Annotated in this window: 124 protein-coding genes, 5 pseudogenes and 1 riboswitch (2 of these 130 cut by a window edge); of the genes and pseudogenes, 44 read left to right on the top strand and 85 right to left on the bottom strand. The window is 34.5% G+C overall.

Features of this window, described 5'->3' with window-relative positions; genetic code table 11:
* From DM800_RS13040 to DM800_RS13050, 3 genes are all read right to left on the bottom strand, one after another.
* Positions 1-733: the 5' portion of a hypothetical protein gene (locus DM800_RS13040; RefSeq protein ID WP_147786949.1), read on the bottom strand. Its footprint begins 116 nt before the window's first position; 733 of the gene's 849 nt are visible here — the first part of the coding sequence; its start codon is at positions 731-733; the stop codon falls past the left edge of the window.
* 765 nt (positions 734-1,498) lie between these two features.
* Complete coding sequence (locus DM800_RS13045) at positions 1,499-8,023, bottom strand: SpaA isopeptide-forming pilin-related protein (protein ID WP_147786950.1); 6,525 nt, start codon at positions 8,021-8,023, stop codon at positions 1,499-1,501.
* A 60-nt stretch (positions 8,024-8,083) separates the two neighbouring features.
* Positions 8,084-8,176: riboswitch (cyclic di-GMP riboswitch) on the bottom strand.
* A 172-nt stretch (positions 8,177-8,348) separates the two neighbouring features.
* Positions 8,349-8,885, bottom strand: a complete 537-nt coding sequence (locus DM800_RS13050) for a TetR/AcrR family transcriptional regulator (protein ID WP_060489215.1) — start codon at positions 8,883-8,885, stop codon at positions 8,349-8,351.
* A 323-nt stretch (positions 8,886-9,208) separates the two neighbouring features.
* On the opposite strand from DM800_RS13050, the gene DM800_RS13055 reads away from it, so the two are divergent.
* Positions 9,209-9,601, top strand: coding sequence for a hypothetical protein (locus DM800_RS13055; protein ID WP_147786951.1), 393 nt, complete (start codon positions 9,209-9,211; stop codon positions 9,599-9,601).
* A 65-nt stretch (positions 9,602-9,666) separates the two neighbouring features.
* Here the strand turns inward: DM800_RS13055 and DM800_RS13060 are convergent, their stop codons facing one another.
* The 9 genes and pseudogenes from DM800_RS13060 to DM800_RS13095 form a co-directional block, all read right to left on the bottom strand.
* Positions 9,667-9,930 (bottom strand): CPCC family cysteine-rich protein, encoded by a 264-nt coding sequence (locus tag DM800_RS13060; protein WP_147786952.1) that lies wholly within the window; start codon positions 9,928-9,930, stop codon positions 9,667-9,669.
* Positions 9,927-10,368: pseudogene (locus tag DM800_RS13065) on the bottom strand (hypothetical protein). Before DM800_RS13065 ends, DM800_RS13060 begins: the two are co-directional and overlap by 4 nt.
* Positions 10,369-10,550: 182 nt before the next feature.
* On the bottom strand, positions 10,551-11,204 hold the full coding sequence (locus DM800_RS13070) for a DUF975 family protein (protein WP_131933761.1): 654 nt from the start codon (positions 11,202-11,204) through the stop codon (positions 10,551-10,553).
* A gap of 201 nt (positions 11,205-11,405) precedes the next feature.
* Entirely contained in the window at positions 11,406-12,857 is a 1,452-nt protein-coding gene (locus DM800_RS13075; protein WP_147786953.1) for a PH domain-containing protein, read from the bottom strand.
* A complete protein-coding gene (locus DM800_RS13080) occupies positions 12,850-13,326 on the bottom strand; it encodes a PH domain-containing protein (protein ID WP_097845278.1) in 477 nt (158 codons plus the stop codon). Before DM800_RS13080 ends, DM800_RS13075 begins: the two co-directional genes overlap by 8 nt.
* A gap of 79 nt (positions 13,327-13,405) precedes the next feature.
* Positions 13,406-13,573 carry a hypothetical protein gene (locus tag DM800_RS29180; RefSeq protein ID WP_000783808.1) on the bottom strand — a complete coding sequence of 56 codons (168 nt, stop codon included), beginning with the start codon at positions 13,571-13,573 and terminating at the stop codon, positions 13,406-13,408.
* A 2-nt stretch (positions 13,574-13,575) separates the two neighbouring features.
* On the bottom strand, positions 13,576-14,157 hold the full coding sequence (locus DM800_RS13085) for a TetR/AcrR family transcriptional regulator (RefSeq protein WP_147786954.1): 582 nt from the start codon (positions 14,155-14,157) through the stop codon (positions 13,576-13,578).
* A gap of 174 nt (positions 14,158-14,331) precedes the next feature.
* Positions 14,332-14,628, bottom strand: coding sequence for a hypothetical protein (locus DM800_RS13090; protein WP_001137435.1), 297 nt, complete (start codon positions 14,626-14,628; stop codon positions 14,332-14,334).
* Positions 14,629-14,642: 14 nt separating this feature from the next.
* Positions 14,643-15,848 (bottom strand): lipase family protein, encoded by a 1,206-nt coding sequence (locus DM800_RS13095; RefSeq protein ID WP_370512866.1) that lies wholly within the window; start codon positions 15,846-15,848, stop codon positions 14,643-14,645.
* Between the two features lie 113 nt (positions 15,849-15,961).
* Between DM800_RS13095 and DM800_RS13100 the strand changes: the two genes are divergently transcribed.
* Positions 15,962-16,285, top strand: a complete 324-nt coding sequence (locus DM800_RS13100) for a DUF1433 domain-containing protein (RefSeq protein WP_179955673.1) — start codon at positions 15,962-15,964, stop codon at positions 16,283-16,285.
* Positions 16,286-16,823: 538 nt separating this feature from the next.
* On the top strand, positions 16,824-17,141 hold the full coding sequence (locus DM800_RS13105) for a DUF1433 domain-containing protein (RefSeq protein ID WP_147786956.1): 318 nt from the start codon (positions 16,824-16,826) through the stop codon (positions 17,139-17,141).
* A 91-nt stretch (positions 17,142-17,232) separates the two neighbouring features.
* Here DM800_RS13105 and ecsC read toward each other — a convergent pair whose 3' ends face one another.
* From ecsC to ecsA, 3 genes are read right to left on the bottom strand one after another with little or no spacing between them, the layout of a single operon-like run.
* The gene (gene ecsC / locus DM800_RS13110; protein WP_000634133.1) at positions 17,233-17,940 is read right to left on the bottom strand and encodes an ecs operon protein EcsC; all 708 of its coding nucleotides are present in this window, start codon (positions 17,938-17,940) and stop codon (positions 17,233-17,235) included.
* A 13-nt stretch (positions 17,941-17,953) separates the two neighbouring features.
* A complete protein-coding gene (gene ecsB / locus DM800_RS13115; RefSeq protein ID WP_147786957.1) occupies positions 17,954-19,165 on the bottom strand; it encodes an ABC transporter permease EcsB in 1,212 nt (403 codons plus the stop codon).
* Positions 19,158-19,901, bottom strand: coding sequence for an ABC transporter ATP-binding protein EcsA (gene ecsA, locus DM800_RS13120; protein WP_001292607.1), 744 nt, complete (start codon positions 19,899-19,901; stop codon positions 19,158-19,160). Before ecsA ends, ecsB begins: the two co-directional genes overlap by 8 nt.
* A 557-nt stretch (positions 19,902-20,458) precedes the next feature.
* Here ecsA and DM800_RS13125 point away from each other — a divergent pair.
* The 3 genes from DM800_RS13125 to DM800_RS13135 all read left to right on the top strand — a co-directional run bounded on the left by DM800_RS13125 (position 20,459) and on the right by DM800_RS13135 (position 22,297).
* Positions 20,459-20,893, top strand: coding sequence for an HIT family protein (locus tag DM800_RS13125; RefSeq protein ID WP_001016840.1), 435 nt, complete (start codon positions 20,459-20,461; stop codon positions 20,891-20,893).
* Between the two features lie 185 nt (positions 20,894-21,078).
* The gene (locus DM800_RS13130; RefSeq protein ID WP_087985644.1) at positions 21,079-21,441 is read left to right on the top strand and encodes a YtxH domain-containing protein; all 363 of its coding nucleotides are present in this window, start codon (positions 21,079-21,081) and stop codon (positions 21,439-21,441) included.
* 298 nt (positions 21,442-21,739) lie between these two features.
* A complete protein-coding gene (locus tag DM800_RS13135) occupies positions 21,740-22,297 on the top strand; it encodes an HTH-type transcriptional regulator Hpr (RefSeq protein WP_000834920.1) in 558 nt (185 codons plus the stop codon).
* 5 nt (positions 22,298-22,302) lie between these two features.
* On the opposite strand, the gene DM800_RS13140 is transcribed toward DM800_RS13135, so the two are convergent.
* Positions 22,303-22,638 (bottom strand): DUF1878 family protein, encoded by a 336-nt coding sequence (locus DM800_RS13140; protein ID WP_147786958.1) that lies wholly within the window; start codon positions 22,636-22,638, stop codon positions 22,303-22,305.
* 117 nt (positions 22,639-22,755) lie between these two features.
* On the opposite strand from DM800_RS13140, the gene DM800_RS13145 reads away from it, so the two are divergent.
* A complete protein-coding gene (locus DM800_RS13145; RefSeq protein WP_000172690.1) occupies positions 22,756-22,950 on the top strand; it encodes a hypothetical protein in 195 nt (64 codons plus the stop codon).
* Between the two features lie 30 nt (positions 22,951-22,980).
* On the opposite strand, the gene DM800_RS29905 is transcribed toward DM800_RS13145, so the two are convergent.
* A complete protein-coding gene (locus DM800_RS29905) occupies positions 22,981-23,094 on the bottom strand; it encodes a hypothetical protein (RefSeq protein ID WP_002007073.1) in 114 nt (37 codons plus the stop codon).
* Positions 23,095-23,373: 279 nt separating this feature from the next.
* Between DM800_RS29905 and prsA the strand changes: the two genes are divergently transcribed.
* The 3 genes from prsA to DM800_RS13160 all read left to right on the top strand — a co-directional run bounded on the left by prsA (position 23,374) and on the right by DM800_RS13160 (position 27,640).
* Positions 23,374-24,240, top strand: a complete 867-nt coding sequence (gene prsA / locus DM800_RS13150) for a peptidylprolyl isomerase PrsA (RefSeq protein WP_147786959.1) — start codon at positions 23,374-23,376, stop codon at positions 24,238-24,240.
* Between the two features lie 419 nt (positions 24,241-24,659).
* The gene (gene helD / locus DM800_RS13155) at positions 24,660-26,990 is read left to right on the top strand and encodes an RNA polymerase recycling motor HelD (RefSeq protein WP_147786960.1); all 2,331 of its coding nucleotides are present in this window, start codon (positions 24,660-24,662) and stop codon (positions 26,988-26,990) included.
* 86 nt (positions 26,991-27,076) lie between these two features.
* Positions 27,077-27,640 carry a hypothetical protein gene (locus DM800_RS13160; protein WP_147786961.1) on the top strand — a complete coding sequence of 188 codons (564 nt, stop codon included), beginning with the start codon at positions 27,077-27,079 and terminating at the stop codon, positions 27,638-27,640.
* A 101-nt stretch (positions 27,641-27,741) separates the two neighbouring features.
* Here DM800_RS13160 and DM800_RS13165 read toward each other — a convergent pair whose 3' ends face one another.
* The 4 genes from DM800_RS13165 to DM800_RS13180 all read right to left on the bottom strand — a co-directional run bounded on the left by DM800_RS13165 (position 27,742) and on the right by DM800_RS13180 (position 30,654).
* A complete protein-coding gene (locus tag DM800_RS13165) occupies positions 27,742-29,007 on the bottom strand; it encodes an FtsW/RodA/SpoVE family cell cycle protein (RefSeq protein ID WP_147786962.1) in 1,266 nt (421 codons plus the stop codon).
* 7 nt (positions 29,008-29,014) lie between these two features.
* Complete coding sequence (locus DM800_RS13170; RefSeq protein WP_088062319.1) at positions 29,015-29,422, bottom strand: PadR family transcriptional regulator; 408 nt, start codon at positions 29,420-29,422, stop codon at positions 29,015-29,017.
* A gap of 4 nt (positions 29,423-29,426) precedes the next feature.
* Positions 29,427-29,960: a sigma-70 family RNA polymerase sigma factor gene (locus DM800_RS13175; protein WP_060489197.1), complete on the bottom strand. Its 534-nt coding sequence runs from the start codon at positions 29,958-29,960 to the stop codon at positions 29,427-29,429.
* 283 nt (positions 29,961-30,243) lie between these two features.
* Positions 30,244-30,654 (bottom strand): DUF2283 domain-containing protein, encoded by a 411-nt coding sequence (locus tag DM800_RS13180; protein ID WP_147786963.1) that lies wholly within the window; start codon positions 30,652-30,654, stop codon positions 30,244-30,246.
* Positions 30,655-30,792: 138 nt separating this feature from the next.
* Between DM800_RS13180 and DM800_RS29185 the strand changes: the two genes are divergently transcribed.
* On the top strand, positions 30,793-30,957 hold the full coding sequence (locus DM800_RS29185; protein WP_000561154.1) for a hypothetical protein: 165 nt from the start codon (positions 30,793-30,795) through the stop codon (positions 30,955-30,957).
* Between the two features lie 388 nt (positions 30,958-31,345).
* Here DM800_RS29185 and glpD read toward each other — a convergent pair whose 3' ends face one another.
* The 12 genes and pseudogenes from glpD to DM800_RS13240 all read right to left on the bottom strand — a co-directional run bounded on the left by glpD (position 31,346) and on the right by DM800_RS13240 (position 42,654).
* Positions 31,346-33,028 (bottom strand): aerobic glycerol-3-phosphate dehydrogenase, encoded by a 1,683-nt coding sequence (gene glpD / locus DM800_RS13185; protein WP_000672824.1) that lies wholly within the window; start codon positions 33,026-33,028, stop codon positions 31,346-31,348.
* A gap of 133 nt (positions 33,029-33,161) precedes the next feature.
* The gene (gene glpK / locus DM800_RS13190) at positions 33,162-34,652 is read right to left on the bottom strand and encodes a glycerol kinase GlpK (RefSeq protein ID WP_147786964.1); all 1,491 of its coding nucleotides are present in this window, start codon (positions 34,650-34,652) and stop codon (positions 33,162-33,164) included.
* Positions 34,653-34,664: 12 nt separating this feature from the next.
* Positions 34,665-35,486, bottom strand: coding sequence for a glycerol uptake facilitator protein GlpF (glpF, locus tag DM800_RS13195; protein WP_088610017.1), 822 nt, complete (start codon positions 35,484-35,486; stop codon positions 34,665-34,667).
* Positions 35,487-35,712: 226 nt separating this feature from the next.
* A complete protein-coding gene (gene glpP / locus DM800_RS13200; protein ID WP_000394296.1) occupies positions 35,713-36,273 on the bottom strand; it encodes a glycerol uptake operon antiterminator GlpP in 561 nt (186 codons plus the stop codon).
* 88 nt (positions 36,274-36,361) lie between these two features.
* Positions 36,362-36,535, bottom strand: a pseudogene (locus DM800_RS13205) (helix-turn-helix domain-containing protein); the annotation flags it as partial.
* Between the two features lie 86 nt (positions 36,536-36,621).
* Entirely contained in the window at positions 36,622-37,473 is an 852-nt protein-coding gene (locus DM800_RS13210; RefSeq protein ID WP_087985653.1) for a DUF2935 domain-containing protein, read from the bottom strand.
* Between the two features lie 214 nt (positions 37,474-37,687).
* The gene (locus DM800_RS13215) at positions 37,688-37,888 is read right to left on the bottom strand and encodes a sporulation YhaL family protein (RefSeq protein WP_000449224.1); all 201 of its coding nucleotides are present in this window, start codon (positions 37,886-37,888) and stop codon (positions 37,688-37,690) included.
* A gap of 76 nt (positions 37,889-37,964) precedes the next feature.
* Positions 37,965-38,837: an alpha/beta fold hydrolase gene (locus DM800_RS13220; protein ID WP_147786966.1), complete on the bottom strand. Its 873-nt coding sequence runs from the start codon at positions 38,835-38,837 to the stop codon at positions 37,965-37,967.
* A gap of 270 nt (positions 38,838-39,107) precedes the next feature.
* Positions 39,108-39,338 carry a Phr family secreted Rap phosphatase inhibitor gene (locus DM800_RS13225; RefSeq protein WP_147786967.1) on the bottom strand — a complete coding sequence of 77 codons (231 nt, stop codon included), beginning with the start codon at positions 39,336-39,338 and terminating at the stop codon, positions 39,108-39,110.
* Positions 39,338-40,432 carry a response regulator aspartate phosphatase gene (locus DM800_RS13230; protein WP_147786968.1) on the bottom strand — a complete coding sequence of 365 codons (1,095 nt, stop codon included), beginning with the start codon at positions 40,430-40,432 and terminating at the stop codon, positions 39,338-39,340. The genes DM800_RS13225 and DM800_RS13230 overlap by 1 nt, the downstream gene beginning before the upstream one ends.
* Before the next feature lie 255 nt (positions 40,433-40,687).
* Positions 40,688-41,665: a ring-cleaving dioxygenase gene (locus DM800_RS13235; RefSeq protein ID WP_147786969.1), complete on the bottom strand. Its 978-nt coding sequence runs from the start codon at positions 41,663-41,665 to the stop codon at positions 40,688-40,690.
* Positions 41,666-41,709: 44 nt separating this feature from the next.
* Entirely contained in the window at positions 41,710-42,654 is a 945-nt protein-coding gene (locus DM800_RS13240) for a ring-cleaving dioxygenase (RefSeq protein WP_147786970.1), read from the bottom strand.
* 625 nt (positions 42,655-43,279) lie between these two features.
* On the opposite strand from DM800_RS13240, the gene DM800_RS13245 reads away from it, so the two are divergent.
* Positions 43,280-43,459, top strand: a complete 180-nt coding sequence (locus DM800_RS13245; RefSeq protein WP_000272495.1) for a DUF4177 domain-containing protein — start codon at positions 43,280-43,282, stop codon at positions 43,457-43,459.
* Between the two features lie 350 nt (positions 43,460-43,809).
* Here the strand turns inward: DM800_RS13245 and yhaM are convergent, their stop codons facing one another.
* From yhaM to DM800_RS13260, 3 genes are read right to left on the bottom strand one after another with little or no spacing between them, the layout of a single operon-like run.
* Positions 43,810-44,754 (bottom strand): 3'-5' exoribonuclease YhaM, encoded by a 945-nt coding sequence (gene yhaM / locus DM800_RS13250; protein WP_000726645.1) that lies wholly within the window; start codon positions 44,752-44,754, stop codon positions 43,810-43,812.
* 41 nt (positions 44,755-44,795) lie between these two features.
* Entirely contained in the window at positions 44,796-47,720 is a 2,925-nt protein-coding gene (locus DM800_RS13255; protein ID WP_147786971.1) for an ATP-binding protein, read from the bottom strand.
* Positions 47,717-48,958, bottom strand: a complete 1,242-nt coding sequence (locus DM800_RS13260; RefSeq protein ID WP_147786972.1) for a metallophosphoesterase family protein — start codon at positions 48,956-48,958, stop codon at positions 47,717-47,719. Before DM800_RS13260 ends, DM800_RS13255 begins: the two co-directional genes overlap by 4 nt.
* A gap of 352 nt (positions 48,959-49,310) precedes the next feature.
* On the opposite strand from DM800_RS13260, the gene DM800_RS13265 reads away from it, so the two are divergent.
* Entirely contained in the window at positions 49,311-49,496 is a 186-nt protein-coding gene (locus DM800_RS13265) for a YhzD family protein (RefSeq protein WP_000539551.1), read from the top strand.
* Between the two features lie 26 nt (positions 49,497-49,522).
* Here DM800_RS13265 and DM800_RS13270 read toward each other — a convergent pair whose 3' ends face one another.
* The gene (locus DM800_RS13270) at positions 49,523-49,885 is read right to left on the bottom strand and encodes a hypothetical protein (RefSeq protein WP_000582797.1); all 363 of its coding nucleotides are present in this window, start codon (positions 49,883-49,885) and stop codon (positions 49,523-49,525) included.
* Positions 49,886-50,039: 154 nt separating this feature from the next.
* Between DM800_RS13270 and DM800_RS13275 the strand changes: the two genes are divergently transcribed.
* The gene (locus DM800_RS13275) at positions 50,040-50,180 is read left to right on the top strand and encodes a YflJ family protein (protein ID WP_000273536.1); all 141 of its coding nucleotides are present in this window, start codon (positions 50,040-50,042) and stop codon (positions 50,178-50,180) included.
* Between the two features lie 66 nt (positions 50,181-50,246).
* Here DM800_RS13275 and DM800_RS13280 read toward each other — a convergent pair whose 3' ends face one another.
* From DM800_RS13280 to DM800_RS13295, 4 genes are all read right to left on the bottom strand, one after another.
* On the bottom strand, positions 50,247-50,645 hold the full coding sequence (locus DM800_RS13280; protein WP_147786973.1) for a hypothetical protein: 399 nt from the start codon (positions 50,643-50,645) through the stop codon (positions 50,247-50,249).
* Positions 50,646-50,767: 122 nt separating this feature from the next.
* Positions 50,768-51,202, bottom strand: coding sequence for a hypothetical protein (locus tag DM800_RS13285; RefSeq protein WP_147786974.1), 435 nt, complete (start codon positions 51,200-51,202; stop codon positions 50,768-50,770).
* Between the two features lie 163 nt (positions 51,203-51,365).
* Positions 51,366-52,010: a response regulator gene (locus DM800_RS13290; protein ID WP_016133827.1), complete on the bottom strand. Its 645-nt coding sequence runs from the start codon at positions 52,008-52,010 to the stop codon at positions 51,366-51,368.
* Complete coding sequence (locus DM800_RS13295; RefSeq protein ID WP_147786975.1) at positions 52,000-53,217, bottom strand: sensor histidine kinase; 1,218 nt, start codon at positions 53,215-53,217, stop codon at positions 52,000-52,002. The genes DM800_RS13290 and DM800_RS13295 overlap by 11 nt, the downstream gene beginning before the upstream one ends.
* Positions 53,218-53,575: 358 nt before the next feature.
* Between DM800_RS13295 and DM800_RS13300 the strand changes: the two genes are divergently transcribed.
* Positions 53,576-54,571 (top strand): zinc-dependent alcohol dehydrogenase family protein, encoded by a 996-nt coding sequence (locus DM800_RS13300; protein ID WP_147786976.1) that lies wholly within the window; start codon positions 53,576-53,578, stop codon positions 54,569-54,571.
* A gap of 117 nt (positions 54,572-54,688) precedes the next feature.
* On the top strand, positions 54,689-54,994 hold the full coding sequence (locus DM800_RS13305) for a hypothetical protein (protein ID WP_147786977.1): 306 nt from the start codon (positions 54,689-54,691) through the stop codon (positions 54,992-54,994).
* A 656-nt stretch (positions 54,995-55,650) separates the two neighbouring features.
* On the opposite strand, the gene DM800_RS13310 is transcribed toward DM800_RS13305, so the two are convergent.
* The 4 genes from DM800_RS13310 to DM800_RS29190 form a co-directional block, all read right to left on the bottom strand.
* Complete coding sequence (locus tag DM800_RS13310; RefSeq protein ID WP_000637510.1) at positions 55,651-55,962, bottom strand: YbjQ family protein; 312 nt, start codon at positions 55,960-55,962, stop codon at positions 55,651-55,653.
* A 136-nt stretch (positions 55,963-56,098) separates the two neighbouring features.
* Complete coding sequence (locus DM800_RS13315; protein WP_088121490.1) at positions 56,099-56,302, bottom strand: DUF4028 family protein; 204 nt, start codon at positions 56,300-56,302, stop codon at positions 56,099-56,101.
* 138 nt (positions 56,303-56,440) lie between these two features.
* Positions 56,441-56,971: a general stress protein gene (locus DM800_RS13320; protein WP_147786978.1), complete on the bottom strand. Its 531-nt coding sequence runs from the start codon at positions 56,969-56,971 to the stop codon at positions 56,441-56,443.
* A gap of 30 nt (positions 56,972-57,001) precedes the next feature.
* Entirely contained in the window at positions 57,002-57,142 is a 141-nt protein-coding gene (locus tag DM800_RS29190) for a hypothetical protein (RefSeq protein ID WP_001004564.1), read from the bottom strand.
* A 223-nt stretch (positions 57,143-57,365) separates the two neighbouring features.
* On the opposite strand from DM800_RS29190, the gene DM800_RS13325 reads away from it, so the two are divergent.
* The 3 genes from DM800_RS13325 (at position 57,366) to DM800_RS13335 (ending at position 61,387) form a co-directional block, all read left to right on the top strand.
* Positions 57,366-57,617, top strand: coding sequence for a hypothetical protein (locus DM800_RS13325; protein WP_116443159.1), 252 nt, complete (start codon positions 57,366-57,368; stop codon positions 57,615-57,617).
* 205 nt (positions 57,618-57,822) lie between these two features.
* Entirely contained in the window at positions 57,823-60,513 is a 2,691-nt protein-coding gene (locus tag DM800_RS13330; protein WP_147786979.1) for a response regulator, read from the top strand.
* A 16-nt stretch (positions 60,514-60,529) separates the two neighbouring features.
* On the top strand, positions 60,530-61,387 hold the full coding sequence (locus tag DM800_RS13335; RefSeq protein ID WP_088121486.1) for a CheR family methyltransferase: 858 nt from the start codon (positions 60,530-60,532) through the stop codon (positions 61,385-61,387).
* Between the two features lie 38 nt (positions 61,388-61,425).
* Here DM800_RS13335 and DM800_RS13340 read toward each other — a convergent pair whose 3' ends face one another.
* From DM800_RS13340 to DM800_RS13360, 5 genes are all read right to left on the bottom strand, one after another.
* The gene (locus DM800_RS13340) at positions 61,426-62,568 is read right to left on the bottom strand and encodes a fused response regulator/phosphatase (RefSeq protein ID WP_147786980.1); all 1,143 of its coding nucleotides are present in this window, start codon (positions 62,566-62,568) and stop codon (positions 61,426-61,428) included.
* 167 nt (positions 62,569-62,735) lie between these two features.
* On the bottom strand, positions 62,736-63,176 hold the full coding sequence (locus DM800_RS13345) for a ferritin-like domain-containing protein (RefSeq protein ID WP_147786981.1): 441 nt from the start codon (positions 63,174-63,176) through the stop codon (positions 62,736-62,738).
* 69 nt (positions 63,177-63,245) lie between these two features.
* On the bottom strand, positions 63,246-64,022 hold the full coding sequence (sigB, locus tag DM800_RS13350; protein WP_147786982.1) for an RNA polymerase sigma factor SigB: 777 nt from the start codon (positions 64,020-64,022) through the stop codon (positions 63,246-63,248).
* A complete protein-coding gene (gene rsbW, locus DM800_RS13355) occupies positions 63,985-64,467 on the bottom strand; it encodes an anti-sigma B factor RsbW (RefSeq protein WP_075310429.1) in 483 nt (160 codons plus the stop codon). Before rsbW ends, sigB begins: the two co-directional genes overlap by 38 nt.
* Before the next feature lie 6 nt (positions 64,468-64,473).
* Positions 64,474-64,812: an STAS domain-containing protein gene (locus DM800_RS13360; protein WP_141555644.1), complete on the bottom strand. Its 339-nt coding sequence runs from the start codon at positions 64,810-64,812 to the stop codon at positions 64,474-64,476.
* 196 nt (positions 64,813-65,008) lie between these two features.
* Here DM800_RS13360 and DM800_RS13365 point away from each other — a divergent pair, with 196 nt between their 5' ends.
* Positions 65,009-65,209, top strand: a complete 201-nt coding sequence (locus DM800_RS13365; protein ID WP_147786983.1) for a methyltransferase — start codon at positions 65,009-65,011, stop codon at positions 65,207-65,209.
* Between the two features lie 182 nt (positions 65,210-65,391).
* On the opposite strand, the gene DM800_RS13370 is transcribed toward DM800_RS13365, so the two are convergent.
* The 3 genes from DM800_RS13370 to DM800_RS13380 form a co-directional block, all read right to left on the bottom strand.
* Positions 65,392-65,643 (bottom strand): GlsB/YeaQ/YmgE family stress response membrane protein, encoded by a 252-nt coding sequence (locus DM800_RS13370; protein ID WP_000522902.1) that lies wholly within the window; start codon positions 65,641-65,643, stop codon positions 65,392-65,394.
* 75 nt (positions 65,644-65,718) lie between these two features.
* Positions 65,719-65,919: a CsbD family protein gene (locus tag DM800_RS13375; protein ID WP_097890582.1), complete on the bottom strand. Its 201-nt coding sequence runs from the start codon at positions 65,917-65,919 to the stop codon at positions 65,719-65,721.
* A 50-nt stretch (positions 65,920-65,969) separates the two neighbouring features.
* Positions 65,970-66,359 (bottom strand): YflT domain-containing protein, encoded by a 390-nt coding sequence (locus DM800_RS13380; protein WP_000448812.1) that lies wholly within the window; start codon positions 66,357-66,359, stop codon positions 65,970-65,972.
* Between the two features lie 192 nt (positions 66,360-66,551).
* Between DM800_RS13380 and DM800_RS13385 the strand changes: the two genes are divergently transcribed.
* Positions 66,552-67,007 carry a hypothetical protein gene (locus tag DM800_RS13385; RefSeq protein WP_147786984.1) on the top strand — a complete coding sequence of 152 codons (456 nt, stop codon included), beginning with the start codon at positions 66,552-66,554 and terminating at the stop codon, positions 67,005-67,007.
* Positions 67,008-67,093: 86 nt separating this feature from the next.
* On the opposite strand, the gene DM800_RS13390 is transcribed toward DM800_RS13385, so the two are convergent.
* The gene (locus DM800_RS13390; RefSeq protein ID WP_088610001.1) at positions 67,094-67,507 is read right to left on the bottom strand and encodes a hypothetical protein; all 414 of its coding nucleotides are present in this window, start codon (positions 67,505-67,507) and stop codon (positions 67,094-67,096) included.
* A gap of 462 nt (positions 67,508-67,969) precedes the next feature.
* Between DM800_RS13390 and DM800_RS13395 the strand changes: the two genes are divergently transcribed.
* On the top strand, positions 67,970-68,077 hold the full coding sequence (locus DM800_RS13395) for a YjcZ family sporulation protein (RefSeq protein ID WP_000505670.1): 108 nt from the start codon (positions 67,970-67,972) through the stop codon (positions 68,075-68,077).
* 199 nt (positions 68,078-68,276) lie between these two features.
* Here the strand turns inward: DM800_RS13395 and DM800_RS13400 are convergent, their stop codons facing one another.
* A complete protein-coding gene (locus tag DM800_RS13400; RefSeq protein WP_147786985.1) occupies positions 68,277-69,185 on the bottom strand; it encodes an alpha/beta fold hydrolase in 909 nt (302 codons plus the stop codon).
* A 474-nt stretch (positions 69,186-69,659) separates the two neighbouring features.
* Here DM800_RS13400 and DM800_RS13405 point away from each other — a divergent pair, with 474 nt between their 5' ends.
* Together DM800_RS13405 and DM800_RS13410 are read left to right on the top strand one after the other, a co-directional pair.
* Positions 69,660-70,190 carry an RNA polymerase sigma factor SigX gene (locus tag DM800_RS13405; RefSeq protein ID WP_147786986.1) on the top strand — a complete coding sequence of 177 codons (531 nt, stop codon included), beginning with the start codon at positions 69,660-69,662 and terminating at the stop codon, positions 70,188-70,190.
* 3 nt (positions 70,191-70,193) lie between these two features.
* Positions 70,194-71,171: a DUF4179 domain-containing protein gene (locus DM800_RS13410; RefSeq protein WP_147786987.1), complete on the top strand. Its 978-nt coding sequence runs from the start codon at positions 70,194-70,196 to the stop codon at positions 71,169-71,171.
* A 597-nt stretch (positions 71,172-71,768) separates the two neighbouring features.
* Here DM800_RS13410 and DM800_RS13415 read toward each other — a convergent pair.
* From DM800_RS13415 to DM800_RS13430, 4 genes are all read right to left on the bottom strand, one after another.
* Positions 71,769-72,368, bottom strand: coding sequence for a DUF6241 domain-containing protein (locus tag DM800_RS13415; RefSeq protein ID WP_087985683.1), 600 nt, complete (start codon positions 72,366-72,368; stop codon positions 71,769-71,771).
* A gap of 154 nt (positions 72,369-72,522) precedes the next feature.
* Positions 72,523-73,134, bottom strand: a complete 612-nt coding sequence (locus DM800_RS13420) for a DUF2812 domain-containing protein (RefSeq protein ID WP_147786988.1) — start codon at positions 73,132-73,134, stop codon at positions 72,523-72,525.
* 13 nt (positions 73,135-73,147) lie between these two features.
* Positions 73,148-73,462 (bottom strand): PadR family transcriptional regulator, encoded by a 315-nt coding sequence (locus DM800_RS13425; RefSeq protein WP_001078066.1) that lies wholly within the window; start codon positions 73,460-73,462, stop codon positions 73,148-73,150.
* 142 nt (positions 73,463-73,604) lie between these two features.
* Complete coding sequence (locus DM800_RS13430; protein WP_147786989.1) at positions 73,605-75,341, bottom strand: S-layer homology domain-containing protein; 1,737 nt, start codon at positions 75,339-75,341, stop codon at positions 73,605-73,607.
* A gap of 1,150 nt (positions 75,342-76,491) precedes the next feature.
* Here DM800_RS13430 and DM800_RS13435 point away from each other — a divergent pair.
* On the top strand, positions 76,492-76,707 hold the full coding sequence (locus tag DM800_RS13435; protein ID WP_243707996.1) for a hypothetical protein: 216 nt from the start codon (positions 76,492-76,494) through the stop codon (positions 76,705-76,707).
* A 393-nt stretch (positions 76,708-77,100) separates the two neighbouring features.
* Here DM800_RS13435 and DM800_RS13440 read toward each other — a convergent pair whose 3' ends face one another.
* On the bottom strand, positions 77,101-77,382 hold the full coding sequence (locus tag DM800_RS13440) for an LCI fold-containing protein (protein ID WP_000473814.1): 282 nt from the start codon (positions 77,380-77,382) through the stop codon (positions 77,101-77,103).
* A 402-nt stretch (positions 77,383-77,784) separates the two neighbouring features.
* Here DM800_RS13440 and DM800_RS13445 point away from each other — a divergent pair, with 402 nt between their 5' ends.
* Positions 77,785-77,895 carry a YjcZ family sporulation protein gene (locus tag DM800_RS13445; RefSeq protein ID WP_000540371.1) on the top strand — a complete coding sequence of 37 codons (111 nt, stop codon included), beginning with the start codon at positions 77,785-77,787 and terminating at the stop codon, positions 77,893-77,895.
* A 153-nt stretch (positions 77,896-78,048) separates the two neighbouring features.
* Here the strand turns inward: DM800_RS13445 and DM800_RS13450 are convergent, their stop codons facing one another.
* The 4 genes from DM800_RS13450 to DM800_RS13465 form a co-directional block, all read right to left on the bottom strand.
* The gene (locus tag DM800_RS13450) at positions 78,049-79,173 is read right to left on the bottom strand and encodes an HD-GYP domain-containing protein (protein ID WP_147786990.1); all 1,125 of its coding nucleotides are present in this window, start codon (positions 79,171-79,173) and stop codon (positions 78,049-78,051) included.
* A 335-nt stretch (positions 79,174-79,508) separates the two neighbouring features.
* Positions 79,509-79,838 (bottom strand): hypothetical protein, encoded by a 330-nt coding sequence (locus tag DM800_RS13455; RefSeq protein WP_000566288.1) that lies wholly within the window; start codon positions 79,836-79,838, stop codon positions 79,509-79,511.
* Between the two features lie 475 nt (positions 79,839-80,313).
* Positions 80,314-80,460, bottom strand: coding sequence for a hypothetical protein (locus tag DM800_RS29195; RefSeq protein WP_000724334.1), 147 nt, complete (start codon positions 80,458-80,460; stop codon positions 80,314-80,316).
* Positions 80,457-81,551: a Rap family tetratricopeptide repeat protein gene (locus DM800_RS13465; RefSeq protein WP_147786991.1), complete on the bottom strand. Its 1,095-nt coding sequence runs from the start codon at positions 81,549-81,551 to the stop codon at positions 80,457-80,459. Before DM800_RS13465 ends, DM800_RS29195 begins: the two co-directional genes overlap by 4 nt.
* 577 nt (positions 81,552-82,128) lie before the next feature.
* Between DM800_RS13465 and DM800_RS13470 the strand changes: the two are divergent.
* A pseudogene (locus DM800_RS13470) lies at positions 82,129-82,380 on the top strand (CPBP family intramembrane glutamate endopeptidase); the annotation flags it as partial.
* Positions 82,381-82,810: 430 nt separating this feature from the next.
* Here the strand turns inward: DM800_RS13470 and DM800_RS13475 are convergent.
* Together DM800_RS13475 and DM800_RS13480 are read right to left on the bottom strand one after the other, a co-directional pair.
* On the bottom strand, positions 82,811-83,200 hold the full coding sequence (locus DM800_RS13475; protein WP_147786992.1) for a hypothetical protein: 390 nt from the start codon (positions 83,198-83,200) through the stop codon (positions 82,811-82,813).
* Positions 83,201-83,382: 182 nt separating this feature from the next.
* Entirely contained in the window at positions 83,383-83,889 is a 507-nt protein-coding gene (locus tag DM800_RS13480; RefSeq protein ID WP_063222022.1) for an RrF2 family transcriptional regulator, read from the bottom strand.
* A 210-nt stretch (positions 83,890-84,099) separates the two neighbouring features.
* Here DM800_RS13480 and DM800_RS13485 point away from each other — a divergent pair, with 210 nt between their 5' ends.
* Positions 84,100-84,741, top strand: coding sequence for an FMN-dependent NADH-azoreductase (locus DM800_RS13485; protein ID WP_147786993.1), 642 nt, complete (start codon positions 84,100-84,102; stop codon positions 84,739-84,741).
* Positions 84,742-84,815: 74 nt separating this feature from the next.
* On the opposite strand, the gene dhaK is transcribed toward DM800_RS13485, so the two are convergent.
* The gene (gene dhaK, locus DM800_RS13490) at positions 84,816-86,567 is read right to left on the bottom strand and encodes a dihydroxyacetone kinase subunit DhaK (protein ID WP_147786994.1); all 1,752 of its coding nucleotides are present in this window, start codon (positions 86,565-86,567) and stop codon (positions 84,816-84,818) included.
* Between the two features lie 178 nt (positions 86,568-86,745).
* Here dhaK and dhaS point away from each other — a divergent pair, with 178 nt between their 5' ends.
* Both dhaS and dhaQ read left to right on the top strand, forming a co-directional pair.
* Positions 86,746-87,312: a dihydroxyacetone kinase transcriptional activator DhaS gene (gene dhaS, locus DM800_RS13500; protein ID WP_147786995.1), complete on the top strand. Its 567-nt coding sequence runs from the start codon at positions 86,746-86,748 to the stop codon at positions 87,310-87,312.
* A gap of 19 nt (positions 87,313-87,331) precedes the next feature.
* The gene (gene dhaQ / locus DM800_RS13505) at positions 87,332-88,330 is read left to right on the top strand and encodes a DhaKLM operon coactivator DhaQ (protein ID WP_147786996.1); all 999 of its coding nucleotides are present in this window, start codon (positions 87,332-87,334) and stop codon (positions 88,328-88,330) included.
* Between the two features lie 92 nt (positions 88,331-88,422).
* Here dhaQ and DM800_RS13510 read toward each other — a convergent pair whose 3' ends face one another.
* The 3 genes and pseudogenes from DM800_RS13510 to DM800_RS13520 form a co-directional block, all read right to left on the bottom strand.
* Positions 88,423-89,076 (bottom strand): DUF2306 domain-containing protein, encoded by a 654-nt coding sequence (locus DM800_RS13510; RefSeq protein ID WP_147786997.1) that lies wholly within the window; start codon positions 89,074-89,076, stop codon positions 88,423-88,425.
* 148 nt (positions 89,077-89,224) lie between these two features.
* A pseudogene (locus DM800_RS13515) lies at positions 89,225-89,479 on the bottom strand (hypothetical protein); the annotation flags it as partial.
* A 47-nt stretch (positions 89,480-89,526) separates the two neighbouring features.
* Positions 89,527-90,171, bottom strand: coding sequence for a VanZ family protein (locus DM800_RS13520; protein WP_147786998.1), 645 nt, complete (start codon positions 90,169-90,171; stop codon positions 89,527-89,529).
* 244 nt (positions 90,172-90,415) lie between these two features.
* Between DM800_RS13520 and DM800_RS29610 the strand changes: the two are divergent.
* From DM800_RS29610 to DM800_RS13540, 4 genes and pseudogenes are all read left to right on the top strand, one after another.
* Positions 90,416-90,517, top strand: a pseudogene (locus DM800_RS29610) (TetR family transcriptional regulator); the annotation flags it as partial.
* A gap of 194 nt (positions 90,518-90,711) precedes the next feature.
* Complete coding sequence (locus tag DM800_RS13530; RefSeq protein WP_000433539.1) at positions 90,712-91,023, top strand: ArsR/SmtB family transcription factor; 312 nt, start codon at positions 90,712-90,714, stop codon at positions 91,021-91,023.
* 288 nt (positions 91,024-91,311) lie between these two features.
* The gene (locus DM800_RS13535) at positions 91,312-92,487 is read left to right on the top strand and encodes an MFS transporter (RefSeq protein ID WP_048561593.1); all 1,176 of its coding nucleotides are present in this window, start codon (positions 91,312-91,314) and stop codon (positions 92,485-92,487) included.
* Positions 92,488-93,235: 748 nt separating this feature from the next.
* Positions 93,236-93,340 (top strand): YjcZ family sporulation protein, encoded by a 105-nt coding sequence (locus DM800_RS13540; protein WP_000505689.1) that lies wholly within the window; start codon positions 93,236-93,238, stop codon positions 93,338-93,340.
* A 144-nt stretch (positions 93,341-93,484) separates the two neighbouring features.
* Here the strand turns inward: DM800_RS13540 and tnpB are convergent, their stop codons facing one another.
* The 7 genes from tnpB to licT form a co-directional block, all read right to left on the bottom strand.
* Positions 93,485-94,603: an IS200/IS605 family element RNA-guided endonuclease TnpB gene (gene tnpB / locus DM800_RS13545; protein ID WP_087979646.1), complete on the bottom strand. Its 1,119-nt coding sequence runs from the start codon at positions 94,601-94,603 to the stop codon at positions 93,485-93,487.
* 266 nt (positions 94,604-94,869) lie between these two features.
* Positions 94,870-95,241, bottom strand: a complete 372-nt coding sequence (locus DM800_RS13555; RefSeq protein ID WP_088080493.1) for an ATP synthase subunit I — start codon at positions 95,239-95,241, stop codon at positions 94,870-94,872.
* A gap of 22 nt (positions 95,242-95,263) precedes the next feature.
* The gene (gene pssA / locus DM800_RS13560; RefSeq protein WP_147786999.1) at positions 95,264-95,848 is read right to left on the bottom strand and encodes a CDP-diacylglycerol--serine O-phosphatidyltransferase; all 585 of its coding nucleotides are present in this window, start codon (positions 95,846-95,848) and stop codon (positions 95,264-95,266) included.
* Positions 95,841-96,299 (bottom strand): MarR family winged helix-turn-helix transcriptional regulator, encoded by a 459-nt coding sequence (locus DM800_RS13565; RefSeq protein ID WP_147787000.1) that lies wholly within the window; start codon positions 96,297-96,299, stop codon positions 95,841-95,843. Before DM800_RS13565 ends, pssA begins: the two co-directional genes overlap by 8 nt.
* 160 nt (positions 96,300-96,459) lie before the next feature.
* A complete protein-coding gene (locus tag DM800_RS13570) occupies positions 96,460-97,899 on the bottom strand; it encodes a 6-phospho-beta-glucosidase (protein WP_147787001.1) in 1,440 nt (479 codons plus the stop codon).
* 95 nt (positions 97,900-97,994) lie between these two features.
* Positions 97,995-99,887, bottom strand: coding sequence for a beta-glucoside-specific PTS transporter subunit IIABC (locus DM800_RS13575; RefSeq protein ID WP_147787002.1), 1,893 nt, complete (start codon positions 99,885-99,887; stop codon positions 97,995-97,997).
* 146 nt (positions 99,888-100,033) lie between these two features.
* Positions 100,034-100,882 (bottom strand): BglG family transcription antiterminator LicT, encoded by an 849-nt coding sequence (gene licT / locus DM800_RS13580; protein WP_147787003.1) that lies wholly within the window; start codon positions 100,880-100,882, stop codon positions 100,034-100,036.
* A 558-nt stretch (positions 100,883-101,440) separates the two neighbouring features.
* On the opposite strand from licT, the gene DM800_RS13585 reads away from it, so the two are divergent.
* Positions 101,441-101,707, top strand: coding sequence for a YmzC family protein (locus tag DM800_RS13585; RefSeq protein ID WP_076535848.1), 267 nt, complete (start codon positions 101,441-101,443; stop codon positions 101,705-101,707).
* Positions 101,708-101,850: 143 nt separating this feature from the next.
* Positions 101,851-101,961 carry a YjcZ family sporulation protein gene (locus DM800_RS13590; RefSeq protein ID WP_000505686.1) on the top strand — a complete coding sequence of 37 codons (111 nt, stop codon included), beginning with the start codon at positions 101,851-101,853 and terminating at the stop codon, positions 101,959-101,961.
* Positions 101,962-102,079: 118 nt separating this feature from the next.
* Here DM800_RS13590 and DM800_RS13595 read toward each other — a convergent pair whose 3' ends face one another.
* The 4 genes from DM800_RS13595 to DM800_RS13610 all read right to left on the bottom strand — a co-directional run bounded on the left by DM800_RS13595 (position 102,080) and on the right by DM800_RS13610 (position 105,637).
* The gene (locus DM800_RS13595; RefSeq protein WP_147787004.1) at positions 102,080-102,634 is read right to left on the bottom strand and encodes an HPP family protein; all 555 of its coding nucleotides are present in this window, start codon (positions 102,632-102,634) and stop codon (positions 102,080-102,082) included.
* A gap of 118 nt (positions 102,635-102,752) precedes the next feature.
* Complete coding sequence (locus tag DM800_RS13600; RefSeq protein WP_147787005.1) at positions 102,753-103,337, bottom strand: CGNR zinc finger domain-containing protein; 585 nt, start codon at positions 103,335-103,337, stop codon at positions 102,753-102,755.
* A 600-nt stretch (positions 103,338-103,937) separates the two neighbouring features.
* Positions 103,938-104,765, bottom strand: coding sequence for a class I SAM-dependent methyltransferase (locus tag DM800_RS13605; RefSeq protein ID WP_147787006.1), 828 nt, complete (start codon positions 104,763-104,765; stop codon positions 103,938-103,940).
* A 626-nt stretch (positions 104,766-105,391) separates the two neighbouring features.
* Entirely contained in the window at positions 105,392-105,637 is a 246-nt protein-coding gene (locus DM800_RS13610; protein ID WP_088062215.1) for a hypothetical protein, read from the bottom strand.
* A 199-nt stretch (positions 105,638-105,836) separates the two neighbouring features.
* Here DM800_RS13610 and DM800_RS13615 point away from each other — a divergent pair, with 199 nt between their 5' ends.
* From DM800_RS13615 to DM800_RS13635, 5 genes are all read left to right on the top strand, one after another.
* Complete coding sequence (locus tag DM800_RS13615) at positions 105,837-105,962, top strand: YjcZ family sporulation protein (RefSeq protein ID WP_000540377.1); 126 nt, start codon at positions 105,837-105,839, stop codon at positions 105,960-105,962.
* A gap of 165 nt (positions 105,963-106,127) precedes the next feature.
* The gene (locus DM800_RS13620; RefSeq protein ID WP_000683186.1) at positions 106,128-106,469 is read left to right on the top strand and encodes a PadR family transcriptional regulator; all 342 of its coding nucleotides are present in this window, start codon (positions 106,128-106,130) and stop codon (positions 106,467-106,469) included.
* Complete coding sequence (locus tag DM800_RS13625; RefSeq protein WP_147787007.1) at positions 106,462-106,944, top strand: hypothetical protein; 483 nt, start codon at positions 106,462-106,464, stop codon at positions 106,942-106,944. Before DM800_RS13620 ends, DM800_RS13625 begins: the two co-directional genes overlap by 8 nt.
* Positions 106,941-107,468 carry a permease gene (locus tag DM800_RS13630; protein ID WP_141542840.1) on the top strand — a complete coding sequence of 176 codons (528 nt, stop codon included), beginning with the start codon at positions 106,941-106,943 and terminating at the stop codon, positions 107,466-107,468. The genes DM800_RS13625 and DM800_RS13630 overlap by 4 nt, the downstream gene beginning before the upstream one ends.
* A 226-nt stretch (positions 107,469-107,694) precedes the next feature.
* Positions 107,695-107,895 (top strand): hypothetical protein, encoded by a 201-nt coding sequence (locus tag DM800_RS13635; RefSeq protein WP_060489065.1) that lies wholly within the window; start codon positions 107,695-107,697, stop codon positions 107,893-107,895.
* Between the two features lie 186 nt (positions 107,896-108,081).
* Here DM800_RS13635 and DM800_RS13640 read toward each other — a convergent pair whose 3' ends face one another.
* The gene (locus DM800_RS13640) at positions 108,082-109,557 is read right to left on the bottom strand and encodes an MDR family MFS transporter (RefSeq protein ID WP_147787008.1); all 1,476 of its coding nucleotides are present in this window, start codon (positions 109,555-109,557) and stop codon (positions 108,082-108,084) included.
* A 142-nt stretch (positions 109,558-109,699) separates the two neighbouring features.
* Here DM800_RS13640 and DM800_RS13645 point away from each other — a divergent pair, with 142 nt between their 5' ends.
* Positions 109,700-110,281: a TetR/AcrR family transcriptional regulator gene (locus tag DM800_RS13645; RefSeq protein ID WP_147787009.1), complete on the top strand. Its 582-nt coding sequence runs from the start codon at positions 109,700-109,702 to the stop codon at positions 110,279-110,281.
* Between the two features lie 156 nt (positions 110,282-110,437).
* On the top strand, positions 110,438-111,325 hold the full coding sequence (locus DM800_RS13650; protein WP_147787010.1) for a DMT family transporter: 888 nt from the start codon (positions 110,438-110,440) through the stop codon (positions 111,323-111,325).
* 169 nt (positions 111,326-111,494) lie between these two features.
* Here DM800_RS13650 and DM800_RS13655 read toward each other — a convergent pair whose 3' ends face one another.
* Positions 111,495-112,262 (bottom strand): TSUP family transporter, encoded by a 768-nt coding sequence (locus tag DM800_RS13655; protein ID WP_147787011.1) that lies wholly within the window; start codon positions 112,260-112,262, stop codon positions 111,495-111,497.
* Positions 112,263-112,526: 264 nt separating this feature from the next.
* Here DM800_RS13655 and DM800_RS13660 point away from each other — a divergent pair, with 264 nt between their 5' ends.
* Positions 112,527-113,312: a TrmB family transcriptional regulator gene (locus DM800_RS13660; protein WP_147787012.1), complete on the top strand. Its 786-nt coding sequence runs from the start codon at positions 112,527-112,529 to the stop codon at positions 113,310-113,312.
* Between the two features lie 95 nt (positions 113,313-113,407).
* On the opposite strand, the gene dnaB is transcribed toward DM800_RS13660, so the two are convergent.
* Entirely contained in the window at positions 113,408-114,694 is a 1,287-nt protein-coding gene (dnaB, locus tag DM800_RS13665; RefSeq protein WP_147787013.1) for a replicative DNA helicase, read from the bottom strand.
* Positions 114,691-115,343 carry the 3' portion of a DnaD domain-containing protein gene (locus tag DM800_RS13670; RefSeq protein ID WP_147787014.1) on the bottom strand. It continues 211 nt past the right edge of the window, so the window shows 653 of its 864 coding nt (coding positions 212-864); its start codon lies off the right edge, out of view; the stop codon is at positions 114,691-114,693. Before DM800_RS13670 ends, dnaB begins: the two co-directional genes overlap by 4 nt.

Raw genomic sequence — 115,343 nt, forward strand, 5'->3', positions numbered from 1 at the left:
TTCCATTTTCTACTTGTGTATCTTCTAGCGTGTAATCATATTCTTCTTTATATTCATTTTTGATATATTCTTTAGCTTTCTCAAAAGTAAATGCATTTTGATTCTTTCCTGTCTCAGTTTTTCCGTTCTTTTCTGTTACTACCTTTTGATTCGTTACTACATTTGTTTTTTGTGCCTTCACTGCTGCTTCACTCTTTGCATTTTTTTCTTCTTCATTAATTTTAGTAACTAATCCTACTGCTTTTTTATTATATTCTTCAAGGTTCTTATTATCTTTTGTTTCTGCAACTAACTTATTTAATATCTCTTTCGCTTGTGCATAATTTTTCTTACTTATTAACTCTTCACTTTTCGCCAATTGCTCACTATACTTCTTTTTTTGTTCTAACACAGCTAGTAATGCTGTTCGTTCTTCCTTTGCCTGCTTTATAAGTGTATTATTCCCATCCTTCATGTTCTCTACTTTTTCAAATGACTTGATTGATTCTTCTACCTTTATTTCTTCTTTTAACTTCACTGCTTCAATCATTATTTTCGTTTGTTCTACAAGCACCATTACATCTGAATCGTCTTGTTTCTCATCTAGCGCTTTTTCAAATGATGATAAGGCATTTTTATATTCTTTATTCGTTAACGCGGTCTTCCCTGCATCCATTTCTTTTTCAAAATTCCCATTACTACATCCAGCTAACATTAAACATGTAATTCCAATTACCGTTAATAACTTCCTCATTCTTTCTCCCCCTATGTGTTCCTAAAACAATAACAGCATATGTATAAAAGTCTGTGTAGTAATTAGACTGAAAGTAAATATGTACTGTACATTTCATTTACTATCATTACTTAAAACACCTAAATAGTTGGTATTTGTTTTTCTTCTTTTAAGACAGAAAGGAATTTTAATAATGTGCGTAAAGCTCTCACCAGACTCTTTACTACACACACTCTTATACACATAGAAAAACTATTTTTAGGTTGCTATTTTTTTAACTTTACATATTCTCGGTTGATTGAATATGAACTTCAAATCGTAACATATCGAAAAGCAACAGAAAACAATCCGTAACATAAGTTACGTTTTGTAATTGTTTTGTAACACAAATGTAACATATGATTTTTAAACATACAATAGTTTATTTACATTATTTTCCCCCTATCTACATTTTAAGGTGTTAATACAGTGCTAAAACGAGTTTCATCTCCCACCTGCTATTGGACTATCATCCTTTGAATACTTTAGGAAAAAGCCCTCTTTCTTAAAGTACTCAAATTAATTACATAGATAACTCTTTTTTCACCCAAACATTACGAAGGCCTTTAACCTTTTATTTTCACATTAAATATATATATCTATTTTTTGATATAATCATATTAAGAAAATAGGACGAACTTTTTCTTCCTTTTTGTTTCTATTTGCATCGAGTTCTTTTGCTAAATGTTTTTTATGCCAAATAAAAAAGGTATCCTCCAATACTTTGAGGATACCTTTTCATTTTTATTATCTCTGCTGTTTTCTACCTAATACGAGCAATCCAAAACTCATCATAATAAGAAGTGCTCCCATATATGGTTCCACAGGCATTTTCTGTCCTGTCTTCGGTAATTCTTTTTCAGGCTTCTCTGGATCCGTCGTTTCTGGTTTTTCTGGATCCGTTGTTTCTGGTTTTTCTGGATCCGTTGTTTCTGGTTTCTCTGGATCCGTTGTTTCTGGTTTTTCTGGATCCGTTGTTTCTGGTTTTTCTGGATCCGTTGTTTCTGGTTTCTCTGGATCCGTTGTTTCTGGTTTTTCTGGATCCGTTGTTTCTGGTTTTTCTGGATCCGTCGTTTCTGGTTTCTCTGGGCCTGGTGGTGCTAAAGAAGTCAATTTGTTTAATACTTCTAATTGAACTGGACTTATCATTCCTTTTGTAATTTCAAATGGAATTGGATTAGTTAATTTTTCATAACCCTTTGGTGCTTCTACTTCTACAAGTGTGTAGTGACCTACAGATAAGTCTGAGACTTTCGCTTTTCCTTCTTTATCTGTTGTTACTTTCGTTACTACTTTTCCTTTTTCGTCATGAACTTCAAACACTGCCCCTGATAATACATTCTTACTTTCAGCAGCCATTTTTGTAATTTCTACTGAACCTTTGTCTAACTGTTCATTCTCTACTTTTAGTAATAAAACTTCTGTCAGACCTTTTTTGATTTCGAATGATACTGGTTCTGTTAGTTTTTTGTAACCTGGTAAACTCTCCGTTTCTACTAATTTGTATTTTCCTACTGATAGATCTGAAACTTTCGCTTTTCCTTCTTTATCTGTTGTCACTTTCGTTACTACTTTTCCTTGCTCATCTTGTACTTCAAAGACTACGCCTTCTAATACTTTTTGGCTATCTTTATCTACTTTTGTTACTTCTACATTTCCCTTGTCTAACATTTCATTTTCTACTGTTAAAGCAAGAGATTTCGTCATACCTTTTTCAATTTGGAAAGTAATCGGATCTACCAATTGCTTATATCCTTTTGGTGCTTTTACTTCTACTAGCTTGTATGTGCCAACTGATAAATTAGTAACTTGTGCGTGTCCTTTTTTATCTGTCGTTATTTTAGCGACTACTTGTCCTGCTGCATCTTGAATCTCAAATACTGCATCAGCTAAAGCATCTTTCGTTTCTTTGTCTACTTTTGTAATTTCTACATTTCCTACATCCACTAATTCATTTTCTACAGTCAATTGTAATGCTGTAACTCTACCTTTTTCAATTTCGAATGAAATTGGCTTTTCTAGTGGTTTGTATCCTGCTGGTGTTTCTACTTCTACTAACTCATACTTTCCAATAGATAAATCTGAAACGTTTGCTTTTCCTTCTTTATCCGTTGTTACTTTCGCAACTACTTTTCCTTTTGAGTCACGTACTTCAAATACAACATTTTCTAATGGTGCTTTACTGTCTTTATCTATTTTTGTGATTTCTATATTCCCCGTATCTACCATTTCATTTTCTACAGTGAACGCTAAAGATTTTGTCATACCTTTTGTAATTTCAAATGGTACAGGCTTTTCTAATTTTTTGTAGCCTGGTAAACTCTCTACTTCTACTAGCTTGTACTTTCCTACTGATAAGTCTGCAACTGTTGCTTTTCCAGCTTTATCTGTCGTTACTTTCGTTACTACCTTGCCTTTGTCGTCTTGAACTTCAAAGACTACACCTGCTAATACTTTTTGACTATCTTTATCTACTTTTGTAATTTCTACTGAACCTTTATCTACCATTTCATTTTCTATTTTTAATAATAGAACTTCTGTCATTCCTTTTTTAATTTCAAACGATACTGGTTCTGTTAATTGTTTGTAACCTGGTAAGCTTTCTTTCTCTACTAATTTGTACTTTCCTACAGATAAGTCTGAGATTTTTGCTTTACCATTTTTATCTGTTTTTACTTCCGTTACTACTTTGCCTTTTTCATCTTGTACTTCGAAGACTACACCTGCTAATACTTTTTGACTATCTTTATCTACTTTTGTAATTTCTACTGAACCTTTATCTACTAGTTCATTCTCTACTTTTAATGATAAGACTTCTGTCATACCTTTTTTGATTTCGAATGATACTGGCTCTGTTAGCTTTTTGTAGCCTGGTAAGCTTTCTGCTTCTACTAGTTTGTAATTCCCTACAGATAGATCTGAAATTTTCGCTTTTCCTTCTTTATCTGTTGTTACTTTTGTTACTACTTTGCCTGCTTCATCTTGGATTTCAAAGACTACGCCTTCTAATACTTTTTGACTATCTTTATCTACTTTTGTAATTTCTACTGAACCTTTATCTACTAGTTCATTCTCTACTTTTAGTGATAAAACTTCTGTCAGACCTTTTTTGATTTCGAATGATACTGGCTTCGCTAGTTTTTTATATCCTGGTAAGCTTTCTACCTCTACTAGCTTATATTTTCCTACTGATAAATCAGCAATTTTTGCTTTTCCTTCTTTATCTGTCGTTACTTTTGTTACTACTTTGCCTTTTTCATCTTGCACTTCGAATGTTACGCCCGCTAATAACGCGCCACTTTCTTTGTCCACTTTTGTAATTTCTACTGAACCTTTATCTAACAGTTCGTTCTCTACTTTCAATGATAAAACTTTCGTCATACCTTTTTTGATTTCGAATGATACTGGCTCTGTTAATTTTTTGTAACCCGGTAAGCTTTCTTTTTCTACTAATTTGTACTTTCCTACAGATAAGTCTGAGATTTTTGCTTTTCCTTCTTTATCTGTCGTTACTTCTGTTACTACTTTGCCTTGTTCGTCTTGTACTTCGAAGACTACACCTGCTAATGCTTTTTGACTATCTTTATCTACTTTTGTGATTTCTACATTTCCCTTGTCTAACATTTCGTTTTCTACTGTTAAAGCAAGAGATTTTGTCATGCCTTTTTCAATTTGGAAAGTAATCGGATCTACTAATTGCTTATATCCTTTTGGTGCTTTCACTTCTACTAACTTATATGTTCCAACTGATAAATTAGTAACTTTTGCTTGTCCTTTTTTATCTGTCGTTATTTTAGCGACTACTTGTCCTGCTTCATCTTGAATATCAAATACTGCATCAGCTAAAGCATCTTTATTTTCTTTGTCTACTTTTGTAATTTCTACATTTCCTGTATCCACTAATTCATTTTCGACTGTTAGCTTTAACGCTGTTACTCTACCCTTTTCAATTTCGAATAAAATTGGTTTTTCAAGTGGTTTGTATCCTGCTGGTGTTCCTACCTCCACCAACTCATACTTCCCAATAGATAAATCTGAAACGTTTGCTTTTCCTTCTTTATCCGTTGTTACTTTTGCAACTACTTTACCTTTTAAATCACGTACTTCAAATACAACATTTTCTAATGGTGCTTTACTATCTTTATCTATTTTTGTTATCTCTACATTCCCTGTATCCACCATTTCATTTTCTACTTTTAATGATAGAACTTCGGTCATGCCTTTTTTGATTTCAAATGATACTGGTTTTTCTAGCTTTTTATAACCTGGTAAACTTTCTACCTCTACTAATTCATACTTTCCTACTGATAAATCTGAAACATTTGCTTTTCCATCTTTATCTGTCGTTACTTTTTTAACTTCGTTACCTTTCTCATCTTGGACAACGAACGTTACTCCCGCTAACGGTGCCTTATTATCTTTATCTATCTTTGTTATCTCTACATTTCCCGTATCTACCATTTCATTTTCTATTTTTAATGATAAGACCTCGGTCATGCCTTTTGTAATTTCAAACGATACCGGCTCTATTAATTTCTTATAACCTGGTAAACTTTCTTTTTCTACTAATTTATACTTTCCTACTGATAAATCATCAATTGTTGCTTTTCCATCTTTATCTGTTGTTACTTCTTTTACTACTTTATCTTTTTCATCTCGTACTTCGAAGACTACGCCTTTTAATGCTTTCTGGCTGTCTTTATCTACTTTTGTGATTTCTACTGAACCTTTATCTAACTGTTCATTCTCTACTTTTAATAATAGGACTTTCGTCATACCTTTTGTAATTTCAAATGACACTGGCTCTGTTAGTTTCTTATAACCTGGTAAGCTTTTCGTCTCTACTAATTTGTACTTTCCTACTGAAAGATCTGAAACGTTTGCTTTTCCTTCTTTATCTGTTGTTACCTCTTTGACTACTTTATCTTTTTCATCTCGTACTTCGAAAACTACGCCTTTTAATGCTTTCTGGCTATCTTTATCCACTTTTGTAATTTCTACTGAACCGTTTTCTAACTGTTCATTCTCTACTTTTAATGATAGGACTTTCGTCATACCTTTTGTAATTTCAAACGATACTGGCTCTGTTAGTTTCTTGTAACCTGGTAAGCTTTTCGTCTCTACTAATTTGTACTTTCCTACTGAAAGATCTGAAACGTTTGCCTTTCCTTCTTTATCCGTCGTTACTTTTCTTACTACTTCACCTTTCTCGTCTTGGACTTCAAATTCGACACCCGCTAATACTGAACCGTTTTCTTTGTCCACCTTTGTAATTTCTACATTACCTTTGTCTGTCATTGCATTTTCTACTGTTATCGGGAATATACCGTCCCCTGTTACATTTACTTCGAATTCTGTTTCTTTTAATTGGTATCCTTCAGGCGCTTTCGTTTCTTTTAAAATATATTTTCCTGGCGCTAACGGTTTAGAAATTGCCTTACCATCTTTATCTGTAATAATATGCTCAACTACTACACCGTCTTTTACTATATCAAACTCTGCATTTGCTAATGGTTTTTCACCATTTTCTGAATCAATTTTCTTTAATTCAATTTGACCCTTTTGCAAAGTATTTTTAATTTCAATTGCTTTTGTTTCTCCAGCTTGAAGTGTAACCTCTACCGGACTTGTTAATTTTTGATATCCCCCAGGTGCTACTTTTTCATAAACTTTATACATCCCAGGAGCTAAAGTTTGAGGTGCTGAAAAACCTTTTTCGCCTGTTTTCAGTACTGCAACAACCTTATCCTCACTATCTCGAACTTCAAATTCGGCACCTGTTAACCCTTTAGTCGGATCCTCAGCATCTATTTTATGAATTGCTACTGTACCATCTTTTGGAGGTTCAGGCGGCGTAACAGTTACTTCATTCGATGTTAAATTATTATCATCAAAATGTAATTCTGCCTTATTAGGAATCTTCTTATCTACGTAAGAAGATAAGTCTGCATTAGCTTTAATTTTCGCCTTAATACTAAGGTTAATTATCTGGTCTTCATATGACTTATAGTCAAAACTCTCACCGAACGTAAATGTTACTTCACTTTTTTGTTTATCTATCTTTAGTGTTCCTTTAGAAGTAATATCTTGGCCATTTTGATCATACACTTTTGCCTCTAATACTTCTAATACATCTTCTAAATCATCACTAATTACCATAGATGTGTATTTAGGAGGATCGTTTGGTATATGTGTACCAACTTGATATTGAATAGGTTGATCCATTTGCGCTAACTGCTGATTCTCTACAAGCTTACCACTCTCATCAACTATATTCTTTTCAATACTAGGTGGATGATCGTCGCCTGAACCAGTTCCTCCCCCACCACTTACGAATACTTCTCCTACTTTTTCTTCAGTTTTAATATTTTTGCCTTCTAATTTTACTGTATTTTTATGAGGCTTTGCAGCGGGATTGGTAATCTTTGTTTTATATCTTAAAATATAACCTTTTGAACTGTCTGGAAATTCAATTGTAAATCCAGTTTTCGTTGCTTTGATTTTAATTTTAGATAAATCTGCTGGCTTAATATTTGTTGGTGCATAGCCATCTTCAAATACAGCCTCTTCTAATACTAAGCTATCTGTAATTAATTCATGCCCAGGTCCTAATGTGTCTGTTAATTTAAGATCTTGCATTTCTGTTCCAGTTGCATTTACATATACAAGCCAATCAGCAATGGATGGATCTTCTTGATTATAAGAACCCCATTTCAATAGATTATCTGTATTGGGATGTGGCTTCGGTCTCTCTGTCGTATTATTTACACTTACTTCTTTATTAACGATTTGACCATCAACGTTAAATTCTAATGGAATTTCTTTGACACCATCATATGCTTCTAGCCCAAAGTAGAATTCTACGAATAAAGAACCTTTAACGTTATTCTTTCCTTCTACGTAATCACCCATAGTACATGTCAATAGACCTTTTTTCATCTCACATGTACCAACTGTTTTTCCTTCAGCATCTTTTAAAGGAAAACTCATATTCATAAGATCTTTTCTAAATTCTTTTGGCATATCAATTGTGAATTGATCTCCACTTTTTATTTTTTCTTTAGCTGACCACTTCACTTCTACTTTCATGCCATCTGAGGCTTGATATGGTTCAGACGTTGTACCATCAGTACGGGAGATATTAATCTCGTCCACTGGATTTTTTATCACAGCGGCTTGAATAACTGGAGCCCACACATTTAGCACTGAAAATAATACTAGAAAAACTAATGAAACCATCGAAATATGCCTCTTAGTACTTTTCATTTGCATAATTCCCTCCTATTTTTTATATTTATATAACAAAAAAAAGACCGTCCGGTTGCATCAAAAATGTGCAACCAGACGATCTTAGTAACCAATATGTATTACCGTAGACTCTAAGCTTTGCGGCCTATCCTTTCGAATAGTGTGCTAAAAATATTTTTTATTCTTTTTTTGTTTCATTTTCCTCTTAAACCAAATATTACTATACCGTCTGGACGGTTATAATTCAATACTCTATGAAATTGTTCTATTTTTCTAATAAAAAAAAACAATTCACCAGTGCATTAAATAAGCAATGGTGAATTGTTTTACATTATATAGTTCGTATATTCTATTTATATGAATTAAAAATAAGAGCTTGAATCACTTTTTCTCTTAATTCGGGGCTTAGTCTTCCAACCCCTAAATATTCCGAATACCATAATCCATCTGCCGCTAATCTAATAATTGTGGCACAAACTGAATCTATCTCATCATTTTCTATTTTATTTTGCAGTTGCTGAAATGATTGTTTTAACGGTTCAAGTAATTCAGGCTTTAGCATTAATGCTGCCATCATACTACTACCCAGCTCTTCTACTCTTCCCTCATTACTTAATCTTTCCTCTACAAAAGAACGTACCCACCTTCCTTTCTTCTCTAAGTCCTCCGCTACTTTATTGTGAATAGCGTCTTGATACTCCTCCGTCCCTTTGAGTATCATGCCCTCTATTAAAGCTTCTTTAGTTGAAAAGTGATACAACAATCCACCTTTACTTATCCCCGCCTCTTTTGCTACCGCTTCTAAGGTTAACTTAGCAACCCCTTTACATTGCACAATTTGAGAAGCGGCCGCTAAAATTTTTTGCCTTGTTATACTTATACTCATTCCTTTTTAAAACCCCCATTTCTACTAAATTTATATAAATACGTATCTTATTTTTAATATCACTGAGTAATAATAAATATTTTCTTTATACAACAAAGGCTTCATTACCTTTGAATTGTTCGTTGCTTCTTCTATTAAAAATTTCCATATCATTCAATATGATAACATCAAACACTCACGATTGACTATACATCTATACAATTATATTCGTTGAAAATATATCCATAAACATGAAATGCATACAAATTGATTATCCTTATATATTTAATCTATAATTCAAAGAGGTTTATATGTTCATAAAAATAAAGTGAACTTTTATAAGGATGATTCCATTAGAAAAATTTTCTCTTAGTTATTTAATATGCTTATTAGTTTTCTCTATAACAGTGAATGTTTTACCATATGCACGCATTCCAAATTATACGGATTCATGGGGACCAATTTGGGTATCTATTATAATGTTTTCAATTCTTGGAAGCATTCCTGTTCTTATCGGTTGTTTATTAGGTGAATTTTGTTATAGAAAAATAAAAGGAAGTCACGAATTAAAGATCGGTATTCCTTTATTTATACTGTTAGGTATTTCCTACAATCATTTATTCTTTATGTGGTTTAATGACAGAGATTTTCTATCCTTTTATTTAGAAGCTTTTCTGGATACTGGCCTTCCTATTACTGTATCATCTTTACTATTTTATCTTATAAGACGGCGTTAATTCTTTCATCATTGCATAAAAAAATGTTATTACTCCTGATAAATTGAGTAATAACATTTTACTTACTAAATTTGCTTCCAACTAGCATCCTTCACATCTTCACTAGTCGGCTTTCTAACTGATCCAACAAAACATTCCTCGCAAGCACCAAATGCAATGAAGTTTTTCTGTGCTTGTCTTAACGAGACTTCATTCGCTCCACCTTCATAGTCAGGATCGTTAAACTGGACCTCATCATCTTCCCAATAACATATATTACAAATTTCATATGTACCTGGTGGTTCTTCTTCTATTGTTTTATACCCGCAGCATGGACAAGTGTATTTCATTCTGTCACTCCATTATTAACTTGTTTTTTCCGATATATTCCGGCCCACAAAGAATGTAACAGCGCAAATCATAGTTATTCCCATGAAAAAAATATTAGAATCTTCATATGTAGTTGGAATCCCAACTGTTACTGAAACAATACTACAAGCTAAAAGTAAATATAATAATAAAGATATAATATAGCTTAGTTTAAATCGTAAAATGATACCTCTAAACAATAATTCCCCAAGTAGACAGCCACCTAAAATGATAGGTACTCCGAAATACAATGTAAGGACTCCCATTTGCGCAGTAGATTGAATTATCTTTCCAATTATGTTTGGCGAAGTCATCTCATCATTTTTTCCTATCCTATCATATAAATCAAGTGCCGTTACTGAAATAAAGAAACTTAATATAGAAAATGAATACGGAATTAAAAACTTGCTCACTCTCATTCACCTCGCTTTTTTGTTTCACATATATTATTCATTATTTTCACATGAAAAAATAGCCCTCTATGCTAAAACATAGAGGGCAGAATTTTTATATAAAAACCTATACCTTATCCTGAAGTGCTCCCCATAAACAGAACATCTAAACTATCTGTGCCCTATATTCTTTAGGGGATAGGTGGTTATTAGAAAGTAGTGTCTTCTTTTTTATAATATTCTTTTGAAATCTCTTCATAAAATGCAGCTGATGTCGTGTAGAAATAAGGTACTAACCATAAGAAACCGATTCCTAAAGTAAGAATACTTAAAATGAACCAACCTAAGAAACTTAAGCATAGTAAAAAGTAATCCATTTTATGTCCATTCATCATACGACGGCTTTCAGTAATCGCTTGATTCGCTGTATATTCTGGATGATCATTCAAAATAAAATATGTCATAGAATAAGAAAATGATTTAATAATACCTGGAATAATAAGAAGTAATGTCCATAGAACCAAGTACACATTCATTAGTAAATATGTTAAAAACGATTTCATAAACTTACTTCCATCGTTAAACCATCTAAATATATGACCAATACGAGCATTAGTCCCGCGAATTACATTTAAAACAAAATAAGAAGCACCTACTGTTAACGGCCCGATAATAAACATTGCAATAATAGTTACTGTAAGTGACTCATTTGCTTCTTCCCAACCCCAAAATATCGAGAAAATACCTGTAGTTAAAATTTCAACAGCTCCAATAAGGATTCCAACCAATAAGGTTGCCCCTACCGCTAATCCCCATTTTCCTTTTAATGCATCAAGTGCTTCTCTTTTTAACTGACTTATCATATATAGCCTCCTAATACTTTTTCTATATTAGTATACCATTTATATCAAAAATTCCACAGATTTCCCTGAAATAGAAGCATACTACCTTTTTTGATATGTATTGATATATGTGCGCTGTAGCTTTACTAATATATGAATTAAGCCACTCATTTTCCTATAATAAAAAAAGCCTGCCTTTCATAATAGGCAAGCTTTTTCAAGTTAATTCTCACTCATTCTCTTCTTATACCAATCCTGCATTCTCTCCGCATCTTCTACTCTCGTATGCTCTAATTTATAATCCGATGATGCGTTAGAGAATTTGTACGTACATAAATCCGCACGGCGCTGGAAATAGGATTGTGTCTTTTCCATTGATTGGACGTGCCTTCTTCTAACAAGTCCTGTATATTTTCCGACGCTGCGATATACAAGCGTAATTTGCTCTCCGTTTACACTGTAACCATTTGTTTTAAATGTTGCGTATCCAAGTGTAAAGATGAGGAACGCGAGCGGAATGAATGCCCACATGATGTAATACTTTTCAAAGTATATACTTATTCCAGTAAGCGGGATTGCTAGCATTGCGAAGAATATAAAACTATCAATTAAGTAACGACGTAATGCTGCTTTTGGTAATGAAATAATGTTTGTATTCAGTTCATATGGTAGTTGTAAATGTGCGAGTAACTGTTGTACGCGATCTTTTCGAATGATAGGATGCAGTGTAACTTTTTCTTTCTCGTCACCCAGTCCTTTACCTTGAATCACTTCTACTTGTACAGCACAATAACCGAATGGCTGACGTAAAATACTTTCTTTTATCGTAATACCTTGAATGCGGTGCAATTTTAGGACGAGTTCTTTTTTCTCAAGTAATCCTTGCGAAATGCGGACTTCATCATTTCTTCGATTCACTGTGAAATCTCCATGTTTTAGCGCATAACCGATTGTCGATATAATCCATGAAAGGACAATCAAAATAGCTATCATGAAAATCCAGCCATATATATCATGTTCCATTACATACGACTTGACGCCATTCTCTATCCATTTCGGAATGTACTCATCTACTTGGTGATACACGAAAAAGATTAATGAGAATAATAGTCCAAACTGACCAGATGTAACAGACGCTAGCAAAATTTCTTTCCAAGTTAATTTATATTCAGCCGCTTGCTTTTCCTCTGTTACGATTTCTTTTTCTACTGCATTTTCCGTTGCTTCGTCTAATGTTTCTTCTGCTTTCACTTCTAAAGTTGGATCATTTAGCATTGCAATAAGCTCTGTTGCTTCTTCTACTGTAATGCCAGCTAAGCTTACTTCTGCATCGTCGCCTCCGCCTGCTGTTTCGATTTGAATCTTTTTTAAGCGAAGCATTTGATATAGCACGTTAGAACTTGTATTAATCGTTTGAACACGTTCTTTATTTAAGTAGCTCTCCTTCTTCACAAAGAGCCCTTGTTTTACATGTAATACGTTATTTTCAACCCAATACGTTGTGTAATACCATTTTTCAAACGCTGAAAAAACAGTGAGTAAACCGAATGCAGCGGGAATTAAATACCAAAACGGGAATTTTCCATTTAAACTAAACATGAAAATAACGAGTGGTATAAAGTCTGTTATTTTTAATTCTAATAACATCGTGATTGGATGCTGCCTCTTATACATCCTCATCACTCACTTTCGCTAATTCTGCGATTTTCGTTTTCAACATTTCTGCTTCATACATCGTTAAGCCTGGGATGCTGTGAGAAGTTGCCGCTGTTGAAATGTGTAATTCTGCTAATCCATATTTTCTCATAATTGGACCTTGTTCAATCGTCACGTGCTGTACACGAATCATCGGTACTAATACGCGCTTTACGACGAAAAGACCGTGCTGAATTTCAAGTTCTTCTTCATTTAATTGATAACTGTAATAACGTTGACGTAGTTTCGGGAATAAAAAGTACGAAAATGGTGCGAACACAACTGTTAGCCCAATCATTACATACAAAATCCACGCCCACCAATCAAACTTTATCATGAGGAAAAGGTAAGCTAACATGACGAGAATACCGATTCCTTCTTCAATTACAGCACGAACTTTCCACACCTTGACCATGTCAGGGTTAATTTCATTTTTCAATGGATCCATGTAACCACTCCAAATCTAGTAATCTAATATACGAATACTCTCAATCTATATTTTACATAACTTTACATAAAATTGAAATTTAATCTTCTTTCTTCTCAGGAATAAAATATCCGAACCAAAGTAGCCAAATGAAGCCAATTAACTTCATCCAACTTCCATCTGCTTGAAAAGCTTCAATCATACCTGGAATTTTATAAATCCCAATAAATCCGAGAAAACCGAGCCACCAGTTTTTTTGCATTTTCACTTTTATTCCTCCTTCAAGACGTTTTTCACATTTCGAATCCAAATTTCTTTATACTTTAACTGGAACCCCATTAACATGTAATTACTCATATTATCGATTACGAGCGCTAACGTATGAGCATTTTCTTCCGTTGCCTGTTGTGACACAACGTCAAGTTCTACACCTTTCTTCAATAAATCGTGGAAACCATTTAAGAAATCTTCTTGTATTTCAAATAAGCGTTTCTGATACTTTTCATTTCGCGATGCAGTTACGATAAATTCATTTATAACGCGTAATATTCCTTCTTGCCCTTCATACTCAGAGAGCATATGTAAACCATCAGCAATTAACTTTTCTGCAAAGTTTTCTTTCGTATATTGTTCTTTATCGAAATAACTCACGAAATGATACCCAGAGAAAATTTCTTCAAATAAAATATCGACTAACGCTTCTTTAGAAGAAAAATGATAATAAATAGCCGGTTTTGAAATACCTACCTCTTTCGCAATCATGGAAAGGCTCATCTTCTCAATGCCGTGCTCTGCCATAAGTTTAAATGATGCCTCTACAATGTTTTGCGATGTTTGTAAATTCTTTGTCATACTGTACCTCACTTATTTTTACTTACCGGTCGGTAAATAAATTATAAAATGAAAAATCATCGTTTGCAAGTTTGATTCAAAACTGTATATTACTTTTCAATCTACATTATGGATCTAGGATCATATCCCTTAATAATGACTACAAAAAGCACCTTTGTGAGTGCTTCTTGTAATTTAATATTTAGGCCCCATGTAATCATAACTTTGATCTAGCGCTTTTAATAAATCAATCGCACCCTTTAACTCTCTTTTATCAGACTCTAATTCTTCCATCCTTCTTTCGATATCTTTTTTAAAAGATTCTAAATCGCTAATAGCCTTCTTCCCCACTCCAAGTTGCGACCAGCTTGATAAGAGTAAATTATGTACATTACTTACAACTCTTTTATTATGATTTAAGTCTTGAATCATATGGTCAAATTGTTGTAAAGCTTGGTTCAATGCTTCTTCATTTAAGTAAATTCTCGGCATCCTAATCTTCTCCCTTAATATTGTTGATCCGTCTTCTTATAATCATCGGCTTTCTTCTCAATAAAATCTGAAATTTCCGTTGCTGTTCGTATGTACCAAAAACTTAAATGCTCTACATGTGCACGTATATTATTTACTTTAGCTTCTACTCGTCTACTTTCAGCCGTTTCTAATAGTGTCATCATATTAGAAATTAACCTCGGTACTCTATCTTGAAATTCTTGTGCGTTTCGCTTCATATCTCTTACGGCTTGTTCTAAATTCTCTACCACTACACGAATTTCTCCCCCGCCTAATAACGCGCCTGGTGAATCATAAACTCTTTCATTCGTGTCTACATTTAACAAGTATTTATTGGATAAAGACCCATTCTCTCCAAACCGGAAGTTCTGATCTGTTTGATAATGATAACCAGGGCCACTTATCGAATTCAAAAATCGAGTAACATCCATCCCAAGCTTTTGCTGTAATGATAGCTTTGACATTTCTTCTTTCGAAATTGGTGGGGTTACCGCATAAGTCGATCCTATATGACTTTCATATGCACCAAATGGTCCATAGCCAATTGAATCATTTCCGTGAACAACACTTACAATTCTATTATTAAACTCACCATTATTTGCTCTTTCTTGTAAATCAGGCGGTAACAAATGTTTTGCACTCGGCGCATTCCATGACATACATCTTACATTGTCATTAGATGCCGCTGCATATTCCGCTAACGCTCCCCCTAACGAATGACCCGTCGTATATATCTCCACATCATCCCTGTCCTTGTATGTATCCGTTACTTGTTTCATGACCCTTTCAGCTTGTTCGAATTGATTATGTGTTTCCCAGCGCTGATTCTCTTCATTCCAATATTTCTTTGAACATTCATTCTCAGTCCCTGCGACAGGAGGTGCTGCTGGTTCATGAACACCTTCTCGTAATACAAAATGATTGGTATCCGTTTTTAAATCCTTCATACCTTCCCCTGGCTTCATCGGAATGCCTAAAGAGTTTTTCTCTATAATTTTATCCCCTTCTGTACCTCGGAAAGCTACCATAACTTGCTTTTTCCCATCGACATCTCGTTCAAAGACTACTGCGTCCATTCCGGTTTGTTTGTCGTGGAATGTTTCACGGACCTTCCATGTTTGTAAAGTATCATCATTCGCATTATTCACTGTAATTTCATTTCTTAACTCTTTATCTGATTTATACGCATCTTTAGCCATTCGATAAAAGCTTAAATCTAACACTTCTTGTGTATTTTTGCTATCCAAAGTATTCCCTCCTCGGGATATTTAGTATATTCTAAATTATAGAACAACATTAACGGAGGGTAAACATGAGAATTAAAATCCTAAAATTTACCTTTTTTGTCTTTTTTATCTTTGTAAGTACAATAATTGGGGGATGTAATATGCAGGAAAATAATAAAGAAAAACAAATAGTAGATAAAGCAACAGAAAAAACAATTAATTACTTTAAAGAGAAACAAAATTTAGATGTAACTATTACTGATTACAGGTTCCCTTCTAATGATCTAGAATCAGTCTTCATAACTGGTCATATCAAAGATGATGAAAGCAAGGAATTCACTGCTACAATAGATTACAATAATAATTATAATGTTGGTTCTGTTTCAACGAATTTTTCTCTAAAAAAATAATACAATATGGATAAAAAAATGAGGAAATAGCATTAAAAGAAAAAGCAAAAAAGATCGCAATCCAACATTTTAAAGAAGATAAAAAGCTAGGTGTCACAGTGACAAGAGTGGAATTCGCCCCCTCAGATTTTTGGGTGATTTTTGTATCAGGTCATGTAACAAATAATCCAAACCATAAAATAACTGCAGATATAAATTATAAAAATAAGGTTGAAAGTATTAGTTATGATGACTGAAATTAATATGAAAATAAAGTATATTTTTGTTGGCCCTTTATATTAATTCCAATTATTTCATATGTATATAAAGGATGAGATCAATATTCAATAAGCTCAACTTCTAACGTTAAAAATTTAGAAGCAATGTATCAAACTTTTGGGCACCTAACAATAAGGTGTCTATTTTTATTTTCAAAAGGAGCCCCTCAAATAATTCTTAAAAACCTAGATTGATTTGAACCTATTAAAACATTTTAAAGTTTCTCTTCTGCAACATTTGATATATCCCTAATTTAGGAACCAATGATTGGAGGAGAATTATGTTGCATAAAAGATTGTTTTTTTATTTAGTTTTCATTTTCATTATTACTACCTTAGGAGGCTGTAATAATGAAAATAATACCGAGGAAGAAATCATTAATAAAGCAACAGAAGAAACCATTCAGTATTTCAAAGAAAAAGAGAATTTAGAAGTGACTATTACAAATCATAGATTTCCTTCTAATGATATCGAAACTATTTTTATAACGGGTCATATCAAAGATGATACAAATAAGAAATTTACTACTTCAATTGATTATAAAGATGATTATAATATCGGTTCTATCTCTACTACTAATTTCAGCCTAAAACACTGAAAAGACAATCCGAATTATACCTTCTTCTTTTGAAGCATTAATCATTAAAACAAAAAAGCATCCTAAATCACACATTTAGGATGCTTTCTTTTTAATTCCTATTCAGCAATCGCATACGATAACAATTCATCGTCACTTCGCCGAGTCTTTGCAGTAATTGATAGTTCGCATATGCGCCGACCGGGGCACCGATTATTGGTACGAGCTGAAGCATTTTGGCTAAATCAATATAGTCTCGGTACTCTGTTTGGAACTTTTCCCAGTCCATATGATTTTCTTCTTCTGTATCCCACGTTTCGATTGCTTTCCATATTTCTTTTCGGTGGTCGTCACTTGAAAAGGCAAGTTGGAAAACGTGAAGGATAAAAAGGCGCTCTTCTTTGTTGCTCGTATCAAATCCGTACAACGTTGCTGCATCGAATAAAAATTTAATTTTAATGCCGAGTAAAAGCGGAAAGTCAGCAAGGCCAAGGAGAATACCGCCTGCTCCCGTCCCCGCTCCTTCTGCCGCTGCTATTTTTTTGTACTCATCCATTTTTTTGCGTACTTCGTCGTCTCTTCTTTGCAATGACCAGTTCGTCTCTTTTAATTTCGGCTTTATAAAGTTTGATCCGGCACTAATCGTTTGCACCATCATCCGAATCGTTTCTGTTAATACTTTTTGCACTTTCGCCGGAATAAGCTGTTGTACTTTCGTCTGCACTTTCTTAGAGAACCGTGTCATCATAGAAGAATCTTTCATGAATGTAGCTTTCCACTGCTCCAATTCTTTTATAACCTTCTCTTCGTATGTAATCATAGGTTCATTCCCTTCAATTTAAACGCTCAATACGTTTCGCCCCGTATTGATAAACGAAACCGATACTAAATACTATGCTTACGACTAATAAAATGCCCGTCATCATGAAATCTTTCGTCGCAAGGGCGAATATAACTGTAAATATCACGCTACCGATAATAAGGATTGCATTTAATAAAGTAAGAAAATCTTTCTTCTTCTCTTCTCCCCCGACCGGATACAAATCAAGCCAAATCTTCATGCGGTGATGCTTCCATAACGTTAAGAGCTGATAACCGATTAAGTATAGGAAAATAAAGCTTACGATAAATCGTCCATATAAAAACGGAATGAAGTACAAAATAACTCCGCCAAGAGCGAGCAGGCGCACATACAAGCCGAAATAATTACCAGATCGTAAAAACGTTCTCGTATATAAGTATAAATAGGTACGTTTTTCACCAATCATCGAAAGGATAAAATCGAGCCATTTTCTGCGTGCTACTCTTTCTTTTAATGCTGGTACATCAACGAACATGTTCGCGATGCGGTACAGCAGCATCATCTTCTTACCTTCTTCAGAAATTAAATACTCCCAGTTTAGCGGCTTTCCCTTCACCATTTGATGCAGTACTACGAGGTATAACACCATGAGAAGGACGATTCCACCAATAAACATAACGGAAGTACGCTCTACAAGGAAATAAACAAATAAGCCGTTTAAAATAAAACGAATGAACCAATCAGCTCTTTGTATATTTTGATCTGTTAAAAATGACTTTTCCCACGCTACAAATAAGTTCCACGCTTTTACAATGACAAACGCGAGTACAATCCATATGTAAGCCGCTCCTGTTTGTTTCATTTGCTGGAAGTATAACGGGGCAAGCGCTGCCGCTACGATTGCGATTATGTATAACTGAATCATAAACGTAAAGAGAAATGCCTTTGTGAAGTAAGGTTTTAACTTTTCTTCAACTGGCAGCAAGTAAACGAGATCTGCTTCTTTTAATAACGTTTGAATAGATCCGGCCGTTAATACGAGACCAAGCAACACTGCCATAACGAGCGCTGTCGGAAATAAAGGTGTTAACGTTTGTAACCATTGCTGATAATAATACGCTCCTGCGCCGATGATGAATACGAAAATAAATTTCAAATGATCATTAAATACGTATTTACTATATGTACGAACTTCTTTTAGAAAGTGACGAAATCGTTCTTTCCATAATGCTGTGCTATTCATAATCTTCTTCCTTCGTTAATGCAATATAAATATCATCTAACGTTGCACCTGGCATATTAAACTGTGATTGAAGTTCAGATAATGTTCCCTTTGCTCTCACTTCACCTTGATGCAGAATAATGAATGAATCACAATAACGCTCTGCTGTCGCTAAAATATGTGTACTCATTAAAATGCCCGCGCCGCTCTTTTTCATTTGATCCATCATTTGAAGGAGTGATTGAATCGCTAACGGATCAAGCCCAACGAAAGGTTCGTCCACAATGTAAAGAGATGGCTCCACTAAAAACGCACTCATAATCATTACCTTTTGTTTCATCCCTTTTGAGAAATGAGACGGAAACCATTTCAAACGATTTTTCATACGAAATTCTTGTAATAGTTGTCCTACACGTTCTTCATATTGTTGTTCATCGACACCGTACGCCATCGCTGTTAACTTCAAATGTTCTTCTAACGTTAACTCGTCATATAATACTGGTGTTTCTGGGATGAACGAAAAGCTAGAACGGTACGCTGTCATATCATCACGAATTGTTTTCCCATTAATTGTGACAGTTCCTTTTTTCGGTTCCATTAAACCGATAATATGTTTAATCGTCGTACTTTTACCAGCTCCATTTAAACCAATTAAGCCGACAAGTTCGCCTTTATTAACAGAGAACGAAACATCTTTTAGTACAGGGCGCTTCGTATATCCTCCTGTAACATTTTCTACACGCAATAACTCGCTCATACGACACCACTTTCTTCATTAGTATTTTCTATATTCATCTTACCAAAAATGGCGCTGTACTACATAGTATCGATGTCTTAAAAAAATTTTAAATTTGTTAGCATATATTTTTACGAAAGCGGACATCATAATTAGTGAAGAAGGAACACATTGAAAAAGCGACCACCAATTGATGAGTACAACAACATAGTTAAGTCATCATGAAATGGGGTGTCCATGTTGGACAAAGAAATTTACACATAACCAGATCATTTGTTTCATTTTCGAAACGGGGTGTCTCCGAAAGAGCATATACTGTTTTAAAAAATAAACAATTTCATTTTATAAAAGATTGCAATTCATTTCACTTGAAAATGGGGTGTCTGCGGCAGAAACTTTAGCCGATTTACCGTGCATTTCTTAAATAAATGAGGTGTCTGCGAAACGTAAATTACGATAATGCTTTTTCAATCCCTCTTCAGAAAACAGGAAGCTGAGTCAGCTTCCTGTTTTTCGTGTTTGTTCTCTTATGTAATTATGGTAAAATACGGCTAAGGATATTTGAAAGGATGAGATCGATGAATCATACAGCAGATAATTGTATTTTTTGCAAAATCATTGACGGGCAAATCCCTTGCTCAAAAGTATACGAAGATGAACATGTGCTTGCATTTTTAGATATTAGTCAAGTAACAAAAGGACATACTCTTGTTATTCCAAAAGTTCACAAACAAGACATTTTTGCATTAACGCCAGAAATCGCATCACACATTTTTTCTGTCGTTCCGAAAATCGCAAATGCGATTAAAGCAGAGTTTAACCCAGTTGGCTTTAACCTACTTAACAATAACGGTGAAAAAGCTGGACAAACTGTGTTCCACTTCCACCTTCATTTAATTCCACGCTACGGTGAAAACGATGGTTTCGGTGCTGTTTGGAAATCACATCAAAATGAATACACAATGGAAAATTTACAGAACATCGCAAGTACAATTGCAAATAGTGTGAAATAGTGACACTATAATAAGAAGTAATACATAACAAGCCACTTTCCTAACGTGATTAAATATTGCAAGGCTTGTTTCTTCACTCAAGATGCCAGGGAACGTGCACCGCACAATTTTCTTTCCCTTATCTTAAAGATATGCATATTTTTTCACATCATGAATACGAACAAAAAATAAGGAGGTTTCCTTTTATGTCAAAAGCTAAATCCTTTATTACAGGTGTCATTTGCGGCGGAGCAGTTGCTGGATTAGCCGTTCTTTTCTCTACTCCTTCTTCTGGTAAAGCTATGCGCGGTAAGTTAAAAGAAAAAGGAAATGATATTAAAAAGACTTTAGCTGATATTACAGCTGATACAAAATTATTAAAACGTCAAATCGTTGAAACTGCTTCAGAAGGTAAAGAAGTGTTTCAAGAATTAAAAGACGATATGCACGATACGATTTCTAACTGGAAGCAAGACATTTCTCAAAACAAACGCCATATTGAGAAAGAGATTTTGGACATTCAAAAATCAATTGAGAAACTACAAGAAGCTGTTCCGGAAAAAGCGTAAACAAATTCCTGCTTAGTTTTTTGCATATAACAAATATTTTTTATATAAATCGACCTTAACACGGCATATCACACAGATATGCCGTGTTTTTATGCATTTACAATATATGTTATCACTTAACATGTAAGGACAACACATGTATTCACGACTCATAAAACGCTTCCATAGTTATGCATGATTTGTATAGAATGTCATTTTTCCGAAAAATTTTCACAATTCTCACAAAAAGACTTTATTAATTTTTACTTTACTGGCATAATAGATAGTAATGAAAAAGAATGTTAAAGTGGGTGAGTAAATGAAAAGTGGAGAAAAAGATTACTCGGTAAAAGAAGCGATGATTTTCAGCCAACGCATTGCTCAATTATCGAAAGCGTTATGGAAATGTGTAGAGAAAGATTGGCAACAGTGGATTAAGCCTTACGATTTAAACATTAATGAGCATCATATTTTGTCAATCGCTTATCATTTAAAAGGGGCTTCTATTTCTGAGATTGCTAAGTTTGGAGTTATGCACGTATCAACGGCGTTTAACTTCTCGAAAAAGCTGGAAGAACGCGGCTATCTTGTATTCTCAAAAAAAGAAGATGATAAACGAAATACGTACATTGAGATTACAGACAAAGGGGAAGAATTACTACTTCGCTTAATGGAGGAGTATGATCCTGAAAATAACTCTGTATTTAATGGGGCTCTTGCACTTCGTAATTTCTATGGTAAGTTCCCAGAAAATATCGAACTTATCGCTATCTTGCGTAACATTTACGGACAAGACTTCATCGATATTTTTGAGAAATCATTAGAGAATATTGAGGAGAACTTTACGGAATCCGATCAGAAGTTAGTTAAGAAGTAATCTATTTATTTTTTCGCAATCATGCTTAAGAATTCATTCATAAGCGGCTTAAATAAACCTTGTTTTGCTAGCGCTTCCGCAGTTTCGTATACTTCGAGCTGATGTGGAAGCGCTTTTTCAAATTGATCTAACAGCGCATCGAACAAAAGAAGCCCTTCTGCCTTCTCCACTACATATTGCTCGTTCAGTATTTCACAAAGATTTAGTATACGTTCAATATCTTTTTTACGAGCTTTTTTCTTTATGATCAAAGAATAAAATGGACACTTTTCTTCATCAATCATTTTAAATAGTAGGTCTACGTAGTATTCAGCTTGTTCTAATCTTCTAACAACGTCCATTTTCTCCCTCTCTTTCTAACACAAAGTCTTCTATTTCTGAATTTTATAACACGAACAAAATATCGTATGATACAATATATAAAGTATATGTATTTTACCAAAAGGAGGTCTCGCCTCATGACACTTATAACAGTTGTTTTTGTCGCATTCGCACTTCTTGTTATATTTTACACGAATTTCATGACACATACACTGTGTGAACGAAAACAAATAGCTGCGAGCCGCCAACCCGGTGTCTTTCGGGTTATTAATGTATGTATAACAATTTTATTAATTTCTAGTTATATAGAAATTATATTTCATGGAAAGTGAGGAAGGAAGCCCCTTCCTCACTTTTTTCCTCTATAAGCAAATTATACCTACTATAACCAATAAAATAAACAGTACAAGTAATAAAATAAGTTGAGAATTCATCCCCATCCCCTCCTCTTTTCTGTATATGCGGCATGCGCCCAATATGGAACACCTTCAAAATCTGACACGCACTGGTTAAATTTTCTTTATCAATATGAAATCGAGTCGAAATATGATATATTAAATTTTGTACATATTGCTTATACTATGAAATAAATGACACGCATCTTAACTTTATCCTCAGCCTCGGTAAGCCCTGTTAAGCGCGCTTTACCAATATACAAAGCAAAAGTATCAGTGAGACTTAATCGGGCTCTTATGAACTAAAATTCATTGGTGTAGGATAAATTAAAAATACATAATAGTAGGAGTGTTTATCGAATGAAGAAAGCTATGCTTGCCTTAGCCGCAACAAGTGTAATCGCATTATCAGCATGTGGAACAGGATCATCATCAGACAAAATCGTTACATCTAAAGCTGGTGACATTACAAAAGACGAGTTCTACAATCAAATGAAGACACAAGCTGGTAAACAAGTACTAAACAACATGGTTATGGAAAAAGTACTTATTAAAAACTACAAAGTTGAAGACAAAGAAGTAGACAAAAAGTTCGATGAAATGAAAAAACAATACGGTGATCAATTCGATACACTATTAAAACAACAAGGTATTAAAGAAGAAACTTTAAAAACTGGTGTGCGTGCTCAATTAGCTCAAGAAAAAGCTATCGAGAAAACAATCACTGATAAAGAATTAAAAGATAACTACAAGCCTGAAGTTAAAGCAAGCCACATTCTTGTAAAAGATGAAGCGACTGCTAAAAAGGTTAAAGAAGAACTTGGACAAGGTAAATCTTTCGAAGAGTTAGCAAAACAATACTCTGAAGATACTGGTTCAAAAGAAAAAGGTGGCGACTTAGGATTCTTCGGCGCTGGTAAAATGGTTAAAGAATTCGAAGATGCTGCTTATAAACTGAAAAAAGATGAAGTAAGCGAGCCTGTGAAATCACAATTCGGTTACCACATCATTAAAGTGACAGACATTAAAGAACCAGAAAAATCATTCGAACAATCTAAAGCTGACATCAAAAAAGAACTTGTTCAGAAGAAAGCTCAAGACGGCGAATTCATGAACGATCTTATGATGAAAGAAATCAAAAAAGCTGACGTAAAAGTTGACGATAAAGATTTAAAAGATCTTTTCGAAGAGCAAAAAGCTGACGCTAAGAAAGACGAAAAGAAATAATGAAAAGCTCGGGATTAGCCCGAGCTTTTTTGTTTGCCCTCTTCTCGCGATACATTGCGTCTAGATTCGGTACATGAAATTATGTAGTTGATTTTCGTGAATCTAAATTATATCAGCGATTTTTCAATTATATCGACCGCAACTCCAATTATATCGGCGATTTTCAAAATATATCGACTTACCGACAAAAACTGACAATGATTGCGATCCCCTCTTCAAGAAACACAAAAAAACCTCGATTCCACCACACGGAACCAAGGTTTATCTTATTATCATTGATTAAATGAAAAAACTATGTTAAATTAGTACAGAAACACGTTTTCAAAAATACACAGAACGTATTTATCCGTATCTTAATTGTACACCAAAACACATCTTCAGTCAACCTCTATTTTTCACTTTTAAAGGAGTGCTTACGTATGAACAAAAAACTTGATTTAGAGCAAAAACGATTGGATACCGTAATAGAAACGATTACGGAGCAAATTGATAAACTGGAAAACGAAACTGGCAGACGTCGGGCAGAAGTAATCAATATTCGTAAACACTTTTGGGATGACGTGAAAGTGAATACTGATACTTTCGATGATTATCTTGAAACAGTTATCAACTTGAGACAACAAGCTCAGTCACTAGCTGTCACACAAATTACCCATAAGCACACCTTTAATCGACTTGCCGCATTAAGACGTATGCATAAAGCACCTTATTTCGGACGAATTGATTTTAAAGAAGAAGGAGAATCTGCTGCGGAGCAAATTTATATTGGCGTAGCTACACTTACTGATGCAAGCGGAGAAAACTTTCTTATATATGACTGGCGCGCACCTATTTCGAGTGTGTACTACGATTATCCACCAGGGCCAGCTGAATACAGTACACCAGGTGGCGTAATCCACGGTAATGTGGAGAAAAAATTACAATACATTATTCAAAATGGCGAGATTGATTCTATGTTCGATACGAGCCTTACAATTGGCGATGAAATCTTGCAACAAGCGCTCGGAAAAGGTACGAACAAACATATGCAAAGCATCGTCGCTACGATTCAGCGCGAGCAAAATGAAATTATCCGTCACGATGAAGGCCGACTCCTTATCGTGCAAGGAGCTGCTGGTAGCGGTAAAACGTCAGCTGCCCTGCAACGAATCGCTTACTTACTATATAAATATCGCGAATGGTTAAAAGCTGATCAAATTATTCTCTTCTCCCCTAACTCTATGTTCAACAGCTACGTATCTAACGTACTACCTGAACTCGGCGAAGAAAATATGCAGCAAGTGACATTCCAAGAATATTTAAACCATAGACTCAGTAAGTCATTTGACGTTGAAGATCCTTATGAGCAATTAGAATATATGTTAACTGAAACGAATAGCCCTACCTATAAAACGAGAAATGCTAGCATTCGCTTTAAAGCATCTACTCAATTTTTCGAAATGATTAGAGCGTACAGACAATCTCTTGAATCTTCAGGTATGCTATTTAGAGGAATGAAATTTAGAGGCAAGTTAATTGCTTCTGCTAAAGAAATTACAGAGCAGTTTTACAATACTGACTCCTCCCTCCGCTTCCATAATCGAATTGAAAAGTTAACGGATTGGCTAAATAAACAAATAGATGCAATTGAAAAAACAGAACTGAAAAAGCCTTGGGTAGAAGAGGAAATTGAATTACTTAGTAAAGATGAATACCAAAAGGCTTATAAATATTTACAGAAAAAGGGCGAGTTTGACGACAACTCCTTTAATGATTTTGAGAAAGAAACGAAAGTACTTGGACGTATGATTGTCCGTAAAAAATTGAAGCCGCTTCGTAAAGGTGTTCAAACATTGCGCTTCATCAACTTCACAGGCATATATAAACAACTCTTCACAGATGCATCATGGGTTGCTGGGGAAAAACCGAAAGAGTGGGATGATATTTGCTCATTAACAGTAAACATGCTTGATGAAGGAAAGCTATATTACGAGGATGCGACTCCATTTTTACTGTTAAAAGAATTAATTGAAGGCTTCCAAACGAATAGATCGATTAAACATGTACTCGTAGACGAAGCACAAGATTATTCACCGTTTCAATTTGAGTTTTTAAAACGTCTCTTCCCTGCTGCAAGAATGACTGTACTCGGAGACTTTAACCAAGCGATATTTGCCCATGCGAGTGAAGCAGTGAATTTCAATACACTTACTAGCTTATACGGACCAGATGAAACGAACGGTATCAACTTAACTCGTAGCTATCGCTCAACAAAACCGATTATTGAATTTACACGTGCTCTCGTACCGGAAGGAGAGAACATTCACGCCTTTGAACGTGACGGTGAGAAACCTACAGTGACGAAAGTATCGAATGACAGCGAACTGCACGAGCATATTACTGCCAAAGTTGCTGAACTACAAAAAGAGCAGCATAATACGATCGCAATTATATGTAAATCTGCAGCTGAAAGCGCCGCTGCCTACGAAGCACTTCGTCATATCGAGAATATTAAACTCGTGAAGAGTAACTCAGCCGAGTATGAGCAAGGCATTGTCGTGATCCCTGCTTATTTAGCAAAAGGTATCGAATTTGATGCTGTTATTATTTACAATACTTCTAAAGATGTATACAGCGACGAGAGCGTTCGTAGATTGTTCTACACTGCTTGCACGCGCGCAATGCATGAACTGCAACTTTATAGCGTTGGCGAGGTTAGTCCTTTTATACTTGGGGCTGATTCGGAGAGTTTTGAGCTTATTACACCTTGATACTAATCAAGGTGTTTCTTTTTTGTGCAGGATTTATACCTTAAAAGTAGAATATATCAGTTTAGAAAAAGCTAAGGAGTGACAAGATGAACCATTATTTTATTGCTATTTATGACGGCGTGTTTCCTACTGAAAAACTACATACCATTTTACAATCTAATCCTACTTTTACCGACCTAAACGTCCGCCCTCTCGAAATCTCATCACCAAGACCTACCACATTATTAGTTGGCGCAGAACACGATGCACTCACAACCGGTCTTACAGATACATACCATTTATTAACGAAAGAGTTACAAAAACTAGAAGAACAAGAAAAGTACTATTACGTATACGATTATAAAATTAGAAAGACTATCGAGAACCCTAGCGAAAAATGTCTTCCACTAGCCACAATCCATATAAGTATTACGCAATTCCATAAAATGATTCAAAAAGTAAAAGACTTAAAACGCCCTGTATTTGCAGGTTATCACATCATTTCTCATGACGCAGACATACTTACACTTGATGTACTTCTATCTTCACCTTTATTAGATCCTAACACTTCCGAAAAAAATGCGGAAGAATACTCCTATTTACAACAACTAGCTGAATCAATCTCTCGTTCTGAATTATGTATTTCTATTAAAGAGAGTGCACTTATTTAAACACGAAAAGAGGGTTATTTATCATAACCCTCTTCTACTATCTATTTACGTTTGTACTTGATCATAATAATGAATACTTTTATAGACAACTTATATAAATATTAAGGTGTTTTTCTCATTCTAAATGAAATATCCTTACGCCGATATACACTCAGCACGATCCCCATTATAAGCGCATGAAATACAGTCGGCGTTAATCCGTAACTAATAAAAGGTAAGGATATAGCAGCAATCGGCAATAATCCTAGTATCATTCCAACATTATAAATGAACTGAAATACAAAAAGAGTCACTCCACCAACAAGCAGCAATTTACCATACCGATCATTTATTTTATAAGAGATGACTATTAATCTTGCTACAAAAAGCGAAAGAACGAAGACAAGAATTAGCGCAAGCCAATACCCATAATAGTAAGTCAAACTTGCAAATACAAAATCAGTATCCGGAGCAGGGATGAATTTTATATCTCCATATGTACCAAACCAACCTGCTGATGACATTACCTCTTTTAATCGTATATACATAAATCCTGCGCCACCTGCATCACTCTCAGGATTTAAATACCCTAAAAGTCTATCTAAGTGGTATCCTGAAGACCATGATACGGATACCTTGATAATAAATAAACAAATAGGTACAACCGTAATAATCAACGACGTGTTCTTTCCTAGCTTACTCCACCAAAGCATAACGAATACCATCGTAATATAGATAAAAATTGACGAAAGGGTGGATACAATCAAAAATAAATACAAAGAAAATAAATATAAAACCACAAGATGTATAATCTTTAACCTACTATTATTAAAAAAAGAAGCCCAAGCTAGAAAAAAGAAAGGCACTGCCATTAGACAGTCAATTGCAATTGGGCCGATTTGTATTAACGGTTCTCCAATCATTGAAGCGTTTGGAAAACAGTATAGCATTAACAGGACAACTACTCCGATTATATAAAACAACCATCCCATTCTCTCTAATTTCCGATAATCAAGTAACATCATCCCAATCGCTGTTATAACACCGAGAATAACAAATATCACCTTATTTATTATTACATCATTCGTATATCCAAAAACTAAAACCGGCAAAAACCCTAACCCCATCGCAGCCACCAATAAAATAAGTAAGAACCAATCAACCTTTGGCTTATGAAGTTTATTAAGTTCTTGCCCTAGTTTAATCGGGCTTCCCATTTGTTCCACAGCTTTATTTTCAGCAACTTCCTCACTTAATCCTTTTTCTATCCACGTGTTCTTCGCTTGTTTTAAGTGAAAGTCTAGTTCCGTTGCTACAAAGCTCTTTGCTTCTTTTGATTTAATATGATTCGTAACCTCGCTTACAAAACGCTCCCCTTTTTTATTCAATTTCTCCTCACTCCTGTACTAAGCCTTTTAATATAAATTGTACCTTCGTAACATTTTTTTCTGCCTTTCGCAGCATCTTTCTTCCTTTATCATTTAATTGATAATATTTTGCCCCTGCATGATCCCAGCTAGATTGAATAAAACGATTCTGTTCTAGACGATGTAATACGGTATATAAAAAACCTTCATTTCCTTCGAATTTTCGAATCCCTCTCCCTCGTAACAGCTGTGACAATTCGTATCCTGTTTTTTCATTACTGAGGAGTTGTAAAATGGCTAAAGAGATGTCCTCTTCCTTTTCGTGTGATGCATTGATTTTTTCGCGCACCCGCTTTCGGTGTTGATCAGAAAAACTCAAATGTTTAAACGTTGTATTCTCCATTGATTTTCGCAGGCCTTTTAATCGATCTTCCATTTGATTATTCCTCCAATCCTTTCTTCAAAAGCTCCTTCGCTTTTTTCAGTCTCGTTTTTATCGTGTTTTCTTTCACGTCTATTACAATAGCAATCTCTTTAATTGATAATTCTTCATAATAAAATAGATAAATAACTTCTCGATATTTTATCGGTAAATTCATTACTGCAGAAGCGAGCTCACGGTCCTCCGCATTTTGAATGACAATTTGTTCGACACTATCATTTTGAACCCCAATATAAGCAGATTCATCCTCTGCCACGATCACCTTTTTGTTATACCAACTCTTTATATAGTCCTTACATTGATTAATCGCAATTCTCCATAACCACGTTTTCACATTCGACTTCCCTTTGTATGTATGAAGAGATTTATAACATTTCACAAATATATCTTGCGTTACATCCTCAGCAACCTCTTTATTATTTACATATGAATACACAAGTTGTAAGACTTCTTGTCCATACTTGTTCATGATTTCATCGATAAGGAGTTCCTTATCTTCTATTTCAAACGCTTCTACCGTTAATTCATCCACATCATTTCCTCCTTCCCATATATTAGACGACGTACTGTATGGAAAAGTTTTATAAATTTATAAAAAAAATCTGTTTGGCAATAATGTTTTTTATAAATCACTTCCTCAGCAACTTACATATAATAAACCGAATAGTCGTTACAATACATTCACCTAAAGAGCGCCTCTCTCCCAAGGCGCTTTTTAAGTTTGCAATAAGGATTTTGTCTTAGTTTTCTATCGTCAAGATTCCCCTCATCGCTAAATGAAAAAGAGAACCCATTCAATCGAGTCCTCTTCCCTCCTAACACTCACTTAAAGAATCTAATATTTCATGGTCATACAAAGATGGCTTGATAATATCAAAACCAATAAATTCTTCATACTTCTTATCTGCAAAATAAAATACAACGTTTTGAAATAACACTTTTTGCAAATGAATATCCTGAGAAATTCTAAATGAGTATATGTATTTATTATCATTTGAAGCTTTCTTTTTATATATTTTACTTCTATTTGTTACTCCTTTTAATTTACGAGCATTTTCTCCAAAAAACTCAATCCCCACTATACGATCAAATTGATCTATATCTACATTCAGTTTTGGATTTTCTTCCAACTCTTCAGTCGATTCAATCTCAATTTCTGAAGTGAATGGAATTACATACAGATATGCCATCTGGATTTCAGGGTCATAAGTAATTAATTTTTTCATGCTGCACCTCATATCCGTATTCATTTGTCTTGTTCCCTATTTTAAAACATAATACAATTGAAATGTAACTTAATAAGCTATAACTAGTAGGTGTGATAATCATCTCTTCCATTTTGAAAAAAGGGGGGAGGTGATAAAATGATCGCGATGTTTGTAATTAAATTAGTGTATGGTATCCTAACCGGAGCTGGCGTTGTCATCGGTAGAAGATACGTCGGTCCGTGGCTAATTTCTGTATACAAAAAAGCGAGAACCACCCTGCTTCGTGGAAAAGGTAAGGGCGGTTCTCGGCTAAAACGTTAATGTAATTGTCTTATAACCGCACCTACTACCACCACAATAGTAAGTTAGGTTACACAAGGCAGAAGTTTCTCAGGCTTCTGTCTTCTTTATTTTATGCAAAATTCATACTATATACTCTATCATCATTGTAACATATTTTATTTATTTTTAGTCAAGGTAACCAAATGATGATTATTATCCAATTTCGTTATCTTAAGATATATTCCCTCCTTATCTAAGGGCAGATTGTATCGTAAGACAAAAAACAAAAGAGTTCAGACTACCTTCTGACGGCAATTCAGCTCCACCTGAATTGTTGGGTTTCACCCGTAACACAAATCAGATGGAGCCTTCTTGCCGAAAAGGATAAAAAACACCTGAAGAGGTTCTCTTCAGGTGTTTCTCTATTTTACGCTAATGCAGCTGCTTGTTCTTGTTGATCTACAGGAATGACAGCGTCTGTTAATGCTTTTTCTAATTCAGCTGTGTATTTCATTTGCTCTTCTTTGCTCCAGCCTAGTTTCGCAGCCATGTAGTTGATTACTGCTTCTTTCCACTCGTATACCCAGTGGATGTTGAAGAACACAGCGCCTCTGCGGCGTACGAAGAAGTCAACTGGTTTTGCTGTCATTTCGTAATCCATTGCGTATACAAGTGGGATTAGAACGTCTAGCGGCATGTTGTATTCTTTCGCTTCGTCTTTATGTTTTTTCGCTAAGTCGAACAGTACGTCAACGTTAGAGCCATAGAATTTCGCAAATTCTTCTGCTTGTGCTTTCGTTAAACCAGATTTCGTACCCTCATCTGCTTTTTTCGCAACGAATGCTGGGAATCCGTGTGAACCACTTACATGTCCACCAGAGATTGGCATATGTTTCGTATCGCTCTTCGGATATGCACTATGACCTTCTTTTTGTAGTAGGTTCGTTACGTAGTCTACTACCATTTCAGCCATTTTACGGTATCCTGTTAATTTACCACCTGCGATTGTAATTAAACCAGATTCAGAAGTCCAAATTTCATCTTTACGAGAAATTTCAGATGCATTCTTACCTTCTTCATAAATTAACGGACGTACACCAGCCCAGCTTGACTCCACATCTTTTTCTGTAATTTTTACACTTGGGAACATGTAGTTAATCGCATTAATGATATATGTGCGATCTTCTGTTGTCATGTGCGGTACAGCTGCGTCTTTATCATAGAACGTATCTGTTGTACCTACGTATGTTTTTCCGCCGCGAGGAATCGCGAACACCATACGTTTATCTGGTGTATCGAAGTAAATAGCTTGCCCTAATGGGAAACGTTTTTGGTCAATTACTAAATGCACACCTTTTGATAACTGAAGTACTTTCCCTTTTTTCGAGTTATCTTTTTCACGAAGTGTATCTACCCAAGGGCCAGCTGCGTTTACAATTTTCTTACCGTACACTTCATACACTTCGCCATCTAGTAAATCGATTACACGTACACCGCATACTTTTCCATCTTTATATAAGAAACTGTCTACTTTTGCGTAGTTAACAGCTTTCGCACCGTGTTCAATTGCTTCTTTCATTACTTCAATTGTAAGACGCGCATCGTCTGTACGATATTCTACGTAGTAACCGCCGCCTTTTAATCCTTCTTTTTTTACAAGAGGCTCTTTGTTTAATGTTTCTTCACGGTTAAACATTTTTCTGCGCTCGCTTCGTTTTACGCCTGCTAAGAAGTCATATACACGAAGACCAATTGATGTACTGAATGATCCGAACGTACCGCCTGTATGGAATGGAAGTAACATCCACTCTGGTGTTGTTACATGGGGACCGTTCTCATATACGATCGCACGCTCTTTCCCCACCTCTGCTACCATTTTCACTTCAAGTTGTTTTAAATAACGTAGACCACCGTGTACAAGCTTCGTTGAACGACTTGATGTACCTGCTGCAAAGTCCTGCATTTCAAACACAATTGTTGATAACCCACGTGTTGCCCCATCTAATGCAATACCAGAACCAGTAATACCTCCACCAATTACGATCACATCTAACTCTTGTTTATTTACTCCGTTTAATACGTCTTTACGTTGTTTACTTGAAAATTTCATGGTAATTCCTCCCTTTGATAACGAAAAAAGAGACCACAAACTCCGCTATAGATTTCGCCTCTATAGCGTGTTGTGGTCTCTCCAAATCTCCTACCGAATTATTAACTTGTCACCATTATAACACTGTTTATGATTATTTGAAAGCTTTTGTTGCTTCAATTGCTTTTTTCCATCCAGAATATAGCTCTTCGCTTGTTTCCGCTTCCATCGTTGGTTCAAAGCGTTTGTCCATATGCCACTGTTCTTTAATTTCATCTTGGTTTTTCCAATATCCAACCGCAAGACCAGCTAAGTACGCTGCACCTAAAGCTGTCGTTTCATTGATTACTGGACGCTCTACAGGAACAGCTAAAATATCACTTTGGAACTTCATTAAGAAGTTATTTTTAACTGCTCCGCCATCAACGCGTAATGTTTTCAGTTCAATACCTGAATCTGCTTCCATTGCGCATAATACATCTTTCGTTTGGTATGCTAAAGATTCTAGTGTTGCACGAATGAAATGCTCTTTCGTCGTACCGCGCGTTACACCAAACATAGCGCCGCGTACTTCACTATCCCAGTACGGTGTACCTAAACCTACGAATGCTGGTACAACGTATACACCATCAGTTGATGCAACGCGAGAAGCATACACTTCACTCTCACTTGCATCTTTAAACATGCGCATTCCGTCACGTAACCATTGAATTGCAGAACCTGCTACGAAAATACTTCCTTCTAATGCGTAGTTTACTTTACCATCTATACCCCATGCAATTGTTGTTAATAGGCCGTGCTCAGAAGCTACTGCTTTTTCTCCTGTGTTCATTAACATGAAGCAACCAGTTCCGTACGTGTTCTTCGCCATACCTTCACCGAAACAAGCTTGTCCAAATAATGCTGCTTGTTGGTCACCAGCTACACCTGCAATCGGTATATTTTGACCGAAGAAGTGATAATCAATTGTTTCTCCATATATTTCAGATGATGGACGTACTTCTGGAAGCATGCTCTTTGGCACTGTTAACATGTCTAGAAGCTCATCATCCCACTGTAAGTCGTGAATGTTAAACATTAATGTACGTGATGCATTTGAGTAATCCGTTACGTGCGCTTTGCCGCCAGACAATTTCCATACAAGCCACGTATCAATTGTTCCGAATAATAGATCGCCGTTTTCTGCTTTTTCTCTTGCACCTTCAACATTATCTAAAATCCATTTTACTTTCGTACCAGAGAAGTATGCGTCAATTAAAAGACCTGTTTTTTCGCGAACCATTTCGCTATAACCTTTTTCTTTTAGCTCATCACAAATTTCAACTGTTTGACGAGATTGCCATACGATTGCGTTGTAAATTGGTTTTCCAGTCGTTTTATCCCATACAACCGCTGTTTCACGTTGGTTCGTAATACCGATACCAGCGATTTGTTCTGGTTTTACATCTGCTTCACTTAAGCAAGTTGCGATAACTGCTAAAATAGATCCCCAAATTTCTTGTGCGTTATGCTCTACCCAGCCTGGCTTTGGAAAATGTTGTGTAAACTCTTTTTGAGCTGAATGAACAATTTCACCTTTTTTATTGAAAAGAATTGCGCGTGAGCTAGTTGTTCCTTGGTCTAAAGAAAGAATATATTTTTTCATAATGGTTTCCCCCTATGCTACTTTTCTACTATTTGTAGTGCTTTCACTTTTTTTACTTGTCATATAAGAGATTGCTAGTACAATCACAGTTGCAATAATCACATAAATAAGTGCTGCATTTTGTTTTCCTTCAAATACAACTTGATGGAATAATCCTGCAAGTGATCCACCTAGAATTGGACCAACTACTGGAATCCATGCATACTTCCAGTTCGAACCGCCTTTTCCTGCAATCGGAAGGAAGAAGTGTGCGATACGCGGACCTAAGTCACGAGCCGGGTTAATCGCGTATCCTGTCGTTCCACCTAATGATAAACCAATACTTACAATTAAGAAACCTACGATAAATGGATTTAAACCATCTGCAAATTTATTTGCTCCAATTGCTAATATACCAAATACTAAAACGAATGTTCCAATCATTTCACTTAAAAGGTTTGCAAATGTGTTCGGAATTGCTGGACCTGTTGCAAATACGCCTAACTTTGTTCCTGGATCTTCTGTTTCTTTCCAGTGTGGTAAGTAATGTAAATATACGATAACTGCCCCGATAATTGCCCCAATCATTTGTGCTGCGATATAACCTGGTACGTCACTCCATGGGAACGCTCCCTTAAATGCTAGTCCTATCGTTAAAGCCGGATTCAAATGTGCCCCACTAATTGATCCAACCGCGTACGCTGCTACCGCTACCGCTAAGCCCCAGCCCATTGTAATGACAATCCATCCAGAATCTTTCGCAAACGATTTCTTTAAACTTACACCAGCACAAACGCCGCCACCAAGTACGATTAACAACGCTGTCCCTATTAATTCCCCTAAAAATGCTGACATAAAATCCCTCCACAATCAATTTAAATGCGTTCAAATGTGATAGAGGTAAAATGAATGGCCATTCGTTTTTTCAAAAGAAAAAGATCCACAGCTTACATGCTTCTATATAAAAATATATAGAAACAATAAAATGTGGATCTCTTCTTTTCTCCGTCACGTTTATTAACTTGTCTATAATGTTAACCTTTCATGAAAGCGGTGTCAACAGAATTTTTTCACATTTTCGTCACTTTTTTTGGTAATGTTTCCATAGCTCTTTTTTTGATGTCGTAATTGCTGTCGCACCAGCACTTAAAGCTCTTTCAACATCTTGCACAGTACGAATGAAACCACCCGCTAAAATCGGGACACCAGTACGCTCTTTCACTTCAGCAATCACATCCGTTAGCGCACCAGGGAGCACCTCTATATAATCCGGCTTCGTCTTTTCTAGCAAATTACAGCTCTTTTCCATCGCGCTAGAATCAATTAAAAAGATGCGTTGAATTGACACGACACCCTTTTGCTTCGCCTTCATAATCACGCTCGCCTTTGTCGACAGTAACCCGTACGGTTTATATTCTTGGCATAAAAACTCCGTCGCATGCCCATCACTTTGTAATCCATGGATCAAATCAACATGTAAAAACACCTTTTTACTATGCTGCTTCGCAAGTGACACAACACTCTTCAATTGACCAACATGAATATCTAAAATAACAATATACTCATATGAACTATGTAATAGCTTTTCCAAATCTTTAATTTGCCTCACTGCCGGCAAAATCTTCTGTTCATGAAATTCCATTCTAAATGTCCCCTTCTTTATGTCATCCTATCCTTTATAGTACACAATTTGAGTAGAAAGAACAGCTAGTGTGGGGAAATTATTTCCTCTATCTATATATTTTCTTCAACTTATCAGAACCCGTGCCACCTATAACCATTAATATGCGGGGTAAAAAATTCATTACATACGGTGCATCTGCTACAAGTGTAATGCTCGCTCCGGCAAACTTATTTAACATCCATACAACGATTTTTGTAATAAATAAAAATACACCCATCATAGTTTCATTTTCATCAAAAAGAAAAGAAGCTAACAATAAATTGTTAACTTCTCAGCTGAAAGTAAAATAGTATCTTTCTTGATCTTCTAATATCTAGGTTGTGATTGAATATTGGTAAGATGAACGTCATACATATCAATGATTTCAAGAAATCTATCAGCTTCACGGAAAACATGGTCTGCTAATAATGGATGAATGATACTCTTTATTTTACATTGCTCAATTAAATCACGTGCTGTTTTCTTAAAATCCCGAAGAGATGCAACCGACACACGATTTTGATCTAAAAATTGATCTAAAAGTGGGACTGTTTGAGATTGTGGTTTCATAGATTCTAAGTCAATTGCTTGATACATCAATTCATCAAAATCATTGCTAAAATTCCGCGCTGTGTCTACAAGCTTTCTTTCCGATGGATCAAGAAGATGACCAATAAATTTAGCATGGTCTGCCATAATCCTTAAAAAGAAAACATTTTCTTTAATAATAGCATCAGGAAGAGCATCTAATTTACCTTCATTTAATTGTATTAAACGTTTTCTAAAATAATCAGCTTCCCTACTTGTATGATCAACTAACAATGGAAAGTTATTTTGTCCTGGCAATTTACATGTGAGAATTAATCCTAAAATTTTTCGTTTAAATCCCCAAATATTAGTTGCGGCTTGTTGTACTTCTGCATTAAATCTTTTTATTTGCTCAGGATCTGTTTCATTTGTATAGGAATGCGCAATTTGTTCGATATGTTCAAACAATCGATAAAATTGATTAGCCTCTTCGATTAGTTGAGTGTCCTCACATCTAAACCCTAAGCGAAGAAAAAAAGAATGCTCCTTCATGATTCTAGACCAAAAACGAATTTCATTTAATGAACGCTCAACAAACATTACAGACGTAACACCTGTATCAGGATGTAATGATGTTTCATCCCTATGCATTGTTAATCCCCCCCAGTAAATACTGCGCTAGTTCCATTCTTATGAGTAAAAAAATATATAAATACCATCAATAAAAGTTCATGATGAATATTGTATACATGTAAAATTCAACTTGTATAAGCTTTGCTTGATGAACATATACTGCTCCTCCAGCAAAAAAAGGCTACCAGCTAGATGTAAAGTTCTACTAGTTGGTAGCCTTTCAAAATTTCTATTAAAGCAATACCGAATCCTTATCAGTATCCTGATTCCGTTTCTCTCGCTCTTCTTCTAAACGCTTCATATACACTTCGCCTTCTTTTTCGATAAACTCATTATCCATATCTTGCTCTTTTTTTGAAGTATATAAAACCATGTAGCCACTTAATACGATTCCAACAATTACAAGATACACCCACCATGGTAAAGTTTCCACGCAACTTCATTCCTTTCCTTAGACAAGCCTTATTAGTTTCACTGTATGAGGAAAGAAGTTGATTTATGCTTAAAATTTATTGTGGATTCTTCGCGAAGAACGCTTGTACATATTCCATAAACTCTATTGGTTCCTGGCGAAACGGTGCATGGTATCCTTTTTCAATGATATGGAACGTACTATTCGCAAATAGCTCATGATACAGTTCACCATTTTTCCAAGAAACGCTCTTATCGTGTCGTCCCCATATAATTAAAGTCGGCACCTTAATTTTATCGGCCTCCATCGCGATGCGGCGCTCTCTCATTTTCGTAAGCTGATCATAATGCTCTTTATCGTCGCGACTATTTTTCACTGCATTTTTATTATAATCTGTAATCTCTGTTACAGTTTGTAAATCCGTTGATAGCGGCGGCACTTCATAGCTTTCTTTTTGCTGGAAAGACTCGATCCCTGTAGAATCCACTAAAACGAGATGCGTTACTGCATCCGGATATAAATACGCTAAATTTAGAGACATCTCTCCGCCCATCGAATGACCAAGTACTGCGAATTGATTGTATCCGAGTTTCTTCATTAACTTATAATATAAATTCACTTGCGCAGGAAACGAATACTGAAAATCAACCGGCTTCGAAGAACGTCCAAATCCTAAAATATCAACCGCTATAATCGTGTGATCTCGTGCAAGTTCCGGATAAATATCACTAAACCCATCAGATGAACCACCAAACCCGTGAAGCATAAGTAAAGGTGGCTTGCCCTCACCAATTTGCTTAAAATAAATCGTCTGTCCATCAATTTGCGCCATACTCTCTTTCGTATTCAGCTTCATCATAACAGTATTTTTCACTTCTCCAACTTTCGCAATCGGCTTATCAACGAAGTTACATACGATTAACAAAACGAGCACAATACCGCTAATAAAATAAAATTTAAACCGTTTCAAAATTCCCGTCTCCTTTCTCTTGTTGCTATTTAAAGTTTTTACATTATTTGGTTGTTTTATGATTATTTTTAATTGTAACTAACTTAGTTACAATTATATTAAAAAAATATTACTCACTTCTATTAGTGATGGTTATTTTGTAACTATTATAGTTACATATTTAAAGTAAGTCAATTCTTTTCTCTACATGCTTAAAGTAAGTCAATTCTTTTCTCTACATGGCCTAATAACAAAGAAAAGGACTTCCTGTTGAAGTCCTTTTCTTTGTTATTATAGTTGGCTTACTCCGCCGTCTCCTCTATTATCTGCTGGTGCTTCTCCATCTCCTTTATTGAAGTTGGCTGGTGCTCCTCCTGTATCTCCTATATTAACGTAGTCTGGTTTTGCTGGTGCTGGAACATCACCGTGCTCCGCTTGTTGTACAAAAGAACTATTTAAACCGACAGATACAATACCAACTAACACTATACCAGTTACAGTCATACCTATTTTTTTAAACATTATTTTAATGCTCCTCTCTCTATCTTCTTCTCTTTTGCCTGTAATGCTTTGTAAAAATAATCACTTGCTTTCATGTAATTAGCATCCTCACGAAACTTTATTGCAAGTTTTTCCACATATTCCTGAGTGTAACTATATAAAGATTCTTTATCAAAATAAGTAATTCCTTTAAGGATAATCTGCTCTAATTCTTTAATAGGAACATTACCATTTACTGCTTTTAAAATACTAAAATGATGTATATACTCTTCATTTTCTAACTCCATACAAATATTTAATCCTCTATCAATTAATTCTTCAGCAATGTTTGTTTCTCCCAGTTTAAAATGTTCCCTAGCTTGTAGGAAAATCGCTTTGAAATGTGCTGGGAATTTCTCTGTTACTTCCGAAAGATGTCGAATAGCTAGTGCAGAAAGGTTTTGACTTGCGTATAGCCATCCTAAATTATGACGTACCCTTAAAAGCAATATAGCGTTATCCTGTTTTTGTAGAATATCTATCGCTGAATTTAGACACTCTTCTGCTTGTTCATATTGCTTTATTTGTATGGCAGTTAGTCCTAAAAGATTTTGAGATAAAGCAATATTCATATCTTGTCCTGCTTGTTTTGAAAAAATTTCTTTAGCTTTATTTACATATTTTATTGTATTCATTGGTTGCCTTGTATTGTAGAAAAATGCAGAAAGACGATAACAGAATTCCCCATATTCTAATTCATCAGGAATATATTTTATTAGTGTTTTGGCCTTCTCATAACATCTATTTGCATCATTGTAATTTGATATTAGAGTTGCATGCATTGCCTTAAAAAAATAATAGTAATATGACAAACGATTTTCAGACGTTTTATAAATTTCATCAATTTTATCAAAACTATTTTTAGTAATTTGTAAGCCATCCGCCAGCACTTTATATCTAAAATCTAATAAAGAGTAATATAGCCATAAATCCCCATCCTCTTTTACATTAGAAAACTCACTCTCAATATCTTCCTTCATTTCCCTAGCTTTCTCTATATTTTGCTGCAACATTACACGATGCCAATCATCTAAAGAATGTTTCATTTGCTCCCTTGTTACTACATCTGCTCCCATACACTCGCATCCCCTTTTCTTCAAACTTACAAAATTAGGATATTTATACAATTATCAAAATTGTATATTATCACCTCTTTTCTATGTATTGAAAATAATTGTCAGAAAATTTATAATTTAAGTGGATTATACCAAATATTTCTATTTTAAAAACTTGAGAAACATTTTTCAGAAAATTTTATAGCCCAAATAAAAAAGCAAGCAATTCCAGCGATCCGCTAAAACTACTTGCTCTCCTACTTACTATCTCTATTGTTACTCTTTAATAAATTCCTTCGTACTTCTTACTGTATCAATCGGACGAACTAATTTTTCGATTTCTTCACGTTTTGGCTCTAGGAACGGAGGTAAAGATAATTTCTCGCCAAGTGTTTCGTATGGCTCATCTCCCATAAATCCTGGGCCGTCTGTTGCGAATTCAAATAAAATTTGTGGTGCAACTCTTGCGTATAATGACTCGAAGAAGTGACGATTTACATAGCCAGATGAAGGAAGCCCTACGCTACTGATTCTCTCAATCCACTCTTCTAATACAGCGCGATCTTCTACGCGGAATGCAGCATGGTGCACTGTACCAAAACCTTGTTGTGCTTCAGGAAGAACCGTATTATGTTCTACAATGACAGAAGCACCGTTTCCACCTTCGTTTACTTCAAATAAATAGAATTCTCCTTCTTGAGCAATCTCTTTAAATAATAGAACTTTTTCTAACACTTCTTTAAAGAAACTAAAGTTTGAAATGCGGATAAATACAGGGCCTAAGCCAGTAATTGCATATTCTAATGGAACTGGACCGTTTTGCCATGGTGTACCTGATTCTATCCCGTTATCTAATTCATCTGAGATTAATTGATAGTGTTGATCATCAAAGTCAACGAAAGAAAGAGTTTTCTTACCAAATTGCTCTTTAATGCCTGTATGTTCCACTTCAAGACGGTCAAAGCGTTTCACCCAATACGCTAACGCTGCGTCAGTTGGAACACGGAATGAAGTTTTTGAAATTTCATTTGTACCGTGTACTCCTTTTGGAACACCTGGGAAGTCAAAGAATGTCATATCTGTTCCTGCACTACCTTTATCATCTGCAAAGAATAAATGGTACGTTTGAATATCATCTTGGTTTACTGTTTTTTTAACTAAACGCATTCCTAAAACGTGAGTGAAAAACTCATAGTTCTTTTCTGCACTACTTGTAATTGCTGTAACGTGGTGAATTCCTTTTAATTGGTTCATTTTATATTCCTCCAATGGTTTTTAAATTTATATTTTCTCTTCTATTATTTCTCTTCAATAGGTGCTAATTTCGCTTCAATTTCTGCTCGCTGATCTTCTAAGAACGGCGGTAAATCAAGTTTTTCTCCTAAATGTTCTACATCGCCATCAACTGTAAATCCTGGTCCATCTGTCGCAATTTCAAATAGGATTCCGTTTGATTCACGGAAATATAAGCTTTTAAAGTAGAAACGGTCGATAATGCCTGAAGAATGGAAACCTTTTTGTATTACCTGTTCTTCCCAGTAAGCAAGCTTTGCATCGTTCTTTACACGAATTGCTAAATGATGAATGCTACCGCGGCCTGGCTTTTCAGTAGGACCATCTAAATATTTCACAACGATTTCTCCGAAGGCTTCTCCTTTAATAGACTGGAAAATCGCTTCTTCGTCGCTTCGGCTAACTTCTGTATAACCAAATATATCTGTTAATGTATTCGCCAGTTTATCAAGTCTACGCACTGTCATTTCTACAGAACCCATTCCTTGAATTTGATGCTTTGCAGGAACTTCGGATTTCTCCCACGTTTCCCAGTGCTCCACTTTTTCTCCGTTTGAAACTAGTAGTACGAGACGAAGGCCTTCAGCATCCTCAAATTGCAAAGCAGAACGATTTGCATATGTTGTCATTTCACTATGTTTCACATCAAATTTCTCAAATCGTTCTTTCCAGTAATGTAAACTTTCCTCTGATGGAACGAGTAATCCGATTCGCGTAATTGCATTCGTACCACGGTACGTTTTTCCTACTAAAGGCATTTCAAAAAATGATAATTCTGTGCCTGGACTTCCTGTTTTATCTCCGTAAAATAAGTGATACATAGACGGATCATCTTGGTTTACCGTCATTTTCACACGGCGTAAACCAAGCACGTTTTTATAAAAATGGTTATTCTCACTCGCGTTTTTTGTAACCATTGAAATGTGATGATGCCCTTTAATTTCATACATTGATAATTCCTCCGTTTCATTTTACTAGTCAAGTGATACCTAAAAAATAATATGCTTCTTAGCTTTTCAATTTATTCTCATTATATTTTTGTAAATTCATCTTAGTTTTTACTGAATAAGTTACTTCGTTTTTTTAATCGAAAGCAACTGAGTATATGTTTTTCATATGACTCAATCACTTTCGTTACTATCACTTTACAACTCAAGTGATTAAAAAGCAAGTTATTTATCTCAAATTCGAGATATTTTTTTATTGCATAAAATTTTGGACTAAAAACACAAGAAATTCTTGGTTTGGAGACATTATAAAATTCATAAGTTGATGGATGTGGGATATCGCCAGTATTAAAAAACACGCTAAGAGTATGCAAGATTTTATACAGTTTTTCAACTAATTCAGTAACAAACAGAAATCTTAAAATCCCCTTCAGGATAGGAATGTATAAAAAAATGTATAGATCCATAGAACGTAAAAAGGAGGTTCCCTTGTGAAAGCAGGGTTCCTCCTTGTCCTTGCTACCGATAATGAGACGTTATATTAACTGAATGCGAATACCATATACATCTAAAAATCATAACAAATCGATTCTCCGAAATGGTACAATTAGGAAAAGGGGGAAAGGATATGTACGATTACAAATTCGTGAAAGTCGAAGTTAATAACTGGAAAGGGGAACCTAAAGAAGATTATAAGCGTATTATTGCCGAACATGCTGAAGACGGTTGGAAATTTGTTCAAATCTTTGCACCATCAATCGCAGGATACGCGCAATATTTTGAGATTATCTTCGAACGAATTAAATAACCCCTTTCGAGAACGAGAGGGATTTGCTTTGAATAACATACAAAAAGAACTGAAATATTTGGGAATCTAATTGTTCTCAATTTAACTTATAAGACAAATAAGCTAATATTAATCAACTTCCACTAACGAGAATTATGTAACTAAGCTGCCCATATGGACAGCTTATTGTATTTTTTCTGAAATGCTGGCGTTACTCAACTAAAAAGTTGATATGCTCCCATTCTAGTGGCAAGATATGTTTTATTAGCTCTTCGTTACACCCATGCATACTTCTTAACTATTTCATTTTTAATAAAGAAAACAGCCTCACTAAGTTTTTTACACTTAATGAGGCCATTTGATTCGCATTATTAATTATGGAACGTCGGTTTATAGAACGAACGATTATCAAGTGCAAAGACACGCTCTGTGTATTCGCCTGGTTTTGTGCGTCCTAATGCGCGATCCATCATGTTCATTTTTGCATCTAAGTTATCGATGTAGTGCAGAATTTCTGCTTCTTTTACTAACGGTGGTTTTGGGCTACCCCATTCTGCTTTTCCGTGGTGAGAAAGAACGATGTGTTGAAGAATTAATACTTCTTCTGCATCGATTTGTAGCTCGTCTGCAGCTTTACCAATTTCGTTCACCATAATAGAAATGTGGCCTAGTAAATTCCCCTCTAACGTATAAGTTGTAGAGATTGGGCCAGATAGCTCAATTACTTTACCAAGGTCGTGTAAAATAACGCCCGCATATAGTAAGTCTTTATCTAACGATGGGTATAAAGCCGCAATAGCTTTCGCTAAATCAAGCATCGATACGACGTGATAAGCTAGTCCAGATACGAACTCGTGATGGTTCTTTGTCGCTGCTGGATATTCTAAAAATTCGTTTTGATGCTTATTTAACAAATGCCTTGTTAGACGCTGAATGTTCGGGTTTCTCATTTCAAATATGTATTGCGTAATTTTTTCAACCATATCTTCTTTTTTCACTGGTGCTTTTTCTACGAAATCCGAGATATCTGTTACTTCATTTTCATTCGCAACTCGGATTTGTTTCACACGTAATTGAATACGTCCTTTGTAATTTAAAATATCACCAGCTACTTTAACGATTGTTTCCGCTACATATTGTTTCTCAACTTCTGGTGATACGTCCCATAGCTTCGCTTCAATATCTCCACTTGGATCTTGTAAGATTACTGTTAAAAATGGTTTGCCATTGCTTGCTAAACCTTTTGTCGCTGTTTTAATTAACAAGAAAACATCGACTTGTTCACCAACTTCATATTCTGCAATTTTCTTTTTCATTCGAATTCCTCCACCATATCAATTACTTTTAGTATAGCACACTACAACTCATTTTCTTTACGCTTACGCACTAATTTTATAATCTGTTTTTCTGTAAAATACGTTAGTAAATGCGCATGACATGTAAAGAAGATGACTTGTCTATCTTTGGCAATTTCCTTTATTAGTTCAATCGTACGATTCGTCCTTACCGCATCAAAATGTACAAAACTATCATCAATAATAAATGGATAATCATGCTCAAACGTTTTCGCTAACGCAAATCGTAACGATAAATATAACTGCTCTGCTGTCGCTTGGCTTAGTTCATGACTGTAAAAACGCATACCGTCGTTACGCTCAACGATGAACGGTTCTGCCTCTGACGGTGAAAAGATTTTACTATATCGTCCGCCTGTTAAATAGACGAAATACTCTTCTGATTTTTGTAAAATACGCGGAAGATGTACTTCATGATAATATTGCTTCGTTTTCGTTAATACTGTCTTTGCGGCCGCATAAGCAGCCCACTTCTTCACTTGTTCACGCACTTGCGCTTTTTTCATTTCCCATTCGTGCAGTAAATCACCGTACGTACTACCTTCTTCTAAATTCGCGATTTCCATACGATGTTTCGCAATACGCTCTGTCAGTTCTTTCTCTTTCATAAGACAATTTTGCGCAGCTGTCATTTCTTGCTTTAATTTTTCATCATAACCGTCAGCCTCATAATGTTCAGCTAATGATAAACTCGTTAAACGCTGTTCTAACAGATCAATTTGCGGTAATAAACGCCCGACTTGCTGCTCAGCATCTTCACGTTTTTCTGCCAGTTTACCTGCTTTTAAAAACATCTCTTCATCTGTAGAATGTGCGATATGCCATAAACTATCTCGTTCTACTAACAGTTGTTTCAATTGCTCTTGCATGAACTCATATTCTTCTTGCCATTCCACAAGCTTCTCTTTTAACTGCTTACAAGTTTGGCGCTTTTCTTTCTCATTTTGCATACAGCTTTGCGCCTCGTGCAGCTTACTATATTCCGCACTACCGATAACAGTTTCTAGTTTATGTTCAAATTGCGAAATCATTTCATATAATGAAGATTTCCGCTCACTTTGTTTCTCTAACTCGCGATATAATTGCTGCATTTTTTCTATACGCTCAAACGCCGGCAATATGTGTGCATACGTATAAAATTCAGGGAACATATAGCGCATTTTATACACATTTACTTGCTCGCTAATGCGGAACGTTTCTCTCTCCCATTCCTCATACGATGAAACGACTTTATCATAAGCTCGCTCCATTTGCTGTAACTTATACGACTCACGCTCAAATAATTTACGTATCTCTTCATCTTTTTCTAATTGATAACGAACTGACATTGCTTCTTCACTTTGTCTCCCACCAGCACTTTGCTGAAGAGTAAGAAGCTCTTCTTGTAATCCACTTGACGGATCTTTATATAAAACGAGGGCAAGAACAATCCCTACAAAAACAATGACACTAATAAATAAGAGCGGGCGGTTGTCTATAAATAAGCTTGTGAATAAAACGACTGTGTTAATAAGAAGTAACAGAAGACAAACTCTTTGCCACTGTTTTTTCTTTTGCACTGCCGCTCCTGCCTTCTCTTCATACTTGCGCTTCATTCTCTCTGCGCCCATACCGATAAACGCCGCATCTTGGAATGACTTTTCTTTCTCAACTAGCGTATTTCGTTCTTCATCCGCTAACATTTGGTGCTTAACCTGTCTTATGTTTTCTTCTTGTTCTTCTAATTGCTCCTGCGCTACTTTGAAACGATCGTCAAGCTGTACTTTTTGCGTTTCTAGTTCGCGCGCCTTTTGCACCGTTTGCGTAATTAACTCTTTCGTTGCCAAACTCATATCAAACGAAAGAACTGTTTCTTTTTCAAAAGTAGCACCAATTTGTTGCTCTAATTCTGTCAGTTCTTCTTTTATATTCGTAATCGTTCCTGTTATATCACGCATTTCTTGGCGTGCATTTTCGTAAGACATATGCTGCATACGAAGTTCTTCTACATAACTTTCTTTTTGTAAAAACTCTTCATCTATTTGAATCGATTCAATTTCCGTTTGCACATTCTCTATTTTCTTATGGAGCGAATCAACTTGTAATTGGAGCGGCTCCATCTTCGCCTTAATCGCTTCATAGCGCGCCATCCCGTTTACAGGAAATTGTCCGCCCTCGTTTTCTAACACTTTCTCATGCGCACGCTTTTCAATAACGAGAGGCTCAAGCACAGCTAATATTTCATAATCTTGCTTTCGCTTTTCTGCACTCTCTTTTTCCACGCGAACAAAAGCTAGCTGCTCTTCACTTTCTTTTAACTGCTCCACTTGCTTTTCATACATGCCAATTTTCCCTTGCCAATCTTTCATCTTCTCTTCAAGCTTCTTCATCTCTTGTAGTGACACATTAATTTCTGGTTTACGCCCACTCGGCTTAAAACGCTGATCCATTTCTTTCTCTAGCTTTTTATCTAGCTGTAATAACGCATCGCTTCCGACTGCACTTGCCGAAAATAAATAATTTCCGATATCCGCTTCGCCTAGCTGATGAATATTTTGAAGACCGTGCATATCAAATGAAAAGACAGATTCAAATAAACTTTCATTCATCCCGCTTAATATATCGTGTAAAATTTCCTCGCCGCCCGTTTTCCCGTCTTCAAAATAAACGGTCACCTCGCCAGCTGCCGTCTTTGGCAATCGTTCAATTTTCAAACGACCGTACTTCTCTGTTTGCACAGTCATCGCACCGCCATACTTGCCGCCTTCTTTCGGCTCATAACGGCGCTGTCCTCTCGTCGGAAAACCGAATAAAATACTTTTCATAAATGAGCGAATTGTCGATTTCCCCGCTTCATTTTCACCGTATAACACTGTCAGCATTGACAGATCCATTTCCACATTTTCTAATTTTCCGTACCCATAAATATGGAGTTTTTCAATTCTCATTTCTTATCCCTCTCTTGCTGGAATAATTGCTCTAAAATAATATTTTCTGCTTCCTTTTGAATCTCTTTCTTCTCTTCTTCTGTAAAAGATTCAATACTATTACGCGCTACAGGAGATGTCCAAATACTGCGCAATACGCCGTCCATATTGGTGAAAACTTCTAACTCTTTCAGCACACTACCGACGAAATGATTTTCCTCTTTCAAACGCTCGATTTCCGCAAAAGAAACCGTCTCATTTTTCCACTTCATCGCATATACGAAGTCTTTTCGCTCTTCGCCAGCTGCTAAAATATGAAAGATCTCTTCCACACGCTTTTCATCACGTAAATAAGGAGAAAGTGGGCCTTGTCCTGTAAATACGACAGTAAGTAGCGTCCCTTCCTCTTCTCTTCGGCACTCATTCATCGCACTCGATGCGCTCGTCATAAGTTCATCAACAGTTTCAAGTCCATCAATATTCACTTCTATCTCGTCCCACACAACATCCGCCGTATGGAAAAATGAACAGTGCGTTCCTTGTTTCGTAAGTTCAATAAGGTACGCGCCCTTCTCTCCTGTTTCCTTACGATGACGTCCTTGTATATTACCTGGATAAATAATGCACGGCTCTTCTGATAAAATTTCACGTTTGTGTATATGACCAAGAGCCCAATAATCAAACTGCTTTTCTTTCAGCTCACGAATTTGAAACGGTGCATAGCGATTATGCTCTGCATCTCCTTCCACACTTCCGTGAAGCATACCAATATGAAAAGGCGCATCACTCATTTTCGTAAACTGCGCTGTCATATTATCCGTTACCGCTTGCTGCAAATAACTAAACCCGTAAATAGAAGCTAACAACTCACCATTTTTATAAAATGATTTCTCTTCTACATAAGGCTCCGTAAACACATGAACATTTTCCGGAAACTCAATTGCTGCCCAGCTTCCCCCTAAATGATCGTGGTTACCGTGAATAATAAAAACAGGGATATCATACTGCGACAGTCTCTTCATTTGCTCGCGCACAAACACTTGCGCTCTCAAACTTCTCGTCTCCGCATCATACAAATCCCCGGCTAGTAATACGAAATCAACGCGCTCTTGAATCGCTTTATCAACAATACGCTCGAACGATTCAAACGTACTCTGCTTCATTCTCTCCCAAACAGGCTGTGGTACATTCATCCCCATCCCTTTAAACGGACTATCTAAATGCAAATCAGCCGCATGTATAAACTTCACTTGTTTCACAAATAACGATCCTTTCTATATTTCAAAAGTTTCATTTTATCCGCATGAACACAAACACTACATGCTCAATTGGTGAAAACTAGTAATAAGCAGGAAATAAAAAACTCCCCACTGATTAAAGTTTCACTTTACCCCGTATTAACGGGCAGTAGGCAAAGAAGCCAATCTGAAAGTAAACTGCCCATAAATACCCGATTGGTTCAACTAATAACTAGTGGGGATGAAAAGACTCCCCACTAGTTAAAGTTTCACTTTATTGTAACACGCAATGTCATATATTTCTTTGCATATTCTATTGATTTATGCCAAAATAGTTATAAGATTCTGATTTTAATTATTGGAGGGAATTTTCATGGGAGTATACGTTCTAACAGTCTTTGAAAAAGATGGTTCTAAAGCATTAGACGAATCATTCGAGGCGGCAACTGAAAAAGAAGCGAAAGCAAAAGGTGAATCTATTTTACAAGAAAAAGGATTGTATGAAAAAACACATCGCTGCACATCTTCTGCAGGTAAGCTCGTTTTATTCCAGCGCTAAAAAAAGAAGCGTCATCCGCTTCTTTTTCACTCTACTATATCTTCGTCACACCACGTAAACACCACATCTAGAATGCGATTACCGATACGTACGCGCTTATTCCATTTTCCTGTTTGGATCTGATGTTGCAATTCTGCTTTCATCTTTTCCGTCCAGTCGTGAATCGTTTCACTACCGTTGTACGGATATACGCTCGGAAACTCTTCCTGCAGTAGATGCAAGCTCTCTGCATCAAAATGAAAATGGAAGAAGTAGTTTGCTGTAAGCGATGGTTCTTGCAATCGTAAAAAATGATCATCAACTTGCTTTCTATTCCTATAGAAAGTAAAGATATTCACTTTACCGCTCGTAATTTGGTCAATTTGAATTTCGTGCTTCTCTATAATCACGTCTTGCCCACCTCGTTATATACTATCCTTAGTATATATGTCTTTTGCAACAAAGTTAACCATTTTCGCGCGAAATTCATTTCCTTCATTATATTACCTGTACCTCCATATGCAATCAGAACAAATAAAAACAAAGTTGAAGGGGAGCGATCACATGTATTTCGGAAGCAAAGGTTGGTATGTAAAAGAACTTAAAAAATTAGGTATTCGTACTTATGAAGGTAAAAAACTAGAATCATATCGTACGCATGTGTTATCTAGTTTACTTGAGAGAATGAAGAAGGCTTCGGCTTAATAGATGTAGGAAGCAGCTGCGGTTGCTTCCTTTTTATTTAGTAAATAAAAAGAAAATCATCATACCTTAACTTTTTAACTTTACCGTTATACTTCCTTGATAGAAACCACCCATTATCAACTGAATCTCTATTATCAAATCCCCTTCCAGATAATCTTTCGTATATATTTTAAATTCTCCATGCTTATTAACCCGTCCGCTTCCAACATACATATCACCACTTGTTATGACAATTGTTGAATGAGGTTCTGCACAGCCCAATATAAAATCATCACTATATTCCACAGAACCTATAGTTATTTTTTGATGAATATTATTATCTGAATCTATACATTTATTTTTAAACAAATTAACATTGCTTTCTTCCGCCCTCGAAAGCGCTCGATTCCTGCTAGTCTTTTCTGAAGAGAAAGCAACATTCCCCAACCAACTAAACCTATCAAATATAGTAATAGGTAGAAACATCTATGTTAACTCCCCCATTCTTCCAATAATTCCTTCTCATTTTTTATCAACTACAGTCTTTTAATGAACTGGCAGCAATACGTTTTATGTTGGGATAAAAGAAAACAGCTTTGATTTCCCATTCAATTTCGCACTGTTAATTTGTACAGAACACATAGAATACTGGTTTTCACCCCAGATGTAATGACAACACTACACAAAAGAAACCACGGTCCATTAAATGTAAATCCATCTTCAAATATGTTAATAATAATTATGTTGCCAATTATTAAGAGAACCCATGAAATGGAAAACTGTTTTCCATTTGTAATATATAAAGTTTCATCCTCATAACAGACTGTAATTCCCCCACCTTGCCAAACACCAATAGCGAAAGAAAAAAGCGTAACTGCCAGTAACTCTGCTTGTAAATCCCTAGTCATTGGTTGCGGCGCCATATAAGTAATAATCCCTATCATCATGAGAAAAGTTAAAATATCTATCCAGTTTAATTTTCTTTGTTTGCTTTGCAGCCAAATAAAGAAAATTAATACAGGAATTAAAAGCAAAGTTTCCATTTACTTATTCTTCTTCCTTTCCTACATTAGAAACGCCTGTAATTGTAATACAATTACAATGTTCTTAAATCTCTCATACTTTCTGAAGCATAACACGAGAAAAAAATAAAAAAATCGTACAAAAGGGCAAGCCTATAATGTACGATTGGGCATATATAATGTTTTAAAAATGAATTAACTTCCTTTCAATAGATACAGCTACTGCTTCTGACCGGGAATTAACACCTAATTTATTGTATATATTTGTTAAATACGCTTTTACCGTTCGCTCAGCTATCCCCATATCAAATGCAATTTCTTTATTCTTATATCCGCGTGCAATAGCTTTCAACACAAACAATTCTTTTTCTGTTAAGCTGTTCCCTTCAACCTTATCAGCATGTATTTCTTTCCTTTTATAGTTCACTATCTTTTCCATAATATTTGGTTGTAGTAAAATCTCACCTCGAATAGCCGCTTCTAACGTTCGAAACAAATTCTCACGATCCGTATCTTTTAGCAAATATCCTTTTGCTCCTAACTCAATTCCCTTTAACATTAATTCATCTTCATTATAAGTAGTTAATATGATAATCGGCGTATGGTTTTGTTTTTTATTCAAAGCCTCAATTGTTTCTAAACCACTCATTTTAGGCATATTCAAATCCATTAAAATGACATCAGGTTCCTTTTTCTCTATGAAAGAAAGAGCTTCTTCTCCATTTGCAGCCTCACCTATAATTTGAAATGAATCACTCGTTTCTATTATTAATTTCAGACCTTCTCTTACAACGAAATGATCATCTACAATTAATACATTATGCTTCATGGCTATCTCCTTCTTTATTTATAGGCACTTGAATATACACTTTCGTACCTTTCATCTTTTCACTCAATATATGTATTTCTCCCTTAATCAATCGAACACGCTCATTTAGACCAATTAAACCATAATGTCCAGGATTCTTACCGATATATCTAGTGTCAAAACCAATTCCATTATCTTCAACTTCAATAGTAAGTTGTTCAAGATCACTGATATATTCAACTTTTAAATGTACATCTGTGGCCTGTGAATGTTTTGCGATATTCGTTAAACATTCACTAATTACATATAAACAGTGCTCTTTTACTAAGTTTGAAATATGCGGGGGACTTTGAATAGTAAATCTCACTTGTATAGATGTAGCCTCAGAAAAACGTTGAATCTCTTCCTCTACTGCTTCATTAAATGAATTAGTAGTATGACGCAAATCATCAATAACCAACCTTGCATCATGTAAAGTTTGTCTCGCCCTTATCATAGTTTGTTTCATAATCTCTTGAGATCGTCCTATATTCCCTTTCTGCATATGGGCATCTATTGCTTCCAATTGCATAATTAAGCTGGCTAAACCTTGCGCTAACGTATCATGTAAATCTCTTGCCATACGCTGCCTTTCATTAGCTAATGTCAATTCTTCTACTCTCATATATGCAGACTCTAACTCTTGAATATAGCTCTGTATACGATTACGTGCATCAAATTGCTGCTTATTAATATAAGAAAAAGGAATAATAATTGCTAACACTAAAAGAAACATAGAGATAAGAATAGCTAATTTATTCACACCATAATTAATACTAATTGCAGCACAAAATATTGCATACATAAGAGTAAAAACTGCCATTACTTTAAATATATTGTTATAAACATATAAACTTTGGGCGATTAAAATAGGAGTTAATCCAACAAAAATCGCTATCGAAGCATTTGTCGCAATAAACGCAGCCAAAAACACAATGAAAAGTTGTACAAAAAAGAAGTACAACAATTGCCTATTTTTTAATGAACTCGCATACCAATGAAAAATAGTATGAATAACAATGACTATTGTAAAGAAAAAACTATCCATAGAGAAAATATTATTACGAAATTCTAAAAGTATTGAAGCTATATATACGAGTGTAATCCATAAAATAATAAACCTTCTTGGAATAAATACCACTTCCAATACATTTGCATCCAAATCTATATTTAAACTTATTTTTTTCATATCTGACCTCCACCATTACATTATACAAGATGCAACTTACATTTTGATAAAGTGAAGGCTTTTACATACAGCCCGACTCCCACAAATAGCGGGATAAGTCACTTATTCCTCTTCATCCTCATTACCAAATACAAATATGAATTATTTTATATCGAAATACACTGATGTTTATGTAAGATTATTATTCAGTAACCCATACAATGCTACATAATTAATGTATATTTTAAAAGTTTGCACAAGCAAAATCTCCTCAAAGTATAAACGACGACTTTCTGTTCCCTTTTATTTAGTGCTAATGAAATAATCATTTAAACTGAAAATACTATAATTAACCCAATCAAACTAAGGGGGCACATTTATCTTGCACGGAAAACACATTCAATTTCATGAGTTTGGGAACCCAAAAGATGTATTACAAGTTGAATATAAAAATATAGAACCATTAAAAGATAATGAAGTTTTCGTTCGTATGTTAGTTAGGCCGATTAATCCATCTGACTTAATTCCAGTAACCGGAGCGTACGCTCATAGAATCCCTTTACCTAACATACCTGGTTATGAAGGTGTTGGTATTGTAGAAGATGTTGGCGCGGGCGTTACTAGAGACCTTATCGGTAAACGTGTTTTACCGTTACGAGGCGAAGGTACTTGGCAAGAGTATGTGAAGACATCAGCTGATTTTGTAGTCCCTATTCCTGATTCCATCGATGATTTCACAGCGGCACAAATGTATATTAATCCCCTTACGGCGTGGGTTACTTGTACAGAAACGTTAAACTTACAGAGTAATGACATTTTATTAGTAAATGCTTGTGGATCCGCTATTGGTCATCTTTTTGCGCAGTTATCACAAATTTTAAACTTCCGATTAATTGCTATTACAAGAAATAATAAGCATACAGAAGAATTACTGCGCCTTGGTGCTGCATATGTAGTTGATACTTCCACTGCCCCGCTTTATGAAACAGTTATGGAATTAACGAACGGGCTCGGTGCGGATGCTGCAATTGATTCTATCGGAGGACCGGATGGAAATGCATTAGCTTTCTCCTTACGTCCAAACGGGCACTTTTTAACGATCGGTCTTCTATCAGGAATACAAGTGAACTGGGCCGAGATTGTCACGAAAGCAAAAGTGCACGCGAACATATTTCATTTACGACATTGGAATAAAGAAGTGGCACCATATAAATGGCAAGAAACGTTTCGTCACTTAATTCGCTTAGTGGAAAATAAGCAATTGCGTTTTATGACGGTACATTCCACGTATGACTTAGCGGATGTGAAAACGGCGGTTGATGTTGTGCAGTCTGCTGAGAAAACGAAAGGAAAAGTGTTTTTGACGAGTTATTAACTACAATTGAAGAAGGCTTTTTGATTGACCTTTTAAATAGAATAGATAGTATGTTTAGGAGTACCCGATTGTAAATATATGGTATAATTTAATTAAAAAGCGAAAGGAGCTTCTAACATGTGGTTCATTTCGGCAATCGCGCCTGTTGTAATAGTTGGTGGAATTGTAGTATTTGTAATTAAAAGATTGGAACATAAATATAAGAACGGAAAATTAGGTAAGAAAAAATCTCAAAAAGCTCAACTGTTATTAGATAGTTTCATACCTATGGGAATGCTTGTCGGCTGTATAATCGGTTTGATTTTCGGTATGTTTTTCCCGGATTTCTCACTGCTTTCCATTAGTTTAGGGTCTGGAATAGGCTATTTATTTGGTTATTTCGCCTATGAAATTTATAGCAAGACAGGAAATAATTTTTCATAATCCAAAAGAAATAAGTGAGGACAGTACATAGTAGTCATATACAATATGTACTGTCCTTTATTTTTGCATCAACGTTATCACCTTACCTTCCACATCCTATACACCTTTTTTATTGATTTTCCTCTCCTCCCTCTTTTGTATATCCGCTTTTTTATTTTCATTGGATCTATACCCATAGTAAAGTAGAGCACATGTAATAACTGAACCTACAATATATCCTAAAAAACATCCTAACCAAAACATAATGTAACCCCCTCCATTCATTATAAATTTTATGTAATACAACTCTTTACATGCTCAATCGTTTATTTCTATAAACTATACACCATCTAAAGTTATTCATACCATTATTTCTCCCCTTACCTCAAATAACAATTTTATTATTTATCATAAAGTTAACACTCTCGTTAAACATATATAAAGATTGTTGTATTTCTTACTTTTCTCCTTGAAAACAATATATACTACATTTGAAATAAGCAGGTACGTCTGCTTATTATCTAAATTCCCGTGCAATACCCCCTCACGAAATGCTAGGAGCAATCCTAGCATTTTTTACAATACGCCATCAACTCTTCTTCATTTTAACTTTAATCATGAAACAAAAAAATCCCCTCAAAGCATGAACTTCAAGGGGGAGCCTGTTTTTTATTTACTTATATACGTACAGCTGTACCACTTACAGCAACCATTAACATTCCATCACGAACAACTTCGTAATCTACGTCAATACCAACGATAGCGTTCGCACCTTTTTGTTTTGCAAGTTCTTTCATTTCATCCATTGCGATATCACGAGCTTCTTTTAGCTTGCTTTCGTAAGAACCAGCACGACCACCGACAACATCACGAACGGAAGCGAATAAGTCGCGGACAATATTTGCACCCATAATAGCTTCACCATTTACAATATCGATATACTCAATAATTTCTTTACCTTGAATTCCAGACGTTGTTGTTACAATCATGACTGACACTCTCCTAATATGTTGTAGTTTTTTAATGCGCTTTCTTATGTCTTTATTATGACACAGAAAAAGTATCTAATCTATTGAATTACCTTACAGGAGTGTGACAATTTTGTAAGAATGAAACGGCTATTATTTAATAAAGCGCTTTTACGTTAGGATACATAAACGATTTTCTATTTTCTTTCCAATCCTTTTCCACTTCTTTAAAGGTTGGTCGCCCTAATTCTTCATTGTTTTCCTGTTTACTAAACCATTTCTTCACATACTGCTCTCCATTTTTATTTTGCACTGTACAAAGGAAACTATTACTACTATCCTTTAATATTTTTACAATCACGAAAAGACACCCCTTCTCTCTTAAACTTGATCTTTTACTATAAGCCCTTCCTCTCTTATAGTCATACGACTCCTCGGCCGTGCCAAAGTTGTAAGATCAAAAACGATATTCATTATGTTTAAATATGTGACGTACATATTATTTAAAGAAATCAGAGTTATACGCATTATGCTTATCAAATATTTTATAGATTTCTAACTTATCATCTAATTTTGCATCTACTAAAATTAATATATTTCCATCGTAAATGTATTCTTCATATTTTTTAGCATGTTCTTCGGGAATTCCTAATCCGATAAATGCTCCTATTAAACTTCCAGCTCCTCCGCCAATACCGGCTCCTCCAATAGCTGCTGCGATAGGTCCCGCCGCTACGATTGGACCCATTCCAGAAACGGCAAGTATACCAAGACCTGTTAATAAACCACCGAGTCCGCCTGCTACTCCTCCTGCCACAAGCCCTGTCGCTGAAAGGATATCCGCTTTATGTGCAGTTTCATGATTCACTTTTTCACCCGATTTTTCTTCCAGATGTTCAATTTCCTTTTGATCCTTCGCAATAGCTGAAATATTATCCGCCGCATATCCTTTATCATTTAATTCATTAATAACACATGCCGCATCATCAATTGTTCTAAAAACACCTACTATTTTTCTATCTATATCCATAACTATTAACCTCCTAAAGTTTTATATAATTTATCTTTCTTCATTTCTGTATACACTGATCTTCTTATTAACATAACCATTTACGAAAAAAGCGAATAGTAAAAGGATTACAAGCGAACTACTTAACAAGTAAATTAAATCAAATGTAATATCAATCATCATTTCATTCATGTATACCAGACTCCTTTTTATTTAAAGTAAAAGTATATTTTTATAGACTAGAACTCTTATAATTCATCTTCAGTCAATCTCTTTCTAGTATATGTATACCCTTCGTAACCCTTTCTAAACGTAAAAATACTATAATTATATTTTTTCTTATTTATATGTTTAACATTTTTTAAAACGGGTATGTTTATATTGTTATGCTTACTATATGGAAAGGAATATTTCGATGAATGCAATCCAATCTACTACTATTCTTTATAATGAAACACCTACAATAACGCAGATTCATCATTTTTATGCTTTAATGACAACATTTCAAACGAATTTATTTATAAGTAAACACGGAACACTTACTTCTATTAAAAACTTAAGCACATTAGTATCCTTTTTCCTTACTGTAAAAAAGAGAGAGCTTGTATTATTTATCTTTGAAGGAATAGATGCAAAAAAAGCTTTAAGAACACTCTTTCCTTCTTAAAAGTTATATGATCCCCCTATTCCCTCGATTGTTACTTTTCATATATAGTTTTATATTTCAAAATGATTTCCTCTATTAAAAAAGAACCCCCTAATACAATAGGGGGATTTCTAGTTTGGCCTTATGAAAACTGATATAATATATATTACGTTTTTCATTCTTTACAATTGAAAACTTTGAATAACCTTGAAGGTAGGAATTTTTAATGAAATCGAAAGCAAAATTTAGTATTCGCTTCAAAATTATGGCTGGTTATTTAGTTATCATTTTGTTCTTGCTTATTTCTTTCATTATGTTAAACAATGGGATTTCCAGTTTACAAAAATCTCGTAATTTTATTATTGATCACGATTTTAAAGTTCTTAATTTAACGAATCAAGTGGAGAAAGATTTACTCACAATTGAAAATAAAGCGAAAGGATTTATCACTTCTAATGATGCAAATTACGTTCAATCCCTTAACGCTGCGGAAAAGGATTACGAAAAACATTATCAAGATCTTTTAGCTCTATTAGAGGATAACCCTTCTCAGCAAGAAAAATTAAAACAGATTAATGAAAACATTACTAGTTGGATTAATAAAGAGATTCACCCATTCATTACAAATCACAATAATAATAACGTACAAGCGATCGACACGACTCAAATTCAATCATTACAATCGCAGCTAACTAACTTCCGTAGTGTAGAGGAACAACTAACGAAAAAAAGAGCTGCACAATTAGATACCGAAAATAATAAATTAGAGATTTGGTTATATAGTTTATTGTTCTTACTTTCTTGTATTTCCATTATTATTTCACTCTATATTTCGAATTCCATTACAAAAACGATTAAAAATGTAATTCAAGTTATTAAATCCATTTCTTCTAAAGAAAAAATTACGGAAAGAATTCATGTAAACACACGGGATGAAATAAAAGATCTTGCTCATACAACGAACCACCTACTAGACGAAATATCTAAAAGAGAGTGGTTGCAAACCGAGCTTGCAGAATTAATTTTAATGTATCAAGGTGTATCTTCTATTGAGATGTTAGGTAACAAAATTCTTAGTGGAGTTATACAAAAAACGCAAACTTCTTGCGGTGCATTTTATATACGTGAAGAAATTGAAGACACTGTCTACTATGTGAAGAAAGCTTCTTTCGCAGATCAAGGTGCTGATATTGGGAAACAATCCATTAAAATGGGTGAAGGTTTCATTGGACAGTCTGCTTTAGAAAAGAAAAGTTTTATTCTTCGAGACATACCTGAAGAATTTCGTTACGTTACTACTGGATTATTAGAAATACGCCCTAAAAACCTACTAGTCGTCCCTATCTTATTTGAAGATGAAGTAATCGCAGTAATGGAGTTAGTAAGTGTAACTGAGATTTCAGACTTACATCAAGATTTAATTCAACAAACTGTTGATAATCTAGGTTTAACAATCCATAGTATTATGGGACGTATGCGAATTCAAACTCTTTTACATGAATCACAAGCAATGACAGAAGAGCTGCAAGTTCAATCAGAAGAATTGCAAACGCAAGCTGAAGAACTACAAATGCAAGCTGAAGAATTAAGAACAACGAATGAACAACTAGAGTTTAGAACTGAAGAGGCCGAGCAAAAGACAGCTGACTTACAAATTACTAAATCAGAATTAGAAGAAAAAGCAAGTGAGTTATTACGTAGCTCAAAATACAAATCAGAATTTCTAGCAAATATGTCACATGAATTACGCACACCGTTAAATAGTATTTTACTATTATCTGAAATGCTAAAAGAAAATCATGATAATCATTTATCCGACGATGAAATTGAATTAGCAACCGTTATTCATTCATCAGGGAAAGATTTACTTACTTTAATTAATGACATACTAGATTTATCTAAAGTAGAAGCTGGAAAACTAGATGTTATTTTTGAAGCAACGAATATAAGTGACATGGCAGCAAATATGCAGCAAAACTTTTTACATATAGCTGCACAAAAAAATGTCGAATTTACGATTGAAGACAGTGATGCTATTCCTGATCTGTTTTATACAGATGCAAAACGGATTGAACAAATTATTAAAAACTTATTATCCAATGCATTTAAATTCACGGAAAAAGGATCCGTTTCTTTACATTTCGATTCAATAGCAACAACTAATTTAAGTCATGATATGCAGTCTATCAGTAATGATTGGATGAAAATTTCGGTAAAAGATACTGGTATTGGTATCGCTACAGAACAGCATCAACTTATTTTCGAAGCCTTTCAACAGGCAGATGGCGCAACGATTCGGAAATATGGTGGTACAGGCTTAGGGTTATCTATTTGTAAAGAATTTGCTAGATTGTTAGGTGGTTGGATTACGTTGGAGAGTCATGTAGGAGAAGGCAGTACTTTCACTGTATATATTCCTAACCTTCCAAATGGACTAACTGATATACAAGTATCCAATTTAGAGGTTGCAGCAACGATAGAAGATGTTACCCCTGCTGAAGTTGTGGAGGAAACTATCGTGACACCAGAAACAAATAATGTCTTCCAAGAGAAAACCATTTTAATTGTCGATGATGATCACCGAAATATATTTGCATTACAAAATGCATTAAAAAAACAACATGCCAACATTATTACTGCACAAAATGGCATAGAGTGTTTAGACATACTAAAAAACAATACAAATATTGACCTTATTTTAATGGATATTATGATGCCGAATATGGACGGTTATGAAACGATGGAACATATCCGAATGAACTTAAGGTTACATGAAATACCTATTATCGCATTAACTGCGAAAGCAATGCCAAATGATAAAGAGAAATGTTTATCTGCTGGCGCTTCAGATTATATAAGTAAACCATTAAATTTACATCAACTCTATTCGGTAATGAGTGTATGGTTAATAAAATAAGTGAGGTTTAGTTTAAGTGGAAAATAAGTATTATAATTTTGATCCATCTGTAGATATGGATAAGCGTACGAACTTAGAAATTGAATTACTATTAGAAGCGGTATTTAAACTATCTGGCTTCGATTTCCGCCAATATGCTCGTACATCTATTTATAGAAGAATTTGTAATCGAATGCAGATCTCTAATATACCAACCATTTCAAAGTTAATTGAAAAAGTAATTCATGAGGAAGGGTTTTTAGAACAGTTATTAAATGATTTCTCCATTAATGTAACTGAAATGTTCCGTAACCCTAACTTTTTTAAAGCGCTAAGAGAGCATGTCATTCCTGAATTAAAAAAGTATCCTGAAATTAGAATTTGGCATGCTGGATGCGCAACTGGTGAAGAAGTATTATCCATGTCCATCTTACTTCACGAAGAAGGATTAAGTGAAAAAGCTGTTATTTACGCAACAGATATGAATACAAATGTGTTAGAAAAAGCAAAACAAGGCATCCTTCCGTTAAATAAAATGCAAACTTATACGAAAAATTATTTACAAGCTGGCGGTACACAAGCATTTTCTAACTATTATTCAACAGATAATCGTTTTGCTTATTTTAATCCATCTCTTTTACAAAATATTATTTTTGCGCAGCATAATTTAGTAACTGATCAATCTTTTAACGAATTTCATATTATACTTTGCCGTAACGTTTTAATTTACTTTACAAGTAAACTTCAAAACCAAGTACAGCAACTATTTTATGAAAGCTTAGGTCACAATGGATTCCTATGTTTAGGAAATAAAGAAACTCTACGTTTTTCCGATATAATGCCGCATTATATCCAGTTTAATCCGAACGAACAAATCTATCAAAAAATACAATAAAAGCGTATGAAATCCTCTGTTTGGATTTCATACGCTTTTTATTTCGCATTCGTTTGTATCATAATGAGGCACATATCATCTGATTGTTCTTTCTTCTGTTCTTCCTTATAAAACCCTTCTATCTCTTCTTCTAAATCTCCCCATTTTCTTTCTGTAAAAGCACGTAATTTCTCTTCAGACTCAAATTCATCATTTGCAATTGCTTCAAGAACACCATCTGTACACAATACGATTTGAGCGTTCTTCTCAAAAGGTATAACTGTCTTTTCAACTTTTATTTCATCAAAAAATCCTACCGCACAACTCCCGCGATTCAGTTCAACCATATTTGTTTCATCAACTAAAACGTATCCAGAAGGATGTCCTGCATTTACATATTCAATCGTTCTCTTTTCTGTATCCACTACTAAATATATCGCTGTAAAATAATATGGAATATCGTCATTCTCATTATGTAAAAGAGTCATATATTTATTTAAGTCTTTAATGACAAGTTCTGGATCGATTAAAGATTTAATCGTTTCACGTAATACAGACGAAATAAACATACAAACTAATGAAGCAGATATACCATGTCCCATCACATCTAATAATATAATACCGTAGCGGTTTTCATCGATTTTATACCAATAATACATATCTCCAGCTAGTTTGAATGAAGGTAAATAGCTTGCTTCAATTTTTATATGATCTTCTCTTAATGGGCTACTTAATAAGTTTCTTTGTACTTGTGTAGCTAAATCCAATTCATTACGAAGGTTTTCTTCTTGTTCTTTATGCCAATTTAATTCCGATTTCAAGCGTAATGCTACACGCATACGCGCTAACAATTCAACTTTATTTATCGGTTTCGTAATATAATCCATTGCGCCTATATCAAGCGCTTCAGCTAATTTATTCGCATCTTCTAAAGCTGTTACAAAAATAATAGGAATATCTTTACACTTCTCCTCATTTTGTAATCGCCTACAAACTTCAAGTCCATCAATTTCAGGCATCATAATATCTAATAGTATTAAATCAATTTCATTATGCCTGGAAGAATCTTTTCCAAATTGAATGTATTCGAAAAGCTCTTGTGCAGAATTAAGCGATACAAGATCCTGATATCCGGCTTGTTTTAAAATTTTTTCAATTACAAAGATGTTAACCGGATTATCATCGACAATTAAAATGGACACAAGTTATTTCCCCTTTTCTTATATAAAATGTAAATCTATGATCATTTTCTATTTTTCTAGTATTACATACTCAGTTACAAAATGAAAATTTCCTACTCAAACATATTTTTTATACAGCAAAAGAACAAACCCCCTAGAAATGAGAGTTTGTTCTTTCACTCTATAAATTAATTTAACACCATTGCTTTATCACTTAAAAGACGTTCTAACTCTTCCATATGATTTGTTTCATCTGCAATCATATCTTCTAACTTTACAACTAACTCTGTCATATTTAATTTCGCGGCCTGTTCTTTTCTCGTTTCATAACGCTTAATTGTTTCATATTCTGACTTCCTAGCTTCTTCTAACATTTCTCTAACATCTTCTACTTGTTTCACTCGTAAAGGGATCGTAGTAGGTGTACCACCTAACGTCTTAATTTTCTCCGCTAAATATAGGGCATGTCCTTGTTCATCACTAATTTCAGATTCAAAGAAAGGTTTTAACACTTGTCTATATATGCCAGAAACTGTAGCAGCATTATGGTTATACATAATAATTGCCGAGTATTCTCCTGCTAAATCTTTATTCAATCCTTCGATTAGTTCTTTCACATCGTGTGACATTTTTATATCTCCTCCTATACTTAATAACTACCCCTTTTCTCATGTTTTAAACATAACTCTTTAAATTTTTTATGTATCTAAAAACGCCGCTTGCTTCAATTTACTTATCGCTTGTCTTTTAATACGAGAAACATGCATTTGTGAAATACCTAACCGTTCCCCTGTATCCTTTTGATTTAAATTCTCTTCAAATATATAATGAATAACACTCTTTTCCGTATCATTTAATACGTTAAAAATATCCTTTAAAACGAGACGTCTTTCTGTCTCTTCATATCCTTGCTCTACTTCACCTACAGATTCAATTCTCGCTACCGAACTGCCATCAGATGAATTTTCAACTACATCGTCTAAGGAAGATACTCGATAATTATTTTTCGCATCCATAATTTCTAGCACTTCCTCTTCGGATAGTTCTAAATGATCCGCAATCTCTATAATCTTCGGTGAACGTTGCAGTTGATCTGTTAGCTCCTCTATCGCAAGTTTAATCTTCCCGCCTAAATCTTTAATTCGCCTTGGAACATGAATACCCCAAGTTTTATCACGTAAATACTTCTTTATTTCCCCTACTATCGTAGGTATTGCAAATGGTTCAAAAGCGTTCCCTATTGAATAATCATACCTTCTTATTGCGCCTAAGAGCCCTAACATTCCTACTTGTATAATATCCTCATGCATCGGCCCACCTTTTGAATAACGATATGCAATGGAATGTACGAGGTTTTTATAGTGATTAACTAATCTTTCCTGTGCTTCATCACATTGGTTTTGTTGGAAGTCTATAATTAGTTTAATAACGTCTTCTTTAGCAAGATTTGTAGGTTGAGATTGGATTTCCATCATTCTCCACCTGCTCTCTTTGTATATATTTTGTCATTAAAACTGTCATGCCCTCATCATGCATAATTTGTATATCATCCATTAACGTATTGATTAAATATAAACCTAAACCATTTTCCGGTAAATGTTCTACTGGTTTACTAATATCATACGGACCAACTTTCCTTTTTAAGGTGCTAAAATCAAAGCTAACCCCATTATCAGCAACCATAATTTCTAATCGATCTTCATATAGACCAAAGACAATTGCAATTTCTCCAACGTCTTCTTTGTATGCATGTTGTACAATATTTGTACATGCTTCACTAATAGCAATTTTCATATCTTCTATATCGTCATAAGCAAAGCCCATTCGATTCGCAACACCAGCCATTGTTAAACGAATAATAGCCACATATTCTGCCTTTGCAGGAATTTTCATTTCTATCTTTTCAAATTTCTCCATCATCCCTAGTCACCTTCTTTCTACTTTTTCAAAATCGGAATTCAAATTTAATATTTCTGTTAGTCCTGTAATATCGAATAATCTTTTTAGTCTTTTAGATACACCAATAAACTCTAGCTTTCCATCATTTTTCTTAATTGCTTTTAATAGAGCTATAAACACGCCTAAACCTGTACTATCCATATACTCTACCTCAGTAAAATCTACTACAATATGAACCTCTTTTTCGCTTGCAATAGGCATCATCTTATTTTTTAAATCTGATGCCGTATATGCATCAATTTCACCATTAAGTTGTACTGTATAACCTAAATCATTTTGCAAAATATTTACTGCCAAATTCATCATTTCCGCCCCCTTATTTCAAACTCTTACTATTTAATTACCCATAAAAATTAATTTTAAACATATTTTTTTATTTTCATTATAAATAAATTTTCTACACCTTTCTCGGCTTAACACTTAAATCGTACTAATAAATGTTTAAAACTTATAATTTTGTGTATGTATAATGTATAAACATTATTTTTAGGGGGATCTATCTATGGAAGAGCACAACTTTAAAAAGGGAGATTTTGTTCAATTTTCTTATCGACACGATCATGCTACAAAATTAATTGGTTCCATTATTAACATACTAACGAATACAATTGTAGTGGATATCGGTAATAGCAACGACTTATCTCATATAGAACCAAGGCAGGTCGTAAAAATAAATAATTGTGAAAAAGTAACGATGGTTTAATACATAATAGAAAGTGTAATTTTAATGAGTGGGGGTTCTTCATCCTCCACTCTTTCCTATGCAGATTACATAAAAAAAGCATCCAATTAAACTAATTTGGATGCTTTTTTTATGTATTTTTACGAGCTTATCAACCTTATAGTCGCATATAACAAACTTAAGATTACCATTCATTATCATACTTACGCTTTCCGCAGCATTCTAGAAAAGAATGTAACGATTAAAATAAAGACGATTGCACCTAGTAACGCTGGAAGAATAAAGATGCCTCCCCATTCAGGACCCCAATGTCCAAATAACGCACTACCTACCCAAGATCCGATTAATCCGGCAATCACGTTACCAACTATACCTAACGGAAAGTCTTTTCCCGTAATCATTCCAGCTAACGCACCAATAAGTCCACCTACAATACACGTAATAATAAGTCCCACAATTAAACCTCCTATATTCGTTTTATATTGGATTCATCAAGCTTTGGTATGTAACCAAAGCTTGATGAACATATATTATTCTTTATTATCCAATTCATCACTTATCTTTTGTTTCACTTTTCCGACTTTTTCTTTTATCGTTCCCTTCGTCTTTTCCCACTTCCCTTCATTTTTTAACTCTCTATCATCTGTAACTTCACCAATTCCTTCTTTTACTTGTCCTTTTTTCTTTTCAACTTTACCTTTAACTTGTTCCTTTAGCCCGTTCTCACTCATATTTACAATCTCCTTTTCGTAATAGATTTATAGATTTACAGGATACAACTTTAAATAGAATACATGCATCTTCTTTCTTGTAACCATTCACCGACTCTTTCTAAATCCTTAACGAATAACAAGATTTTTCCTTCATCCAGCTTTTCTTCGTAGAAGTTCGCTTCTTCCTCATTAAGCCCTAACTCTTGCATCTTATTTCTTAACTGATCTCCCGTGTTTTGAAAGACGTTAATAATGCTTGTCCCAAGTCCTTCCTCTTTTATCCCAATTGTATTCACGTCTGCATTGTCTGCAATTCTATCTGTCCTCTCTTTCTCATGTGTTAATACGTAAATATCTTTTTGGTCTATCCCTTTCTTCACTAGATCATTCGCTGCATTCATGACCTCTTTCTCCGTAATAAATTCATATACAAAAGGTTTACTATACTTCGTTTCCATCTTTAACTTCCTCCTTTAAAATGAATTATTTGTTATATTATATGTAGTACACCCATTTTCGAAATGTTAAACATAAAATATGAAAAAAGTTATATGAATTTTTTCTATCCTAAAACTAGTAGAATAAATCTACTTACAATAACTACCTTAAATAACAGAAAATTTTTATAATTAATCATAAGGAGGGATACTATGAAAAAAATCATATCTATATGCGCTCTAACCGCTCTATCTTTCACTTTAATAGGCTGTGCAAGTACCTCAGCTACAGACAACGCTCCACAAGCTAAGCAAGAACATACACAAAATACCTTTCAATTAAACTCCGCAAACATTACAGATATTGAAATACTTAGCACAATACATAACAACGTTTCAAAATCTCAAACAGATAACGAAGAAATGATACAATCTATCGTTTCAGCAGTTCAAGAAGGAACGCCTAAAACAATTACACTAGATCAAAAAAAGCGAGAATCTGCACATTCTACTATTACCGTTACATATAAAGATGACGCAAAAGAAGAGTTTCTTGTGTGGGTTGATAATAAGGAGCAAATTACGATTGCAAAAGATGAGAAAAAAGATAAAGTTGAAGGTGTGGTAGTGAACATTAAAGATGCGAAAATGATGAAGGATTTCTTTTAAAATTCTAATATAATTGATGTTAAAAAAGAGTAGGATTACATCCTACTCTTTTTTAATCTTGTCCATTAAATAAACTTTTATAAAATCTATTTAAGATCTAATTTTGCTAAATCATGTTGTAAAACATTATTTCCTTCTTGTGGGTTAAATACTATTGCACTAAGACCAAAAACATTCGTAACAACGTCTCTATCTTTCGAACGAATGATTCTTACTTCATAAGCAAAAACTCCTGAAGGAAGAGCTGCTGAACGAAAAGTAACATATCGATTAGGTGCCAATGTTTGTGTTGAAGGGTCTACTAATGGTAACAATACCGGAGAACCCGATGACCAATCAAACATTTCAACAGTTACTGTATGAGTATCATCTGGATCAACATTCATAGCTTCCACAGTAAGAAACAACGTAGCGGAATGTCTACGTAATACACCCGTTGACAAAGTTTCATTGTGATGTTTATGGCATTTTTCAGGAGGATGACCATAGCCATAACTCATATCAATCCCCCCCTTTCATTTACAATTAAGGACAAGTATTCCTTATAATATATAATGCTAGTATTATTTTAATGAAAGGTATAAAAGCGGATTTCCATCTGTATTTTTGGATATTTTATTTTTCATTTATTCCCTCTTAAAGAATAATATAGATTCTCCTATTCTGCCCTTGAACTCTTTCTAAGAATAAAGTGAAACTTTAATCAGTGGGGGTTTTCTTCATCCCCGACTGATTATTAGTTGAACCAATCGGACTTTTATGGGCAGCCCGACCCCCACCTAACTTCTTTGCTTTCGCTAAATTTTGAGGTGGGGGGCTTACTGCCCATTAAAGCGGGATAAATAAATCTATTTTGGAAAGGACCTGCTCCATTCATTTGTAAAAGCATAAAGTAAATTGAATCCGTTAAAACACATGAGTGAACTCTTGGTTTTCCTCTCCTATTAAAAGGAGGAACTATTATGGGCTTTGGTGGTAGTTGTGGCGGCTGTGGCTTCGCTGGAGGATTTGCTTTATTAGTTGTATTGTTTATTTTATTAATCATCGTTGGAGCTGCTTGCTTCTGCTAAAAAACTATCGAAAAGACACTCATGTGAGTGTCTTTTCTTCATATGTAAAAAAAGCCCGCCTATTTCCGTAGGCGGGCCTTATCTTTATTACACAATAAGAAAGTATACTCTCTTTTCCCTTGATTTTTTATGTAATTATACATATTCATGAAAATAGAAGAAGTAAAATTGTCATTACAACATATTTTCCACTTTCAACCTAGTTATCAGTAGAATGTTTCTCTATAAAATCAAGAATTCTAGCATTAACTTCGTTAGAGAACTCACCATTAATTGCGTGAGATGCATTTTTCCAGTTCACTATATCTATATCTTTAACGTATTTTTTTCCAGTTTCAACTGCTTTTACCGAATTGTGCATTGTACTTTTTTCAGCCATTAAGGCAAGCACTGGAACATTGATATTTTTTAAGTCTTCTTTACTAAATAAATCAGGCGCTGGTGTTTTCAATTTATAGTTACGCATGCCCGACTCGATTAACTTAGCGATCGGCTCATCATCATTTGTTTCTGCTCCTCCAGAAACATAGCTTAACATCTTTTCTCTTAAAAACTTAGGTACAATAGGAACGGAAGCTGGAATAGATGCCAGAATCATCTTTATGGATATTTGTGCAAATACAAAGACTGGGTCCAATAAACTAGCCGTCGCAATATGCTTAGGGTTATATCTGGCCAAATTCATTGCTGTCCAACCTCCAATAGAGACACCCACGATATGCACTTTTTTTAAACCTAATCCTTCAATTACTTCATTTAACCATTCTGCTTGTTGTTTTTGGTTTTCAATCACCTTCGTTTGCACGCTCATTCCAGGTTCACCAAGTAAATCGATTGTGTAAACAGGCCTTTTCTCCCTTAACCCTTCTAAATTCGGTACCCACATTGGAGTAGATGCACCACGTCCAGGGAGTAAGAGTATTGGTTCCTTATGTTTATTTTCCTCTTTAGTAAAGTAATACGTACGAATTGTGCCAAATGTAGTTTCTATATCTTTCATATCGTTAGGTGTTGGAAGAAGTGCCATTGATTCATCGTAGGCAATTTGAAAGTCTTCTTTTCCTTTTTCAGATGTAAAATGACCAACCTTATTATCCTCTCTCTTCATTTGAATCCCTCCTTTCTACAAATATATGGATAAACTTTATTTATATATTCATGGGAATCATCCATTGAAAATTTATCTTCTTTAAGCCAAAACTGTCATTTAGAAAAAAGAAAAAGACACCCTAAGGTGCCTTTCTCTGACTTGAACCATCTTAATTTTAATAATATGTATTGGACATCCATCCAAATATTATTTTATTCATTGAGGTATGTAATTTACCATATAGGAGTCATCATATCAAACGTTTAGATACAATTTGGCAACAAACTAACTGTTTCCTTGTGCATGAATAGACAACTATTGCAAGAGTTATAGTTTTTATGTTTTCATTTCCCTTTTTGTATTTATCTTTTAATCAGCTGAATGCTTTTTTTAGTACATAATAAAAAAATAACCAGAAAAACTGTCACAAAATCCGCTTTTCTGGTTTCTCTATAATACAGGTATCAAATTGAGAGTGAGGTTTAAACTAATATGTTAATCATAGAAAATGAAGAAAGTCATGCTTCTGATATGCCCTTTGAAGATTTATTTAAGCAGTACTATGCTTATGCTGTGAAACAGATTATATGGATTGTTAAAGATCAATCTATTGCTGAAGAGTTAGCACAAGAAGTATTTTTACAATTATATCGTAACGATTGGAAAGTAATTGAAAACATACCTGGATGGTTGATTAAATCTTCTACTTATGTAGCTTATAACCATTTGCGATCTGAAAAAAGGCAGCAAGCGAAGATTGATAAAGAAATACAATACCATGAAGTACAAAATGTTTCATCATTAGACGATGATTGGATAAGAAAAGAAGAAATTACAAAGGTCCAAACGATACTAAATAAAATGAACGATCGAGAACGAACCCTTTTACTAATGAAATTCTCTGGTTTTCAATATAAAGAAATTGCAGAAATACTTCAAATTGAAATATCTTCTATTGGAACATTATTAATCCGAGCCAAAATGAAATTTCGCAAGATTTATAAACAAATGGAGGAGGCATAACAAATGAAATGTTATGATATCGGATTTATTCAAACATATATTGATGGAGAACTTTCTCATGATATAAGAAAGGAATTCACAAAGCACCTAGATACATGTGAAGCATGCCAAGATTTATTAGTAGAAATCAGTAAATTAAATCAATGGGAAAACGTAATGCTAGATGAAGAATCTGCAAATTCACCACAAGAAATCAAAATTGATATAGAACAAGCATGGAAAACATTTGAAAGTCGTTCCAAGTCAGACAATGTTTCTAATATAAATCACAAAAAACAACAGAAGAAGGGACTCTTTACAAACATGAGTAAAAAATCAAAACGTTTCATTTATACAGCAGTAGCTGCAACAGCACTTTTCACAACAGCAATGATTCCACAAGTACAAGTGGCGGCTACAAATGTTGCCTCATATTTTTCTGATGCAATTACAAATGATAAAGTTGTAAATGAAGGAATACAAGATGAAAATGGTGTCACACAAGATATGATGAAGAATGGTAAATATATTCCTATTGATGAAAAAATTACAGATCAAGGTATTACTGTGCACCTCAAAGAATTATATATATCAGATTTACGTATATCAGTTCATTATAGAATGGAAAAATCTGATGGAAGTTTAGTACCCTTTGAATTTGATACATCAGGATTAGAGCTCGAAAATGATGGTAAAATTAATGGGCAACAAGAGGAAAACCCTGAGATCAAAAATGAAGGAAGACTATCATTTATCGATGATTCAGATGATTATCTTCCTTTTGAACTTATGGCAGCAGGTAAAAAATTAAATGATATAGGTATTCGTGATAATGATAGACCCGAAGGTGTTTCTACATTTGTTATAGTTAATGAAGGAAGAGACGATTTTAAACAGCCCCTTACTTTAGATGTAAATATAACTAGAATTGGAAAAGTAGTTGGATCTTGGAAAGGTCAATTTCAAATTGATACTTCACATTTGATAAATAAAACTAATTAAAATGAAAAGAAGAATAGAACAATATGTATTTAATGCTCAGTTTATATGTTTTCTTGTTTTCATTACATTTATTTCTTATATAGTTTTTACTCTATCTTTTATTTATGATTTAAGTTTATAACCTTAAATCAATCATTTAAGATCATTACAAGAAAAAACTCCCTAAAAAATAAATAACCGATTCCTTAACGTATAAGGAATCGGTTATTTTGTATCTAAAATGCGTTTAAACATACAATTTTCTTTTTTTGATATGTTGGCTCCTAATACACCATTTTTTACAAAAAAGAAAAGACACCCTAAGGTGCCTTTCTCTGACTTGAACCATCTTAATTTTAATAATATGTATTAGACTCCCATCCAACTATTATTTTACCACATTAAATTGTTTTGTTTATTGAGAAATACAATAGTTTATGTATGCCGATCTTCTGTATTAGATATTTTTGTAATCCATGCAGCGATTAACAAGAGAACAAGCTATTAATTAAAGGTAAAACCACATGCTAAGCCGGTGTAACACTATCTCCGAAGCAAATACCATATTGCAGGGTAAAAGCATTGTACTTCTTATTGGTGTGCAATCCAGTTTTATTTCTATAACTCTCCATGTTTCCACTCTTTATTATGAACATCTAATCCTTCTTGACCAAAGAAATGAAGAATAAATTCTTTTTCATCACTATTAGTTTTTTTAGCTAGTTTAGCTCCCTCCATACTTTGCTTTTTTCCAGAGCGTAAATAATGAATTTCACTATAGTCTTCAACTGCAGATTCGAAATCTCCATCGTACCATTTGTTCAAAATAGATTTATATCTTTGTCTTTCATCATTATCGATAACATTTAAGTTGTTTTTTAGGTACTGAATGTTTACTTTCGTCATTTGAAATCGCCCTACATCACGGGTACCAGGAACATGAAGGTTATTCCCATTGAATGTGAGTTTTTGGAGAGACATATGTATCATTATGTCATTTATAGTTTGTTCCTTTTTAATTTCCCCAATCAACTGTGCCGCTTTAGATAATTCCTCTTTACTTACTACGTAACTATCTTTTTGTTGTTTTTGAGTGGTTTGAACTTTTTCTTCTTGTTTAGGTTTTGATTCAGTTGCAGTCTTCTCATTTGAGCTACAAGCAGCCATACTCATAAGTAATGTACCACATGCTAATGCTGTAAGTAATTTTTGTTTCATATTGTATGCCTCCGGTATGTACTAGTTATTTCAGCAAAAATGTAAGATTTCTCACCTCATGGTAGCAAACAAGTCATTTATACATTGTCATATTTTGTCGGATGAAAATAAAAAAATCCCCCTCAAAACGCCAGCTTTAAGGGGATACTTTCTATCATCTTCTCTCTTCATACAACCGATTTGCTTTATACGAGCAAACTAAATACATAACAATTGCAGCAGGGATAAACAAACATGCAAAGCCTCTCATCAGTGCAAGTGGTGTTTCAAATAAGAATGACCATAGAAATGATATACCTTGCTTATCCCATAGTCCTGGCGTAAAATATAGTTCTTTCGGATTTGCAAGTGCTCCTAAATGAATCGTGTCATTAAACATAAATAGAATTAATATCGGAATAGAGCATATAGCTAATTCTAAAAATGTTTTAGATAGACGTTTATACTTCCCTGCTCGTGACATTTGATCTGAAAAAATGTCATCTTCGCTTTCCTCATTTACCTTTTTAAAATAGTGCGTACCTGACCACCAATTACCAGCTATATGCTCCCAGCCACTATCTTCAAATAATGTACAGTAATTAATAAATTCACTTTTTCTACTAAATACCCTATGGTCTATTCTAATCGTCGCATCTTCCGGCTCTGTATATCTAAATGTATAACCAAATGTATTGCTTTCTAGTTGATAGCCTTTCCAAGCCATCTCTTCTAACCATTTTTCCTCTTTCTCAAAGTCTAAAAAGAATTTCAATCTCCACATCATCGTTTCCCCCTGACTATACGTGTAATAAACTTTTTGTAACCTCAATAATGTGCTGCATTCTCATAAAGTCTAAGTGCAATACTTCTTTCCCACGTTCCGTAATGACATACACTTTTCTTCGTTTATCTTCACTTTTTACCGATTCTATTAACCCTTGTTTTAATAAATTTTCAACCGCACCATACAATGTACCCGCTGCGATTTTTACTTGATGATTACTCAGTTCCTCCACCTTTTGCATAATTAAATATCCATGAGCTGGCTCTAATAAAGCTAAAAGAACGTAATATGTTGTTTCCGTTAATGGTAAATTTTTATCTCTATTCATAAAGACCTCCAATGTAACGATAAATATATAGCTAAAATATATAGTTCAACTGTATAGTTTAATTTTATACAGTTGAACTGTATATGTCAAATTAAGTTAAAAAAAAGCAACCTAGATCCAACATGGAATCTAGGTTGCTTTTTTACATAAACGTAATCGTCACTAAAGAATATCCTTCTTTCGCATTATACGGCTCAGCTTTATAAGAAACACGGTTTGCTCCTTGCGGATAACCGATTTCTCCAATTACTTTTTTCACGTCTTGCAATGCGCCATCCATTGATTGTTTATAAAGAATTTCAATCTTTGGTGACTTTTCGTTATAACGTTTCTGCATTTTATTTTTGAATTCATTATAGTTATTTGCAATGTATTCATTTCCTAAATAATTTAACTTTGTATCTTTTAAAATTTGCTGATATGCAGGGTTTTTCGTACTACCTGCCGCAATTTTATTTGTTAATGTACTATAATAATTTGTTGTAGCTTGCGGATAGTCCCCGCGGTTCCACTCATGATTTCTTGCGATTTGCTCATCTGATAAGTTGAAATAAGAATATGTTACGCGGCCTTGTTCATCTGGTATTGGATCATCGAATGTTGTATCAAGGTGATACCATTTGTTTTCGATTTTCACTAAGTTCCAAGCATGAGGCTGACCGTCTCCAGTTCCTACTACAAAATGATTCTCAATTCCAGCTTCGTTTAATAATTGATAGGTTAATAGTGCGTAACCTTGGCAAACCGCAGAGCGATTTACAAGTGCTTCATATGCTGTGTAAGCTTTATAAGACGTATCATAAGAAACGTGTTTTACGACATAATCATGAATCGCCTTCACTTTTTCGTGATCATCCATTCCAACTTGCGTAATAGAAGAAACGATTGCCTTTGCTTGCTTCATTACATATTCTGTTTGTTCTTTCGTTTCACGATATGTAATCTTTAACGTAAACGTATAATTTCCAGGTGATCCAGAAAGTCCATATGAAACATTCGATCTATTAAAATTCGTATACTCATTTTTACTTGCCACTTCTTTATAGGCATTAAAAAGTGTTTCCATTACTTCTTTTGTATTACTATTTGTCGTTTTGTACGGAAGTGTAATATTCGTTTCATACGTATTAATACGCTTTTGCACTTCATCTTTAAATGCTGCTAATAATGCCGCATCCCCTGTATTTTGCACCGCAACTTCTGGCTTTTTATACTTCAAAGTATTATATAAAAACTGTGCATATTGTTCACGTTTTACCGTACTGTATGGCTCAAATTTCCCTTCACCTGTACCAGAAGCAATCCCGTTTGATTGCAACGTACTAATTGCATTTTCACCCCAAAAACCACTTGGAACATCGTTAAACGTATGCTTTTGTTTCGCAGAAAGATGGAAAGCATTTGTAAGAATTTGCGCCATTTCTGCGCGGCTAACAGAATCTTTCGGTCTAAATCCACCTTTGTCATCACCTTTAAAAATCCCTAATTTCGTTAACGTTAAAACCTCTTCTGGAAACAATGTTGAACCTGAGCGAATATCTCGATACGGATTATTTAAAGTTGATCCATCTTGTAATACATAACGAGCACCGTCATTACTAAACGTACCACCTTGCTTATTCGGTACTAACACACGATAAATTAAAGCTGCAACTTGTTCTCTCGTCGCAACATCACCGAAACCAAACTTCCCATTTCCATAACCAGAAATAATGTTTTTACCCGCTAAATCTTTAATCGCCGGATACGACCAATGCGATGTAGGCACATCAGAAAAAATACTCGCCTCAGCAGCTCTCACATCACTGCCATTTGTATACAGTAAAGCACCACCAATAAGTGATAATGATGTAATTGATTTTAATAGTTTTGTGTACATAATTCCTTCTCCCAATACGTTCTCTATTTTTATATTTTGTCGAAAAATCTAAAATAATATGACAAAACATATTATACTATTAAAATTTTTTGAAGGATATATTGAATTTTAAAATATGCAAAAACTCATATTTTTATATTTTTCCGTATTAATATTATGTTGTTTTATTTATGGATATGTATAGGTAGTAACTCGTTATAACTCCCCTCATGGTAATCTCTAATTTTATATTGGAATTCTTTAAAATAACTCTTCTTTATTTCTCAATATAAGGAGTCTTGGATTTTCATTAACACTCCTGTAATATTATTAACAAAGAGTAAGGTAAGAGTTACTCTTTGCCATTTTAGAAGAGGTTCTGTTGGAGACAACAGAACCTTTTTTCATATAGAGGTAGTTTTATTAAACTTTTCACCACTAACTATAAAAAAACATCTTATAATCATAATGTAACAAATTGATGCATTTAGAGTAGATCAATTGCCAGTTACACTAGAACTTATTCTTTTCATTCTTATAGTAATCAGTGCTGTTGGCTATTTAATAAAAGAATACCGACTATCATAATCTAATTTATAAAACATAAATTCCTTCGAATAAAACTCAATATTATGTCCATAATGTCGATAGGCTGTATGCCAACATTCATTTAGTTTTCTCTGTATCTCCTTGTATTGAGCAGTTAGCCATTGCTAGCTGCTCTTTTATATGTAACCTTATTAGACAAGTTTTCATATAATGTAGTCATTCCTTTCTTATAAAGTGAAACTTTAATCATTGAGGATTTTGTTCATCCCCCAATGATTATCAGCCCTCACCAATAGGGCTTTTACGGGCAGCCCGCCCTCTACCTAACTTCTTTGCTTCCGTTGAATGTTAAGGTGGAGGTCTTACTGCCCGCAAATAGCGGGATAAATTAAACCCGTCACTTGGATTATAAAAATTGAATTATATCCTATAAATTTTTCAGAAATTATCCATATTTTATTTCTAAAAAAGTGCTTTGCTTTACTGAAAGGTGGTTGCGGAAACAACCGCCTTTTTATTTATGGCAAAATAAGATTTCTATTAAGCCTCATTACAAAGTATGTTATTACTGGTACAAGCTGGTATAATAAATACAGATCAAACATTGAAAGGAAATATGACAATGAAAAGATATTTTAACTTCATTTCACTTTTCTTAACTGTACTTGTAATAATTAATCTTACAAATATACATACAAAGTACCAATTCTTTATAGGTGCATCTATAGCACTATGTTTAACTATTATTTCTACAAATGAAATTATAAAATTCCTTGCTACTAGTAGCTTATTAGTTTACGGATTTGCAGCTCTTACTCTTTTAAGTATTGCTTGTTAACTTTCAATGTCGCTTTTTATTAAAATAGCGTTTTTATGTAATTTTAATATTGAGGCACATACGACTTTTTTGTTTATGGGTTCTTACGTAATAGTAAGAACCTTTTTTTCATGCCAATCACGATTTATTCATTTTTTTGATACATTTATGGAACATTCATACGTTACGTTGGATAAATCCTTTTTGACAGAATGAATAATGAGCTATATCTTTTTCTCAATGAATTTATGTATTTAACATGATAAAATAATAGTTGGATGGGAGTCCAATACATATTATTAAAATGTAGATGGTTCAAGTCGCAGGAAGGCACCTTTGGGTGTCTTTTTTGTGGAAAATCAGTTTAAAAACTAAAACTAAAAGAACCCCAATAAATGAGGTTCAAAAAATCTACTATTTTAAATTACCTTCGTAAAAAGCAACTCCATTTTGAACATGTTTTAAATACCACGTAATCGTCCCGCCACAAACATTTTCATTAAAACTATTAGCATATACTCCATTTGAGTAATAAAGAGTTCTTTTAAATTTACCATTAGAATACTCATAAGGAATTGAGCATGTTGCTTGCTTCGGAGAGCTCACAGCTTTTTGCGTATCAGCTGAAGCTGCCCCAATTCCTCCTGTTAATGCAATACCAGTTGCTAATGCTCCTACTACTAATTTCTTGAACATAATAAATCCCCCTTTAATAGTTTTTATAGCTTACAATTTAAATGTATCACTTTTGTAATTTATGTAAATATCTTGAATATGTAGAAATATTTATTTAACTTTTGGTAATATTAGGATTTTATTTTATCAAATGAAAAATAGAGGAGTTAGAAAATTATGTAACAATGCATAATAAATCAATCAGATATTATGATATACTCACAAAGAACTGATACAAAATTTCTTTAGATTGGAAAACTAAAGTCTTATCTACCTAACAGGAAGGCGCCTAATGGCGTCTTTTCTTTATTTTCAAAAGGACCTGCTCCATTCATTCTTTAAAACATAAAGTAAAGTGAACCCATTAAAATCCATGGAATGAACCCTAGTTTTACCCTCTTATCTAAAGGAGGCACTATTGTTATGGGATATGGTGGTAGTTGCGGCGAAGGCTGCGGTTTCGCTGGAGGATTTGCTTTATTAGTTGTATTATTTATTCTATTAATCATTATCGGATGCAGTTGTTTCTGCTAAAAAACTATTAGAAAAGGTACCTATATATAGGTACCTTTTCTTTATGTGCCTTATTCATTATCTGGTTCCAAACTTTTATCACGATTGGATTTGTTTTTTTCATTTTTCGCATTCGTCATACCTCAAATATGAATTGATTTCAGACATGAGCTTTTAACGAAAAGAATTTGGGACCATCTTTTCCCATAAAGGAAATACCTTTTTGAAAACCTCTACTATAGAAGGATCAAATTGCGTACCAGATCCCTCTATAATACGTCTATAAGCTTCTTCAGGAGATAGGGCTGAACGATATGCTCTTGAAGAAGTCATTGCATCGAATGCATCTGCTATTGCAACAATTCTTGCGCATAATGGTATTTGATTTCCTTTTAGTTTTTGAGGATAGCCCTTTCCATCCCATCTTTCATGATGAGAAAGAATTATGTCTTCACTACCTTTTATTAAAGATATATTTTTAAAAACTTCTAATCCTAATTGTGGGTGTGTCTTAATAATATTATATTCTTCTTCTGTAAGAGAAGATGCTTTCTTTAAAACTTCATCCGGAATACCTATTTTCCCTATATCATGTAATAAACAAATAAAATGAAATTGTTTTAAAGAATTATCATCATATTCATTTGTTTCTTTAGCAAGAATAGTAGCATAATTGGCTACACGTTCACTATGTCCTTTCGTATATTGATCCTTTAATTCCATTATTCTCATTATTGATAAAGCTGTTTCTTTCATTTGTTTTTCATAGGATGCTTTGATTTTTTGTACTAAAAATTTTAATGAAAGAAATACAAAAAATGACGTAACAAAAATTGTTAGAAACAATAATACTAATGATATTGGATAGTTAATGTCAAAATAATAAATAGCAATTAAAAATCTACATATCATACAAATAGATACCCATAAAAGATAATGAATACTTAAAAATAAAGGTGCAGAAATTACTAAGAAGCACTCTAAATAAGGGATATGTAAAGAAGCACCTGGATTACGTATAAACATAAGATCGTATGCCAGAAGATAAGTAATACTTACTCCAAGAAAAATGTATTTTGTAATCATTTGTTTATTCATTTTTTGTAAACACTTATTATATAAAATAAATGAAATAAAAATAAATAAAAATAGAAGTTCAAATAAAAGTTTCTGTAGTGAAAAATCCTTTCTAAGAATAAAATGTTGATAAATATTATCAAACAAAAGAATACTACAGGGAACCAATAGAAACATTTTTATCGGTTCTTTAGTTTCAATATTTTTAATACCTTTAATCATTTTACACACCGCCAAACCTTTTTTAATAAAAAAATAAGTTTATATAGATCTTATTAATAATATCCAAGAATAGATAATAGTGCAAAAAACATCATTTCTCATAACCTATAAATAGGGTACCGCCATGATAGAAATGTATAAAAAATGAATAGGGTTATAGAAAAAGGCGAATTCCTTTTGAAAGTAGGAATTCGCCTTTTTCTTGCTACCGATAATAAGATGTTATGTAAACCTAACTGTATAGAATATACAGTTAGGTTTACATTTGAAAATGAACAATAAAAAACAGTAGTGTATAAAATCACTACTGTTTTTTATTGTTTCTTATAAGTGAATTATTTGTATTCCTGTTTATATAATTTAAACGAATAAATAGCTCCAATAAAGAATACAAAAGCTTCAAATAATATAAAGATTTGACGGAAATTCTCAATATCTTTACCAACTAAAGAAATAAATATAGCATTCATTAGAATTTGAATAGTAAACATACGAGAAGTAATTTTTAAATAAATAGCATTTGTTCTTTCATATGGTTTACCAATTTTTTTGTAAATAATAATAAGTGCAATTACTGAACCCAAAAATAGAAGTGCTGTAAGTCCTACAACGATATTGAAATTGCCTGTACTTTCTAACATCCATTTATTTAATAGATCAATCATTATTATCTTTCTTTCCTACATACGAGAATATTTCGTTCTTCTTTTTCACTATAATAAAAAAAGAAAAAGGAAAACATCGAACTTTCTTACAAACATTCGTGTATTCTTACAATTTTGTCATTTTGTAAATGTATTCATCGCCTTGCCTTTCACTATTTTCTTTGGAAAACATAGTGAATTACAAATTTCAAACTTCTTTTAACTAAAATAATAAAAAAGTATATAGGATTATATTAATATTCAAAAAAACTATAACGGACAATCTAAAGTTTCTTATTCAAATACTTTAGACTCTCTTATCTCGGGGCATCATTCATGGCCTATCGACTTAATATTTGGAAGTATATACAAATACCCTAAACAAAAAATTAATTTGGGGTATTTGCTTTTCTTAGCTTGATAGCGATACCCTACTATTTAACATCAAAAAAACCTCGCTATTAATAACAAGGTTTTCCATCACGAAACTTTATCTTCAACCAGTATTCCCATGTGCATATTGAACGATGACATCTTTAATAAATTGAGAGGCTTCCTGATGATTGACCGAATTATGAGACACATTCAAAAATAACGTAAGAGCCGTGACAACACCAACTAAGGTAACACTTATTTTTTTCATTTTAATGCCTCCTTTTTAAAAACCTCTTCACTCGCTTTATGGCTAGAGAAGAAATAATAACTCGCTTTTTCAAAGTTATGTTCTTTATGGAATAGAACCGCTAGTACTTCAGTATATTCTTTCACGTATTCCCAAAGCTTCTCTCTTTCGAAATATTCAATACCTTCTAATACAATTTCTTCTAGCTTTTCTCCATTTAATCCTTCATTTAGTCCATTTAAAATTTTAAAATGGTGTTGGTACTCTACCAATTCTAATTTATCGCAAATCTCCGTGCCTTTTCGAACAAGTACTGAAGCTAGTGAATTTTCGTCTAATTTAAAATGTTCTTTCCCCTTAATATATATCGCTTTATAGTTTTCAGGCATTTTTTCACAGACCTCATTTAAATGACTGATAGCTAACTCCGAAAGATTCTGTCCAGCATACATTAAACCTAAATTTTGTTTTACAACTAACATACCGTTTTCATTTTTAACCTTTTTAAAGATATCCATTGCCGAAATATAAAGTTCTTCAGCTAATTCCCATTCTTTCAAATGTGTACAAGCTAACGCCATTAGGTTGTTACAATAACCGATTTTCACTTCATACCCTTCATGTTTAGCAAATATTTCTTTTGCTTTTGTTGCTTGTTGGAAGGCCACAAAAGCCTGATAATAATGATATTGGAAAACAGCTTGGTTATAATAAAACTCTGCTTTTTCAATTTCATCTGGAATACTTTCAAGTAAATTTTCTGCCATTTCATAATGCTCTTTTGCTGCATTGTAATTACCAACTGCATTAGAGTAGATTGCTTTATAAAAATGATAATAATACGATAAAAAATCATCAGTTGGTTTACCCAAAGATTCAATTTGATCAAAACTATTTTTTGCTATACTCAAATTATCTATTAAATATTTATAACCAAAATCAAGTAACGAATAATACAGTAATAGATTTTGGTCTTCTTTAATATTATTTATAGAACTCTCAATTTCTTTTTTAAATTTATATGCATTCGCAACGTTTCTATTTCGAATTTCAATATACCAGGCATTTAACAGTTCAGTAACTTTGTTATTTACGGTAGTTTGAACATTCAATTTACATCCCCCTTTTCCAAAATTATCTATATACTCTTTTCCTCATACTACCATACAACATTACCTCGTGATATCTTCATAAACTTGAGATAATTTTAACAGAAAATTCAGAATTACATTCGTTTAACTAACATTTATTTAAACAATTAAATAATTGATTTTACACAAACGAAAAGATAATAATCTTAAAATCGCAATCTCGGCTGCACCCCATGCCTATCAAGCTAGTATTTTAAAATGTCCCCTAAACGAATATTTTATTACTTTCCAGTTATCTATGAGAATTTAGTTCATTTTTTCATTTTGAGTAGTTTATTTTGGGTAGCATGATAGTGATGTGGTGCTATCCCTGTTAGTAGTAATTTTAATATCACTATGGATAAATTACTTTTAGAACTTTACTTCCAACAACGAATTTTATGTAAATAATCAGTTAAAAATTCCCTTTTTTAATTGAATAAGTAATATTTTGAAAGAAAATTTAGTTATAACAGAAAGAATATTCAGTGTATTACCTCGACGCGCTGAATAAGTACATTAAAGTATGTTAAAAATTTAGCTTAAGGTGGGATTGTATATGACTGAAGATAAAAGACTGAAAAAGCCGGTGGTAAGTTTTATATTACTAACCAACATTATTTTTTGGCCACTTTTTCTGCTTGTAGGAATTACAAAGTTATTACATTTTCCAACTTGGATTTTTGATGTAATGCTCTGCATATCAGCTTGGTCTTCCACTTTTGCTTTTATATTTCTATTTAAAAGAATTTATCCTGGACAGAGTTTTATTCAATTTGTAAAAGATAGATTTAAAAATAAACTTAATTACTTTTGCTAAATATGAATATTTTTTAAAGAGGTAAAGTTAATATAGATCAACTAAATAACGCAAAGAAAATGTTTTATTTCATAAAAAAAGGCTCCATTGCTGGAGCACTCAAAAATAAAATAAGTAAATGAATTAAAACAAATAACAGACAATTTAACTATATAGATTAAACATAAATAAATCTATATATATTTAATATTACATATTAAAACCTGTTTATTGATGCTATAATAGGTTCACTCGATGATTGTTATATTTTTTTATGGTTTTTAAGCAATATGATACCTTCTTAACACCAAGTGTACAAGTAAAAGAAGACATCTTAATCGATGTCTTCTTTTCTTATACAATAACAACACAATAAAATTAAGTTGAGTCAAGCTGCAGGATGGTACCTTGATATGACAGTAAAGAATACATCATCACGGTATCAGCAAGCAAAAGTGTATTCTGCATTTCTGAAAACAGTAGATGGCAGATTGTGACCTGCTGAATCTGCTAAGAAAGAATATACAAGCACATCCTTAACATCATCTTTATTTCCACTAACGATGACATCAAGAAAATCTTCTATTTCGAATTCTGGTGTAAACAACACAATCTTAGTTGTTCTGTTTGGTTCTAAAGAAACAAAAGTACGAGAGATTTCAACTAACTCATTTTGAGTCGGGAAAGAAATGTTTCGACTTCTCTTAACAGTTACCGTTACATTACTAGTATGGCAGCGTGAATCATTGTTTAACATAATGTTGAGAGCAGTTGGAATAATCCCATTTTCAGAAACTGGAACTCGAAACACTCCCGTAGATTTATGAGCCATATAATCACATCCTTTCAAAATAAAATATACTTACAATATATTAGATGCAAAAAACGTTCATTTTGATAGAGACAAATTACTGATATGTGGTACATATGTGAAGAAATCAAATTGGCAATGGAAATAGAATTTAAACTAGACAAATAAAAGTTGATCGATATTGCTAATAAATCATGACGACTTTAGTTAGAGTTTTTTTGTTTGAAGTATTCACGAGTATCTACCCTTATCTTTTCAGGTAAAACAATATCAAGTTCTTTATCTAACCATGCAAGAGTCTTTTTACGAAGAAACTCACGCATGTGTTCTTCTGCTTCAAGCATTACTAAGTTAATTGTACAAGAAGAATTGCTAGGGTCACAAGAATTACAAGCGTCGTCTCGATATAGTAGACCATTCTGTACAATATTTTTACATTGAAAAATAGGTTTTGGGCCTTCGACGGCTTCTATTACATCCCAAAAAGAGATATCTTCTGGAGACTTAGCTAACCTATATCCTCCCTTTACACCTGGGACAGAATTCACAATGTCAGCTTTAGATAATTTACCGAAAACTTTTGAAAGAAATGTTTCAGAAAGTCCTTGAAACTCTGCCAAATCTTTTATTCCAACACTTTCCTTGGAAGGAGTATTAATTAAATAAACTAGGCAATGCAAGGCATATTCAACCCCAACACTATATTGCATATACAAATCACCTGCTTTTTATTTTAAGGGTTATCAAATTGTATCTTAGGACCATTTAGAATTTTAGTCAAATAAAAAAAGGCTCTTTTAGAATAGTATGTATTTCATTTGACAAAAATAATTTCAGAGCTTATATTAAAGACAATATTAATCGACGATTAATATTGTCGACAATTAAAACGTAAAAACTTTTAAAAAGGGGAAATACAAATGAACAAAACACTTATCATAAACGCACATCCGAAAGTGGATGATACATCATCAGTCAGCATTAAGGTTCTTAACCACTTTTTAGAATCTTATAAAGAATTAATTCCTAATAATGAAACGATTGAACAGATTAATTTATACGATGATGTAGTACCAATGATAGATAAAACTGTTTTAAGCGCATGGGAAAAGCAAGGAAATGGACAGAAGTTAACTGATGAAGAACAAAAAGTAACAGAGCGTATGTCCGAAATTTTACAACAATTTAAAAGTGCAAATACGTATGTTATCGTATTACCTTTGCACAACTTTAATATTCCATCAAAGTTAAAAGATTACATGGACAATATCATGATTGCACGTGAAACATTTAAATATACTGAAACTGGATCAGTGGGATTACTTAAAGATGGAAGAAGAATGCTTGTTATACAAGCAAGTGGAGGAATCTATACAAATGATGATTGGTATACAGAAGTAGAATACTCTCATAAATATTTAAAAGCAATGTTTAATTTCCTAGGTATTGAAGATTATCAAATCGTTCGTGCACAAGGAACAGCAGTACTAGATCCAAATGAAGTATTACAAAATGCGTATAAAGAAGTTGAAGAGGCGGCTTCTAGGTTGGCTAGCAAATAAATTTTTTCACTGGAAGAATGATGGTTATAATTAAAGATCCCCTCCACCTTAAGGCAGAGGGGATCTTTTAATTTCTATTTCAAACTACCCGCAATCTCCGTAAAGATAACTCCAAGTGCATGTGCACCTGCATCTGGATAGCCTAAGCTTCTTTCACCAACTGTACCGGCGCGGCCCATGCGAGCTACGATTTCTTTCGTATACTCTGCTCCTTTAACCGCTGCTTCTGCACCTTTTTCGAAGGCAATTTTCATATCTTCTTCGTTTGAAGCGCTAGCTAACCAAGAGTCTACACATGGAGCAAGTGCATCAACAAGTGTTTTATCACCAACTACTGCTCCTCTACCGAATGATCTTTCACCGATAGATTGTATACCTTGCAGTGCCGCTTGTAACATTTCACCGAATTCTTTCACTGTTAGCTCACGTTTTTCGCCAGCTGCTTTACTAGCTGCTCGGAATGCACCGCCCCAAATTGGACCAGATGCGCCGCCGCAATGTTCCATAATAATCATGGAACAACCGTCAAGGAATGATCCGATTGTTACGTTCTCTTGATCTACAATAGAATGCCACTCACGTTTTAATTGCTTAAATCCTTTTGCCACACTCATTCCGAAGTCGCCGTCACCCGCATGTGTATCTAACTCACAGAACGGTACTTCGTTTTTAATAATAACGTCACTCATTTTATCAACGAGATAGATCATGTTGTTTAATGTAATAACATTATCCTTAATCACAGCGTGCTCTTCCGCTGTTTCTATTTCAAAGGAAACTTCTTTCTCTTCTGTCTCTTCAAGTACATTCACATACTCAACACTTTCAACTGGTCCATCTACTTTAAACGCTGGTGTATTACATTCTTTAGATAGTAATGTTTTTAGCTCATCATCTAGTTTCATTACTGTTAAAGACATACCAGCCATATCGATACTCGTCATATAGTTTCCGACAAATACTCTATTAATTTTAATGTTTCTAGCAGCTAATTCTCGCGTAACTGCATTGTTAAATAAGTAAAGTTCTTGTAGTGGTGTTCCGCCAAAACCGTTAACTAGAAGTGCGATTTCTTCGCCGTCTTTTACTCCTAAATCTTTCATTAAATCATTTGTCATACGGTTAGCTAATTCATCTGCTGACAACATTTTTTCACGCTTAATTCCTGGTTCACCGTGAATACCTACGCCGTATTCCATTTCATCTTCCGCAAGTGTGAAAGTAGGTGATCCGCTCGCTGGAACTGTACAAGACGTTAACGCTAAACCGATTGTACGCACGTTAGCCGCTGCTTTTTCCGCTACAGCTTTCACCGCTCCTAAATCCATACCTGCTTCCGCTGCTGCGCCGGCAATTTTATGAACGAGGATAACCCCCGCAACGCCGCGGCGTCCTACTGTGTACAGGCTATCTTCTACTGCAATATCATCGTCCACTTTTACGTAGTCGACTTCAATTCCATCTTCAGTCGCTAAATGCGCACCGTTTTTGAAATTCATAATATCGCCGCTGTAATTTTTAATAATTAATAACGTACCTTTTTTACTAGCTGTCTCTTTAATTGCTTGATACACCTGAATTTGTGAAGGCGAAGCAAACACATCTCCGCACACTGCCGCATCTAACATTCCTTTTCCGACTAATCCTGCATGCGCTGGCTCATGACCACTACCGCCGCCACTAATTAACGTTACTTTATTTTCGTTCATTTCTTTCTTCTTAATTACTTTATATTTTTTCAAAAGCTCAAGCTCTGGATGAGCCATAACCATTCCGTTGCACATTTCCATTACTAATGTTTCTGGTTTGTTTATAATCTTTTTCATTGTGCTTCTCCCTCAATTCCTTTAATATATTGTGATATATTTGAAATCTTCTTCTTACTATCCATGTTAAAATGAAAGCGTTTTATAGTAAACGGACAAAATGGACAATCTGTCTAAAGACACCGCTCTCATTTATGGGTAGGATTTTCATATTACTAACATTCTAGGGATGATTGAGATGACCTCTTCTATAATTTCTAAAAAGATAATCGCGAATTCATTGAAGTATTTAATGGAAACAGAGTCGTTTCATAAAATATCAGTGAGCGATATTATGTTACACTGTCAAATGCGTAGGCAAACTTTTTATTATCATTTTAAAGATAAATTTGAACTATTAAGCTGGATTTATAGAGAAGAAACGAAAGAGAACATTATCGACTTTCTCGACTATGAAACGTGGGAAAATATTTTCGATTTATTATTTGATTACTTTTACAAAAATCAAAAATTTTATCGAAATGCTTTTAAAGTCATTGAGCAAAACTCGTTTAATCACTATTTATTTGAGCATACGAAAAACTTATATATGAAGATTATTGATGAATTATCTGTGAGCTGTGGATTCAGCCTTTCTGATGAGACAAAAAATACGATTGCCTCCTTTTATAGTCACGGCTTCGTTGGAACGATAAAAGATTGGATTGAAAGCAAATGCGAAGTAGATCCTTCCATTATGTCTTCTCTCATGAAAAATATGATAAACAATCAATTACTACTATTACTGGAACAATCAGCAAAGTAATTAAAGGGTGGCAAAAGCAATGAAAAAGATTATGAATGATGTAGAAAATGTTGTTCAAGATATGATGCATGGCTTTTATTTTGAACATAACGAAAAAGTAAATTACGATGAAACAAATAACATCATTTATGTAAAAGATATAGAAAAACTGACGCAAAACGTTGTTATCATAAGCGGCGGTGGTAGCGGACATGAACCTGCTGATATAGGTTATGTAGGAAAAGGCATGCTTACAGCGGCCGTAAACGGCAATATTTTCACTCCGCCTACAGTGGAACAAATTATTGCGGCAACTCGCCTCATGCCAAAAAATAAAAGTATTTTATTCATCATCAAAAACTTTAAAGATGACGTAGCAAACTTTATTGCGGCTGAACAAATTGCTAAAGAAGAAGGAAGAAAAATTGACCATATCATCGTAAATGACGACGTTTCAATTGAAGATGATGCTTCGTTTAATAAAAGAAGACGCGGCGTCGCTGGTACTGTTTTCGTTCAAAAAATACTTGGTGCGGCTGCTGAGAGCGGACATTCTTTAGAAGAACTAACAACACTTGGCCGTTCTATCACCGAAAACTTACACACATTAGGAGTCGCACTTTCACCTGCCAATGATCCCATGCAGGGAAAAGCTTCGTTCTCATTAAACGACGATGAAGTCTTTTACGGAGTCGGCATTCACGGCGAAAAAGGTTACCGTAAAGAAGCACTATCCTCTTCTGAAATATTAGCGATCGAACTAATGAACAAACTAAAAAGCATTTACCGCTGGAGAAAAGGCGACAACTTCGCCATCCTCATTAACGGATTAGGCGCAACTCCACTAATGGAACAATACATTTTCGCAAATGACATTCGCCGTTTATGTGAGCTGGAAGGATTACATGTGAAGTTCGCAAAGGTTGGTACATTGCTAACTTCTTTAGATATGAAAGGTGTTTCGCTCAGTTTGCTTAAGGTGGCGGATTTGGATTGGGTGAAGTGGTTGAAAGAAAGTACGGAAACTGCTAGTTGGTAATACAAATAGGATGGCTTCAATTGTCCATCCTATTTTTGTATGTAATTCAGCTATTAAAAAAATTCTGCCCTCAATATTACAGCAAATTTACATTAAAAATGTAAATCCTCATTTCCTTCGTATTTTCCTTTATTAAGTCTTTTTCTTATGAATAATTCTGCAACAATTAAATTAGGTACCCACGCTAACCAAGCAATAATAGCGTAGCTAAGTTCAAACCGCTCTATTCCAAATAGAACGATAAACAACGGTAGCCAAATTCTTAATGTAACTGCTCCAAAGGTTAAAGAATAATTTCTAATCATCCAATTCCGATGGTCTTTAATTTTTTTATTCTTAACTCTATGTAACGCTTGATATGCTGATGTTAGCCAAAATACGGATAACAAACCGAAACCTAGCTTCGCTACCAATCCTCCCGTAGCATAAAAGGATAGATATAGTCCAGAAACGCCTCCTAATAATATACCAACCATATAGATTCTCCCAACTATTCGATGACGGTTGATATTCCTTTCTCTAAATTTAGTGGATAATGTAAAAGGACCTATTACTAATGCTACTATACTAGTTGTAATATGTATAAATAGCATCATATACCAGAACGCACTTAATTTAGATCCAAACATAAGCTTCGCTTTTACAAGTCCTGTTTGAAATCCATCCATAATAAAATATTGGACAACAACATAACCAGATACTAAAAGAGCAAAAAAAGTAAATACAAACCAAATTTTCCTGTTCAAATTTTAGTGCCTCCTTATTACATTAAGGAATTAGATTATACATTACTGTTCATTCTAGAGAAAAATAGAAAAGCCTTCTCCATACATAAAAACCCTCAAGTATATCGCTCTATACTTGAGGGTTTGCTCATCTATTTCTTCTCATCTCTCATTTTCTTACATCAATAGTCAGCTCTTCTGTAATCTGCTCAAGATGGAAAAATCTTTTTATATAATGGATATGTGACCATTTCTCTTCTCCACCAATAATAAATAATTCTTGCGCATCATACATAAATGAAAAGCTTGGGTAAAAACTGTCAGCCTTTATTTCAATCTCACTAGTACGATTACTGATCATCTTACAGTCTGCTGAATAGCTTAATAACGTATAGAGAGAATCTTGTGCTGATTGGAAGAAATACTAGAATCATTTTATAAATCAGATAGCACAAGAGCATAATCACCTCACTAAAGGATGACAGGTCTTCCAAATAAAGCTGGATGATAAATTAACATCGCACCTACAAATGAACAAACTAAACAAAAAACAGCCTCGTATTTTATGACTAAAGAAGAGTTGGTATCAAGCTCTTTTCCCTCTCTTTTACATATCATTTTAAACATTTTAAATAAAACTCTATATATTACATACCCAATAATCGCCCCGAGGGTATTCGTAAATAAATCATCAATATCTGTAATTCTATTATTTAGTAATTGATTTAACTCAATTGCCAATGAAAAAAAGAATCCCGCACATACGGTGTTTTTCATTTTTCTAAACTGTGACCAAATAGTCGGTAATAAAAAACCGAACGGCATAAACAGTACAATGTTCAAAAGATACGTAGTACTACCTGCCGTATCAAATAGAGTCAAGTTAATTTGACTGACACGAATCCACTTTTCATATCTACTTATATCCCATACAGTCGCGATTTGAGTCACCTTATACACTAGCGAAAGGTAGAACAGAAAAACATATACCCATAAAAAATGCCGAATAGATATATTTCCTTTCGCTTTAAAATAACATCCAATTTGAAACACAATACAAAAAATAATAGTAAAAAAATAAGTATACAAATAACTCATCAAAACTTCTGTATGCATGCAGAATCCCCTAACTTTACATTTTCATCTATAACTTTATCGTTTTTAATATCCTTCTTGATGTAACTCATTTATAGGATAGGAAAAACTTTTAAAATAAAAAGTGGGGTAAACATAAAATTTTTCTTAAATCTGCAGTTAGGTTTTATTATTACTCTTCTTAGGAATCCGCCATTGATAGCTAGGCAACAACATGCTTAAACCTAACAATATTATCATTTTTGCCCGTAATCCTCGTAGTACTTTAACCGATGAAGCATATATAAAATCATGTGAATCGTTTGTTCAGTTAACACATGAAATTAAGAAATATATGACGTACTATAATCACGCTTGCTATCAATAGAATTTAAAGAAGATGACTCCTGCTTGCATACAGAAATCATCTTTTTTAGGTTGCCTAACTTTTTTTAGAATGTCCTTTACAAAGGGTACAGATTAAGAGCATCTTCTTCCTATTCAAAGGGATCAACTATGCCTTCTTCCCTTAAAATTACTAAAACCCATTTACAAATCTATAAAAGTAGATATAATATCCTTATGGAACCTTTATTAATTTATAAAGCATTGTCAAATGAAACACGATGTCAAATTTTATCATGGTTGAAAAATCCAGAAAACCATTTCGATGAAAAACCTTATCTAGAACAAGACCTTAACTTTCAAGTTGGAGTATGTGTAGGAGATATCCAGCTTAAAACTGGCTTAGCCCAATCGGTTATTTCTAGTTATTTATTAACTATGAAAAAAGCAGGATTACTAGAGTCTGACCGAATTGGAAAATGGACCTACTATCGTCGAAACGAAAAAACAATACGAGAGTTTTCTGAATACGTCCAAAACGAATTATAAAATGAAAGCTAATAATCAATCAGCATACTAATTGATTATTAGCTTTCACACATTCTGCTTTTTTACAGGTATCCAATTACTTTTTTTATAAATTGCACTGCCTATAAAAGCAAGAAACATCGAAAGGAGAAATTTTTTTAACATATCATATCTAGTTATTCAGATATCTGTTATTGTATTTAGAATTACATACTCCTGATAATATTGGCATCCAATCATGCTTATAATAATGCTTCTTTGTTAATGAATTTACTTTCAAAATACTGATACGAATGGAGAGTTTAATAAATGAAAAAAGTAAATCCTTTACTTATTCTGACACTCGCAATAGGTGTGTTCGGAATTATTACTACCGAGATGGGTATTGTCGGCGTATTACCACAAATCACTGAAAAATTCGGAATTTCAACTACACAAGCTGGATTTTTAGTAAGTATATTTGCACTAGTTGTTGCTATTTCTGGTCCATTTTTAATTCTGCTCGTCTCTAGTATTAATCGCAAAATAATTTTATTAACAGCAATTTTCATATTTGTTATTTCAAATTTAATCTACGCTTATACAACGCAATTTGAAATCATGCTTATTTTTCGTATTTTACCGGCAGCGCTTCATCCACTCTTCTTTTCAATCGCTCTTGTAACAGCTGCTAAACTTGTCCCTCCAGAAAAGAGCGGTCAAGCGGTTACAAAAGTCTTCATGGGAATTACTGTTGGCTTTGCTTTAGGTGTACCACTAACCTCTTACCTTGCAGACCAATTTTCACTCGAAATGGCTTTCTTATTCGGAGCATTCGTTAACACTGTTGCATTCATTGGAATACTACTCCTACTTCCTTCTATGCCTGTTAAAGAAAAAATGTCTTTCGGCAAACAAATTCGTATACTCGGCAAACCAGGATTATGGTTAAATATTTTAACCGTCACATTCCTTTTTGCAGCCATGTTTTCCGTATACAGCTACTTCGCTGAGTACCTTGCAAAAGTAACTTCCATGAATGGATCTCTCATCAGTATCATGCTATTCATATTTGGTATAGTTATGATTTTAGGTAATCATTTATTTGGTGGTCTCCTGCAAAAAAGCATAATAAACACTGTAATATCATTCCCTATTCTATATTCTATTGTTTATATATTGGTTTATTATTTAGGTTCCTACCTTGTTCCCATGATTTTTATAGTATTCATTTGGGGAATCGTACATGCTGGTGGATTAATTGTTGGTCAAACATGGTTAATAAGTGAAGCTAAAGAAGCACCTGAATTTGGTAATAGTCTATTCGTTTCGTTCTCAAATCTCGGAATTACTTTAGGAACCACTATTGGAGGCTGGTTCATTTCAAACTTAGGCATTCACCAGCTTATTTGGAGCGGATTTATATTCACACTACTCTCATTTCTATTAATTATAATAAAACTAAAATTTTTCAATTCTAATAGCCAGGCTTCATTATCAAGCTAGTACATTGTCAGTTCCAAATTCGATAAAAAACATTATGAATTCTTCTTATACGATTTTATTAACTAAAAAGTATAATGCTCAAAGCCTTTAGCCATAATTACGACTAAAGGCTTTTTTGTATATAAAAATAATTCTAAAAGGAGCTAATTTTATGGAACATAATCAAAATGGAGTACTTGCTTTACTTGTTTTGTTTTTAGGATTAGTGTTTTTTGTTAGTGGAATGGTTTATCATTTATGGGGTTCTTTTTAATGGTATGATTGTAATCACTCATAAAGTGAAACTTTAATCAGTGGGGGTTTTCTTCATCCCCCACTGATTATCAGCCCTCACCAATCGGACTTTTATGGGCAGCCCGACCCCCCACCTAAATTCTTTGCTTTCGCTAAATTTTGAGGTGGGGGTCTTACTGCCCATTAAAGCGGGATAAAAACCCTCAAGTATATCGGCCCTTTTTTAATTTCAACGTTTAGACAGATACATAATTCCAAAACTAAAACGTGTATTGCAATTATCCATATGGAATATTTCCAAAAACAACTTAACATGGTAAAATAATATTCGGACGGGAGTCCAATATTATTAAAATTAAGATGGTTCAAGTCGGAGGAAGGCACCTTAGGGTGTCTTTTCTTTATTTCCAAAAGGACCTGCTCAATTATTGTGTAAAAAATATAAAGTAAGTTGAATCCATTAAAATACATGAGTGACCCCTTGTTTTCCCCTCTTATTAAAGGAGGAACTATTATGGGATTTGGTGGTAGTTGTAGTAGTGGTTGTGGCGGCGGCTTTGCTTTACTAGTTGTATTGTTTATTTTATTGATCATTGTTGGAGCTTCTTGCTTCTGCTAAAAAACTATCGGAAAAGACACTCTTATATGGGTGTCTTTTCTTTGTAATAAAAAGCTCTCTTTGAACTACTCACCACTTAACATCCTTACGGACTGTTTGAAGTGGGAGATTCCTAAGTACAGAAGCCTAGCGGCTTCTAATTCATTAGGCTATCCCCGTAGTTCCTACGGTTAGAAGCCTTAAAGCTTCATTTTTAAGATTGATACTTGCGTTAATATCTCTGTCGTGATGACTATTGCACTCAGGACAATCCCATTCACGAAGATTTAGATTCTTAACGTCTTTATTTTGATACCCACAACAAGAACATAATTGGCTTGAAGCAAATGTTTTGGATACCGGAATGACTTGTTTTCCATACCATTTTGCCTTGTATTCTAGCAACGTTCTAAATTGTGACCAAGATACTTCACTAATCGCTTTTGCTAACTTATGATTTTTTAACATATTCGATACTTGCAAATCTTCTATACCGATAACATCGTGGTTTTTGATGATTTCAGTTGAGATTTTGTCCAAGTAATCTTTTCTAGCATTAGCTATGTATTCATGAATTCTAGCTACCCTTACTCGTTGTTTATTCCAGCGAGAAGATCCTTTCATTCTTCTAGAAAGAACACGCTGTGCTTTTGCCAACTTCTCTTCCAATGAGCGAAAAAATTTAGGATTTTTATAGATTGTTTCATCTGACAAAATGGCGAAATCTTTTAATCCTACATCCATTCCAATATAAGAATCTGTTTTCGGAAGTTCTTGCACTTCTGTTTCAACTAACAATGACACAAAGTATCTGCCAGAAGGGTTCCGTCTAACCGTAGCATTTAAAATACGTCCCTTTACTTCACGACTTTTGGCAAATCGAACAAGACCTAGTTTCGGCAATTTCATTTTGTTTCCCACAACAGCAATGTTTTCATTTGTTTGTTTTGTGGTATAAGATTGTACGTTGTTCTTTTTAGATTTGAAACGCGGGGCACTGTTTTGTTTTTTAAAAAAGCGTGTATAAGCATCCGCAAGGTTGCGAACAGACGATTGAATAGCAATACTATCCACTTCTTTTAGCCAAACAAACTCTTTCTTCATGGCAGGAAGTTTGGCAGAGCATGTACCATATGTCAAACCTTTTCCTGTTTCTTTGTATGCATTATCCCATAGAGATAGGAAGTGATTGAATACAAAACGAGAACAACCAATCGTTTTATTGATCAGGATCGCTTGTGCTTTATTTGGATAGATACGAAATTTATACGCTTTATTGATCATCCTTCGTTTCACCTCCATTTCGATATATGTCTATTATAAACCAAACATACATTTGATTAATAGTGAAGTGATTATGACAAATTGTCCGGTAACACTTTACATATGTCGAACAATTAAGATGACTTCCTGCCATCTCTTGTTCGAAGCCAATTCATCTCCCACCTACTCGCTGGGCTACGTCCTTCACGCTCCTTGAGGAAGGAGTCTTCTTGGCTAAATTGATAAAGGAAGGTTTTTACATCCCAATTAGTTATTTACACAGCACTTTATTCCTTCGCATCCCTCATACTGTAATACCCCAAATTAATAATAACCAAGAAATACCCACCCATAATTCCCGCAGCAAATGTCCACATGTACTCACGGTGTTCAATTTCATACATAATAATCGCGCCGAGTATGGCCGCTGCAAATCGATTCATCATGCCGAGCATCGGTGCTTTTTCTTTTTTTACGATGCTATTTCCGAACTTTTCAATACGCCTTCCTAAAATCCAGGCGCAGTACATACTTACTAAAAGGCCAATGCTTATCCCTACAAACTGGGCTCGAAAAGGTGTCATCAGCCATCCCAATAACATCACGCCTAGCAAACAATATATTTGTATGTTGAATGACCTTAATGCCATACGAATCATGTTATGCTCCTTATCTTTCCTATTAATCCCATCTTTCGGACTTCAAGCTTTCCGATATATCCTTTTTAAAATGGGGGAATTTGATTTTGCTCACCATTAAATAAGCGAGTACGCATGTGCCAAATGCCACGGAAACTGGGTTATTTAGGAGGCATAAAATAAGAAGACACATTGCCGCAAATGGAATGGGCATTCCGATGAATGTTGGGAGTTTGCTTTGTTGTGTATTAAATCTAGCAAGCCGCAGCATTCCGCAAATACTATACGCGAGTGCACATATCATCCCAATAAACTGCAAATCTTTTAACGAGGCACTATATGCAAGAATAGACGGTGCCACACCGAAAGTCACTAAATCCGCAAATGAGTCTAGTTCTCCGCCCATTTCCGAAACAGAATCTAATTTCCGAGCAACCATACCATCAAACAGATCAAATACCATACCTGTAATAATGAACATAACTGCACCATACATATCGTGAACGAAAACAGCGTGAATAGCCAAAAGCCCACACACAAAATTTGCTATCGTAATCATATTTGGTATGTAACTCATAACACGCTTCTCCTCCTTTCTACTAATTGCTTCATCTTGCTTCTTACTCATTACAATCAAGATTCTTCTGTTTTTCTTCCAATATCACTTTATTTATTTTCGTTAACGTATCAGTCATTTGCTGCAAAGCTTCGATATCAATTTTCGAGAAATATTTCTCGATTAATACATCATCTAACTTCGACAATTGCTCCATATACTTACTACCGTTTGGACCGAGTGTAAGGAAATACTCCCTTTTATTATTCGGATTAACTTGCTTTGAAATCATCTGTTGCTTTTCCAATTTCGATAAAACTTGGCTCACAGCACTTTTCGTTATATTAAAAGTAGTCGCAATGTTATTTGCTGTCGTGTTTTCATTTAAATTAATATGAAATAGCATGCTCTCTTGCTGCCCAGTAAGACCGAACTCATCCTTTAAATCTTGAAATAGTAAAATGTAGAGTTCCGTATAGGCTCGATTCATTTCATTAATTACTTCTTTATATGATCTAGTCATAGCGTTCTTCCTCCAATTATGCTGCTCTTTCATCTTATCCAATAGTTTAGTTCACTTAACTAAACTATATTACACCTTTATGTTTGTGTAAAGGGAAATGTCGCTTTATCATTCACAATGAAAAAAAGAAGACATCAATTAAGATGCCTCCTTTTCATACTTAAGACTCCAAACTCTCACCATTCGTCTTAATTACTTCCTTATACCAATCGAAGCTTTTCTTCTTCGATCTTTTTAATGAACCTTTTCCTTCATTATCTTTATCAACGTATATATATCCGTAACGTTTTTTCATTTCTCCAGTAGAAGCACTTACAAGGTCAATTGGGCCCCAGCTTGTATATCCGATAATATCTACTCCATCTTGGATCGCTTCGGACATTTCAATCATATGCTTCTCTAGGTAATCAATACGGTACTCATCATTCACTTCGTCTTCACCATTTAATTGATCGATTGCACCGAGACCGTTTTCAACGACAAATAACGGTTTTTGGTAACGATCGTACAGTTGGTTCGCTGTAATACGGAAGCCTTTCGGATCAATCGTCCATCCCCACTCTGATTTTTCAAGGTATGGATTTTCAACAGAACCGAATACATTCCCGCTCGTTATGCTTTTTAACACTTCTGGATCTGTACTTGTTGCTCGGCTTGCATAGTAGCTAAAGCCAATATAATCAACTGTATGCTCTTTTAAAATTTCCTCGTCTTCTTTTTTCATTTCAATTGTTACATTATTATCTTTAAAGAAGCGTTTTGCGTATCCCGGATATGCGCCTCTTGCTTGTACATCAATAAAGAAAAATGATTCACGGTCTTGTTCCATTGCACGAAGTACATCATCTGGATTACATGTGTACGGATACGTCGCACCCGCAGCAAGCATACAACCGATTTTTGCATCTGGAATGATTTCATGACACGCTTTTACAGCTAACGCACTTGCAACAAGTTGGTGATGCGCCGCTTGATATTGAATTTGTTTTTTATTATCACCTTCTTTAAATGCTAGACCTGCTCCCATGAAAGGTAAATGTAAAAGCATATTAATTTCATTAAACGTCATCCAATATTTCACTTTATCTTTATATCTACTAAAAATCGTTTTTGCGTACGTCTCGAAGAAGTTTACAAGCTTTCTACTTCTCCAGCTTCCATACTTTTCTACTAAATGAACAGGTACATCGAAGTGAGCCATCGTAACAACTGGTTCAATACCGTGCTTTAACAGTTCATCAAACAAATTATCATAAAACTGTAATCCTGCTTCATTTGGCTTTTCATCTTCACCACTTGGGAAAATACGCGTCCACGCAATCGATACACGTAACGCTTTAAATCCCATTTCTGCAAACAACGCAATATCTTCTTTATAACGATGGTAAAAATCAATCGCTTCATGTGACGGGTAAAACTCTCCTTCTACTGGTGTAAAGGAATGAATATTTCCTTTCATAATATCCCAACGATTTTCACCAGTTGGTAATAGATCAACCGTCGTTAATCCTTTTCCGTCTTCTACATATGCGCCTTCAACTTGATTGGCTGCAGTTGCTCCACCCCATAAAAATCCTTTTGGAAAATTAACTTTAGACATATAGAAAAACTCCTTTATATAAGAATGAACGATGAAAGCTATTGTAAGTTTTAAAGAATACCTTTCTTCGTTTGAACCTGTATGAAATGTAACTACTATTTAACTCCTAACTTTAGTAAGGAATCTCCTGCTTGAATCTTTTCTATTTCCGTTTTTTTGATGCTATATTTATCATAATTTGTAACAACAACTGGTGTTGTCACAATGTAACCCGCCTTTTGAATTTCAGCTATATTAAACTCAATAAGTAATTGCCCTTTTTCTACTCTCACTCCTTGTTCAATACGAGAAGAGAAAAATTCGCCATTTAATTTCACAGTATCCATCCCAATATGGATTAAAATTTCAGCACCTGAATCCGCCGTAATTCCTACCGCATGATTCGTCGGGAACAGCGCAGAAATCGTACCTGAAACTGGTGAAAACAACTTTCCTTCTGAAGGCTCAATCGCAACTCCTTCACCTAACGCTCCTGATGCAAATGCAGCATCGTCAATGTTTTGAAGCGGCATAACGGCGCCATGGAAAGGACTAAAGATTATTTCATCATCGTTTGATGCAGCAATTTTATCAATTGTTTCAGCTGTTTCTGTAGATGTTTGCTTTTTCGTAAAACCAAATAAGTAAGTCAAAATAAAACCTACTATTAAAGAAACAACCATTGAAACAATTGCTCCCCAAAATCCAGCTGTAATCCCATCTTTCGGACTAATAAATGTAGGAAGCGTAAATATACCAAGTCCGCCTGTCATATAACTTTGTGTACCAAATACGCCAAGTATTGCGCCGCCAATTCCTCCAGCAATACAGCTCATAATAAACGGCTTTTTAAGAGGAAGTGTAATACCATAAATCGCTGGTTCTGTAACGCCGAAAATACCTGAAATAAAAGCTGGAATGCTAAGTGTTTTTAATTTCTTATCTTTCGTTTTCATCCAAACGCCAAGCACAGCACCAATTTGAGCAAATGAAGCAGCAAATATAAGTGCTAATATCGGATCAACACCGTTTACTGCTAAATTGTTATAGCCAATCGGAACAACGCCCCAATGAAGGCCAAATATGACAAGTACTTGCCAGAAAGCACCGAGTAAAGCACCCGCTACTAATGGGCTTGCATGATAAACCCAAAGCGTCGTCTGTCCTAAAAACTGCCCTGCCCACGTCGCAATTGGACCAATAACGAGAAATGTAACTGGTACAACGATTAATAATGTGAAGAATGGTAATAAAAATGTTTTCACAACATCTGGAATAACTTTCTTTAAAGAATGTTCTACTTTCGCTCCAAAATAAGCAGCGAGAATAATTGGAATAACAGATGATGCATAGTTCATTAAAATAACTGGTATCCCTAAAAACGTAATATGAATTGGTGATTCAAACATCGTTCCTGCAAATAGCGTATATAATGGCTCACTTGCTTTTAAACCGGATAAAGCCGGATAGACTAACGCTCCCCCAATTGCCATACCGATGAATGGTGATCCCCCGAATTTCTTACTTGCTGTATATCCTAAAAAGATCGGGAAGAAATAAAATAACGAATCGCCAACTGCATTTAATATTTGATACGTTCCTGACTGTATACTTAACCAGCCTAACGCTACAAATAATGCATTAAATCCTTTAATCATCCCTGTTGCAGCTAACACCCCTAAAACAGGAGTGAAAATGCTAGAAAGAATATCTATAAGACTACTCTTTTTCTTCTCACTCGTAGTTTCTTCCTCAGCTTCTTGAAACCCTCCAGCAGCAATAACCGCTTTGTATACGTCAGATACATGGTTACCAATTACAACTTGATATTGCCCGCCGCTTTTCATAACAGTCACAACATCTTCCATACTTTTCAGTACTTCTGTATTTGCTTTCCCCTCATCTTTTAACTGAAATCGTAAGCGAGTTATACAATGTACAACGCTATGTATATTTTCTCTCCCGCCAACATTCTTCAGTATGTCTTTTGCTAATTTTTCATACTTCATAGTAACTTTCCCTCCCTACAATCATCCCATTTATTATTTTTATAAAAGAAAAAACCTAAACTAACCATAACGGCGCGATACATACGAATCACTCCATTACAAGTCAATTTAGGTTTTGCCTGCCATACAGTAACAATCCCGTTTATTCAATTACATAATTCATTACGTTTCGTTACACGATGAATGTGCAACGTTACATACACTTTTTCATCTTTTGAAAGATGACTATTATGTACTTTTCGTAAGTATGCTTCAATTTTTTCTGTACAACAATATGCCTCTTCATACTTACTTTTCACTTGCTCGTATAAAAAATCATCATCGGCCGAGTTCAATTCCTTCTGCATTAAACGCTGCGCAAAATACCGTAAATGCGTTACAAAACGACTATAATTAAATGAATTCTCATCTAAGTTCATCTTATAGTGGTACTTTACAACATTTAAAATATCTTGGACGATTTTCGTCATCGCTACCGTTTGTTGCATCGCCAGCTCTCCTTGCTGCGCATTAACGAAATGTAGTGCAATTGACCCTGCTTCATCTTCAGAAAGTCTAAACCCAGTCTCTTCTTCAATTATGTTCAAAGCTTGTAGACCAATTTCAAACTCTTTCTGATAAAACCTCTTAATCTCCCAAAGCAAAGTATTTTTGAGATCCATTCCTTCTTTATGCCGAGTTAAGGCGAAACTTAAGTGATCCGTTAATGTAAGATAAATATAATCACTTAAAGTCCCCGGCAAAACTGTCTTAGCAAACTGAATAATTCTCTCGGTAATCTCTAAATTTTCTACAGGAATTTCAGTTAGCAACCTAGCAAGTTTCTCTGATAATTCTTTTGTTTCTAGCACAAAGGTCTTTTCTATCTTAGATTCATCAATCATATCGCCTATTTTTTTCTGAAATCCCAAACCTCTGCCCATCAGTACAACTTCTGTCTCAGTATCCTTCATCGTACAAACAACATTGTTATTTAAGATTTTATGGATTCTCATATTGTTCCGCCTTCTTCTTCTTAAAGTCACAAAAGGTAATAAAAAAACCTAAACTGATTCCAAAAGCCACACTACACCCGTAGCCTCTAGATCAATTTAGGTTTTGCCTGCCGAACAGTAACAATCCTTTTACTTATTAACTTACCTTTATTATACACAAAGAGTAAGCGGTTGCAATGATAAATTATTGAATATTTTTTTACAAAGAAAAACACTATCCGTTAATCAGCTATTGCTTACATTCATTACAAGACTAGTTATATACATCATTATATTTTACAATTACCGTAGATAACTTACATATTTCACCATGTTTATCATCCTGAATAATCAAACATAATCATTAATAAAATTCCATATAGACCCAGTAATGGTTAAAATGTTATAATGAAACTACCCTACATAGTTACTCATATTCAAACTGAGGAACTAGCGTCTTATTAAGCAATGCGCATAACTCAAATAAAAAAGACACTTTACAGTGTCTTTTTTATTTTTTTTCATAAGAATTATCTCTTTTATAAACAAAATCTACTCAACAACAAAGGAGAATATCGAATGGAGAATACTGTATCGAGAGAACTACGTAACATACGTATATGCCTTATCATCTTGATCATTGTCATTGCGTTTTGGGATCGTGAGAAAACTGTGGAAATCACTGACCACGGTAGCGACCCTATCGTAAACACCAGCAATATGACCCCAGTTGGCGATAATACATTTGCCTATAAAGACGAATCTAATCAAATTAAAATATTTAAATTTAACCCAGATACAAATGAAATAAAACTAATAAAAGAATTTTATGCTAACGAATATTAATTACATAAAGGCATCTTAAGGTGTCTTTTTTTATTTTCAAAAGGACCTGCTCACGTTTATGCGTCAAAACATAAAGTAAATAGAATCCGTTAAAAAACACGAGTGACCCTTTGTTTTCCCCTCTTATTAAAGGAGGAACTATTATGGGATTTGGTGGTAGTTGCGGCGGAAGCTGCGGTTTTTCTGGAGGATTTGCTTTACTAGTTGTATTATTTATTTTATTGATCATTGTTGGAGCTTCTTGCTTCTGCTAAAAAACTATTGGAAAAGACACTCTTATACGGGTGTCTTTTCTTTGTAAACTAAAATGTATGTGAAATGAAAACATAGTAAAAACGGGATACTTACTCAAATTGTTTTTCACCTTATAAATTATATCCAAAAAGTTGGATAGCTCCTTTTACTACTCATATTATTAATAAATAAAGCAATAACTACAATAACAAGGGAACCAACTAAAACCGGTGTTACTAAATAACTCCAACTGTATGCTCCTAAAATAACGACAATGGGATCAGCCCCTGCCGGAGGATGCGTTGTTCTTGTTAACATCATAACAGCAATCGACATACCAACTGCTAAAGCAATTGTCCAATATTCATTCCCAAACAAATAATATATTGATAGACCAATGAAAGTTGAAATCAAATGTCCTCCAATAATATTACGCGGCTGAGATAGCGGTGCATTCCAAACTCCAAACGCTAATACACAACTCGCTCCAAATGGAGCCATTAGTAATTCTGTAGAAGTTATACTCGTTAAATATGTTAAGGTGAGAATCGTTAAAAATCCCCCCAATAATCCCGTTAAAGAGTCCTTTATATTTACTTGTAATGGACTTCTTCCTTTCCCTTTCATTTTTGCAAAATATCGTACACTTATTGGTTGATCCTCTTTCTGCTTAGCTGCTGTTATATTACTCATCATTCTCCTCCTTTATTTACCAATAATTATATTCCGAACAAACTAACCAGTCAATATTAATTTTAGAGGTTAGTTTAAAAATACAGAAAAAAAGAATCAACTGTTATAAGTTGATTCCCTAAACTTCTTCAGACTTTCGAACCTGAAATTTTGCTACCTTTTTTCGGTTCCCACATATTTTCATAGAACACCATTTTCGCTTTCCACTTTTATCTATAAATAATAAAACACAGTCAGGGTTTGAACACCTTTTAAGAGAAATAAGCTCATTTGATGCTATTAACGTTAAAGCATCAAATGCAATTAACGATACAAGTACATCCTCAATTTTTCCAACTGGAATAGGTACTAAACTCTGTTCAATAACTTTATATGTAAATGGTGCCTTCTCAATTTGTTTTTCTAAATACGTAATAAAATCATCAGAAATTTCGTGCTGATCGGCAATTGCCTCAAACTGTTTTCTCAGTAATTCTCTTAGCTCTAGTATGCTAGATGTAACTTGATTCATTCGCTCTTGAATTCCTATAAGTGGTTTTTCGTCCCAAAAAGGAAGATTAACCTTTATTACATGTAGCCATTCTAATACATCTTCATCTGTTATTAATAAATCATAACGTTGTCCACGCCTAACTAACTCTGTATTCACTAAATCTAATGAGAGATTTCCAGATATAAGCGGGAATTGTTTTCTTTCCTGCATGTACTCATCACCTACTCTTTAAACAATCATATTCCAAATTAATACAGAAGTGCAACTTTTTTATAAACTACAAAGTATGAAGACCAAAGCCTTTAGCCATAATTATGACTAAAGGCTTTTTGTATATAACTTAAAAAGGAGCTGACTGTATGGAACATAATAAAAACGGGATGCTTGCTTTAATCGTTCTGTTTGTAGGACTAGCTTTTTTTGTTTTCGGTATGGTTTATCATTTATGGGGCTCCGTTTAAAACAAAAATGAATCGCATCGTTAGAAACGTTCTCAAACACCTCTATCCCCACCTACAATTTATGAATAGTCCTTGAGATAATCTCCTTACATACTACATGTTGTAAAATGATAATAAAGTTATTAAATTTTAAAGGCTCAAACAAGCATAACCCCGTTCTAAATTTAGGACGAGGTTATGCTTGTTTAATTTTTAAAGTAAAATATTTACTACACTAAAAAATATAATAATAAAGCCATTTAAAAATCTAAGTTTTATCCAACAATAGCTGCCGTTTGTTGAAAAGAAAAAATATTGCTTTTTGAAAAAATTTATAACATATATTTCTTTCTCTTTGTTCGATTTAACCTTATTTTTCTAACAATAAGGCTATAGTTTGACTTCCTCCGTTGCCAGTTTCACCAGAAACATCATCGTAAATTTCTTTTACAGTAAACCCTACAGCAGTTACCTCTTTGATGAATAATTCTTTTGTGAAGAATTGATACCAAATGTTGTAAGTTTCTATTTTATCATCGGTTACCACTGTTGTTTGTTCTAATGTTACTCTATCAGGATATTTGAGATTTCTACCGAAAGCTAAATAGCAATCCTTTGACCAGAAACCACCATTTTCATTCATACTCCAATATTGTTCTTCCTTGAACTGATCAAATTTATTTTGAGAGAAAACATCCAATAACAACTTTCCACCATCCTTCAGACTGTTCCAAATGTTGAAAAGTAATTTACTACGATTTTCAGGCGCAAGAGCACCATAATCACAATATATCAATAGGGCCAAGTCATACATATTTGAATCATTTAATTCCAAATAATTTTCATAACGATATTCAATATCATAATCTAACTTTTTTGCTTGTTCTTTAGCATAACGAATTGAGTTTTCAGAGAAGTCTATCCCTGTTACTGTATAACCTTTTCTAGCTAATCGCTCACTATACAGACCTGGGCCACAACCTAAGTCTAGTACTTTTTGACAATATTTTTTGGGAGCTATTTGTTGGATAAATTCAATAGATTTATCAATAAACTGAAAACTCCTACTAGCTCCTTCAGTATCAGAGCTTAAATGAACCTCTAATAATTTTTTAGCAATATAAGGATCTTGCCAAAAAACATTATCAGTTTGTTCAAATCGTGAAGGTACCTGCAATTGATTTAATAAATTATTCATAAAAACTTCCTCCTAAAAATTTTTAAACACAAAAAAAACCGCAGAGCTTTACTCTGCGGTTAAAAAAGAGAACAAGTCCGTAGAGTAAAAAAATCAAATGGGCATACCGAATAAACACATAAAAATGCGTATTTCAGTTTGCTTCAAATTGATTTATTTACTCTTTTCCAGTCATAACAAAGTTCACGAAAATCAAACTTCTGCTATGCCGAACTTCTTCACCTATCCTTTTAGTATTTGTATAAATATAACAGACCATAAACTACGAGGTCAACTGCTAGTTTAACCCATTATTCAAGGATATGGCCCGATTGTTGAGTAGAATGAATTGCATTTTCAAACAACTTTTTTCACTTTTTACATGTAGAGTTTTTTATGAATAGACATCTATTAAAAATAAACGAGAAATAACAGACAACTAAAATATATAAGATTAACATCCTATAATCTATATATATATGCAATATTACATAAAAATATTTACTATTACATGCTATACTAAAACAGGAGTCGACAATCGTTATTTTCTTCTTATTTTTAAAGCAATATGGATATACCTTCTTAAATCATTTGGATTGTACAAGTAAAAGAAGACATCTTACTAGATGTCTTCTTTTCTTATATTTTTATGAATTCCTTTGAGCAGCTGCTCTCCAAGCACGAAAAGATGTTGGGTGTCCAGAATGAGCTCTTTGCTTTGCAGCAGCAACAGCTGGTTTTTCTTCAATAGTCGTTGGTTTCTCTTCCACAATCGCTGATTTTTCTTCAAGAGTAGTCACAGCAGTTTGTATTTTTTCCAACTGCTCTTTTAAAGCTTGCTGTTCAATCTTTAAATCCGTAAGTAATCGTAAAATCATTTCAGAATTGGCCATAAAGATCCTCCTTCCCCCAATACACAGAATAAAATAGAATATGTCATCAGCATAATACCCGTGACAAAAATAAGGTCGTCAACTCTTTTAAAATCTAAGCTCCTTTTATTTTTCAAAAGGACCTGCTCAAGTTTATCCGTAAAAACATAAAGTAAATTAAATCCATTAATTAATGGTCTTTATGGAAGGAGGAGTTAATATGGGCTATGGAGGTAGTTGTGGTGGAGGCTGCGGTTTCGGCGGCGGATTCGCTTTACTAGTTGTACTCTTTATTTTATTAATCATCGTTGGAGCTAGCTGTTGGGGCGGCGGATTCGGCTGCTAAAGGAAGGCACTCTTGAGAGTGTCTTTTTTTTATGTTTTTAGATGTACAGCCCCTTCGTATTCGCACATTTTAAAATTGACATAGTACTTCATGCACCATATACTGTTAACAACAGTATACTGTCATTAACAGTATAAATCCTAATTCATTCTAGGAGGTATATCCATGAAACATACAGGAAGACATACAGGTGCATTTCTTTTGTTATTTCTAGCTGAAGGAGATAACTATGGCGGGCAATTACTACAAAAGTGCGAAGAAGAACTTCCCGTCAATCCAATCGATAGCGCCATTTTATATCGCACGCTAAAAAAGTTAGAAAACGAAGGTGCAATCGAATCTTACGTAAGTACAGATCATCAAGACAAACCGAGAAAGATGTACAAAATTACGCCTGCTGGAAAGGAACAATTGGCAGACTTTCAAATGGACATTGAAGAAAAAATGAAGAACTTATCCTTTTTCATAGACAAATATAAGGACTTAAAGGATTCCGACCATGATTAACGGCGTGATTCTTTACACTTTAGCCATTATTCTTACGTGGATTTCTTTTATGAAGGACCGCACGAAGACGAAAAAAGCTCTAATGAAGTCGTGGAAAATGTTTCGCAATCTTCTACCTGCGATGCTCTCCATCATGCTTTTCGTTGGCTTATCGCTTTCTATATTAACACCGTCTTTCATCTCTTCTATTATTGGGGAGCAATCTGGATTGTTAGGTATTATTTATTCAGCAATACTCGGATCCGTTGCACTTATTCCAAGCTTCGTCGTATTCCCACTTGGTAATACGTTAGTACAACACGGTGCAGGCCTTCCTCAAGTTGCGGCACTTATGTCTACACTCATGTCAGTAGGAATTACAACATTACCGATGGAACAAAAAATATTCGGACGAAGCTTTGCTTACGCACGTAATGCATCTGCATTACTCATGTCTCTGCTATTCTCCTATATCATTTGGGTGGTGATGGTATGAAGGAATTAAAAAGATATCGCTTCTTTTTCATTTTATTACTGGGGCTCTTTGTCTTAACCTTTATAAATCATTCTTTAGGATGGAGCGCATTACAATTAACAGGGAATAGCATTTTAGATATGTTGTTTCTCCTTCCTCCTGTCCTACTATTTGTAGGATTGCTTGATCAATGGGTGAAGAAAGAAACGCTCATGAAATATATGGGCGAAAATTCTGGCGTATACGGAATCTTATTCTCTCTCTTATTAGGCGGCATTGCGGCTGGTCCGCTCTACGTTGCCTTCCCAATTGCAGCACTACTCTTACAAAAAGGCGCAAGTATTCGGTACATCGTCTTTTTCTTAGGCGTTTGGACAACTGCGAAATTGCCAATTCTCGTGTATGAATTCTCTTCATTTGGAGCTACTTTTACACTCATTCATATTTGCTTTGGGCTAGTATTCTTCTATATTATGGGGCTTATTTTTGAGAGGTTTTATGATCAGGGGCAGTTGCTTCGGTATGATGTTACAGAGGAAATGTAGGAGTAACAAACATTGGATAACAGACGCTGAAAATCGAACTGTCATTGAAGTATCTTTAATTTCAACTACTTTAAAGGAGATGTCCCAAGAGTCATTTTTTGACTATGTGACATCTCCTTTTTATTTTAGAAACATTACCATAACCTTAATTCGATACAGTATAATAAATATATAATACAGAAATTTCCATGTTCTTGTTTTGTAATATTTTTGGGAGGTGATTATCTTGAGTAAAAACGTGAATTTACTTCTTCAAATAGGAATTGGAATTATCATTATGATCGCACCTATTATCATCATAGGATTAATGTATGATGGATCGACAGCTATGGGCAATTTATTAGTTGCCGAATTTATAATGAGAATACTTTCCCTTATTATCGGCCTTTTAGTCATTAGCAAAGCTTTACATCGTTATTCCCAATAGTTATTCATCCTCAAAAAGGATAGCCATTGAACATACAACATTTATACAAATAAACTAACGATTATATTGTGTCCTCCATTGAGATTACACCGACCACTCTTCTGTATTAGAATATCCAAGACAAATGTTACGAAAGAAATGTAAAAAGACACCTTTCCTAGAAAAGATGTCTTTTTTATTTGAACCTTAATTCTCGTTCTGTAAAACCCTCGCTGCCTTGACTCCCTTTTTCTCTTCTCTTAAAAACAGCGATACGATACATGCAACAATGATAAAGACTAACCCTAGTGCAAATGCACCTTGGAATCCAGATGTTAAACCATTTAACTTCTCTACTGGGTCCATTGGATTTGCGGAGCTTTCCATATAGTTAGCTGTTCCTGAAGACATTTTCGAAATAAAGATAGCCGTACCAATTGCGCCAGCTACTTGTTGCAACGTATTAAACAGTGCTGTTCCGTGCGGATATAAATCTGGGGTTAATTGATTTAAACCGTATGTTTGTGCTGTCATAACAAACATGAGTCCAACCATTAATACGCTATGCATGACAATAATTTGTACCATTGATGTATCAGGCGTAATGCCTTTAAATAAGAACATCGCAATCCCTACTAACACAATGCCGGGAACGATAACAACTTTCGGGCTAAATTTATCAAATAGTTTACCTGCGATTGGTCCCATTATGGCGCTAATAATACTTCCCGGAAGCATGATGATTCCTGATTTAAAAGCTGTAACGAGTAAAACTGTTTGCAGGAACATCGGTAATAAAGTCATCGTTGAAAATAGCGACATCATCACAATGACGATTAATCCAACTGATATTGTAAACATCGGAACTTTAAATGCTCGTAATTCTAAAATTGGATTCTCAAGTTTCAATTGTCGAACGACAAAAATACATAATGAGATAAGCCCAACAATTAAAGTGCCATACACTGTCGCATCAGACCATCCTAAATCACCTGATGCACTAAAGCTATACACAAACCCGCCAAATCCTAATGTTGATAAAAGGATAGATGGATAATCTACTTTTGGCCTTGTTAACTCTGAAACATTTTGAATGTACTTCATTCCAATCATAATGGAAATGATCACGATCGGAATAACAATATAGAATAACCAGCGCCAATTGAGTGAGTCTACGATTACTCCAGATAATGTAGGCCCAATTGCTGGAGCTGCCATCATCACAAGTGCGATTAATCCCATTGTGGCACCACGTTTTTCAGGTGGACAAATGATTAAAATCGTATTCATTAATAACGGTGTAATTAATCCCGTCGCTACAGCTTGGACGATACGGCCGACTAATAAAATGGAAAATGTCGGTGCGAATCCCGCAATTAATGTACCGACTAAAAACGTTACCATAGCGATCAAAAACATTTGTCTCGTTGTGAGCCATTGCTGAAGTAACGCTGTAATTGGGACTAAAACCCCAACCACTAACATGTAAGCTGTAGAAAGCCATTGAATCGTTGAAGCTGTTACGCCAAATTCTTTCATTAATACAGTTAACGCATTACCAAGTAACGTTTCGTTTAATAATGCAACCATTGCCCCTAAAAGTAATGCAATTAAAATCGGGGTATGTTTCATATTAGAAGTATCAACTTTGCCACTTGTAGGGCTCTTAGTTGTCATATTCATTTACAAATTCTCCTCCTATTTCTTACTTAAAAAACTTTAAATACACCAGAACACATGTAATATAATATACATATGTAGATTAAAAAGGGAGAATCAATTTTCATCCACTGTATATTTAATCTACAAAAAAGGAGAAGTGTAGATGAACGATAATGAAAAACAACTTGATTTACGTATTAGACGTACACATAAATTACTATGGGATTCCTTATTTGAATTAATGACGCAGACGCAACCAAAACAAAAATATAGTGCCATCACCATTAACCAAATATGCGATCGTGCGATGGTACACCGAACAACCTTTTATAAACATTTTGAAGATAAAGATGCTTTATTAGCATTTGGATTTAAACGATACAGCAAGATAATTGCTGAAATACCGGTTTCAGATCGATTAAGCAAACCATTTCAAGTAATGGAACAATTTCTACATCATGAAGAAATCGGTAAAATATTAGAGACGCAGATGTCTGATGAACAATTTATTAGCCGTACACAGTATTTAAGTCACGAAACGAGAAAACAAGAAATAGAAGCGTTAAATCAACTTTGCAAAAACCATACGATGCCAAATGATTTAATCATTGAATTTTATTCTGGGGCAATCACCTCATTAAGCACATGGTGGTTTAAAAATGAAAGAAGCGTTTCTGCTGCTGAAATGGATAAGTATCTCCACCAACTTATTAACCGGGATATTTTTCAGTTTGAAGAGGAATAACTTCACCATCAAAAAAGGCTGTTTTATAAACAGCCTTTTTTGATGGAATAAAACGTCGATAAATTTAAGTTACAAATATTCAGAATTAATATTAAAATAAAAAAATGGGGATAGGGGTATGGGATTATAAATTTTATACATAACGAGGGAATAGAAATGAGACCTCAATTAAAAGCGGATTTAATGCTACTACTAGTTACATTCTTTTGGGGGGCATCCATCTTACTTACAAAGGTTGGACTAGAAGGCATAGAAGAATACAATTTAATCGCATTACGATTTATTATCGCCTTTCTTTTATCAGGTTTAATATTTTACAAACATTTATTCAAAATTGATTTTAAAACTGTAAAATATGCATTTATACTCGCTTCTGTCTTATTTATCGTTTACATTTTTGCGACTTTCGGCACAAAGTATACGAGTGTTTCTAATGCAGGTTTCTTACTATGTCTCACAGTCATTTTCATTCCGATATTATCGGCAATATTTTTAAAACACATTCCGGAAAAGAAAGTTATAGTAGGAATCATTTTAACGATAATAGGAATCGGCTTATTAACATTAACTAACGAATTCAAGATCGGTAACGGTGACATATTTTGCATACTGTCAGCCTTATTTTATGCCATTCACGTCATCATTACTGGAAGCGTAACGAAACATGTGAACTCCATTGCACTTGGGGTTATACAACTCGGTTTCGTCGGCCTATTTAGTCTTATTTTTTCATTCATTATCGAAACACCAAAGTTGCCTAGCACAACCAACTCATGGCTAATTATCTTAGCCTTAAGCATATTTTGCACCGCAGTCGCATTCATCGTGCAAGTTATCGCCCAGCAATACACGACGCCTACACATACCGGACTTATCTTCTCATTAGAACCTGTCTTTTCCGCAGGCTTTGCCTTCGTTTTCACAGGTGAAACACTTACTGGGAAAGGATACTTAGGCGCGACACTTATATTAGTAAGTGTGTTGATTGCTGAGGTGGATTTTAAGGGGGTGTTGCGGCCTAATTATAAGAAAAATATGGAATAGTTATTTCGCTAAAGTACATAAACATACCCCGAAAATATTCGTTTGTATTATTTTCACCCTCTTACCTTAATTTTTTTAGATGCTATCTTCGAATAAGATAGCATCTAAAAAATGTTACAAGGAATTATTATATTTATGTAGCCTGCATAGTTAACCTTTTCTACATTACTTACTGCACATAGTCATACAGATTTTTCGCTAACAATAAACAAGTTACTGTAATGAAAAGAGCACGAACATACCCACTTCCTTTTTTTATAGCAAATTGGGAACCAACAATCCCTCCAGCAATTTGAGCAATCCCCATTATAAAACCATACGCATAGTTTACTTGCCCTACATACATAAACATCAACAATGCCCCAACATTACTTCCTAAATTAAGAAGCTTCGCATTACCTGCTGCTTTTAAAAAATCATACCCGATAAATAAAAGAGAAAACATTAAAAACGAACCTGTTCCAGGGCCTAGAAATCCATCATAAAAACCAATAGTAAAAACAAAAAAAGTAAAAATAATGACGTGTTGACCAGACAATTTCTTATGGGTGGAAATACTACCCCAATCCTTTTTGAATATCGTATAAATAGCAACCGCACCAAGCATAATCAGCATCAATGGCTTCAGTACTTCTGGGTTCATTAAATGAACGGTCCATGCCCCTATTACGGAACCTATGAAAGTGAGTGGAAATAACTTAAACGCCGATTTCAAATCAAGATTACCAGAACGATAAAACACAATATTACTAGTTGCACTCCCCATTGTTGATGCTAATTTATTCGTGGCTACTGCACTTGCTGGATTCAGCCCTGTAAATAATAAAGCGGGTAAAGCAATCAGCCCACCACCACCTACAACTGAATCAATAAATGCAGCCACAAATCCAAAAACAATCAAAATAATTAATATAGATGGGTCTAAATACAAATCCATACTAGTAGCCTCCCCTTTAGTCACTATTGTAATAGTAACTATCAATTTGCTAAATGTAAAGAGTTATTGTAACGTTGAAATATAAAGTGAAACTTTAATCAGTGGGGGGTTTTGTTCATCCCCCACTGATTATCAGCCCTCACCAATCGGGCTTTTACGGGCAGCCCGACCCCCACCTAACTTCTTTGCTTCCGCTGAATTTTGAGGTGGGGTCTTACTGCCCGGCAAATAGCGGGATAAAAGCAAACATCGGAGGACGAAAAAGTGGACTACATAGTACAACAGCTTAAAAAAATTGGTTTTAATGAATATGAAGCTAAATCTTATGTATCTCTTGTGAAACAGGGGCCTGCTACAGCCTACCAAGTAAGTAAGGATTCAAGTGTCCCAAGAGCGCGAATTTATGAGATTTTGGGTAACCTTGTAGAAAAAGGAATTGTCATGAAGGAAGAAATAAATGACACCACTCGCTATTCACCTCTACCTGTTGAAATCTTTTTACAGAAAGCTCAATCAGAATGGCAGTCTACTTATGAAGGAATCAGTGATTCATTAAAAAAACTCGAAACTTCTGAGGAAAAAACGGATAATCGAGTGATTACTTTAAAAGACAACAAAACAATCATTAGCTATTGTCAGGCATTAATAAAAAAAGCAGAACAACGTATTGTCATTTCAATGTGGGATGAGATGTATGAAGCGTTAAAAGAGGAACTATCTGCGGTAGCTGATACAGTTTCAGTACAAGGTATTACCTTACATGTTGAAAATCCAATTAAAAATCTAGAAGCTCATCGTATCACACCTTATACAGAAACCCTCTCTACAGAACATTGGTTTATTTTATCGATAGATTCTAAAGAGATGATTTATGGACCATCAATTGAAGAGCGTAATGTTGCTTTTTATACAGATGATCCGGTTCATATATACCTATTAGAGGATTATGTATGGCATGATGTTTTAGTGAACCGACTTGTCCGACGTAGCCAAGATGATTTGCAGCAATGGATTACTGCAGAGAGAAGATCTTTCTTTATGGGAAAATAAGAAACATATTCAAAGAATCAAAAATAAAGCATAAGTTAATGAAATGTAACACTTATGCTTTATTTTATTTGCAAAGTCATACTCAAGTCTTTCAACTATTTCCCCTCCACAAACCGCCCAAACTCCTTCAAAAATCTCAACTTAAAACTCCCCACAGGCCCATTCCGGTGCTTCGCCACATGAATCTCTGTCATCTCTTTCTGCACCGCTTCCTTATCATAATAATCCTCTCGATACATAAGCATAATGACATCCGCATCTTGCTCAATTTGTCCTGTCTCTCTTAAATCAGATAAAAGAGGTCGCTTATCTTGACGTGCTTCTACCGAACGAGACAATTGTGACAATGCTACTACACAAACATTTAACTCACGTGCTAATACTTTAAGCTTACGCGAAATTTCACTAATCTCCTGAAATCGATTACCCTTATGCTTTGAATCGCCCATAATAAGCTGCAAGTAATCTACAATAATTAAAATCTTTTTATCACCGTGCTTCCTCTTTAACTTACGAGTTTGCATCCAAATATCTTGCACCGTAACGCCTGCATTGTCGTAAATCTCAAATGGCAGTTCACCAATCTCTGCAAACGCCTTACTTACCTTTTCCCAATCTTCCATCGCAAAACGGTGCTTCGGATTTTTCAGTCTGCCTCCTGACACTTCCCCTACGCAAGACGCCATCCTTTTTAACAATTGCTTGCTACTCATCTCTAACGAAAACAATCCAACCGTCGCTCCAGACTTCGCCGCATGCAGTCCAACATTTAGCGCAAACGCAGTTTTCCCCATAGAAGGACGCGCGCCAAGAACGACAAAATCACCTTCCTGCAATCCGCACGTCATTTTATTTAGCGATGTATAACCAGTCTCAATACCCGTAATCTCTTTTACATCTTGATGCAGCTCTTCATACAAATCAACTAGCGCATCCTTCAAATCAAACTCACATACACAGTCCTTTTCCTCTAACTCACAAAGTGCCGTAATCGTCTCACCAATAATTTTTTCATTCTTCTCCGCAATAAGGCGCTCTCCCATCTTGTGCCCGAGAACACCTGCCTGATACATTTTCCAGGCACCTCGAACAAGCCCCTCATAATAAGAGAAATTGGCAGTTGTAGGTACACCATCCATTAATCCTATAAAATACTCCATTCCCCCGATCCCCTCTAAAAACTTCGGATCTACCCTAGAAATGAACGTCACAAGATCAATCGGTTGCCCCTCTTCTTCCATTTTTCGCATTAACTGAAATATAGACTTGTGCACTGACAGAGAAAAATACCGCTCCGTCAAACGGCACTCCTTAATAAGCTCTCCATCAAGTAATAGAGAACCTAACACCGTCTTTTCCGCCTCCACATTTTGAATACTCATGGACGCCACCCGCGCTCCGCTAAAAAGCGCTGCAACTCTTCCTCAGACGGCGCACTCTTCTCCCACTCCTCACACCTCGCCAAAAACTCCTCCGTCTCCCCCGTACTAACAGACGACTCCTTCTTCCGAAACTGAGTCGTATCCGCCTCAACCTCAGACACTTTCGTAAATCCTTTCCCGTGCCACCCTCTCAAAATCCCCTTCACATAAGCAATCGTCCGCTTATTATTCTCAAACGCAATTTGAAGAGCCTTCAGCACAAGCTCCTCTGACAAATCTTCCATCCACGCACTCAGTTCCTCCACAGTATGCGGAGACAAGCTACCAAAATGTTGCTCATAAAAAGAAAACACGCGACTTCCCGTTTCTTCCTCTACAACCTCTTCTTCCTCTTCTGTCTCCTCACAAATCGGCTCAACATCATCCACAGCCAATTCACCAGGCATACCGAAATGCGCTAAAAGCATCGGAACATTCAGCTCCTCCTCTACGCACTTCTGAAGAAACATATGTACAAACTCCTTATTCTTCACACCCTTAAGCTCACGAAGCACACACTTCTCCACATTCGTATTCGTCACAGGATTATAACGAAGCCAATTTAAAACAAATAACTCCCGTGTATCCGCATCATACAGAATCTTTCCAT

It is taken from the genome of Bacillus sp. AY18-3, assembly GCF_008042305.1.
Classification (GTDB): Bacteria; Bacillota; Bacilli; order Bacillales; family Bacillaceae_G; genus Bacillus_A; species Bacillus_A wiedmannii.

Bases quoted from the DNA above. Each gene is read 5' to 3' on its own strand.
- DM800_RS13170 (WP_088062319.1), bottom strand. From the start codon at position 29,422: ATGGAAGATCGATTAAAAGGCCTGCGAAAATCAATGGAGAATACAACG.
- dnaB (WP_147787013.1), bottom strand. From the start codon at position 114,694: ATGAGTATTCAAAATGTGGAGGCGGAAAAGACGGTGTTAGGTTCTCTA.
- helD (WP_147786960.1), top strand. From the start codon at position 24,660: ATGAACAAAAAACTTGATTTAGAGCAAAAACGATTGGATACCGTAATA.
- DM800_RS13435 (WP_243707996.1), top strand. From the start codon at position 76,492: ATGAAAAGATATTTTAACTTCATTTCACTTTTCTTAACTGTACTTGTA.
- DM800_RS13410 (WP_147786987.1), top strand. From the start codon at position 70,194: ATGAAATGTTATGATATCGGATTTATTCAAACATATATTGATGGAGAA.
- glpP (WP_000394296.1), bottom strand. From the start codon at position 36,273: ATGGAATTTCATGAACAGAAGATTTTGCCGGCAGTGAGGCAAATTAAA.
- DM800_RS13125 (WP_001016840.1), top strand. From the start codon at position 20,459: ATGAATCATACAGCAGATAATTGTATTTTTTGCAAAATCATTGACGGG.
- dhaK (WP_147786994.1), bottom strand. From the start codon at position 86,567: ATGAAAAAGATTATAAACAAACCAGAAACATTAGTAATGGAAATGTGC.
- DM800_RS13520 (WP_147786998.1), bottom strand. From the start codon at position 90,171: ATGCATACAGAAGTTTTGATGAGTTATTTGTATACTTATTTTTTTACT.
- DM800_RS13585 (WP_076535848.1), top strand. From the start codon at position 101,441: ATGGAGAATACTGTATCGAGAGAACTACGTAACATACGTATATGCCTT.
- glpD (WP_000672824.1), bottom strand. From the start codon at position 33,028: ATGAAATTTTCAAGTAAACAACGTAAAGACGTATTAAACGGAGTAAAT.
- ecsA (WP_001292607.1), bottom strand. From the start codon at position 19,901: ATGAGCGAGTTATTGCGTGTAGAAAATGTTACAGGAGGATATACGAAG.
- DM800_RS13485 (WP_147786993.1), top strand. From the start codon at position 84,100: ATGAACAAAACACTTATCATAAACGCACATCCGAAAGTGGATGATACA.
- DM800_RS13595 (WP_147787004.1), bottom strand. From the start codon at position 102,634: ATGAGTAATATAACAGCAGCTAAGCAGAAAGAGGATCAACCAATAAGT.
- DM800_RS13210 (WP_087985653.1), bottom strand. From the start codon at position 37,473: ATGCATAGGGATGAAACATCATTACATCCTGATACAGGTGTTACGTCT.
- DM800_RS13420 (WP_147786988.1), bottom strand. From the start codon at position 73,134: ATGATGTGGAGATTGAAATTCTTTTTAGACTTTGAGAAAGAGGAAAAA.
- DM800_RS13655 (WP_147787011.1), bottom strand. From the start codon at position 112,262: ATGGATTTGTATTTAGACCCATCTATATTAATTATTTTGATTGTTTTT.
- DM800_RS13070 (WP_131933761.1), bottom strand. From the start codon at position 11,204: ATGATAAGTCAGTTAAAAAGAGAAGCACTTGATGCATTAAAAGGAAAA.
- DM800_RS13320 (WP_147786978.1), bottom strand. From the start codon at position 56,971: ATGGATATAGATAGAAAAATAGTAGGTGTTTTTAGAACAATTGATGAT.
- DM800_RS13630 (WP_141542840.1), top strand. From the start codon at position 106,941: ATGAAGGAATTAAAAAGATATCGCTTCTTTTTCATTTTATTACTGGGG.
- sigB (WP_147786982.1), bottom strand. From the start codon at position 64,022: ATGATGGAAATCCAATCTCAACCTACAAATCTTGCTAAAGAAGACGTT.
- DM800_RS13430 (WP_147786989.1), bottom strand. From the start codon at position 75,341: ATGTACACAAAACTATTAAAATCAATTACATCATTATCACTTATTGGT.
- DM800_RS13620 (WP_000683186.1), top strand. From the start codon at position 106,128: ATGAAACATACAGGAAGACATACAGGTGCATTTCTTTTGTTATTTCTA.
- DM800_RS13075 (WP_147786953.1), bottom strand. From the start codon at position 12,857: ATGTATAAGAGGCAGCATCCAATCACGATGTTATTAGAATTAAAAATA.
- DM800_RS13425 (WP_001078066.1), bottom strand. From the start codon at position 73,462: ATGAATAGAGATAAAAATTTACCATTAACGGAAACAACATATTACGTT.
- DM800_RS13445 (WP_000540371.1), top strand. From the start codon at position 77,785: ATGGGATATGGTGGTAGTTGCGGCGAAGGCTGCGGTTTCGCTGGAGGA.
- glpF (WP_088610017.1), bottom strand. From the start codon at position 35,486: ATGTCAGCATTTTTAGGGGAATTAATAGGGACAGCGTTGTTAATCGTA.
- DM800_RS29195 (WP_000724334.1), bottom strand. From the start codon at position 80,460: ATGAAAAAAATAAGTGTTACCTTAGTTGGTGTTGTCACGGCTCTTACG.
- DM800_RS13255 (WP_147786971.1), bottom strand. From the start codon at position 47,720: ATGAGAATTGAAAAACTCCATATTTATGGGTACGGAAAATTAGAAAAT.
- DM800_RS13455 (WP_000566288.1), bottom strand. From the start codon at position 79,838: ATGATTGATCTATTAAATAAATGGATGTTAGAAAGTACAGGCAATTTC.
- DM800_RS13045 (WP_147786950.1), bottom strand. From the start codon at position 8,023: ATGCAAATGAAAAGTACTAAGAGGCATATTTCGATGGTTTCATTAGTT.
- tnpB (WP_087979646.1), bottom strand. From the start codon at position 94,603: ATGATCAATAAAGCGTATAAATTTCGTATCTATCCAAATAAAGCACAA.
- DM800_RS13605 (WP_147787006.1), bottom strand. From the start codon at position 104,765: ATGAATAATTTATTAAATCAATTGCAGGTACCTTCACGATTTGAACAA.
- DM800_RS13090 (WP_001137435.1), bottom strand. From the start codon at position 14,628: ATGCCGAGAATTTACTTAAATGAAGAAGCATTGAACCAAGCTTTACAA.
- DM800_RS13575 (WP_147787002.1), bottom strand. From the start codon at position 99,887: ATGAAGTATGAAAAATTAGCAAAAGACATACTGAAGAATGTTGGCGGG.
- DM800_RS13085 (WP_147786954.1), bottom strand. From the start codon at position 14,157: ATGACAAAGAATTTACAAACATCGCAAAACATTGTAGAGGCATCATTT.
- DM800_RS13145 (WP_000172690.1), top strand. From the start codon at position 22,756: ATGACACTTATAACAGTTGTTTTTGTCGCATTCGCACTTCTTGTTATA.
- DM800_RS13060 (WP_147786952.1), bottom strand. From the start codon at position 9,930: ATGAAATACACTTGTCCATGCTGCGGGTATAAAACAATAGAAGAAGAA.
- DM800_RS13645 (WP_147787009.1), top strand. From the start codon at position 109,700: ATGAACGATAATGAAAAACAACTTGATTTACGTATTAGACGTACACAT.
- DM800_RS13400 (WP_147786985.1), bottom strand. From the start codon at position 69,185: ATGAAGAGAGAGGATAATAAGGTTGGTCATTTTACATCTGAAAAAGGA.
- DM800_RS13180 (WP_147786963.1), bottom strand. From the start codon at position 30,654: ATGAAAAAATTAATTACTTATGACCCTGAAATCCAGATGGCATATCTG.
- DM800_RS13380 (WP_000448812.1), bottom strand. From the start codon at position 66,359: ATGGAAACGAAGTATAGTAAACCTTTTGTATATGAATTTATTACGGAG.
- DM800_RS13450 (WP_147786990.1), bottom strand. From the start codon at position 79,173: ATGATTAAAGGTATTAAAAATATTGAAACTAAAGAACCGATAAAAATG.
- ecsB (WP_147786957.1), bottom strand. From the start codon at position 19,165: ATGAATAGCACAGCATTATGGAAAGAACGATTTCGTCACTTTCTAAAA.
- DM800_RS13360 (WP_141555644.1), bottom strand. From the start codon at position 64,812: ATGATGAATTTGGCAGTAAATATTTTGCAAAATGATTTAGGTTATACA.
- DM800_RS13130 (WP_087985644.1), top strand. From the start codon at position 21,079: ATGTCAAAAGCTAAATCCTTTATTACAGGTGTCATTTGCGGCGGAGCA.
- DM800_RS13135 (WP_000834920.1), top strand. From the start codon at position 21,740: ATGAAAAGTGGAGAAAAAGATTACTCGGTAAAAGAAGCGATGATTTTC.
- DM800_RS13295 (WP_147786975.1), bottom strand. From the start codon at position 53,217: ATGAAAAAAATAAGTTTAAATATAGATTTGGATGCAAATGTATTGGAA.
- DM800_RS13610 (WP_088062215.1), bottom strand. From the start codon at position 105,637: ATGGCCAATTCTGAAATGATTTTACGATTACTTACGGATTTAAAGATT.
- DM800_RS13265 (WP_000539551.1), top strand. From the start codon at position 49,311: ATGGGAGTATACGTTCTAACAGTCTTTGAAAAAGATGGTTCTAAAGCA.
- DM800_RS13565 (WP_147787000.1), bottom strand. From the start codon at position 96,299: ATGACTAGATCATATAAAGAAGTAATTAATGAAATGAATCGAGCCTAT.
- DM800_RS13095 (WP_370512866.1), bottom strand. From the start codon at position 15,848: ATGGCTAAAGATGCGTATAAATCAGATAAAGAGTTAAGAAATGAAATT.
- DM800_RS29190 (WP_001004564.1), bottom strand. From the start codon at position 57,142: ATGAATGAAATGATGATTGATATTACATTTGATTTAATTTACTTGTTA.
- DM800_RS13415 (WP_087985683.1), bottom strand. From the start codon at position 72,368: ATGAAACAAAAATTACTTACAGCATTAGCATGTGGTACATTACTTATG.
- DM800_RS13615 (WP_000540377.1), top strand. From the start codon at position 105,837: ATGGGCTATGGAGGTAGTTGTGGTGGAGGCTGCGGTTTCGGCGGCGGA.
- DM800_RS13390 (WP_088610001.1), bottom strand. From the start codon at position 67,507: ATGAGTTATGGCTATGGTCATCCTCCTGAAAAATGCCATAAACATCAC.
- DM800_RS13275 (WP_000273536.1), top strand. From the start codon at position 50,040: ATGTATTTCGGAAGCAAAGGTTGGTATGTAAAAGAACTTAAAAAATTA.
- DM800_RS13650 (WP_147787010.1), top strand. From the start codon at position 110,438: ATGAGACCTCAATTAAAAGCGGATTTAATGCTACTACTAGTTACATTC.
- DM800_RS13280 (WP_147786973.1), bottom strand. From the start codon at position 50,645: ATGTTTCTACCTATTACTATATTTGATAGGTTTAGTTGGTTGGGGAAT.
- DM800_RS13640 (WP_147787008.1), bottom strand. From the start codon at position 109,557: ATGAATATGACAACTAAGAGCCCTACAAGTGGCAAAGTTGATACTTCT.
- DM800_RS13055 (WP_147786951.1), top strand. From the start codon at position 9,209: ATGATTCCATTAGAAAAATTTTCTCTTAGTTATTTAATATGCTTATTA.
- DM800_RS13100 (WP_179955673.1), top strand. From the start codon at position 15,962: ATGAGAATTAAAATCCTAAAATTTACCTTTTTTGTCTTTTTTATCTTT.
- DM800_RS13050 (WP_060489215.1), bottom strand. From the start codon at position 8,885: ATGAGTATAAGTATAACAAGGCAAAAAATTTTAGCGGCCGCTTCTCAA.
- DM800_RS13310 (WP_000637510.1), bottom strand. From the start codon at position 55,962: ATGATTGTAACAACAACGTCTGGAATTCAAGGTAAAGAAATTATTGAG.
- DM800_RS13230 (WP_147786968.1), bottom strand. From the start codon at position 40,432: ATGGGAGCAGATGTAGTAACAAGGGAGCAAATGAAACATTCTTTAGAT.
- DM800_RS13305 (WP_147786977.1), top strand. From the start codon at position 54,689: ATGTGGTTCATTTCGGCAATCGCGCCTGTTGTAATAGTTGGTGGAATT.
- DM800_RS13475 (WP_147786992.1), bottom strand. From the start codon at position 83,200: ATGGCTCATAAATCTACGGGAGTGTTTCGAGTTCCAGTTTCTGAAAAT.
- DM800_RS13290 (WP_016133827.1), bottom strand. From the start codon at position 52,010: ATGAAGCATAATGTATTAATTGTAGATGATCATTTCGTTGTAAGAGAA.
- DM800_RS13330 (WP_147786979.1), top strand. From the start codon at position 57,823: ATGAAATCGAAAGCAAAATTTAGTATTCGCTTCAAAATTATGGCTGGT.
- DM800_RS29185 (WP_000561154.1), top strand. From the start codon at position 30,793: ATGATCGCGATGTTTGTAATTAAATTAGTGTATGGTATCCTAACCGGA.
- glpK (WP_147786964.1), bottom strand. From the start codon at position 34,652: ATGAAAAAATATATTCTTTCTTTAGACCAAGGAACAACTAGCTCACGC.
- yhaM (WP_000726645.1), bottom strand. From the start codon at position 44,754: ATGAAAAAGAAAATTGCAGAATATGAAGTTGGTGAACAAGTCGATGTT.
- DM800_RS13570 (WP_147787001.1), bottom strand. From the start codon at position 97,899: ATGTCTAAAGTTAATTTTCCAAAAGGATTTTTATGGGGTGGAGCAACT.
- DM800_RS13375 (WP_097890582.1), bottom strand. From the start codon at position 65,919: ATGAGTGAGAACGGGCTAAAGGAACAAGTTAAAGGTAAAGTTGAAAAG.
- DM800_RS13555 (WP_088080493.1), bottom strand. From the start codon at position 95,241: ATGATTCGTATGGCATTAAGGTCATTCAACATACAAATATATTGTTTG.
- DM800_RS13540 (WP_000505689.1), top strand. From the start codon at position 93,236: ATGGGATTTGGTGGTAGTTGTAGTAGTGGTTGTGGCGGCGGCTTTGCT.
- licT (WP_147787003.1), bottom strand. From the start codon at position 100,882: ATGAGAATCCATAAAATCTTAAATAACAATGTTGTTTGTACGATGAAG.
- pssA (WP_147786999.1), bottom strand. From the start codon at position 95,848: ATGAGTAAGAAGCAAGATGAAGCAATTAGTAGAAAGGAGGAGAAGCGT.
- DM800_RS13535 (WP_048561593.1), top strand. From the start codon at position 91,312: ATGAAAAAAGTAAATCCTTTACTTATTCTGACACTCGCAATAGGTGTG.
- DM800_RS13345 (WP_147786981.1), bottom strand. From the start codon at position 63,176: ATGTCACACGATGTGAAAGAACTAATCGAAGGATTGAATAAAGATTTA.
- DM800_RS13395 (WP_000505670.1), top strand. From the start codon at position 67,970: ATGGGCTTTGGTGGTAGTTGTGGCGGCTGTGGCTTCGCTGGAGGATTT.
- DM800_RS13240 (WP_147786970.1), bottom strand. From the start codon at position 42,654: ATGTATGAAATTAAAGGGCATCATCACATTTCAATGGTTACAAAAAAC.
- DM800_RS13365 (WP_147786983.1), top strand. From the start codon at position 65,009: ATGGAAGAGCACAACTTTAAAAAGGGAGATTTTGTTCAATTTTCTTAT.
- ecsC (WP_000634133.1), bottom strand. From the start codon at position 17,940: ATGATTACATACGAAGAGAAGGTTATAAAAGAATTGGAGCAGTGGAAA.
- DM800_RS13080 (WP_097845278.1), bottom strand. From the start codon at position 13,326: ATGGATCCATTGAAAAATGAAATTAACCCTGACATGGTCAAGGTGTGG.
- DM800_RS13530 (WP_000433539.1), top strand. From the start codon at position 90,712: ATGGAACCTTTATTAATTTATAAAGCATTGTCAAATGAAACACGATGT.
- DM800_RS13590 (WP_000505686.1), top strand. From the start codon at position 101,851: ATGGGATTTGGTGGTAGTTGCGGCGGAAGCTGCGGTTTTTCTGGAGGA.
- DM800_RS13480 (WP_063222022.1), bottom strand. From the start codon at position 83,889: ATGCAATATAGTGTTGGGGTTGAATATGCCTTGCATTGCCTAGTTTAT.
- prsA (WP_147786959.1), top strand. From the start codon at position 23,374: ATGAAGAAAGCTATGCTTGCCTTAGCCGCAACAAGTGTAATCGCATTA.
- DM800_RS13405 (WP_147786986.1), top strand. From the start codon at position 69,660: ATGTTAATCATAGAAAATGAAGAAAGTCATGCTTCTGATATGCCCTTT.
- DM800_RS13600 (WP_147787005.1), bottom strand. From the start codon at position 103,337: ATGCAGGAAAGAAAACAATTCCCGCTTATATCTGGAAATCTCTCATTA.
- DM800_RS13105 (WP_147786956.1), top strand. From the start codon at position 16,824: ATGTTGCATAAAAGATTGTTTTTTTATTTAGTTTTCATTTTCATTATT.
- dhaQ (WP_147786996.1), top strand. From the start codon at position 87,332: ATGAAAAAGATTATGAATGATGTAGAAAATGTTGTTCAAGATATGATG.
- DM800_RS13285 (WP_147786974.1), bottom strand. From the start codon at position 51,202: ATGGAAACTTTGCTTTTAATTCCTGTATTAATTTTCTTTATTTGGCTG.
- DM800_RS13625 (WP_147787007.1), top strand. From the start codon at position 106,462: ATGATTAACGGCGTGATTCTTTACACTTTAGCCATTATTCTTACGTGG.
- DM800_RS13140 (WP_147786958.1), bottom strand. From the start codon at position 22,638: ATGGACGTTGTTAGAAGATTAGAACAAGCTGAATACTACGTAGACCTA.
- DM800_RS13325 (WP_116443159.1), top strand. From the start codon at position 57,366: ATGAATGCAATCCAATCTACTACTATTCTTTATAATGAAACACCTACA.
- rsbW (WP_075310429.1), bottom strand. From the start codon at position 64,467: ATGATGGAGAAATTTGAAAAGATAGAAATGAAAATTCCTGCAAAGGCA.
- DM800_RS13440 (WP_000473814.1), bottom strand. From the start codon at position 77,382: ATGTTCAAGAAATTAGTAGTAGGAGCATTAGCAACTGGTATTGCATTA.
- DM800_RS13225 (WP_147786967.1), bottom strand. From the start codon at position 39,338: ATGTTTAAAAAAATAGGTATGACTGTAACTGGTATAGTGTTAGTTGGT.
- DM800_RS13385 (WP_147786984.1), top strand. From the start codon at position 66,552: ATGAAAAAAATCATATCTATATGCGCTCTAACCGCTCTATCTTTCACT.
- DM800_RS13235 (WP_147786969.1), bottom strand. From the start codon at position 41,665: ATGAACCAATTAAAAGGAATTCACCACGTTACAGCAATTACAAGTAGT.
- DM800_RS13245 (WP_000272495.1), top strand. From the start codon at position 43,280: ATGTACGATTACAAATTCGTGAAAGTCGAAGTTAATAACTGGAAAGGG.
- dhaS (WP_147786995.1), top strand. From the start codon at position 86,746: ATGACCTCTTCTATAATTTCTAAAAAGATAATCGCGAATTCATTGAAG.
- DM800_RS13160 (WP_147786961.1), top strand. From the start codon at position 27,077: ATGAACCATTATTTTATTGCTATTTATGACGGCGTGTTTCCTACTGAA.